This window comes from Alicycliphilus sp. T452 (genome assembly GCF_054512775.1).
This window is the reverse complement of record NZ_JBTNEH010000019.1, coordinates 1-100,501: the sequence shown is the minus strand read 5'-3', so window position 1 is coordinate 100,501 and position 100,501 is coordinate 1. Positions and strand designations below refer to the sequence as shown.

General features: G+C 67.7%; 89 protein-coding genes, 2 tRNA genes, 1 pseudogene and 1 riboswitch. Of the genes and pseudogenes, 36 read left to right on the top strand and 56 right to left on the bottom strand.

All coding sequences use genetic code 11. From position 1 onward, the window contains the following. Nucleotides 1–121: 121 nt before the first annotated feature. From ACX12L_RS16750 to ACX12L_RS16725, 6 genes and pseudogenes are all read right to left on the bottom strand, one after another. A pseudogene (locus tag ACX12L_RS16750) lies at nt 122–1,357 on the bottom strand (recombinase family protein); the annotation flags it as partial. Nucleotides 1,358–1,493: 136 nt separating this feature from the next. Beyond that, the gene (locus tag ACX12L_RS16745; protein ID WP_459263586.1) at nt 1,494–1,967 is read right to left on the bottom strand and encodes a hypothetical protein; all 474 of its coding nucleotides are present in this window, start codon (nt 1,965–1,967) and stop codon (nt 1,494–1,496) included. A 157-nt stretch (nt 1,968–2,124) separates the two neighbouring features. Next, nucleotides 2,125–2,493 (bottom strand): C40 family peptidase, encoded by a 369-nt coding sequence (locus ACX12L_RS16740; RefSeq protein WP_459263585.1) that lies wholly within the window; start codon nt 2,491–2,493, stop codon nt 2,125–2,127. Between the two features lie 84 nt (nt 2,494–2,577). Next, on the bottom strand, nt 2,578–2,736 hold the full coding sequence (locus ACX12L_RS16735) for a hypothetical protein (protein ID WP_459263584.1): 159 nt from the start codon (nt 2,734–2,736) through the stop codon (nt 2,578–2,580). A 528-nt stretch (nt 2,737–3,264) separates the two neighbouring features. Further along, complete coding sequence (locus tag ACX12L_RS16730) at nt 3,265–4,479, bottom strand: ImmA/IrrE family metallo-endopeptidase (RefSeq protein ID WP_459263583.1); 1,215 nt, start codon at nt 4,477–4,479, stop codon at nt 3,265–3,267. Between the two features lie 42 nt (nt 4,480–4,521). Further along, entirely contained in the window at nt 4,522–4,806 is a 285-nt protein-coding gene (locus ACX12L_RS16725; RefSeq protein WP_004629355.1) for a type II toxin-antitoxin system HigB family toxin, read from the bottom strand. A gap of 657 nt (nt 4,807–5,463) precedes the next feature. On the opposite strand from ACX12L_RS16725, the gene ACX12L_RS16720 reads away from it, so the two are divergent. From ACX12L_RS16720 to ACX12L_RS16705, 4 genes are read left to right on the top strand one after another with little or no spacing between them, the layout of a single operon-like run. After that, nucleotides 5,464–5,553: a hypothetical protein gene (locus tag ACX12L_RS16720; RefSeq protein ID WP_459263582.1), complete on the top strand. Its 90-nt coding sequence runs from the start codon at nt 5,464–5,466 to the stop codon at nt 5,551–5,553. A 19-nt stretch (nt 5,554–5,572) separates the two neighbouring features. Further along, nucleotides 5,573–5,971 (top strand): hypothetical protein, encoded by a 399-nt coding sequence (locus ACX12L_RS16715; RefSeq protein ID WP_459263581.1) that lies wholly within the window; start codon nt 5,573–5,575, stop codon nt 5,969–5,971. An 18-nt stretch (nt 5,972–5,989) separates the two neighbouring features. Beyond that, on the top strand, nt 5,990–6,259 hold the full coding sequence (locus ACX12L_RS16710) for a ribbon-helix-helix domain-containing protein (RefSeq protein ID WP_459263580.1): 270 nt from the start codon (nt 5,990–5,992) through the stop codon (nt 6,257–6,259). After that, entirely contained in the window at nt 6,246–6,614 is a 369-nt protein-coding gene (locus ACX12L_RS16705) for a type II toxin-antitoxin system RelE/ParE family toxin (RefSeq protein ID WP_459263579.1), read from the top strand. Before ACX12L_RS16710 ends, ACX12L_RS16705 begins: the two co-directional genes overlap by 14 nt. A gap of 137 nt (nt 6,615–6,751) precedes the next feature. Here ACX12L_RS16705 and ACX12L_RS16700 read toward each other — a convergent pair whose 3' ends face one another. Then, entirely contained in the window at nt 6,752–8,014 is a 1,263-nt protein-coding gene (locus ACX12L_RS16700) for an MFS transporter (RefSeq protein WP_459263578.1), read from the bottom strand. Between the two features lie 183 nt (nt 8,015–8,197). On the opposite strand from ACX12L_RS16700, the gene ACX12L_RS16695 reads away from it, so the two are divergent. The 4 genes from ACX12L_RS16695 to ACX12L_RS16680 all read left to right on the top strand — a co-directional run bounded on the left by ACX12L_RS16695 (nt 8,198) and on the right by ACX12L_RS16680 (nt 11,589). Beyond that, a complete protein-coding gene (locus tag ACX12L_RS16695) occupies nt 8,198–8,989 on the top strand; it encodes an SDR family oxidoreductase (protein ID WP_459263577.1) in 792 nt (263 codons plus the stop codon). A 64-nt stretch (nt 8,990–9,053) separates the two neighbouring features. Then, entirely contained in the window at nt 9,054–9,479 is a 426-nt protein-coding gene (locus ACX12L_RS16690; protein ID WP_459263576.1) for a PaaI family thioesterase, read from the top strand. Between the two features lie 93 nt (nt 9,480–9,572). Then, nucleotides 9,573–10,589: an NADP-dependent oxidoreductase gene (locus tag ACX12L_RS16685; RefSeq protein ID WP_459263575.1), complete on the top strand. Its 1,017-nt coding sequence runs from the start codon at nt 9,573–9,575 to the stop codon at nt 10,587–10,589. Between the two features lie 76 nt (nt 10,590–10,665). After that, nucleotides 10,666–11,589 carry a glutathione S-transferase family protein gene (locus ACX12L_RS16680; RefSeq protein ID WP_459263574.1) on the top strand — a complete coding sequence of 308 codons (924 nt, stop codon included), beginning with the start codon at nt 10,666–10,668 and terminating at the stop codon, nt 11,587–11,589. A 666-nt stretch (nt 11,590–12,255) separates the two neighbouring features. Here the strand turns inward: ACX12L_RS16680 and ACX12L_RS16675 are convergent. Beyond that, the gene (locus ACX12L_RS16675) at nt 12,256–12,873 is read right to left on the bottom strand and encodes an Lcl C-terminal domain-containing protein (protein WP_459263573.1); all 618 of its coding nucleotides are present in this window, start codon (nt 12,871–12,873) and stop codon (nt 12,256–12,258) included. Between the two features lie 200 nt (nt 12,874–13,073). Between ACX12L_RS16675 and ACX12L_RS16670 the strand changes: the two genes are divergently transcribed. Next, nucleotides 13,074–14,477, top strand: coding sequence for an MFS transporter (locus ACX12L_RS16670; RefSeq protein WP_459263572.1), 1,404 nt, complete (start codon nt 13,074–13,076; stop codon nt 14,475–14,477). Further along, nucleotides 14,477–15,952 carry a cryptochrome/photolyase family protein gene (locus ACX12L_RS16665; RefSeq protein WP_459263571.1) on the top strand — a complete coding sequence of 492 codons (1,476 nt, stop codon included), beginning with the start codon at nt 14,477–14,479 and terminating at the stop codon, nt 15,950–15,952. Before ACX12L_RS16670 ends, ACX12L_RS16665 begins: the two co-directional genes overlap by 1 nt. A gap of 62 nt (nt 15,953–16,014) precedes the next feature. Here the strand turns inward: ACX12L_RS16665 and ACX12L_RS16660 are convergent, their stop codons facing one another. The 22 genes from ACX12L_RS16660 to ACX12L_RS16555 all read right to left on the bottom strand — a co-directional run bounded on the left by ACX12L_RS16660 (nt 16,015) and on the right by ACX12L_RS16555 (nt 40,988). Continuing rightward, complete coding sequence (locus ACX12L_RS16660) at nt 16,015–17,406, bottom strand: sigma 54-interacting transcriptional regulator (RefSeq protein WP_459263570.1); 1,392 nt, start codon at nt 17,404–17,406, stop codon at nt 16,015–16,017. A gap of 32 nt (nt 17,407–17,438) precedes the next feature. Next, the gene (locus ACX12L_RS16655) at nt 17,439–17,615 is read right to left on the bottom strand and encodes a hypothetical protein (RefSeq protein ID WP_459263569.1); all 177 of its coding nucleotides are present in this window, start codon (nt 17,613–17,615) and stop codon (nt 17,439–17,441) included. Nucleotides 17,616–17,642: 27 nt separating this feature from the next. Beyond that, the gene (locus ACX12L_RS16650; protein WP_459263568.1) at nt 17,643–19,241 is read right to left on the bottom strand and encodes a pilus assembly protein TadG-related protein; all 1,599 of its coding nucleotides are present in this window, start codon (nt 19,239–19,241) and stop codon (nt 17,643–17,645) included. 18 nt (nt 19,242–19,259) lie between these two features. Next, complete coding sequence (locus tag ACX12L_RS16645) at nt 19,260–19,709, bottom strand: TadE/TadG family type IV pilus assembly protein (RefSeq protein ID WP_459263567.1); 450 nt, start codon at nt 19,707–19,709, stop codon at nt 19,260–19,262. Beyond that, nucleotides 19,709–20,260, bottom strand: a complete 552-nt coding sequence (locus ACX12L_RS16640; protein ID WP_459263566.1) for a TadE/TadG family type IV pilus assembly protein — start codon at nt 20,258–20,260, stop codon at nt 19,709–19,711. The genes ACX12L_RS16645 and ACX12L_RS16640 overlap by 1 nt, the downstream gene beginning before the upstream one ends. A 31-nt stretch (nt 20,261–20,291) precedes the next feature. Continuing rightward, the gene (locus tag ACX12L_RS16635; RefSeq protein WP_459263565.1) at nt 20,292–20,726 is read right to left on the bottom strand and encodes a DUF3613 domain-containing protein; all 435 of its coding nucleotides are present in this window, start codon (nt 20,724–20,726) and stop codon (nt 20,292–20,294) included. A gap of 10 nt (nt 20,727–20,736) precedes the next feature. Continuing rightward, a complete protein-coding gene (locus ACX12L_RS16630; protein WP_459263564.1) occupies nt 20,737–21,744 on the bottom strand; it encodes a hypothetical protein in 1,008 nt (335 codons plus the stop codon). Nucleotides 21,745–21,747: 3 nt separating this feature from the next. Then, entirely contained in the window at nt 21,748–22,764 is a 1,017-nt protein-coding gene (locus tag ACX12L_RS16625; RefSeq protein ID WP_459263563.1) for a type II secretion system F family protein, read from the bottom strand. A gap of 22 nt (nt 22,765–22,786) precedes the next feature. Next, nucleotides 22,787–23,767: a type II secretion system F family protein gene (locus ACX12L_RS16620; protein ID WP_459263562.1), complete on the bottom strand. Its 981-nt coding sequence runs from the start codon at nt 23,765–23,767 to the stop codon at nt 22,787–22,789. Next, nucleotides 23,764–25,095, bottom strand: coding sequence for a CpaF family protein (locus ACX12L_RS16615; protein WP_459263561.1), 1,332 nt, complete (start codon nt 25,093–25,095; stop codon nt 23,764–23,766). Before ACX12L_RS16615 ends, ACX12L_RS16620 begins: the two co-directional genes overlap by 4 nt. A gap of 7 nt (nt 25,096–25,102) precedes the next feature. Continuing rightward, nucleotides 25,103–26,533, bottom strand: coding sequence for a pilus assembly protein CpaE (locus tag ACX12L_RS16610; protein WP_459263560.1), 1,431 nt, complete (start codon nt 26,531–26,533; stop codon nt 25,103–25,105). Between the two features lie 4 nt (nt 26,534–26,537). Continuing rightward, the gene (locus ACX12L_RS16605) at nt 26,538–27,935 is read right to left on the bottom strand and encodes a type II and III secretion system protein family protein (protein ID WP_459263559.1); all 1,398 of its coding nucleotides are present in this window, start codon (nt 27,933–27,935) and stop codon (nt 26,538–26,540) included. 205 nt (nt 27,936–28,140) lie between these two features. Beyond that, the gene (cpaB, locus tag ACX12L_RS16600; RefSeq protein WP_459263558.1) at nt 28,141–29,172 is read right to left on the bottom strand and encodes a Flp pilus assembly protein CpaB; all 1,032 of its coding nucleotides are present in this window, start codon (nt 29,170–29,172) and stop codon (nt 28,141–28,143) included. Between the two features lie 82 nt (nt 29,173–29,254). Beyond that, a complete protein-coding gene (locus ACX12L_RS16595; RefSeq protein WP_459263557.1) occupies nt 29,255–29,749 on the bottom strand; it encodes an A24 family peptidase in 495 nt (164 codons plus the stop codon). 64 nt (nt 29,750–29,813) lie between these two features. Continuing rightward, complete coding sequence (locus tag ACX12L_RS16590; protein ID WP_459263556.1) at nt 29,814–29,993, bottom strand: Flp family type IVb pilin; 180 nt, start codon at nt 29,991–29,993, stop codon at nt 29,814–29,816. Between the two features lie 228 nt (nt 29,994–30,221). Next, on the bottom strand, nt 30,222–30,962 hold the full coding sequence (locus tag ACX12L_RS16585) for an HD-GYP domain-containing protein (RefSeq protein ID WP_459263555.1): 741 nt from the start codon (nt 30,960–30,962) through the stop codon (nt 30,222–30,224). A 68-nt stretch (nt 30,963–31,030) separates the two neighbouring features. Next, nucleotides 31,031–32,575: a methyl-accepting chemotaxis protein gene (locus tag ACX12L_RS16580; protein ID WP_459263554.1), complete on the bottom strand. Its 1,545-nt coding sequence runs from the start codon at nt 32,573–32,575 to the stop codon at nt 31,031–31,033. Between the two features lie 63 nt (nt 32,576–32,638). Beyond that, nucleotides 32,639–34,249, bottom strand: coding sequence for a TolC family protein (locus ACX12L_RS16575; protein WP_459263553.1), 1,611 nt, complete (start codon nt 34,247–34,249; stop codon nt 32,639–32,641). Next, on the bottom strand, nt 34,249–35,616 hold the full coding sequence (locus tag ACX12L_RS16570; RefSeq protein WP_459263552.1) for an HlyD family type I secretion periplasmic adaptor subunit: 1,368 nt from the start codon (nt 35,614–35,616) through the stop codon (nt 34,249–34,251). Before ACX12L_RS16570 ends, ACX12L_RS16575 begins: the two co-directional genes overlap by 1 nt. 15 nt (nt 35,617–35,631) lie before the next feature. Further along, nucleotides 35,632–37,482 (bottom strand): peptidase domain-containing ABC transporter, encoded by a 1,851-nt coding sequence (locus ACX12L_RS16565; RefSeq protein WP_459263551.1) that lies wholly within the window; start codon nt 37,480–37,482, stop codon nt 35,632–35,634. Between the two features lie 134 nt (nt 37,483–37,616). After that, the gene (pal, locus tag ACX12L_RS16560) at nt 37,617–38,147 is read right to left on the bottom strand and encodes a peptidoglycan-associated lipoprotein Pal (RefSeq protein ID WP_459263550.1); all 531 of its coding nucleotides are present in this window, start codon (nt 38,145–38,147) and stop codon (nt 37,617–37,619) included. A gap of 78 nt (nt 38,148–38,225) precedes the next feature. Beyond that, a complete protein-coding gene (locus ACX12L_RS16555; protein WP_459263549.1) occupies nt 38,226–40,988 on the bottom strand; it encodes a hypothetical protein in 2,763 nt (920 codons plus the stop codon). Nucleotides 40,989–41,703: 715 nt separating this feature from the next. Between ACX12L_RS16555 and ACX12L_RS16550 the strand changes: the two genes are divergently transcribed. After that, entirely contained in the window at nt 41,704–42,837 is a 1,134-nt protein-coding gene (locus ACX12L_RS16550; protein WP_459263548.1) for a YybH family protein, read from the top strand. A gap of 6 nt (nt 42,838–42,843) precedes the next feature. On the opposite strand, the gene ACX12L_RS16545 is transcribed toward ACX12L_RS16550, so the two are convergent. From ACX12L_RS16545 to ACX12L_RS16530, 4 genes are all read right to left on the bottom strand, one after another. Beyond that, entirely contained in the window at nt 42,844–43,302 is a 459-nt protein-coding gene (locus ACX12L_RS16545; protein WP_459263590.1) for a CopD family protein, read from the bottom strand. A gap of 223 nt (nt 43,303–43,525) precedes the next feature. Next, a complete protein-coding gene (locus ACX12L_RS16540; RefSeq protein ID WP_459263547.1) occupies nt 43,526–43,969 on the bottom strand; it encodes an RNA-binding S4 domain-containing protein in 444 nt (147 codons plus the stop codon). Further along, entirely contained in the window at nt 43,966–45,384 is a 1,419-nt protein-coding gene (locus ACX12L_RS16535; RefSeq protein ID WP_459263546.1) for a sensor histidine kinase, read from the bottom strand. Before ACX12L_RS16535 ends, ACX12L_RS16540 begins: the two co-directional genes overlap by 4 nt. Then, the gene (locus tag ACX12L_RS16530; protein WP_459263545.1) at nt 45,381–46,064 is read right to left on the bottom strand and encodes a response regulator; all 684 of its coding nucleotides are present in this window, start codon (nt 46,062–46,064) and stop codon (nt 45,381–45,383) included. Before ACX12L_RS16530 ends, ACX12L_RS16535 begins: the two co-directional genes overlap by 4 nt. A 142-nt stretch (nt 46,065–46,206) precedes the next feature. On the opposite strand from ACX12L_RS16530, the gene ACX12L_RS16525 reads away from it, so the two are divergent. The 3 genes from ACX12L_RS16525 (at nt 46,207) to ACX12L_RS16515 (ending at nt 49,389) form a co-directional block, all read left to right on the top strand. Then, a complete protein-coding gene (locus tag ACX12L_RS16525) occupies nt 46,207–47,166 on the top strand; it encodes a Bug family tripartite tricarboxylate transporter substrate binding protein (protein WP_459263544.1) in 960 nt (319 codons plus the stop codon). A gap of 138 nt (nt 47,167–47,304) precedes the next feature. Then, nucleotides 47,305–47,859, top strand: a complete 555-nt coding sequence (locus ACX12L_RS16520; RefSeq protein WP_459263543.1) for a tripartite tricarboxylate transporter TctB family protein — start codon at nt 47,305–47,307, stop codon at nt 47,857–47,859. Then, on the top strand, nt 47,860–49,389 hold the full coding sequence (locus ACX12L_RS16515) for a tripartite tricarboxylate transporter permease (protein ID WP_459263542.1): 1,530 nt from the start codon (nt 47,860–47,862) through the stop codon (nt 49,387–49,389). A 6-nt stretch (nt 49,390–49,395) separates the two neighbouring features. On the opposite strand, the gene ACX12L_RS16510 is transcribed toward ACX12L_RS16515, so the two are convergent. From ACX12L_RS16510 to ACX12L_RS16480, 7 genes are all read right to left on the bottom strand, one after another. After that, the gene (locus ACX12L_RS16510) at nt 49,396–49,563 is read right to left on the bottom strand and encodes a hypothetical protein (protein WP_013518757.1); all 168 of its coding nucleotides are present in this window, start codon (nt 49,561–49,563) and stop codon (nt 49,396–49,398) included. A gap of 15 nt (nt 49,564–49,578) precedes the next feature. Beyond that, nucleotides 49,579–50,676, bottom strand: a complete 1,098-nt coding sequence (locus tag ACX12L_RS16505) for a YeeE/YedE thiosulfate transporter family protein (RefSeq protein WP_459263541.1) — start codon at nt 50,674–50,676, stop codon at nt 49,579–49,581. 80 nt (nt 50,677–50,756) lie between these two features. Beyond that, a complete protein-coding gene (locus ACX12L_RS16500; RefSeq protein WP_459263540.1) occupies nt 50,757–51,701 on the bottom strand; it encodes a sulfurtransferase in 945 nt (314 codons plus the stop codon). 147 nt (nt 51,702–51,848) lie between these two features. Beyond that, nucleotides 51,849–54,302 (bottom strand): Lon protease family protein, encoded by a 2,454-nt coding sequence (locus ACX12L_RS16495; protein ID WP_459263539.1) that lies wholly within the window; start codon nt 54,300–54,302, stop codon nt 51,849–51,851. Next, nucleotides 54,299–55,339, bottom strand: coding sequence for a ferrochelatase (gene hemH / locus ACX12L_RS16490; protein ID WP_459263538.1), 1,041 nt, complete (start codon nt 55,337–55,339; stop codon nt 54,299–54,301). Before hemH ends, ACX12L_RS16495 begins: the two co-directional genes overlap by 4 nt. A gap of 88 nt (nt 55,340–55,427) precedes the next feature. After that, nucleotides 55,428–57,692 carry a TonB-dependent receptor gene (locus ACX12L_RS16485; protein ID WP_459263537.1) on the bottom strand — a complete coding sequence of 755 codons (2,265 nt, stop codon included), beginning with the start codon at nt 57,690–57,692 and terminating at the stop codon, nt 55,428–55,430. 92 nt (nt 57,693–57,784) lie between these two features. Beyond that, nucleotides 57,785–58,135: a DUF2946 family protein gene (locus ACX12L_RS16480; protein ID WP_459263536.1), complete on the bottom strand. Its 351-nt coding sequence runs from the start codon at nt 58,133–58,135 to the stop codon at nt 57,785–57,787. A 93-nt stretch (nt 58,136–58,228) separates the two neighbouring features. On the opposite strand from ACX12L_RS16480, the gene ACX12L_RS16475 reads away from it, so the two are divergent. Continuing rightward, nucleotides 58,229–58,933, top strand: a complete 705-nt coding sequence (locus tag ACX12L_RS16475) for an HAD family hydrolase (RefSeq protein WP_459263535.1) — start codon at nt 58,229–58,231, stop codon at nt 58,931–58,933. On the opposite strand, the gene ACX12L_RS16470 is transcribed toward ACX12L_RS16475, so the two are convergent. The 3 genes from ACX12L_RS16470 to ACX12L_RS16460 all read right to left on the bottom strand — a co-directional run bounded on the left by ACX12L_RS16470 (nt 58,905) and on the right by ACX12L_RS16460 (nt 63,962). Next, the gene (locus ACX12L_RS16470) at nt 58,905–61,649 is read right to left on the bottom strand and encodes a cation-transporting P-type ATPase (RefSeq protein ID WP_459263534.1); all 2,745 of its coding nucleotides are present in this window, start codon (nt 61,647–61,649) and stop codon (nt 58,905–58,907) included. The two genes, ACX12L_RS16475 and ACX12L_RS16470, sit on opposite strands and share 29 nt — an antisense overlap. Nucleotides 61,650–61,854: 205 nt before the next feature. Continuing rightward, nucleotides 61,855–62,661 carry an alpha/beta fold hydrolase gene (locus ACX12L_RS16465; protein ID WP_459263589.1) on the bottom strand — a complete coding sequence of 269 codons (807 nt, stop codon included), beginning with the start codon at nt 62,659–62,661 and terminating at the stop codon, nt 61,855–61,857. Continuing rightward, the gene (locus tag ACX12L_RS16460) at nt 62,661–63,962 is read right to left on the bottom strand and encodes an O-acetylhomoserine aminocarboxypropyltransferase (RefSeq protein ID WP_459263533.1); all 1,302 of its coding nucleotides are present in this window, start codon (nt 63,960–63,962) and stop codon (nt 62,661–62,663) included. Before ACX12L_RS16460 ends, ACX12L_RS16465 begins: the two co-directional genes overlap by 1 nt. Before the next feature lie 99 nt (nt 63,963–64,061). Here ACX12L_RS16460 and ACX12L_RS16455 point away from each other — a divergent pair, with 99 nt between their 5' ends. Beyond that, the gene (locus ACX12L_RS16455) at nt 64,062–64,517 is read left to right on the top strand and encodes a CBS domain-containing protein (protein WP_459263532.1); all 456 of its coding nucleotides are present in this window, start codon (nt 64,062–64,064) and stop codon (nt 64,515–64,517) included. A 93-nt stretch (nt 64,518–64,610) separates the two neighbouring features. Beyond that, nucleotides 64,611–65,705, top strand: a complete 1,095-nt coding sequence (gene aroC, locus ACX12L_RS16450) for a chorismate synthase (RefSeq protein ID WP_459263531.1) — start codon at nt 64,611–64,613, stop codon at nt 65,703–65,705. Between the two features lie 61 nt (nt 65,706–65,766). Here aroC and nrdR read toward each other — a convergent pair whose 3' ends face one another. The 4 genes from nrdR to ACX12L_RS16430 all read right to left on the bottom strand — a co-directional run bounded on the left by nrdR (nt 65,767) and on the right by ACX12L_RS16430 (nt 69,076). Next, a complete protein-coding gene (gene nrdR / locus ACX12L_RS16445; protein WP_013518767.1) occupies nt 65,767–66,216 on the bottom strand; it encodes a transcriptional regulator NrdR in 450 nt (149 codons plus the stop codon). Between the two features lie 25 nt (nt 66,217–66,241). Continuing rightward, a complete protein-coding gene (gene glyA, locus ACX12L_RS16440) occupies nt 66,242–67,486 on the bottom strand; it encodes a serine hydroxymethyltransferase (protein WP_459263530.1) in 1,245 nt (414 codons plus the stop codon). Nucleotides 67,487–67,522: 36 nt separating this feature from the next. Next, nucleotides 67,523–67,684: riboswitch (ZMP/ZTP riboswitch) on the bottom strand. A gap of 43 nt (nt 67,685–67,727) precedes the next feature. Continuing rightward, nucleotides 67,728–68,549, bottom strand: coding sequence for a lytic transglycosylase domain-containing protein (locus tag ACX12L_RS16435; protein ID WP_459263529.1), 822 nt, complete (start codon nt 68,547–68,549; stop codon nt 67,728–67,730). Nucleotides 68,550–68,791: 242 nt separating this feature from the next. After that, on the bottom strand, nt 68,792–69,076 hold the full coding sequence (locus ACX12L_RS16430; protein WP_459263528.1) for a hypothetical protein: 285 nt from the start codon (nt 69,074–69,076) through the stop codon (nt 68,792–68,794). 193 nt (nt 69,077–69,269) lie between these two features. Between ACX12L_RS16430 and ACX12L_RS16425 the strand changes: the two genes are divergently transcribed. Beyond that, nucleotides 69,270–73,037: a DUF748 domain-containing protein gene (locus tag ACX12L_RS16425; RefSeq protein ID WP_459263588.1), complete on the top strand. Its 3,768-nt coding sequence runs from the start codon at nt 69,270–69,272 to the stop codon at nt 73,035–73,037. 176 nt (nt 73,038–73,213) lie between these two features. Beyond that, the gene (locus tag ACX12L_RS16420) at nt 73,214–75,814 is read left to right on the top strand and encodes a DUF349 domain-containing protein (protein ID WP_459263527.1); all 2,601 of its coding nucleotides are present in this window, start codon (nt 73,214–73,216) and stop codon (nt 75,812–75,814) included. Between the two features lie 106 nt (nt 75,815–75,920). Here the strand turns inward: ACX12L_RS16420 and ACX12L_RS16415 are convergent. After that, nucleotides 75,921–76,005, bottom strand: a tRNA-Leu gene (locus ACX12L_RS16415). A 189-nt stretch (nt 76,006–76,194) separates the two neighbouring features. After that, nucleotides 76,195–76,279: transfer RNA gene (locus tag ACX12L_RS16410), tRNA-Leu, on the bottom strand. Nucleotides 76,280–76,298: 19 nt separating this feature from the next. Here ACX12L_RS16410 and rnr point away from each other — a divergent pair. The 11 genes from rnr to typA all read left to right on the top strand — a co-directional run bounded on the left by rnr (nt 76,299) and on the right by typA (nt 90,205). Then, nucleotides 76,299–78,587 carry a ribonuclease R gene (gene rnr / locus ACX12L_RS16405; protein ID WP_459263526.1) on the top strand — a complete coding sequence of 763 codons (2,289 nt, stop codon included), beginning with the start codon at nt 76,299–76,301 and terminating at the stop codon, nt 78,585–78,587. A 22-nt stretch (nt 78,588–78,609) separates the two neighbouring features. After that, complete coding sequence (locus ACX12L_RS16400; RefSeq protein ID WP_459263525.1) at nt 78,610–79,365, top strand: SDR family oxidoreductase; 756 nt, start codon at nt 78,610–78,612, stop codon at nt 79,363–79,365. A gap of 90 nt (nt 79,366–79,455) precedes the next feature. Continuing rightward, complete coding sequence (locus ACX12L_RS16395) at nt 79,456–80,106, top strand: c-type cytochrome (RefSeq protein WP_459263587.1); 651 nt, start codon at nt 79,456–79,458, stop codon at nt 80,104–80,106. Beyond that, the gene (locus tag ACX12L_RS16390; protein WP_459263524.1) at nt 80,103–81,392 is read left to right on the top strand and encodes a c-type cytochrome; all 1,290 of its coding nucleotides are present in this window, start codon (nt 80,103–80,105) and stop codon (nt 81,390–81,392) included. Before ACX12L_RS16395 ends, ACX12L_RS16390 begins: the two co-directional genes overlap by 4 nt. A gap of 20 nt (nt 81,393–81,412) precedes the next feature. Next, the gene (locus ACX12L_RS16385) at nt 81,413–81,796 is read left to right on the top strand and encodes a thioredoxin domain-containing protein (protein ID WP_459263523.1); all 384 of its coding nucleotides are present in this window, start codon (nt 81,413–81,415) and stop codon (nt 81,794–81,796) included. A 200-nt stretch (nt 81,797–81,996) separates the two neighbouring features. After that, entirely contained in the window at nt 81,997–82,587 is a 591-nt protein-coding gene (gene rimP / locus ACX12L_RS16380) for a ribosome maturation factor RimP (RefSeq protein ID WP_459263522.1), read from the top strand. A gap of 67 nt (nt 82,588–82,654) precedes the next feature. Next, nucleotides 82,655–84,139, top strand: a complete 1,485-nt coding sequence (gene nusA / locus ACX12L_RS16375; protein ID WP_459263521.1) for a transcription termination factor NusA — start codon at nt 82,655–82,657, stop codon at nt 84,137–84,139. 24 nt (nt 84,140–84,163) lie between these two features. After that, nucleotides 84,164–86,995: a translation initiation factor IF-2 gene (gene infB / locus ACX12L_RS16370; RefSeq protein ID WP_459263520.1), complete on the top strand. Its 2,832-nt coding sequence runs from the start codon at nt 84,164–84,166 to the stop codon at nt 86,993–86,995. Nucleotides 86,996–86,998: 3 nt separating this feature from the next. Then, the gene (rbfA, locus tag ACX12L_RS16365; RefSeq protein ID WP_094436296.1) at nt 86,999–87,379 is read left to right on the top strand and encodes a 30S ribosome-binding factor RbfA; all 381 of its coding nucleotides are present in this window, start codon (nt 86,999–87,001) and stop codon (nt 87,377–87,379) included. Then, complete coding sequence (gene truB, locus ACX12L_RS16360) at nt 87,372–88,379, top strand: tRNA pseudouridine(55) synthase TruB (protein ID WP_459263519.1); 1,008 nt, start codon at nt 87,372–87,374, stop codon at nt 88,377–88,379. Before rbfA ends, truB begins: the two co-directional genes overlap by 8 nt. After that, nucleotides 88,376–90,205: a translational GTPase TypA gene (gene typA, locus ACX12L_RS16355; RefSeq protein ID WP_459263518.1), complete on the top strand. Its 1,830-nt coding sequence runs from the start codon at nt 88,376–88,378 to the stop codon at nt 90,203–90,205. The genes truB and typA overlap by 4 nt, the downstream gene beginning before the upstream one ends. A gap of 70 nt (nt 90,206–90,275) precedes the next feature. Here the strand turns inward: typA and ACX12L_RS16350 are convergent, their stop codons facing one another. After that, a complete protein-coding gene (locus tag ACX12L_RS16350) occupies nt 90,276–91,154 on the bottom strand; it encodes a class I SAM-dependent methyltransferase (protein ID WP_459263517.1) in 879 nt (292 codons plus the stop codon). Between the two features lie 374 nt (nt 91,155–91,528). On the opposite strand from ACX12L_RS16350, the gene ACX12L_RS16345 reads away from it, so the two are divergent. Next, nucleotides 91,529–92,620, top strand: coding sequence for an enoyl-CoA hydratase/isomerase family protein (locus ACX12L_RS16345; protein WP_459263516.1), 1,092 nt, complete (start codon nt 91,529–91,531; stop codon nt 92,618–92,620). Here ACX12L_RS16345 and ACX12L_RS16340 read toward each other — a convergent pair. The 4 genes from ACX12L_RS16340 to smpB all read right to left on the bottom strand — a co-directional run bounded on the left by ACX12L_RS16340 (nt 92,571) and on the right by smpB (nt 94,915). Beyond that, nucleotides 92,571–93,410 carry an anti-sigma factor family protein gene (locus tag ACX12L_RS16340; RefSeq protein ID WP_459263515.1) on the bottom strand — a complete coding sequence of 280 codons (840 nt, stop codon included), beginning with the start codon at nt 93,408–93,410 and terminating at the stop codon, nt 92,571–92,573. The two genes, ACX12L_RS16345 and ACX12L_RS16340, sit on opposite strands and share 50 nt — an antisense overlap. A 24-nt stretch (nt 93,411–93,434) precedes the next feature. After that, nucleotides 93,435–93,959, bottom strand: coding sequence for an RNA polymerase sigma factor (locus ACX12L_RS16335; protein WP_459263514.1), 525 nt, complete (start codon nt 93,957–93,959; stop codon nt 93,435–93,437). Nucleotides 93,960–93,975: 16 nt separating this feature from the next. After that, a complete protein-coding gene (locus ACX12L_RS16330) occupies nt 93,976–94,341 on the bottom strand; it encodes a COG4315 family predicted lipoprotein (RefSeq protein WP_459263513.1) in 366 nt (121 codons plus the stop codon). Nucleotides 94,342–94,441: 100 nt separating this feature from the next. Next, nucleotides 94,442–94,915 carry an SsrA-binding protein SmpB gene (smpB, locus tag ACX12L_RS16325; protein WP_459263512.1) on the bottom strand — a complete coding sequence of 158 codons (474 nt, stop codon included), beginning with the start codon at nt 94,913–94,915 and terminating at the stop codon, nt 94,442–94,444. Nucleotides 94,916–95,061: 146 nt separating this feature from the next. On the opposite strand from smpB, the gene ACX12L_RS16320 reads away from it, so the two are divergent. Together ACX12L_RS16320 and ACX12L_RS16315 are read left to right on the top strand one after the other, a co-directional pair. Next, on the top strand, nt 95,062–95,502 hold the full coding sequence (locus ACX12L_RS16320; RefSeq protein ID WP_459263511.1) for a type II toxin-antitoxin system RatA family toxin: 441 nt from the start codon (nt 95,062–95,064) through the stop codon (nt 95,500–95,502). A 9-nt stretch (nt 95,503–95,511) separates the two neighbouring features. Beyond that, nucleotides 95,512–95,838, top strand: a complete 327-nt coding sequence (locus tag ACX12L_RS16315) for an RnfH family protein (protein WP_459263510.1) — start codon at nt 95,512–95,514, stop codon at nt 95,836–95,838. A 64-nt stretch (nt 95,839–95,902) separates the two neighbouring features. Here ACX12L_RS16315 and ACX12L_RS16310 read toward each other — a convergent pair whose 3' ends face one another. Beyond that, a complete protein-coding gene (locus ACX12L_RS16310; protein WP_459263509.1) occupies nt 95,903–96,406 on the bottom strand; it encodes a DUF4124 domain-containing protein in 504 nt (167 codons plus the stop codon). Nucleotides 96,407–96,499: 93 nt separating this feature from the next. Here ACX12L_RS16310 and guaB point away from each other — a divergent pair, with 93 nt between their 5' ends. The 3 genes from guaB to ACX12L_RS16295 all read left to right on the top strand — a co-directional run bounded on the left by guaB (nt 96,500) and on the right by ACX12L_RS16295 (nt 100,381). Further along, on the top strand, nt 96,500–97,975 hold the full coding sequence (guaB, locus tag ACX12L_RS16305) for an IMP dehydrogenase (RefSeq protein WP_459263508.1): 1,476 nt from the start codon (nt 96,500–96,502) through the stop codon (nt 97,973–97,975). 73 nt (nt 97,976–98,048) lie between these two features. Further along, nucleotides 98,049–99,665 carry a glutamine-hydrolyzing GMP synthase gene (gene guaA / locus ACX12L_RS16300; protein ID WP_459263507.1) on the top strand — a complete coding sequence of 539 codons (1,617 nt, stop codon included), beginning with the start codon at nt 98,049–98,051 and terminating at the stop codon, nt 99,663–99,665. Between the two features lie 212 nt (nt 99,666–99,877). Further along, a complete protein-coding gene (locus ACX12L_RS16295; RefSeq protein ID WP_459263506.1) occupies nt 99,878–100,381 on the top strand; it encodes an integrase arm-type DNA-binding domain-containing protein in 504 nt (167 codons plus the stop codon). Nucleotides 100,382–100,501 lie beyond the last annotated feature (120 nt).

Below are 100,501 nucleotides of genomic sequence, written 5' to 3'. Positions count from 1 at the left end.
AGAAAGGAGATCGAAAAGCAGCAGACCCGATAGACTTATCCACAACCGAGTAGCCAGAACATCCATCAACCCAGTGGCTCAGTATTCGACGTGATCACTGGCTCAGTTGTGCTGATGAATCAACAGCACCGCCGACCTCGGCGATCATCCGTTCGGTCTGGCCGACGATTTCCGGGTGCAATCGGCGCAGGAACTGGTTCACCTCCAGATACTGGTAATCCCGATCCGGGGTGAAGCCGACTGTCTGGTACGCGCGGATCAGACTGCCGAAGCGGTGCGCATAAGCCGCTGCCGAGGGCATCCCTTCGGTTTCATCGATGATCAGGCCGGAGAGATAACCGTGCCGCTGGTACAGGCTGCGCAGCTTTTCGATCAGCTCTTCGTCGGTGTATCGATGTGCCCGTGCGCGCAGGATGCCTTGTGCGGTGTAGAACAGGTCAGGTGGGACGATGCCCTCGAACGCGCCTTCCTTCTTGATCCACATCTCGGGGCTGTTGACCACCCGATGCTTCTTGAGCTTGAAGGAGCGCCTGTTGTAGACGTTGTTGCCGATGTATTTCTCGTTGGACAACACCTCCCGCACGGTAGCGCGCGTCCAGTCACGACCGAGGTCGGTGCAAATGCCCTGGGTGTTGAGACGTTCGGCGATCTCCGATTCGGTCAGGTTGTCGTCGACGAACCAACGGTAGATCCGGTTGACGACGGCGACCTCCGCATCCGGCCCAGGCTGCAGGATGACGCGGTCGGTTTGCAAACTCTTGTGCTCGCCGCGCGAGAGTTCACTCTTGACCGATCCGGACTGGTCGATCAGCACACGTCGCAGGCCATAGCCTGCGGGCCCGCCTTGGCGGTACCCCAGTTCGATCAGGCGGCACTGCCCTGCGAAAACCTTGGCCGACAACTCCCGGCTGTATTCACCGGCCATCGCGCGCTTGACGCCCTTGACGATGGTGGACACGGGCGACCCGTCGTTTTCGAACTGTTCGGCGCAGTAGGCGACCTGAATGCCGGCGCGGCGGCAGATGTACTCGTAATAGGCGCTCTCGTCGGCGTCCTGGAACCGCCCCCAGCGGCTCACGTCATAGACGAGGATGATCTGGAAGTCTGCGTTGTCCGTTTCGACGTCCCTGATCAATTGCTGCAGCGCCTGACGGCCATCGATGCGCAATCCGCTCTTGCCTTCGTCGGCGTAGGTGCGGACGATCTCGATGTTGCGCCGGGTGGCGTACTCGCGGATTTTGTCGCCCTGATTCTCCGTCGAGTACTGCTGGTGCTCGGTCGACATCCGCACGTATTGCGCGGCCCGAAACACCGGGCCCGACCCCGGCGGGTGTGGAGGAGGTTCGATCTCTTGCATAGGCCCGGTCACTCTGTGATTGGTGCTCTCGGGTCCGCCACTCCATTCAATGCATGCGCTGCCGCCTGATGGCGAAAGCGCATACGGTCGGAATCGTTGCCATGCAGAACATTCGAGAGCCTGTTTGGGGTCGACGTTACGGGCGGACTGCCGAGGTGTCGATCAAGTCCTCTCTTGACACGTCTATCTTGCACGGACACGTCGCGCAGACCGGCGTGATCTCGACGACCCAGGAATCGCCGTTTCCCCTCGGAAACGCCGGGTGTCGGGTGATGCGGTATAGGCCGGTTGGCAGGTCGCACACGTCCATCTTTGCAAGATCGACATCTGCCTCGTTGGCATCCCGCAGACGCTGGCGCTCACGGTTGCGCTGTGCGTACTCGGGCTGATCGTCGCGGTAGTTGCGCCAGTAGTCCTGATTTCGCTGCGACCACGCCTGTTGGGCTGCGCGCTGGTTGATCCGGTAGTCGGGATCGGACTGGAGCTTGGCCCGTTGCCACTGGCGCTTGCGGGCACGCTGGCAGTCGGGTGCGGAACAGTAGGCCTGGTCGGGAACTTGAGGGCGGGGCACGAAGTGCACGCCGCAGCAAGCGCAGTGCTTGGTCGTCATTGGTGGGCTCCATACAAAATTCGTATGGAAACCCGCGAGCAGATTGGTTATTTCTGATCGCCCACCTTATCCGGCAAATCTCCTGTCAGCCAGGCCACGAAGGTGGCCAGTTTCAGCGCACGCTGCAGGGGCGTCCTGGACATGTGCGTGGACGCGATCACGCGAAACGCAGGAATGCCGCGATCAGGCCCAGGAAAATGGCGCCCTGCACTTGGGGACTCCGGGGCGTTTCACCCAGCAGCCATGTAGCGTAGGTTTCGCAATTGCGGTCCAGCAGTCGGTAGGGGCCCCGGTGCTGCAGCGATAGGGTGAGCCGCTGCATGATTTGCGCCCGCTGCTCGGGTGCGGCGCGTCGGATTTCTTTGATGGGCCGACCTTGTGCGAACTCCGCGAAGGTCACGACGTGTTCGCCGTCAGGGGTCAGGTGCGCGACGTTACCGTCGGGCAGTTGAACGCCCCAGTGTTCCCCCAGGCCAGTCAGCTTGGGTCGAGAAACGATTCTGATCGGATGGATGTTGAAGAACAAGAGAGCCTCCTGATGTCGTCGTCTGCATTGACGCAGCGCCCCGGCCGATGCCCGCGCAGGGCGGGCATCGGGAGGCAGCAACGATTACTTGCTCTTTGACTTGCTGGAGCTGGCCTTTTGGGTCAGTGCCGATGCCGCCACGGATTTGACGGATGCAGGTGTGCGTGGATTGCTCAACAACTTGGCGGCTGTCGATGCCACGCGGGCGGAGGTCTGTTCGTTCGTAGGTTTCTTGGAGGACATGGGATTTTCCTTATCAGTTCGCGGAAAGAGGGAAAGACGGGAGTCAGGTCCTGCTGATTCCCGCCCGGGATGGATCAGGCAAACAATTGCATCTGACCCGGATGCGAGCGCCAGTGCTGGCACACAGCCTCCCGGCGTCCGAACCGGAACCGGGTGTATGCGCGCACGAAGACGCTCTTCCATCGGTGGTAGGCCATGGCCAACTCCTCATGAAAGTTGAGGGGGTTTGGGCTTGCCAGCACACCGCGAACTGGTAAAATCCGCTGTCCGTTCAAGACATGATGTGCATGGGTGGTTTGGTAGCCCCCTATTCACCTCACCAAAGGCTCTGGAGTGTTGGTAGCACTTCAGGGCCTTTTTCTTTGGTGTTGGCGGCTGGGCACTGGCCCAACTGCGGCAACACCGTGATGCCTGCCGGCACGGGCACTGACTCGATAGCGAGTTCGATTCCGTACTGGCAAGTGGATTCTATGATAATCCCGAAAAAGGATCAATGCAAATGATCAATTCCCTTTTTGGGACTTTTGTTCATTGATCCAGTAGCTGACTGACCTGTCCCGTCTTGCCGATGAGGTGCGAGAGCAGGCGGAAGTTCTTCTCTTCGTGGCGCAGACGTCCTGCCACGATGGCCGGATGCACGCCGATCTCATCGGCGAAAGCAATGGCGTCTTCGGACAGAAGCGTTGTCCGCACTTTAGCGGTGCGCCAGCTCTTTTCAGGGATCAATGCTTCCCCGGCCATGGCATCGGCTTCCGCTTCGACCTTTTGGGGATTGCTGCGATCCAAGTCGTCGATGAACACCGGGGCCTCGGCTGTCAGATGCTTGGCAACGTGCGCCAACTCGTGGAGCAAGGCAAACCAGAAGTTGTCGAATCGGTCATGTCGCAACGTCAGGGCGACGATCGGTCGATCGTTATCGAGCATTGCAGCGCCATCGAGGAAGGTGCGTTTGAAGTGCTTTTCGATGACTAGCGTGATGCCGTGGCGCGCAAGGTACTCGCGTGCAAGTTTTGGCCCCTCATCGAATGTGGACAGCTTGGCCAGTTCACGCATCCAGGCCAGTGTGATGGTTCCGTGCTTGTACTCTCTGACGGCGTTGACGGCTCGCGCTTGCCGCAAGACGCACATACGCCAAGCCAAGAGAGCCATCTCATCTGCTTTGCGATCCCCGCGCTGATGCATCGGAGCGCGCAGAAAAGCCGGACTGACTTGCTTGGGCAGCAGGTCTTGCATGAATTTCCTGACCAGATCTTCGGCGTATTCTTTGAGACGCTGTGCATTCCCTTCGAAATCCCCGAAGCAGCCTCGCTCCAGCATTTCCTTGAGTGGGAACCGTGTGAAGTCCATCTCCGGCTCCTGATCGACGACCGAACTGTCCGTTTCGACGTCTTCGATCAGGATGTCTGCGGGGATGCCCAAGCCCTGGTTGAGTCGGCGGATCATGGGCAGGGACAGTGGGCGCTTGCGCGACAGCACCTCCGAGACCTTGGAGATCGAGCCGATGTAAGGGATCAGATCCTTGCGGGAGAGCTGCATCTGATCCATGCGGAAAAGAATCGACTCGATCGGGTCGGCCTTGACCGGGGGAACGGTTTGGCGTTCGAAGTCCTGGATGACCAAGGCCAGCAGCTCGAGCTCGTTTTCTTCTTTAGAGTTGGCCTTGGGGTCGAGCGACATGAGCGCAGACAAGCGCGCCATCGCTGCTTCGTAGTCTTCCGCACTCTTGATGATCTTCACATTCATCGCCATCTCCACCTGTCGTTTGCTTGCCTTACACACGTCTGCCTAGAACTTTTTCTTGTCGTACTCGGCATGTGTCCCGACCCACTCCACCACCACCAGTCCGTTCTGATATCGGACCTTAACCACAAGCCGATATGAGTTGCCCTTGATGTCAAAGATGACTCTGTTGTCGGCCAAGAAATCCGCGCTTCTGTATCTGCGCTTGATGTCATGCGACGTTTTCCAGTTCTCACGCTCGACATCCGTCTGCCACGCGTCCAGTGGCCCACGCGAGGCTGCATGATCTTTTTTGAACGCCTCGAGGATGGGCAAACCCAGAATTCGCATGTAGGGACGATGTGTTCATGGTCAGGCTTGCATTGTATTTCCCAAAAAGGGAAATGTCAATGGCGGACCTCGATGAAGCGAGGGAAGTCGGTGCAAACCAGCGACCGGCGGACAGTCACCAGGGGCATGTTCGAGAGGTTGGCAGGAAGCTCGTGAGCCCGACACGGCGCTGCTCGACATCACGTAGTTGCTGGATAGCGGGGTAATTGGGCCAAATCGTCGAATCCACGCCCTCAAGACCCATGCAGTACTATCTGATTCTGAAAGCGGACGCGGGTTCGGTTCCGTGTTCCACCACCACACCAACGTCCAAGGGCGTTCGCCGACATCCGGCGAACGCCCTTTTTCTTTGAAAAATCAACGTTCTACAGTGCGCTGAGGTGCGGTAAGGTGCGCCTGCATCCAGGCCGTCACCGGGGAACAAACCGGGGAACAACCGGGGTAAATTCCGGGGAACGGGGTTTTGTTCCCCGGTCTCCCCTGTTCCCCGCCCTGGGGGCTTGCCATGCTGACCGATGCCCACTGCCGTAGCGCCACCTGCCCGCCCGACAAGAAGCGCGCCCGTTACGCCGATGCCGGGGGCCTGTACCTGGAGGTGAGCACGTCTGGTCCCGGCGCTGGTTCTGGAAAACCTACACCGATGGCAAGGAAGGCCGCATGGCCCTGGGCAGCTACCCGGCCGTGGGCCTGACGGCCGCCCGCAAGGCCCGGGACGCGGCCAAGCTGCAGAAGGCGCAGGGCGTCTAACCCGGTGCAGGCGCGCAAGGTGGAAAAGCTCAAGGCTACCAACCCAGCCGGCGATACCTTCAAGGTTGTGGCGCTGTGGACGATCCCGGCCGCATGCATGAAGCGGGGCAAGGACGGCAAGGAAAACGGCGATCCGCACTTGGTGCCCCTGTCCACGCAGGCCGTGGCCGTGCTGCGCGACCTGCACCCGTTGACCGGGCATGGCGCCCTGGTGTTCCCCGGCGAGCGCGATGGGGCATCGTGTCGAAACGCGACGCGAATTTGGCGAAATCAGCGAAATTTGTGTCGTGATAACGGCTTACCCGTGATTTCTCGGGGCGAAATGAGCGAAATCAGGTGTCAGTACAATCGGTCGTCTCCTATGTGGGCAATAGTTGCGACAAGCGCAGCTACTTGTGCGACAATTTCGTTTATCTGATCGCTCCGGGAGGTTCAAATGTCCGAACGTATCAACGCCCGCCTGTCGCAACCCTTGGCTGAATTCGTGGATCGAATGGTCGGCGAGGCGGGTCTTTACGAAACGCCCAGCGAATACGTGCGCGACCTGATTCGCCGCGACATGGAACGGCGCGACGGTCAGTTTGTGCAGGACGCCATCCTCGCTGGTTACCGAGACTTGGCGGCGGGCCGCGTCTTTGCGTCCAGCGGCGACTTCAAGACCGACATGGCGGTGCTCGACCGCAAGGAAGCCGATGGCTGGCAATGACGTGCCATCACCCGCCACGTTCCTGCTGACTCGGAATGCGGCGCTGGATTTGCGCCGCATACACATGCGGTCACGCCGCGAATGGGGCGATGTCGTTGCCGACCAGTACCTCTCCGATCTGTACGCGGCAATGGGCGTTGCTGCCGCCAACCCGGAAAAGGGCCGCTTGCGGCAGTACCGCTCGGCTCCGTTTCTAATGGTTCCGGCGCAGCAGCACTTCGTGATCTGCGACCTCGTGCCGCAAGGCATCGCGGTGCTGACGATTCAACATCAGGTGCGCGACATCGAAACCCTGATCGCGGAACTGACCCCGGCCTTCCACGTCGAAGTCGAGCGGCTGAAGCGCAAAGCCTGATTGCGTCCGCCCACGCCCGCTGCATTGCTATTTCGTTGACAAAGATGGAATTGGACCCGTCAACCATCCGCCACGACATCAACGTCCAAGGGCGTTCGCCGACATCCGGCGGACGCCCTTTTTCTTTGGCCAAGCCGCTACGCCGTCGCCCGGGCTGCGGGCAATGGCGGACGCCGCCCCGGAAGCAGCAGTGCCACGCCGGATGCCACCATCAGCAGCGCGCCCGACAGGCCGAAGGCGAGCCAGTGCGTGCCGAAATGCTCGTAGCCCCAGCCGCCCAGCCAGGAGCTGATCATGGCCCCCACCTGGTGACCCACGTAGACCCAGCCGTAGAGCACGCCCACCAGGCGCACCCCGTAGACGTCCGCCAGGATGGCCGACGACAGCGCAATGCTGCCCGCCCAGGCGATGCCGCCGATCACCGAGGTGCCGTACAGCTCCAGCGTGCTGCCCGCGAGCAGCAGCGAAAAGAAACCCACGCCGCGCACGCAGTAGATGGCGGCCAGCAGCTTGCGCCGCGGCAGGCGGTCGGCCAGGCGGCCCAGCACCAGAGTGCTGGGAATGGCCACCAGCCCGATGAGGCCTATGCCTAGGGCGCTGGTGGTGGCGTCGAAGCCATGGTCCATCAGCATGGGCATGCCGTGCGTGCCCAGCAGGTTCATGCTGAAGCCGCAGGCGAACATGCCCAGCGTGATCTTCAGGAAGGTGCTGGTGCGCATGGCCTGCAGCACCGTGTAGTGCTGGCCCACGGGTGCAACGGGGTTGGCGGCATGGTGCGCGCCGGGCAGCGGCGCGTCGCCATCGGGCGGCGCCTCGTCGCGTATCAGGAACAGCGCCGCGGGCACGGTGATGACCGCGAACAGCGCGGCGAAGCCCAGCAGCGTGGCCTGCCAACTCGCGTGCTGCAGCGCCAGGCCCAGCGTGGGCGTCATGATCGCGATGCCGGCCATGGAGCCCGTGGACAGGAAAAACAGCGCCATGCCGCGGCGGCGGTTGAACCAGCGGCTGATCACGGGCGTGAGCGCCACCGGGCTGGTGAAGCCGGCCCCGATCGACATGAGGATGCCGAAGCTCAGCAGCAGCTGGAGCGGCGTGCGGGCGTTCACCGCCCACAGCGTGGACCCCACCAGCATGACCGTGCCCGCCAGCAGCACGAAGCGTGTGCCCCGGCGCGCCACCAGCCAGCCCGCCAGCGGCGTGGCCGCGCCATAGCACAGCATGCCCACGGCCACGATGGATGAGAGCGTGCTGCGCGAGAAGCCCAGGTCTTCGGCCATGGGCAGGAACAGCGGGCCCAGGCCCAGGCGCAGGCGCAGGCCCACGGTGAGGGCCGTGAGTACGGTGGCTGCGGCCACGATGTTCCAGCCGAAGTACCAGCGGGGGGCGTTGGGAGAGGTCATGTCCGGTGGCAATCAGCAAAACGGTAGGTTGTACGCGATCTTGCGGCGCAACGTCATACCCGCGGCATCGTGAATGGCGCGGGGGCTGGTCGCGTGATGCGGGCGTCATCGCGTTGGCGACACGCATTGCAGTGCCGGTTGGTCACAATAATCGGTTGCATTCTCAACAGCGGAGACGAATCCATGGCGCGCACCGTACAGCAGCTTTTCGACCTTTCGGGCAAGACCGCCCTCGTCACCGGCGGCTCGCGGGGCCTGGGCCTGCAGATGGCGCAGGCGCTGGGCGAGGCGGGCGCGCGCATCATGCTCAGCTCGCGCAAGGCCGAGGACCTGGAGCAGGCCGCCGCCGAGCTGCAGGCCGCCGGCATCGACGCGCGCTGGATCGCCGCCGACTGCGCGCGCGAGGACGACATCCGGCGCCTGGCCAGCGAGACGCTGCAGCGCATGGGCGACGTGGACATCCTGGTCAACAACGCCGGCGCCACCTGGGGCGCGCCGGCCGAGGACCACCCCCTGGCCGCCTGGGACAAGGTGATGAATCTCAACGTGCGCGGCTATTTCCTGCTGTCGCAGGCCATCGCCAAGCACAGCATGATCCCGCGCCGCAGCGGGCGCATCATCAACGTGGCCTCCATCGCGGGCCTGGCGGGCAACCCCGTCGAGATGAAGACCATCGCCTACAACACCTCCAAGGGCGCGGTGCTCAACTTCACGCGTGCGCTGGCGGGCGAATGGGGCCTGCACGGCATCAATGTGAACGCCATCTGCCCGGGCTTCTTCAAGACCAAGATGACCACCGTGCTCATCGAGACCTTGAAAGAGGAAAAGATGACCGCGCAGGCGCCGCTGCGCCGCCTGGGAGACGATGAGGACCTGAAGGGCATCACGCTGCTCTATGCCAGCGAGGCAGGCAAGCACATCACGGGCCAGTGGCTGGCCGTGGATGGGGGCGTGAGCGCCATCCTCGGCGGGTGAGCAGCCTGCACGGATGGGCATTGGCGGCTATTCTTGCCCCCTTTGTTTTTTCTAGGAGCAGACCGTGCTGGACTTTGGAGCCGACATTCCCTTCGTCAAAGAGCTGGGGTTCACCCTGCAGCGCATGCAGGGAGGGGAGTCAGAGCTGCACTACCAGGCCCGCACCGAGCACACCAACTCCTACGGCGTGATGCACGGCGGCGCCGTCATGACGCTGCTGGACGTGGCCATGGCCACGGCCGCGCGCAGCGACACGCCGGACATGGGCGTGGTCACCATCGAGATGAAGACCAGCTTCATGCGCCCGGCGCGCGGCCCCATGGTGGCCAGGGGCAGGCTGATCCAGCGCACGCGCTCCATGGCCTTTGCCGAGGCCTGGGTGCACGACGCCGAGGGGCGCCTGTGCAGCCAGTCCACGGGCACCTTCAAGTACGTGCCCAAGGCACAGCCGGCGCCGGGGCAGGGTGGGGGCTCCATCTCCACCGATTGATGTTTTGAGCCAAATATGCCCGTAGCGCTTGTGCAGCAAGCGTTGGCAGCTATCGAAATGTGATCAACCCGGCATCCGAGGAGGCAAGACGCCATGCCACGCAACACGCAAATCCTGCTCGACCACCGGCCCCGGGGCCAGGCCTCGCCGGACAACTTCCGTCTGGTCACCAGCGACACCCCTGCGCTGCAGGAAGGCCAGGTGCTGGTGCGCCACCACTACCTGAGCCTGGACCCATACATGCGCGGGCGCATGAACGAGGGCAAGAGCTACGCCGCCTGCCAGCCGCTGGGCGAGGTGATGATCGGCGGTACCGTGGGCGAGGTGGCCGAGAGCCGCCACCCGGCCTATGCCGTGGGCGACCAGGTGGTGGGCATGGGCGGCTGGCAGGAGTGGAGCGTGGTCGATGGCGATGCGCCGGCCATGCTGCGTAAGGTCGATACCCGCCATGTCCCCCTGTCGTACTACCTGGGCGCCGTGGGCATGCCCGGCGTGACCGCCTGGTACGGCCTGGTCAGGATCATCGACCCCAGGCCCGGCCAGACCCTGGTCGTGAGCGCCGCCAGCGGCGCCGTGGGCAGCGCCTTCGGCGCGCTGGCCAAGGCGCGCGGCTGCCGCGTGGTGGGCATTGCCGGCGGGCCTGGCAAGTGCCGCTACGTGACCGAGGAGCTGGGCTTCGACGCCTGCATAGACCACCGCGCGCACGGCGACCTCGCCTCCATGTCCAAGGCCCTCAAGCAGGCCTGCCCCGACGGCATCGACGGCCATTTCGAGAACGTGGGCGGATACATCCTCGACGCCGTGCTGCTGCGCGCCAACGCGTTCGCGCGCGTGGCCCTGTGCGGCATGATCGCCGGCTACGATGGCCAGCCGCTGCCACTCGCGAACCCGGCACTCATCCTCATCAACCGCATGAGGATCGAGGGCTTCATCGTCAGCGAGCACATGGAGGTCTGGCCCGAGGCGCTCGCGGAACTCGGCGGCCTGGTGGCCAGCGGCAGGCTGCGCCCGCGCGAGACCATCGCCCAGGGCCTGGCCGCCGCGCCCCAGGCCTTCCTGGACCTGCTGCAGGGGCGCAACTTCGGCAAGCAGCTTGTCAAGCTGATTTGACGCACCGGCACCGGGGCCGGGCCCGCGGTAGCATGATGCGAGCCTGGCTGTACGCAGCGCCCGCCGGAGTCGCACCGTGACCGAACTCATCCTGCACCACTACCCCGCATCGCCGTTCGCGCACAAGGCGCGCTGCGTGCTCGGCTTCAAGCGGCTGGCGTGGCGGTCCGTCATCGTGCCCAGCGTCATGCCCAAGCCCGACGTGGTGGCGCTGACGGGCGGCTACCGGCGCACGCCGTTCCTGCAGATCGGCGCCGACATCTATTGCGACACGGCGCTGATCTGCGACGTGCTGGAGCACCTGCGGCCCGAGCCCACGCTGTACCCGCCGCACCTCAAGGGCGTTTCGCGCGTGTTCGCGCAGTGGGCCGACACCATGCTGTTCGCCGCCGCCATGGCCTACAACCTGCAGCCGCGCGCGGCCGAGGCGCTGTTCGCCGGCTTCCCCGAGGGCGCGGCCCAGGCCTTCAGCGCCGACCGGCGCGCCATGGGCATGGCGCACCCGCACCCGCAGGACGCGGCGGCGGCCTACCGCTCCTACCTGCGGCGCATCGCCAACATGGTCGAGGAGCATGACTTCCTGTTCGGCAGCGAGCCCTGCGTGGCCGACTTCGCCGCCTACCACCCGCTGTGGTTCACGCGCCAGTGCGTGCCGGTGATGGCGGACATCCTGTCCGCCACCCCGGCCGTGCTCGAATGGATGGACCGCCTGGCGGCGCTGGGCCAGGGCCGGGCCGAGAAGCTCAGCGCCCAGGACGCCATCACCGTGGCCGCGGGCGCCGTGCCGCAGCCGCTGCCGCCCGAGGCCTTCCAGGACGAGCATGGCATCGCCCTGGGCAGCCGCGTGAGCATCGCCGCCGAGAGCTTTGGCACCGAGCCCACCGAGGGCCGGCTGATCGCCGCCACCCGCACGCGCTACACGCTGGCGCGCACCGATCCGCGCGCGGGCGACTTGCACGTGCATTTTCCGCGCATCGGCTATGCGTTGCGTCCTGCCTGAATCTGGAGTGTGATCTGGCTATAACGCTTGTGTAGCAAGCGTGGGTAGCTATCTTTTCTAGTTTGGATTATGGGTTTTCATGTTGCTGGCCGGGACTCGTCCCTGCGGGCGACTCCCTTTCTTGCTCGTGCAAGAAAGGAAGCAAAGAACACGCCCCCAAGTCTGCGACCCCTTCGCCCCGCCGCAGGCGCGGCCACAGGGGGAACAGCCACACACGGGCCATCGCTACGCTAGGCCCAGCCTTCGCGGCGCGAAGCGCCTGCGTGCCCCAGGCCGAGTGCAGCGATGGCCCGTGTCGCGGGTTCCCTTCTGGCCGTGCCGAGGAGCGCAGCGCATGGGGTGGGCATGGGCGTCGCAGCGTCCATGCTTCGTTGTCTGACTTGCCGCATTTGTCCGAACGGAGCGCGCAGCGCGCAGTGAGTTATGCGGCACACTCCATGCGCGAGCACCGCAGGTTGCCCGCAGCGAAGCGAAGGGACACGGACAGCAGGGTCGCCTTCTCTTCGGTGACTTTCTCTTGGCGAGACAAGAGAAAGTTACTGCGTCGCCGGGCGCACATCCCGGCCAGCGCCATGAAAACCGGCAGCTCAGACCAAAAAAGATAGCTGTCAGCGCTTGCAGGAAAAGCCCCAGAGCCCAATTCAGTCGAAAGTAAAGGAATGGCTCTTACGGCGCCGGCCGCACCAGCCGCACCACCAGCCGCGTGCCGCGGCCCACGTCGCCGCGGGCCTGGCCGCTGGCCATGTCCACGGCCCAGCTCTGCTGCACCGTCATGCTGCTCTCGCCCGCGCCGCCGCGCATCACGTTGCCGTAGGCGTAGGGGTTGACGGAGCCGGTGTTGACGCTGGCCGTGCCCGTCCAGTGCCATTCGCGCGGCGTGGCCGGGAACAGCCGCTGGTCCACCGATGGCGGCTGCGCGCTGCGGTTCACCAGGCGGCGCAACTCGTTCACGCGCGGCAGGCGCCAAGCCACGCCGCTGTCCTTCCAGCGCTGGCGCGCCAGCGCCTGGGCCTCGCCGTAGGACAGCAGCCGGGCCACGCCGGCGCAATGGCTGCCCGTCCAGCGCATCCCCTCCACGCAGCGCGGCCAAGCCAGGCGTGCGCGCGAATCGATGACCAGCGTGCCATCGGGCGACACGTTCAACGTGGGCGGCTGTGCGGCCTGTGCGGGCGCGGCTGCACCGGCGTCGCCGCGCGGCGCGGCGGCGGCCGGCAGGGCCAGCGCGGTGCACAGGACCAGGGCGGCATGGCCAGGAAAACGGAGGGTGATGGCAGATGCAGGCATGGCAGCGCCATTGTCGGCGCGTTCGCGCGAAGCCAATGGCCCGATCAGAAGGGGCTTGCAGGCCTTTATGCGGCCGCTGGGCAGGATGCGGCGAGTCTGGAGACAATCGGGCGGATGCCCACGTCCGTCTTGCCGCGCATGGCCCCGCCGCCAGGGTCACTCCACACCTTGCTGCTCTGCCCCCGGCCCGGAGGCCGGCGATGAGCGCCCGCCCGGGCATCGCCCCGGTCATCGGCGACGGCCTGGCGCAGCCCGCGCGCCGCCAGGCCATGCTGGTCATCGTCCTGGGGCTGACGCTGGCCGTGCTCGACACCAGCCTCGTCAACCTGGCGCTGCCCGACATTGCGCGCCAGCTGCAGTCCAATGCGGCGCAGTCGATATGGGTGGTCAACGCCTATCAGCTCGCCACGCTGATCGTGCTGCTGCCGCTCGCGGCCCTGGGCGAGCGCATGGGCTACCGGCGCGTGTACCTGGTGGGCATCGCGCTGTTTTCCGTGGCGTCGGTAGGCGCCATGCTGGCCGCATCCATGCCGGCGCTGATCGCCGCGCGTGCCCTGCAGGGCCTGGGCGCGGCCGGCGTGATGGCCGTGAACGCGGCCCTGGTGCGCCTGATCTATCCGCGTGCGCGGCTGGGCCAGGGCATGGCCATCAATTCGCTGGTGGTGGCCACGGCGTCCATGGCCGGGCCGTCGGTGGCGGCGGCGATCCTGTCGGTGGCGTCCTGGCCCTGGCTGTTCGCCATGAACCTGCCGCTGGGCCTGGGCGTCTGGTGGCTGGGCCGGCGCGCGCTGCCGGTCAACCCGCCGTCGCAGCACGATGGGCCGCGCTTTTCCGCCATCGACGTGCTTCTCAACGGCACCATGTTCACGCTGATCTTCCTGGGCGGCGCGCAGCTGGGCGTGCGCGGGCAGGCCCAGGGCGCGGGCGGCGTCGCGGGCGGGTGGCTGCTGGCCGCCGGCCTGGCCGTGGGGGCCGTGTTCCTGCGGCGCCAGTGGCGCCTGGCGGCGCCGCTGTTTCCGGTGGACCTGCTGCGCATACCCGTGTTCGCGCTGTCCATGGGTTCGTCCGTGGGGGCGTTCTGCGCGCAAACGCTGGGCTTCCTGGCCCTGCCGTTCCTGCTGCTGGAGGCGCAGGGCCGCAGCCACCTGGAGGCCGGCCTGCTCATCACCGCCTGGCCGCTGGCTACGGCCCTGGTGGCGCCGCTGGCGGGACGCATGATCGGCCGCTACCCCGACGGCCTGCTGGGCGGCATAGGCATGGCCGTGTTCGCGGCCGGCCTGCTGTCGCTGGGCCTGATGCCGGCGCAGCCGGCCGACTGGAACGTGGTCTGGCGCATGGCGCTGTGCGGCGCGGGCTTCGCGCTGTTCCAGTCGCCCAACAACCACACCATCGTCAGCTCGGCCCCGCTGCACCGCAGCGGCGCGGCCAGCGGCATGCTGGGCACGGCGCGTCTGACGGGCCAGACGCTGGGCGCGGTGGTGCTGGCGGCCATCTTCGCGCTGCGGCCGGGGCATGACGGCAGCGCCGAGTCCCTGGCCTTGCTGCTGGCCGCGGGCTGCGCGTTCGCGGCCGGGGTGTGCAGCTCGCTGCGCGTGCGTGCCTGATGCAGCAGGGGGCCACAGCTTCTGCCTTGGTATGGCTGCGCCGCGACCTGCGCTGCGACGACCATGCCGCTCTGTACCACGCGCTGCGCCGCTTTGGGCGGGTGTACTGCGCTTTCGTCTTCGATACCGACATCCTGGACGCGCTGCCCACGCGCTGCGACCGGCGCGTGGAGTTTATCCACGCCAGCGTGCTGGAGCTGCACGAGGAACTGGCCGAGCTTGCCGCCCGAAGCGGCGCCCCGGGCAGCGGGCTGATCGTGCGCCATGGCCCGGCGCCGGAGTGCATCGTGCGGCTGGCGCGCAGCCTGGGCGTGCAGGAGGTGCTGGTCAACCGCGATTACGAGCCCCAGGCCATCGAGCGCGACCGGCGAGTGGCCCGGGCCCTGCAGGCCGCGGGCATCGCCTTCAGCGACTACAAGGATCAGGCGCTGCTCGACAGCGACGAGGTGCTGAACCAGCAGGGCCGGCCCTACAGCGTGTTCACGCCCTGCAGGCGTGCATGGCTGCAAAGGCTCGATGCCTTCCAGCTCACGCCCTACCCGGTGGCGCGCCATGCCCGGCACCTGGCCGCGCCGCCCGCGGGCGGGCGCCTGCCCACGCTGCAGGAGCTGGGCTTTGCGCGCACCAACCTGCACGAGCTGCCCCTGCCCACCGGCATGCACGGCGCGCAGCAACTGCTGAAGGACTTCGTGCCGCGCATGGCGGCGTACCACGAGGCACGCGACTACCCCGGGCGCAAGGGCGTGTCCTACCTGTCGGTGCACCTGCGCTTCGGCACCGTGTCCATCCGCCAGCTGGCGGCGCTGGCGGCGGCCCAGGCCCGGCTGGGCTGCGCGGGCGCGCAGACCTGGCTGTCGGAACTGGCCTGGCGCGACTTCTACTTCATGATCCTGTGGCACCACCCGCAGGTGGTCACGCAGTCGTTCAAGCCCGAGTACGACCGCGTGCAGTGGGACGATGCGCCCGAACTCTGGCAGGCCTGGTGCGAGGCGCGCACCGGCTACCCGCTGGTCGATGCCGCCATGCGCCAGCTGCACCAGACGGGCTACATGCACAACCGTCTGCGCATGGTGGTGGCGAGCTTTCTGACCAAGGACTTGGGGCTGGACTGGCGCCGGGGCGAGCGCCATTTCGCTGCGCACCTGAACGACTACGACCTGGCGGCCAACAACGGCGGCTGGCAGTGGGCCGCCTCGACCGGCTGCGACGCGCAGCCATGGTTCCGCATCTTCAATCCCGTCACGCAGTCGCAAAAATTCGACCCGCAGGGCCGCTTCATCCGCCGCTACCTGCCCGAGCTTGCGCGCGTGCCGGATGCGCACATCCACTTTCCCGCCGCCATGGGGCCGGTCGAACTCGCGGCCTGCGGCCTGCGCTTGGGGGTGGACTACCCGCTGCCCGTCGTCGATCACGCCCGGGCCCGCGAGCGCACCTTGATGCGCTTTCACTTCCTGGGGGCCGGTGGCGGCGATTGACGAGGCCGTGCGCCGTTCGAGGCTGCGCTGCCACCAGCCGCGGGCAGCCGTGCAGGCACCCCTCAATTGGGCAACTGGATTTCCGGCTCCCCGTCGCTGATCTGGTATTTGCGCATCTTCTCCCACAGCACCTTGCGGCTGATGCCCAGGTGCTGGGCCGTGTTCTGGCGTTTCCAGTCATTGGCGTTCAACGCGGCAATGATGCGGTTGCGCTCCTCCATGTCCCAGTTGCGCCGGCTGGCCGCCAGGCCGGCATCGCCGGCCTCCGAAGGCAGGGGGACGACCGACAGGCTTTGCGCTTGCTGGAGAATGCGTTCGGTGGCCCCATTGGCTGCCCAGTTGCGCGTCTGGCCTACGGCCACGCCAATGCGCTCTGCCAGATTGCGCAGTTCGCGCACATTGCCGGGAAAGTACATCTGTGCCACCAGATTGAGCATGAAGAGTGGCGGATCTCCCAACTCGGCCAGCATGGTTTCGCCCAGCACCTTGCGCAAGATGCTATGGAAAATGGCCAGCTTGTCGCCCTCGCCACGCGCCTCCAGGCTCGGGACCTGCAACTCGATCACGGCCAGGCGGAAGAACAAGTCCGCGCGGAACTTGCCCTCGCGCACCAGTTCGCGCAGCGGCTTGTTGGTGGCAGTGACCAGCCGGAAGTCCAGGCGCACCAGCGAGGTGGAGCCCAGCCGCGTAACCGAACGCTCCTCCAGCACGCGCAGCAACTTGACCTGCTGGTAGAGCGGCAGATCGGCGATCTCGTCGAGGAACAGCGTTCCGCCGTTGGCCTGCTCCAGAAAGCCCTTGTGCGCCGTCAAGGCGCCCGTGAATGCGCCCTTGGCGTGGCCGAAGAACAGCGATTCGAACAGGCCGTCGGGAATCGCGCCGCAGTTGACCACCACGAACGGCCCCTGCCCGTAGTACCGGTTGTGCTTGTGCAGCCGCGCGGCAATGAGCTCCTTGCCGGTACCCGTCTCGCCGCTGATGAGCACGCTGTGCTCGCAGTCGGCGAACGTATCCACGTCATGCAGCAGCCGCTGCATGCAGTCGGCCACGGCAACGATCTCGTCCGAGCGCTGCTCCTGGCGCCGGGAGCTGCGCATGCGCCGCATGATGCGGACCAGCATGGCACGCAGTTCGGCTCCCGTGAAGTCGTACGGCAGCACGTGCGAATACTCCATGGCATAGCTGCCCGGATTGACCTTGCGCTGGTTGGCGTTGACCCATAGCACGGGCATGCCGAACGTGCCTTCCACCGTCTGGCTCGTGAAGCTCCCGCCTTCCAGTATCGTGCTGCTGACGATGGCAAGCGCATTGCCCAGCATGCCGGCATCGGCAGGCAGGCTCAGGCCGTCCGCCCGCACCACCTCCGTGCCCAGGTTGACCACGCAGCGCTCCACCCGTTCGGCAATATCGGCCTGGCCCTCCCAGACATAGATGACCAAATCCTCAAGATTCACTATGTTCTCTTTTTCAAGAATGTGGATAAAGGTTATTTCTGATCAATCGACGAGCTGTGCCTGGTTGCAATAAGCCCAGAGTAATTACACGTCGGCTGCGCTCCCTCTGTGCCTGGGTTGAGCACGCCGTGTACCACCCGTTCGGCGATATCGGCCTGGTCTTTACAGCCATGAATCACCAATTTTTCAAGAATGATGGCGGGGTTCATGATCGGGCAATGATATTTTTTGATAATTCATTTGACCAATTGGGTGGTGCTGCATTGAATGTCTAGAGCGTCCACCTGGGTTTGTCCTAAATCCAGGCCAAGAAGTTCATGCAGAACAGGTCCAGAAAGAAAGCTTCCCACACCATTCAATAGAGGGAGAAGCGCGGGCTTCAAGACCGTACTGACCAGGCCTGTGACGACGCCTAAAAGATCTAGGCCGATTAATTTCACTTCGAGGTTTGTCACCAAACTTGAAACTGTTGTTCCTATTTGCAGATTGTTGATATTCGTCATGCGTGATTCACCTGACTTCATATTTGCCAATAGTTGACTGGATGTTGGTAGAAGATTGGCTTCCGATTTGACTGTGGCCAATCCAAGCAAAAGAGGGACAGGGCTGCAGGTGGTGCCTGATGGGTTGAGATCGCCTAAGCAAATCTTTCCAATCGAGGAGTTAACTCGAATGTCAACGGTTTCGGGTTTCTGGTTGCAGGATATTTTTTCTAGGCCACCTTCCCCATTGATGAGATCTGCAGATAATGGAAAATTCAGGAAACCAGGAATACCGATTGTCAGATTGAGGCGAACCTGCGAGTTGTATGCTTTGGTAATGGCTGGATTGGATGCAGGTCCAATGGCAATGGATGGCGGGGAAGTGATTCTCAGTTCGGAGCTGGCAAGATTGAGTAGGCTGAGTTTTGCTCCCAATGCCATCCCTCTGTCTTTGGAGCCTATAGCCAGGGCAGTACCGATGACGTCAAATGCTCTTACCTGTACATCGGCAGCGTTTCCCAATTTTCCTCCGCCCAGCGAGGCAAACGTGAAAAGTCCAGGTGATGTAGGAGTGCCAATCAGTGGAATTTGCACGTTACCTATACTGGTACTGATTTGTCCCAGTATGTTTGTGAATATATTGGCGGTTTGTTCCCCAATCAACGAAACCGATGTTGCTTGTATGATGCTTGCGACACTGAATTTGGGTATTTGGGTGACTCCTGCTGGAGTAAGTGCGCCTAAATCAAGATTGACGCCAAGCGCCTTCAAAAGACCTGCTGGAGTGGTTTTCGCATTCAAGACGCCACTTGAATTTAGGGCGCATAGGTTAACTCCTGTCAAGTCACCGAGCAAAGTGCCACAGAGCAACTGGGCTCCCACGGAAAATTGAGCAATCGGCTCGCTTCTGGTGGCGATAGCCGTAGCACTTATTATTCGATCACCGGTGAACGGAACCAATTGCAGGCTTTGGCCCGTCAGGGTAACGCTGGCTGCGTTGTATGTACCACCGGTGCCCTTAACCGAAAGGAATCCATTGTTGGTGCTCCAGGTGCCGCATTTCACTTCGGGGGATGCGCCTTGGTGCGTGACGCCGAAAGGCCATTGCTTGGTAACGCTTTGCACGCCTGCGGCATTGGCGTTGGAGCAGTCGGTTGCGCCTTTTCTGAAGGCACCAGCAGACTCCAGGGCAGCCAGATCGGCAATGCGCTGCAAATCCCGCTTGGTGGAGTACATGTAGCCTATCTGCACAACCCCCAGAACGGTCAGCAGAACCAGGGTCAGCAGGGCGAACTGGACCAGGATCGAGCCTTTCTGGGTGCGGTGGCGCAGCAGGGGAAGGCGGTATTGCATGGTGGGTTCTCCGCTTCTTCAGGTCCTTGACGGAAAATGCACCACGATCTTGTTGTTGATGCTCAGGCTGGTGGATTCGCCTAGCAGCGGCAGCAGCCGGTATTGCACGTCGAAGCTGGTGCTGCACTCGGATGCATTGCATGCACATGGTGCGAGATCGCTCATGGTGAAGTCCTCCTCGGACAGGCGGTTTTCGTTCAGATAGCTTGTGATGATGGGCAGCACCAGGCTCTTGACCTGGGCCAGGTTCGTGCAGGCGCCGGAGCCGCTGGTCATCAGCGTCAGCACATGGCGCGCGCCGTCGCCCGCCGCACGGTACAGCGATTGCTGGACCTGAAAGGCACGCCAGAACACGGTCAGGCCTATCAGCAAGGTGAGCATCAGCATGGCGATGAGCGCGAATTCGATGGCGGCTACGCCGCGTTGGCGGCCGCTTGCCGGCAAGGCGTGGGCGGGGCGGTGCATCATCAGAGTGGCCTCCAATCAATCAAAATGCCTGCTTGGGCCTCAAGGGTTTCGGGCAAGATCAAGCCCAGCCCGGGGATGGCGGGGGCAATGGCGTTGTCTCGATAGTTGGGGATGGCATATGACACCAGCACCATGCAGGGGGAGGTAGGGCTGCAGGTCTGGGGAGTCGTCGGAGTCGAGCCGTTTTTAAGGTTGGCAAAACTGCAAGTGCTATCGCTGGCTAGGCAAACGGCGAACTTGAAGTCGCTGTTGAATTTCATGGCTGTGGGTAGCCAGTTCAGGCCGTTCTGGATAGCGACGCTTGCGGCGTCTTTGCGGCCATTCCAGTTGGGCGGAGTGCTATTTAGCGGATACCGCAGTGCCGCCCGCGCTCCTTCCTCCACCGCATATTGCATGGACGAGCGCACCAGAAACGTCAATCCGTAGCAGATGATTCCGTACAGCAGCGCAAAGAACACCGGGAAGATGAAGGCCCACTCCAGCGCATAAACGCCGCTCTGGCGGCGGCGCGTGGCGCCGCCGAAAGCCGCTGGTGGATTTTGCCGGTGCATGGTTGCCACTCCTTTGCCGCTGCGCCCGTGCTTACCGGGTGCCGGTATCCATGCCCGTTTCGTATTTTGCGGGGATCGGGGTCTCGAAGCTCTTGAGGTAACGCTGCCAGCTGCGGCCGGCCTGCTCGCCATCGATGGGGCGCGGGCGCACTCCGGGCGTGGAGCGTTGCTGCGCCAGCAATTGCTCGGTGGCCCTGCCCATGTCCAGGCTGCGCAGGGGGAGGGGCACGGGCTGCACGCCGGCAGCGGCCATGGGGGCTGGCTCGGGCAGGGCCTGCGGCGCGGGGGCGGCAGGCGGCAGCTGCGGTCCGGCGGGGGTGGAGGCTTGCACGGCGGCCACGCTGCGGTTCGGCAGTGCGGTAGCGGCCTCGTCGGCAGCCTGGGCGCTCGCGCAGGCCAGCGCCGCCAGCAGGCTGGCGGCCAGGCACAGGGGCGCGGTGCGGGGGAGGAGGGTGCGCAACGGCATGGCAGGTTCCTTAATGCGGGTTGTCGGTCGGGCTGTCTTCTGCGGCCGGGGAGGCGACGGGTGCCGTGTCCTGAATGGCCGTGGCCTGGGCTGGTGCGGGCTTGGGCGGCCTGCGGGTGATGAGCAGGGGCACGGTGGCGTCGCCGGCCTGGATCATGAAAGGCTTGGCCGTGGCCGGCGGCGCTGCCTGCGCGATTGGCGCCGCTGCCACTGCCGCGGCGCGTGCGCGCACGGCTTGCTGGATGGTGGACAGCTGGAGTTGCAGGACGCGTAGCGACTCCTGGTCTATCGGCGCGGGCGTGTTCTTGGCCTGGGGCTGGGACAGGCGTTCCAGCAGGCGTGTGGCTTCGGCCTGCTGGCCGTTGGCCAGCCGGAACAGGGCCAGGTTCAGTTGCACGCGGGCGTTCCCGGGCGCGAGTTCCGCGGCCTGGAGGATGGGCAATTGGGCCGGTGCGAGCTGTCCGTCCAGCATATGGGCGTAGGCCAGGTCGCTGAGCACGTTGGCATCGATGGGCGTGAGCTGGCGCGCCAGTTCCAGCTGCGCCACGGCCTGTGCGTACTGGCCCTGGCTGGCGTACAGCAGCCCCAGGCCGCGCCGCGCGCCTGCGGCCTGGCTGGTGGTGGCGTCGGCTTCGGCCAGCAATGCCAGGTAGGCTTGCCGGGCCTGCTGGTGCTGGCCGGTGTTGCGCAGCGCATCGGCGCGCAGCAGGCGCACGCGCGCCTGGGGGCCGTATTGCTGCTCAAAGGCTTCGGTATGTGCCAGCGAGGCATACCACTGGCCGGCCTGCTGCATTTGCACGATCAGGTCCAGGTAGGTTTGCGCGGTATTGACCTGGGAGGCCTCTTGCGCGGTTTGCATCTGCTGCTGGGCCTGTGCTGCCGTGCTGGAGGGCGTGGCTACGCCATAGCCTTGTTCCGGCTTGCTGGCGCAGCCGGCAAGCATGGCCGCCGCCGCGAGCAGCAGGCTGGCCAGCCGGCGGTATGGGTTGTTGGGATTGTTGGAGTAGTGGCCCGGCATGCTTCAGCGACCTCCCATGCTGGAGAGCGAGCGGATGACGGCCATGAAGCCCGGGCCCGCAGTGATGACGATCAAGGCCGGCAGCAGTGTGAGCACCATGACGCCGGTCATCTTGACCGTGATGGCACCGATCTTTTCCTTGAAGTCGGCCTGGCGTTTCTCGCGCAGGCGGCTGCCGAACTCCTTGAGCGGCTCCTGCACCGCGCCGCCATGCCGGTCCACTTGCACCAGCAGGTTGACGACAGCGTTCATGTCGTCGTCGCCCCCCAGGTATGACAGGCGCTGCAGCGACTGCTCGCGCGTGCGGCCTGTGCTGTGGAGGTTGTTGGCAAGGGCCAGTTCCATGCTGATGACCGGCAGCACGCTGCCGAATTCGCCTGCCAGGATCTGCAGGCTCTGGTCGATGCTCAGGCCCACGCCCTGCAGCAGGCGCAGCAGATCGACGAACAGCGGCAGTTCCTCGACCACTTGCCGGCGCCGCCTGGTTGCCTTGGAGCGCAGCACCCATTTGGGCAGCATCACGCCCAGGCCAAGGCCGACGAATCCGTAGAGCAGCGTGTTCATGCCCTTGGGGGCCAGCAGCGTCAGCGCCAGCAGCGGCAGCACCACGGCCAGCGCCATGCGGCTGGCGAGGAAGGTCAGCCCGCCGCGTGCCAGGTCCAGGCCCGCCTGGTTGAGCAGCTTGCGGTCTTCATCGGCCAGCAAGGCCTTGGCGATGGGAGATTCGCTCCATGCGGGCGGCCGCAGGCTTTCGGCGACCGCCTGGCGTACGTCCGCGCCGGCCTGGCCGTTGCCCGCCGACGAGGCCGGCGCTTGCATGGGGAAGGGGGGCATGACGGTGGCGGCGGCTGCTGCTGCAGCGGCGGCCGCGCGTGCCTGCCGCACCTGCCCGACGCGCGCTTCGGCGCTGGCCGAGTAGTACAGGTGCCAGACCATGGCGCTGGCCAGCAAGGCGACGCCCAGCGCGGCCAGCACCAGGCTGAGGGTCCACATCTGCTGCGAAGTCATGGCAAAGGTCATGGTGTTCTCTTGCGGCGGTGCGTCACTTCAGGCGGGCCAGCCGGTACAGCAGGGCCGAACCGAAGACCTCCAGGCCGGCGGCCGTGAAAATCATCTTGCGGCCTGCCGGGTCGTTCCACATGCGCATGAAGTAGCCTTCGTTGAGCACCATGATCAGTCCGCCCACGACGATCGGCAGCAGCGCCAGGATCCAGGCCGACAGCCGCACCTCCGCCGATAGCGCATGCAGCTCGCGCTCGGCGGACTGGCGGTCGCGGATGTAGTTGGACACGCGTTCGAGCACCTGATCGGCCCGGCCGCCATAGCGTGTGCTCATCCGGAACACGGCGGCGAGCAGGCCGAACTCCGGCAGGCCCCAGATGCGTTCGAGCCGTGCCATGGCCAGCTCCAGGTCGGGCGATACGCTCAGCGATGCCGACACATGCCGCAGCGCGCCGCCCAGCGGCTCGGGCACGTTGTTGCAGGCGAACTGGAAGGCCGCGTGCGACGAGTTGCCGATGGAGATCAGCCGCACCATGTTGTCCAGAAAGCCGGGTAGCTGCGACAGCATTCGGGCGCGCCGCTTGCCCAGGCGCAGCCAGATGCCAAAACAGCACAGCACTGCATACACCAGGGCCACGGCGGTCCCGATGAGCGCGCCGCCACGCAGCGCGGCAAGCAGCGCCAGCACCAGCCCGGCAGCGCCCAGCAGCACGAACGTGCGCCGCGCGATGCCCCAGGCGCTGTAGCCCAGGTGTTCGTCCAGCCATTGCCGCAGCCCGTCGGGCGCGGGCTGCGCCGCGCCGGCGGCGGGCATTTGCGCCGCGGCGGGCGCGGGCATGCCGAACGGCCGGCTCGGCGCCGGGGCGCTGGCTTGCAGATCGCGCTGGATCTCCAGGCTGCGCTGCAGGTTGCCGTCGATGGACTGCCGTGACTGCTGCAGCCGGGCGCGGGCGAACAGCCGCAGCGCCAGGGCCAGCAGCAGGCAGGCGAATGCGCCCAGCAGCAGGGCGATAGGGGTCATCGCACGCCTCCCGCGTCGCTCAGCTGCTGCTGCGCGCGCCACCAGGCCAGCAGCTTGGGTGAGTGCGGCGACAGGCCCATCGACACCCATTGGTCGATCTCCTGCCCGTCCATGCCGATCTGCTGTTCGTAGCGGTACAGCTCCTGCAGCGAGATCATGTTGTCCGTCATGCCCGTCACCTCGGTCAGCGACAGCACGCGGCGGCGGCCGTTGGACAACCGCCCGATCTGCACGATGAAGTCCACCGCATTGACGATCTGGCGGCGCAGGCTGACCTCGCTGCCCTGGAACCCCGCGAACCCGGCCAGCATCTCGGCGCGGTACAGGCATTCGCGCGGCGAGCTGGCGTGGATCGTGCCCATTGAGCCGTCGTGGCCGGTGTTCATCGCCTGCAGCAGCTCCAGCACTTCGCCGCTGCGCACTTCGCCGACGATGATGCGGTCGGGCCGCATGCGCAGGCTGTTGACCAGCAGGTCGCGGATGCTCACGTGGCCCGTGCCGTCGAAGCTGCCGGGCCGGCTCTCCAGCCGCACCACGTGCTCGTGGTTGAGCGACAGCTCGGCCGTGTCCTCGATCGTGACGATGCGCTCGCGGCCTGGGATGAAGCTCGCCAGCGCGTTGAGCAGCGAAGTCTTGCCCGAGCTGGTGCCGCCGCTGACCAGGATGTTGCAGCGCGCCTGCACCGCCATCTCCAGGATCCGGCAGATGTCCTCGTTGATGGTGCCGAGCTTGACCAGGTCTTTCGGTGTCAGCGGGTCCTTGCGGAACTTGCGGATCGACACCGACGGCCCGTCGATCGCCAGCGGTCCGATGATGACGTTGATGCGCCCGCCGTCCGGCAGGCGCGCATCGACCATCGGGCTGGATTCGTCCAGGCGCCGGCCCAGCGGCGCCAGGATGCGGCGCACGATGCGCAGTACATGCTCGTCGTCCTTGAAATGCGCCGTCTCGCGCTGCAGGATGCCGCCGCGCGACACGTACAGGTCCCGATAGCCGTTGACCAGGATGTCCTCGACCTGCGGATCTTCGAGCAGCGGCTGCAGCGGCCCCAGGCCGGTGAGCTCGCGCGTGAGTGCGCCCGCCACCTGCTGGGCTTCGCGTTCGTTGATCGGCACGGCGTGCAGCCGGATGAAGCTGTCGAGTTCCAGCGTCACGAACTGGGCGATGGCCGCCTGCGACCAGCGGCCGAACTCTGCGCCCAGCTCCTCGATGCGGGTGAGCAAATGCTCGTATGCCTGGTTCTTCAGATCTGCAAACAGGCCGCTGTGCTCGAATTCGTCGTCAGCGGGGGCGGCTTGCGCGCCAGAGGCGTAGACCGTGCTCGTCATGGGGAATTCAGCTCCTGCGGATGCGTTGCAACAATGGGGCCAAAAGGCCGGTGGGCGTGGCGTGGTGCTGCGCGGCGCCGGGGTGGTGCTCTTTCAGCAGCAGGGCTATCAGCTTGTCGAGCGCCTGCACGTACGGATCGCCCTTTTGCCGCGGAGACAGCAGCTTGCCGTGGTTCACGGCATCGGCCAGCTCGCGCCGTCGCTCGGGCAGGGTGGCCAGCAGCGGCAGCTGCAGCTGGCGGGCGACCTGCTCGGCATCCAGGGCCAGGTGGCTGTCGTGGCGGTTCACGATCAGGCGAAGCCGCTCGCGTTCGATCTGCAGGGACTCGATCTGGTGCAGCAGTTCCATCGTCCAGACCACGCTGACCACGTTCTGGTCGCACAGCACCCAGATTTCGCTGGCGGCGGGCAGTATCTCGGCCATCAGCTGGGGCGGCGTGTCCGAGCCCAGGTCGAGCACGATGTGGCTGAAGTACTGGTCCAGCCGCTTCAGCAGCGCCCGCGCGTCGCGGTAGGCCTGTGCCTGCACCTGGCGCGGCTGGGGCAGGAGGCGCAGGCCGCTTTCGTGGCGCGCCAGCGCGGTCTGCGCCATGCGCTGGTCCAGCCGCCGCTGCTGTGCCACGGCGTCGCTGAAGCTGAACTCGCCCGGCGTGTTCAGGTAGATCGCGCAATCTCCGCCCGGGCTGCCCAGCTCGATCAGCAGGCAGTCGAGTGCTTCGGCGTCGCCGGCGGGCGCAGCCGCGCCGCCATGCCGCGCGCCTGCCAGGCATTGCTGCAGGTACCAGGCCAGGTGCGCCGCCAGCACGCTGCAGCCCAGCCCCGCCCGCGCCGAAATGATGGCCGTCTGTGGCGCCGGCGCATGCTGCGGGAGGGCGGGGAGACGCTGCGCGCGTGCCAGCAGGTCGCGCATGACCTGCTGGCTGGTGTCGATGGGGCTGTCGATGTCCAGGAAGTCCTGCACGCCCGCGCGCAGCGCGGCCAGCATGGATTCGGCATCCCGGGCCTGACCCACTGCGACGCGCGGCAGTTGCGGGTGCGTGATCTGCAGCCGGGCGGCAAGGGCCGTGGCCGCGGGCAGGGTGCCGGGGGCGAAATGGATCAGCACCGCCTGGGGCTGGTGGCCCTGTATCTGCTCCAGGGCGTCCGGCTCTTGCAGGTGCGCCAGTTGCAGGCGGGCGCCTTCGAGCAGGCGCTGCACCCAGGCCTGCGCCGCAAGGCTGTCGGGCGGGGCTGCATGCAGGAACAGCAGCGAGGTGTCGGGCGCGATGGGCGAAGCACCGTCCTGCACCGGGCGCGGCTCCTGCGCAGGTGCCGTCCAGGGCTGTGCTTGCGGCGGGCGCAAGGCCAGCAGGTCTTCCAGCGTGGCGGGCATGGCGAGCGAAGGCGTGCCAGCTCCTGCGGCCGGCAGCTTGGACATCGGAGGCGAGGATGTGTTCATGGCGTCAATAGGAAAAGCCGGGCAGCGCGAACTGGCGCTGGAGGCCGCCGGCGACGAAGGGCTGCCAGACCTGGCCTGCATTGGGTTGCTCGGAACGCGCGCCGGGCAGCACGGTTTGCAGATCGGTGCCCGCGGGCAGCGGGTGCACCAGGCGCGGCGTGACGATGATGAGCAGCTCGCTGTCTTCCTGCGAGTAGTTCAGGTTCTTGAAGAAGGCGCCCAGCACCGGCAGGTCGCCCAGCAGCGGGACCTTGTTGACGCTGGAGGTGGTCTGGCGGCTGACCAGGCCGCCGATAATGAAGCTCTCGCCGTCGGCCAGCTCCACCATGGTGTCGGCGCGGCGCACGCGCACCGCCGGCACGGAGACGCCGCTGATGGTGACGCCGCTGGTGAAGTCAAGGTCGCTGGCCTCGGGCGCCACCTTCAGGGCGATGCGCTCGTCGGACAGGATGGTGGGCGTGAGCTGCAGCTTCACGCCGAATTCCTTGTAGCGTATGGCGACGTTGCCGTCGCGGCTGGGCACGGGAATCGGAATTTCGCCGCCGGCCAGAAAGCTCGCGTTCTGCCCCGTATGCGCGACCAGCGTGGGCCGGGCCAGGACGCGGGCGAGGCCATTGCCTTCGAGGACGCCGAGCTGGGCGCCCAGGCCATTGCCGCCAAAGGCCTTGCCGAAGTTCATCACCAGATTCATGGCGCTGGAGATGGCCGATGTGTCCGAGCCGCCACCACTGCTGCTGCCTCCACTAATGCCGCCGCCGGGCGTGTAGAGGCCGAAGCTGAAGCCATGGCTGTTGGGGCCGCCGCTGACGAGGTTGATGCCCGCGCGCCGCAGGGCCGACTTCTTGAACTCCACCACCTGCACGTCGACCTGCACGGTATTGCTGTGCACGGCAACCTCGGAGCGGTCCAGCAGCGGGGCTTGCGCGGGCGCACTCTGGCGCAGCGCGGCCACGGCCTGGGCATGGCTGGGCACCGAGGCCAGGCTGCGCTCCAGCACCAGGCCCATGCTGCTGACCTGCACCAGCCAGCGCTGCGGCTGGCCCTGCACAGGCCAGGCCACCAGCGTGGTGGTTCCGGGGGTCTTGGGCGTGAGCAGCAGTTCGGCCGCCCCGGAGGCGCCGGCCGAGGCCGAGCGCAGCACCTTCACGTCGAGTACGTTGGGGTCGCCCACGGCCACGCGGCCCAGCGCCATCATGGGCTGCAGCACGTGCTGGCGGCCCACGGCAAGCCGCAGCGCCGCTCCGTCTTGCGCGGCGTCGGCATCGAGCGCGGCCTGGCCGGGCACGGGCGGCGGCAGGCTGGCGGGGCGGCCCTGCGCCAGCGCAGGCACACCCTGGCATAGCAGGGCCAGGCAGCCTGCGAGGCGGAGGGCGGTGTGGAGCGGGAAGGGTGCAGTGATCATGGTCGTCCGGTTCCCCAGGCGCATGGCCGCGGCTGGCGGTGCAGGGTTTTTTTGTCGAAAAAGAGAGCGCCTGGCGCACGCTGCAAAAGGGCTACACCGTGTTTTTCTTCAAATTCAGGCGGCTTTCGGAGCGTGCGCGGCGGCACCGCCCCGATACGCGGCACAGGGGCCGGCGCGGGCCTGCGGGGGGCATGGGGCGGCACCATCAGTAGCGCACCTGTTGCACGGGGGCCACCCCCTGGAACAGCTCCACGGTTTGCTGGCGCGGCGGCTGCGGGTGGCCCGGGGCGGCGTGGGTGGTGGGGCGGCGGCCGGTCTTGGCGTCCGCGCCCACGGCAAGGTCCTTGAAGCGCAGGCCGGCAAAGGCACGGTCCGCGCCCTGCAGCCGTTCGCCCTTGGCCAGTCGGCCCGCCACGGGCTGCAGCGCCGTGGGCAGGGCGGCGAACAGCGCAGTGTCGGGCAGGGCGGTGTCGTCCGGGTGGCGCAGGGCCAGGGTGAGCTGGCCGTACTTCTCGGCCAGGGTCAGGCGTTCCACGTCCTCCAGCGGCACGGCCAGCACGGCGGTGTTGATGTTGCCGGTGTTGCGCTGGCCGGCGTCGTCGCGGCTGCCGCCGGAGCGCGAATCCTTGTCCTGCTTTTCCTGCTGGGCCTTGCGTTGGGCGGCCGTGGGGGGTGGGTTTTCCACGCTGGCCGGGCCATAGGCCAGCACGCGGCTGCGTGCCAGCAGCAGGCGGGTCTGCGTGTCCACGGTGGCCTGGTCGTTCTTGCCGTCGAGCGTGAAGAACACATCGACAAAGTCGCCGGGGCGCACATGGTGGCCGGCGGCCATGGGTTCCTTGACGGCGATGGACACGGCGCGCTGGCCGGGTTCGAGCTGCAGGGTCAGGCCGTTGACCAGCTGCTGCTGCAGCAGCGGCGCCTCGGGCGCCAGGGTCACCAGCGTGGTGTGGCCCAGCACGTCGGCGGTGGCGGCAAAGCCGTCGGCCTGGGCCTCGGGCCGCTGGACCTGCTTGACATCCTCCGGCGCCAGGCGCTGGCCGGCCGCGATGGGCCGCGCCGCCACCACCACGGCATAGGTGGGTACCGGCGGTGCGGCCTGGGGTTCGGGTTGCGCGGATGAAACCGCGGGCGCCGCCGCCTTGGGACGCCCGGGCTCGCGGCCCAGCATCCAGGCCACGACGGCAAGACCTAAGGCCAGCACGATCAGCAGCGTGGCCAGAATCTTGGTGAGTTTCATCGCATGGGCTCCCGCTTCATCTTGTTGTCAGTGGTGAAAATTCATCGTGGAAATCTGCCGGTCCGTACCGGTCCGGCCTGGGCTACATGGCGAGCACTAGCCAGATGGCCGTCAGCGCCATGTAGCCGGCGTAGGGAATGCTGCGTTCGATGGCCGGCCTGCCTTGGGGCGCCTTGGCCGGCGGCGCTGGCGGCGCGGCCAGGGCCATGGCCATGGCCAGTCGCGCGGGCAGCCGCGCCTGCAGCCAGGTGCCATGGCTGCCGCGGCGCAGGCCGCGCCACAGCAGCACCAGCAGGCCATGCAGGCCCGCCAGCAGGCTGCCGCCCACCCAGATGAGCAGCAGCTGCGGGGACAGCCCGAACCACAGGCCCATGACGGCGGCGAACTTGACGTCTCCGGCCCCCATCCAGCCCAGCGCATAGAACGGCAGCAGGACTGCAAAGGCCGCGAGCATGCCGGCCAGGCCGCTCCAGAGCGGAACCTGGAAGGGCTGCGCGCCGCCGAACAGCGCAGCCGTGCCCATTGCCAGGCCCAGCAGCACCATCCAGTTGCGCACCTTGCGGGTGCGCAGGTCCATGACCGTTATGGTGATCAGCCATAGAGTGCATGAAGCAATGAGTGCCACCACCGGTCCATTGGCCTCATGTTGTTACTACGCCTTCGAGTTTGGTTTTAATGAACTCGAATATCCGCTTCAATTCCCCTCCTATATCGGAAACAGCCACGATGATTGCTACTGCAATCAACCCTGCGATCAGCCCATACTCGATGGCCGTGGCCCCTTCCTCGTCGTTCCAGAAGTTCTTGATGATTTCAGACATGGTGTCCTCCTTGGGTAAATGCCCACCCACCTGCATAGGGGCTGCCGCTGGTGGTGGGGAATATTCCTGCGGCGGCCGAAAGATCGGGTCGTGCGGCGGCGCCGGTAGCGCTGCCGCTTGGACAGTGCGCCAGCCCGCAATGCCTGGCCCGCGCCGCCGGCCGGGGGGCGTGGGTTGCCAGGGGCGTTGCGAAGGCGTGGCGTTTGTTCATGGTGTGGCCGGCTCGTTTCAGGACGCGTGGGCCGCCCTGCAGGTGCTGGCGCGCAGCCCGGCGGGGAGGGGGGTGTCGCTGTCGGTGACCCGGCGCGCGATGGCGCAGAAGGCATCGAAGCAGCGCAGGAAGGCGTCGACCACATCGGGGTCGAAGCGCGTGCCCCGGCCTTCCTCGATGATGGCCTTGGCCTTGTCGAATTCCATGGCCGGCTTGTAGACGCGGCGGGAGATCACCGCATCGAAGACGTCGGCCACCGTCATCAGCCGGGCCGACAGGGGAATGGCGTCGCCCTGGAGCCGGTCGGGGTAGCCCTGGCCATCCCAGCGTTCGTGGTGGGATCTGGCGATGTCCTCGGCGATGCACAGAAAGCCTGGCTCCCCGACGTCGCGCGCCAGCGCCGCGATGATTTCTGCGCCGATGACCGTGTGCGTTTCTATGACGGCCCGCTCGTCGGGGTCGAGCGGCCCGGGCTTGAGCAGTACGTGGTCGGGTATGCCCACCTTGCCCAGGTCGTGCAGCGGCGCCGACTGGGTCAGGCATTGGATGTAGGCGTCGGTGAGCAGCCCGGTGTGTTTGCCGTGGTGGCGCAAGTCCAGTGCCAGCCGCATGACGTACTCCCGGGTGCGCTGGATGTGGCCGCCGGTTTCCCCGTCGCGTATTTGCGTGAGGAGCGTCAGCGCAAGGGTGGCGACCCGCTCGAACGTGAGTTGGCACTTGGCGGCGCCAGGTCTGTTGGTTGAGAGATCTTGGTACATAGGGCGAAACGGGTGAGGTAAGGCGCTTGGAGGGGGCTGCTCGGGGGCCGGCGAGGGCGGTGGTGCCGTCAGGACCGGAATACGGCCACGGCGGCCTCCAGCTGCTCCGCCTGGTGGACCAGGCTTTGGGCGGCGGCAGCGTATTGCTCGACCATGGCGGCGTTTTGCTGCGTGGTCTGGTCCAGCACGGCGATGCCGCTCGCGAGTTCGGTGACGCCGCGTGCCTCCTCCTGGGTGGCCTGGCTCACTTCTCCTATCAGGTGCGCCACGTTGGCGACTTTGTCGACGACATCGGCCATATGCCGGGCGGCTTCGTCTGTTTCCTGCTTGCCGTTGTCGATGTGCTTCACGCTGTCGGCGATCAGGGTCTTGATCTCGCGGGCGGCATCGGCGCTGCGCAGCGCCAGCGCCCGCACTTCGCTGGCAACCACGGCAAAGCCGCGCCCTTGCTCGCCGGCGCGGGCCGCCTCCACGGCGGCGTTGAGCGCCAGGATGTTGGTCTGGAAGGCGATGCCGTCGATGAGGCCGGTGATGTCGCTGATGCGGTGGCTGGCATCGGTGATGCTGCTCATGGTTTGGGCCACGCGCGCCACTATCTGGGCGCTGCTGTCGGCGGCGTTGCGCGCGTCCTGCGCCAGCCGGGCCGCGGAGGTGGTGGCCTCGGCGTTGCTGAGCACGCTGTGGTTGACCTGCTCCATGGCGGCGGCGCTTTCCTCGATGTTGGCGGCGGCCTGCTCGGTGCGGTGGCTCAGGTCGTGGTTGCCCTGGGCGATTTCGGAGCTGGCCAGGCGCACGGCCTGTACCTGCTGGCTGACGTCGTCGATGATCCACTTGAACATCAGGCCGAGCTGGTTGATGGAGCGTGTGGCCAGGCCGATTTCATCGGTCCGGTTCATGTGCAGGGAGCGGTTGGAGTCGCCGGCGGCGACGTGGCGCGCATGCTGGGCCAGCTGGGCCATGGGCCGGCTGACCTGCCATTCGAGCCACCAGAGGCTCAGCAGCGAGAGCAGGAGCAGCATCCCCGAGCCGGCGGCGGCCGTGGCGGCGTCGGGCGCCAGGCAGGTCCAGGAGCCTATGCCGGCTGCCAGGGTGGCAAGCACGGGCAGCCGCACGCGCCAGCGCAGCGGCAGCAGCTGGCGCCAGTTGAGGCAGCTTTTCCAGCCCCGGTGCAGGACCGTGCCCTTGAACAGGCGCTTGTTGCCCCCGTTGGTCTTCAGCTGCGGGAACAGCGCCTGCGCCTGCTGCACTTCTTGCGGCGTGGGCTTGATGCGCACCGACATGTAGCCCGCGGTGCTCCCCTCGCGCGTGACGGGGACGGCATTGGCGCGCACCCAGTAGAAGTCGCCATTCTTGCGCCGGTTCTTGACGACCGCGCTCCAGGGTTCGCCGCTTTTGAGCGTGCGCCACATGTCGGCGAAGACCTCGGGCGGGATGTCCGGGTGCCGAACGAGGTTATGGGGGGTGTGCAACAGTTCTGCATCGTCAAAGCCGCTGACGGCGACGAACGCGGCGTTGGCGTAAGTGATGTAGCTCTGCGTGTCCGTGGTGGACATCAGGGTCGAGCCATCGGGGATGGGGAATTCCCGCTGGGTAACGGGGTGGTTGATTTTCATTTCTTGAAGCTGCGCAGTTGACGGCGTTATTGGCTGGATTGAATGGGGCGGAACGCCGGGCGGCTACCAGGATCGCGGGTTGGCATGGCTTTGCTCCAGGGGATATGGCGGGGCCTTGAGGCTGGCTTGCAGTGTTCGGGTGAAGAGCAGCGGCTGCGCGAGCGGGGCCGGTGCCGTGTCCTGCAGTGCATGCACGGGCGGGGGGGCGCTGAGGAACAGGCGGTCGAGCCAGTGTTCGGGCATGTCCTTGGGTAGCAATTGGCCGGTGGTGCGCACCAGGCGCAATTCATTGGTGCGCTGGTCGTAGATGGCGTCGGCTTCGTCGAGCATGAGTCGTTGCATGTCGAGCTGGGCATCGAGCACCTGAGCCAGGGTTCCGCGCCCGACTTCGAGCAGCCGCCTCCGTCCCTCGAAGACCGCGCGCGCCTCGCGCACGGCATCGGCAAGCTGCGTTTCGCGCTGGCGGCCTGCTTGCGTGCGGCCCCAGCTTGCGGATGCGGTTTCGCGCACCTGGCGGCGTACGGCCTCCTGCTGGGCCTCCTTGGCCTGCAGTTCGTTGATGGCCTTGAGAATGCGGTCCTGCAGTTCGAAGCCGTTGCCGAAATTCCAGTTCAGCTCCACGCCGTAGCGCGTGCCGTCCGCATACAGCACGCCCTTGGGGTCGTGCGTGCGGGCGACGACGGCCGATAGCGTGGGAAAGCGCTGTGCCTTGCTGCGGTCGACCTCGGCATTGGCGCGTTCGATCTGCTGGGCGATTTCCTGCAGCTCGGGGCTGTGGTTTTCGGAGGCCTGCAGGGCCGCCCCCTCATTGGCGGGCATCCATTGCGCCGGTATCTCCAGGCGAGGAAGCCAGGTGCTTTCCGGCGTGAAGTTGAAATAGCGTGTGAAGCGTGCCAGGGCGTCCATGCGCTGGGACTCCAGTGCATGCTGCTGGGCCAGGGCTCCGGCCTGGCGCGATGCCGCCTGGCGCAGGTCGTTGCGGCCCACGGCTCCCAGCTCGGCACGGCGTTCTTCTACGCGTGCCAGTTGGCCGATGATGTTCGCCGCGTCGGCCGCGACGCGGACCTTGTGGTCCAGGCGTTGCAGCTCCAGCAAGGCGGTCAGGGCATCCAGCAGGACGTTCTGGCGCGTGCCGTCGAGTATGGTGGACTGGGCCGCCTCCTGTAGCTGCGCGGAGCGTATGCCGGCTTCGATGGCGCCGCCGTCGAGCAGCTTCATGCGCATTTCCGCGTTGAGGGCCGTGTAGGAACTGCCGCTTTGCTTGAGTTGCGTGCTGCCGGAAGAGGTGCCTACCTTGAAGGTGGGCCAGCGGGCTCCGCGCGCAGTGTTGAGGTCGTGTCCGGCCGATTCCAGCGCGGCGCGGGCCTTGAGGACGTCGGGGTGCTCGGCGAGCATGGACCGCAGCGCCTCGAGCAACCGCTTGCTGGCCTGGTTGCTGGCCAGCGTGCCTGGCGAGACGGCGCGCGCCAGCCGCAGCGCGGGACGCTGCGGCAACGTCGGTTTCGCCTGCTGCGGCTGCGGGAGGCCAGCGGCCGTGGCTGTGTCGATGCGCTGGGCCGACGCGGGGACGGCGGCTGCCTGCAGCACGCAAAGCAGCCATGCCGTGGAAAACAGTTGGCGGGGCCTGCCTCCGGAGATGGCGCGGGGCAGCGCATGCATGTGTGCGTGCATCATCAGGGCTCCCGGAAGGCCTCGCTCTGAATGTGCAGCACGGGCCGCAGCAGGTACCAGATGAAGGGTTCGTGCCCGAGCAGCAGATCGAGCTCGGCCTGCATGCCCGTGGTGATGCGGTTGTCGGGGCGCCCTACCCAGGGCTGTTCCAGGCTGGCCTGGATGCGGAAGTAGGTGGGAGCATCGGGCTGGTTCGGGTCGTGGTCGGCGTCAGGGGCCACCAGCGTGACCCGGCCGGACACGAAACCGTAGCGCAGGAAGTCGTAGGCGCTGATCTTGGCCTTGGTGGCCTGGCCCGGGTGCACGTAGCCCCGGTCGGCGGGGTTGAGGCGGGCTTCGACGAGGACTTCGTCCGTGTCGGGAACGACTTCGAGAATCGGTTCGCCGGGCTTGACCACCCAACCCGCCCCGGAACTGCGCAGGCCTTTGACCACGCCATCGGTGGGTGCGAGCACGGCGGTGCGGGTGCGCTGATTGCGCGCGCGGGCCAGGTCTTCGGCAAGGCTGAGCAGTTCACGCTCGGTCTGGGCCAGCTCTTCGGAAGCCCGGCGCCGGAAGGCGCCCTCGGTTTCGAGCACCCTGGCTTGTGCCTGCTCCACCTTGGCGCGGTTGCTTACCAGGGTTTGGCGCGCAGCCGCCAGTTCGGCGCGAACCTGTTCGAGCGAGCGCTGCTTGTCTATCACTTCGAGCTGGCCGATGAGCTGCTCTGCCCCGAGTTGCTGGGCGATGGCGGCTTCTTCCCGGTGCAGGCGCAGGCTGGTTTCGAGCCCCTGGATGCGGGCCTGTGTTTGAGCGACGTCGCCGCGGGCCTGCAGCAGCTGGGCCTGGGCGGATGCGGTACTGCCCTGGTATTCGAGCGCGCGCGAGGTGAAGGCTCCCAGTTCCGCCTGCACGACCTGGGGGTCCAATTCGGCGGGAAAGTCGCTGGTATTGAGCGGGCGGCCCTGGCTTTCGGCGCTCAGGCGTGTCTTGACGGCCTGGGCCGTGGCGTGGCGCGCGGTGAGCTGTTCGAGGTTGAGGCTGCCTCCGCCCAGGTCGATTTCGAGCAGGGGCTGCCCCTGGGAAACGCGCTGGCCTTCGCGCACATGCACGGAGGTGACGATGCCGCCTTCGAGATGCTGCACGGTCTGCACGCGGTCCGAGGGAATGATCCGGCCACTGGCGGTGACGACGTTTTCCACGGGGTAGAAGAGGCCGGTGAGCACCAGGGCTGCAATCGCCCCGATCAGCAGGCTGCGCTTGCTGGCGAGCGTGCGCCAGCCGCCGGTGCTGGAGCCGCCCTGGCTCGTGTCCGGCGCTGGTGCGGCATGAGATGCCGACGCGCTGGCTTGCGTCTGGCGCAGGACCAGCGGCAGGTCGTTATCGTGCATGGTTCTCATGTATTTTTAGCAATTGAACTTGCTTTTTATGTCAATTGAATCAGATTTAGCGGTTATTTTATCAATTATTGCAAATGAGTCAGATGCCGTGGATGCCTGCTGGCGGGAGCTGAACAGCCGTGGCAGCATCTGCTTGGGCGTGCCGTTGTCTATGCCGCCGTCGCCGCGCACGTGGTAGATGTGCTGGGCTTCCGAAGCCACGCGCAGCGAGTGGGTGATGACGATGACGGTGTGCTTGCGCGCGATCTGCTTGAGGGTTTGCAGCAGCGTGGTTTCGCTTTCGTGGTCGAGGTCGCTGCTGGGCTCGTCCAGGATCAGGACCGAGGGGTCGCGCAGGAAGAGCTGGGTCAGGGCCAGTTTGCGCAATTCGCCCGCGGACAGGCCGGCGCCACCTTCGCCAAGCACGGTCTGGTAGCCGCGGGGCAGGCGGCTGATGAAGTCGTGCGCGCCCGAGAGCTGGCTGGCTGCCAGCAGTTGCTGGTCGCTGGCCTTGGGGTTGACCATGCGAAGTGTGTCGATGATGGGGCCGCCGAACCAGTACGACTGCTGGGCCAGGCAGCCTATCCACTGGCCCAGGTCGCTGCGCGGAAACTGGGCCATGTCGTATTCGTCTATGAAGATGCGGCCTTGGGTTGGCTGGTAAAGCCCGGCCAGAAGTTTTGCCAGGGTCGATTTGCCCGCGCCGTTGCGCCCCAGGATGGCGTGCAGCCCACCTGGGCCGATGTCCAGCGAGACTTGTTCCAGGGAGGCCGGGCCGCCGCCCGGGTACTGGAAACAAACCTGCTCGAGGCGGAAGTGGCCGCGGGGGCGGGGCAATTGCACGGCCTGGGAGTCTGCTTCGAGGGGCTCTCGCAGGACCGCCTGCAGGCGCTCGGTGGCTTCGTTGGCACGGGCCATCGAACGCCAGTTGCCGGCAAGCTGGGCAATGGGGCTGAGGGCCTTGCTGGACAGCAGATTGACGGCCATGAGGCTGCCTATGCTCATCCACTGGGCATTGATGGCTGTGGCTCCGACGGTGATGACCGCGATGGAAAAGATGGCGAGCAGCACGTGGCTGGTTTCTCTCGCGTCTTCCATGCCGCCGTTCTTGCGGAAGCTCTCGGTAAGCCAGCGGTCGTAGCCGGCTTGCCAGGATTGCAGCACGGCGCCGTCGTAGCCGAGTATCTTGAGCGTGGTGCGGGCATTGCAGACCTCAGCGGTACTGCGGTCGAGCTGGCGAGCCTGGTTGATCTCCTCGACGCGGCCGCTGCGCACTTCGTCCGCCCACCACCAGGCCAGCACGCCCAATATGACCATCGCCACCAGGATCACCGGCAGCACGGGCCAGGCGATGATGCCGATGCAGATCAGGGCCAACAGGGCAAGCGGCAGGTCGAGGATGGACAGCACCAGGCCGCCCGACATCCCGATGCGCATGGAACTCACGTCGCGGAACAGTTGCAGCCATTGGCTGGCCGGCCGCCGTTCCAGCGTGGTCAGGGGGTGGCGCAGCATGGCGTGCATCAGGGCCTGGGAGACGTCGCGGTCCACCATGGCGCCGGCTTCCCGCAGGGCGCGGGCGCGCTTGCGGCGCAGCCACCACTCCAGGCCCAGGAAGCAGAGCACGCCAGCCACCATGGCGATCAGCGTGGCGTTGCCACCGCGTGCGATGACCCGGTTGTAGACCTGAAGCAGGAAGACCGAAGGAAGCAGTCCCAGCAGCCCGATGGGCAGCGATAGCCAACCCGCCTGGCGCAGCTGCGAGCGGGCACGCTCGAACGATTGCGTGATCGCCGAGGCATGGGCGCTGTTCGCCTCTGCGCCCGCCGGGGTCGCCGCGGCGGATGCCAGTTGACGGGGAAGCACGTATCGAAGCATGGAGGTGGGGCTCTGCGGACTGTTGGGCTATGGGACTGCTGTTTTCCAGCCGGGGCCGAAGAGCACGCAGCAAGCCGCCACGAGATGTCCGTGGCCAGGCTCATGCAGCGCTCGAGGGCGGTGCCGGTGCGTCTTCAGCGGTACTCGAATTCCACGCGGCGGTTGCGCTGGTGCGCCTTTTCGCTGTTGCCTGGGTCGGCCGGTCGTTCCTTGCCGTAACTGACGGCATCCATCCGGCTGGGATCGACACCCAGCAATTGCAGGCTTTTGCGTACGGACTCGGCGCGCTTCTGGCCGAGGGCCAGGTTGTATTCGGTGCTGCCGCGCACATCGGTATGGCCTTGCAGCATCAGCTGTCGCTGAGGGTTGTTGCGCAGCCATTGGGCATGGCTTGCAATGGTTGCCTGGTCGCTGGGGCGGACGGTGTAGGCGTCGAAGTCGAAGTACACGATGTGCGCGGTGTTTTCGGGCCCATGCCTGCCAGCGGCGGAAACCACCTCTACGGGTGCGACTCCGGAATTGGCCGGTGCTGCGGCCGGAGCAGGCGGTTTGCCAAAGACATAGTGGTGTTCGGCTCGCTGGGTGCTATGCCTGAACGCTGTAGCGCACCCCGTCAGGCTCAGGGCCAGGAGCAGGGGTATGCAGAGGCGGTGATTCTTGAACATTGAGATCCTTTTGAGCCCCATGCCCATTACCCTTCCAGAGGAAGCGCGGGGCATGGGAAGGTTGATGGCCTTGGGACGTCAGATCAGGTGGTTGACCGTTTGCTGGACCACGGATCCGAGATCACCGACGACGTTGGACACGGTGCTGATGGGGCTGGCGATCGGGTCCTGGGCATCCGCGGTGTCGCCCAGGCCGCTGCCTGTGGTGCCGTCGCCGCCCAGCACGGTATCCAGCACGGCGCCCACGGTGTCGCCCAGGCCGCTGCCCGTGGCGCCGTCGCCGCCGCCCAGCACGGTATCCAGCACGGCGCCCACGGTGTCGCCCAGGCCTCCGCCCGTGGCGCCGTCGCCACCGCCCAGCACGGTATCCAGCACGCCTCCCGCGGTGCCGCCCAGGCCTCCGCCCGTGGCACCGTCGCCGCCGCCCAGCACGGTGTCCAGGACGCCACCCACGGCGTCGCCCAGGCCGCCGCCCGTGGCGCCGTCGCCGCCGCCCAGCAAACCGCCTGCGATGCCATGGTTGCCCAGCAAGGTATCCAGAAGACCACTCACGGTGTCGCCCAGGCCGCTGCCCGTTGCGCCGCTGCCGCCGCCCAGCAACCCGCCCGCGGCGCCATCGCTGCCCAGCAAGCCATCCAGAAGACCGCCCACGGCGCCACCCAGCCCGCTGCCACTGTCGGCGCCGCTCCCGAGCAGGCCCCCGAGCAGGCCATCCAGCAGGCCACCGTCCGAGCCCAGCAGGCTGTCGAGCAGGCCGTCATTGGTAACGCTGTTCGACAGATCGGAGCTCAGGAGGCCGGTCAGCACGCCGTCCTGGCCCAGCAGGCCGTCCAGCAGGCCACCCACCAGACCATCAGAGCCGAGCACCTGCTGCAATTGCGTGTCAGTGAGGGCATCCTGCCCAAGCAGTTCGGTCAAAAGACCGTCCGGACCTGCCAGGCCTTGTACCAATTCACTGATCGGGCCATCGCCTGCCAGCAGGCTGCCCAGCACTTCATCGCCCGTCAGGCCATCCTGCCCCAGCAGGTTCGTCAGCGTGCCGTTCTCGCCCAGCAACTCGGTGGCAAGATTGCTGACCAGTCCGTTGTCGTCGTTCAGCAGGCTTGCGACGAGCTGGTCGATTTGCCCTTGGTCCAGGCCAAGGCCTGCTCCCAGGTCGGTCGCCAGCGGGGTGAGTACGTCGCCCAACGCATCGGTAACGCCGCCGAGCAGGCCCTGGGAACCCAGCAGGGTTGCAAGCAGGGCACTGTCATCGAGCAGCAGGCCGTTGACCGAGCCGTTTTCGCCCACGAGTCCATTGAGCAGCGTGTTGTCATTACCCAGCACGGTGGTCAGCACGTCGCCCAGCAGGGTATCGTCCGCCAGGATTTGGCTCAGCAATTCCTGTAGCGGACCGCCTTCCACGAGCTGGCTGCCCACGAGCCCGTCGCTGGACATCAATTGGCCGACCAGGCCGTTCTCGTTCAGGGCCTTGCCCACCAGGCCATCGTCCGCCAGCATGCCGCCGACCAGGCCTTCCCTGGCAAGCAGCCCCCCGGCCAGGGAGTTGTCTGCCAGCAGTTGGGTGAGCAGCGCGTCCAGTTGGCCGCCCTGGTCCAGCAAGTTGTCCATCGTGCTGCCCAGCCCCAGGCCGGCCAGCATGTTGCCGACGAAGCTCTCTTGCAACAAATTGCTCACGCCATCGGTCGCGTAGTCCACTTGCAGGCCCAGCGAGTCCATGAGCTCCTGGCTCATTCCATTGGGGAAGATGTCCTTGAGTACCGGATCCAGAACGCCGGCCAGCTTGTCGGCGAGATCTTGAACGGCTGTGTCTGCAGGATCGAAGCCATTCGGATTATTGGGATCGAATTCGCCTCCCATGAGCCCCGCCAGTGCATCGCTCAGGGTTTGTGTCAGATCTCCGGTCGTGGCCTCGAGCGCAGCCGTTTGGGTGGGATCAAGGCCGAGCGTCTTGCTCAGGCCATCGAGCAAGGAGGTCGCAAGTTGCTGGGCCGGTTGCAGCAGTTCCTGGCCATTGGTGCCCGTGCCACCACCGCCCGTGCCACCGCCGCCAGTGCCGCCGCCGCCCGTGCCGCCGCCGCCAGTGCCGCCACCGCCCGTGCCACCGCCGCCAGTGCCGCCACCGCCAGTGCCGCCACCGCCAGTGCCGCCACCGCCAGTGCCGCCACCGCCCGTGCCGCCGCCGCCCGTACCGCCACCAGTGCCGCCACCAGTGCCGCCGCCGCCCGTACCGCCGCCGCCCGTACCGCCGCCGCCAGTGCCACCACCGGGAAAGGCATCGTCGTCATTGTTATGGCTCGATGCGAGCAGTGCGCCGGCACCCGCTCCCAGCAGCCCTGCGAGCAAATAGTCGCCAAGCCCTGCGCCGGCGGCATCCGATGTTTCCTTGCTGACGATCAGGCCCATGGCATCGTCGCCTTCGGCAGGGGCAATGTCCACGTTGCCGGACGCCAGGTCCAGAACCATGGTGTTGTTGCCTTCCTCCGTACCGCGGTAAGTCAGAGTGGCCTCCGTGCCGCCTTGGAAAGTGCCGACCAGCATCTTTCCATCGGGTCCTTTGAACAGGGCCTGCGCATTGCCGTCGGGCGGCACCGTGATCTTGTCGCCGATCTGCAATGCGCTACCGGCCTGCGCGGACAGCACTTCCCCGTTGCGAACAATCTGCACCCCGGAAGATGCTTGCGACAACGTTGCAGGAGAGCCGACCTTCGAAGCCATGCCTGCCGATGAATGGCTCGGAGCCCCTGCCTGTGCAACCGTAACGCTCGCAATCTTTCCTTCAGTCGAGGATGCGTTGGCAGCGGCGTTGTTGGGAACCTGTGTTGATTGGGGAAGCGTCACTTACTCTCTCCAGAAAAATTTGAGAAGCCAGAAGCCTGTGTGGAAAATTGCCACATGCTTGTTTTCGAAAAAGCAAGATGCATGCCAAGTCTTCTGGCGTTCCCTGGAGGGGTTCGTTTCGCTGTAACTCATTGATCTATAAGGAATTCCCTCTTTTTGTTTCTGATTGTTGTCAATGTGTCCTGGTGTGTGTTACGTAACGGATTCGTATTTGTTCCGTTACCTTTTTTGGGTGGTGTCAGGATTTCCGAGGGAAAGGATTTCCGGTGATAGAATCAAAAAGTTACTAGATAAACAGGACCTTTGCATGCGGAAAAAAACCGTTCCTTTGGTTAAGGAGGTCATGCAGAGCCTCTCTTCCTGTCTGGTAGGCGTGAGCCGAACCTGAACGTCCGCAAGACATGCGGAGTCCATGGGCCCCTGCTGCTCCGCAGTCCACGATGGGTTTGCCTGGTTCGGTACCCCGGCGAGAGCACCGGCCTGCGCTTTCGCTACCGCCAGGGAACTTGGCGGGCGGGCCCGGCAAGTCCTGGCCCTTGCCAGCGAACTGCCGCACGCTGGGGCAAGCCGGCATGCACTGCCTGGAAATCATCGGTTTGATATATCCCATTCAAGATTGGGTTATGCGGAAAATACTTCCCGTGCATGAAGATAAAAAAATCGTTCACTCGGTTAAATGCATGCCATTCATCTATTGATTCACTGAGGGATTATCATGGGTACGTCGATTGGTTCTCTGATTAAATTCCGTGTATCAACTTGTACGCGGCTTTCCCGGGCTGTGGCATTGACGGCTATTTGTTGGAGTGCCGTTCTTCAGGCCGCGCCTGCCCATGCTTCGCAGCAGACTTTGGACGAAGTGGCCAGGCTGCTGGAGCAAGGAAGGCTTGCGCAGGCGGCGAAGCAGGCCGAGATCCATCTCAAGCAGGATCCTGGCGATTTGCAGATGCGCTTCATGCAAGGCGTGATTGCTGCGGAGCAAAAGCAAAGCAAGCAGGCTATCGAGATTTTTTCGGGGTTGACCCGTGACTACCCGGACTTGCCGGAGCCCTATAACAACCTGGCCGTGGTTTATGCGGCAGAGGGAAAGGAGCGGGAGGCCGTTGCGGTTCTGGAACAGGCTGTCCGTGCCAATCCAGGCTATGCGACGGCCCACGAAAACCTGGGGGATCTGTATGCGCGGATGGCTGCGGGCGCCTATGCGAAGGCCTTGCAACTGGATGAGGCGCGCAAAGCCGTTCAGGTCAAAATGGCGCTGGTCGCGCAGGTTGTCTCCAGGCCGTCGGGGGAGCGGCAGCCTGCTGCCGCCCGGGCCGATGCGGCGAAATCTGAGCGCCTGGCTTCATTGGTCGCCGGAGCGCAATCCGCTGCGAGGGTCGAGGCGGTCCGGCCTGGGGGCGTGGCCGGCCAGGCAGGTGGCGCGCCCGCAAGCCAGGAGGAGGTGCCGCCCGCGGGCGGTGAATCGCTGCAGCCCGCTCCCGAAAGGTCGGAACGGGCACTGCAGTCCACATCCTCGGCCGAGGTGGAAGCGGCCGTCAATGCCTGGGCCGAGGCATGGGCGGCCAAAGACCTGGAGCATTATCTGGGTGCCTACAGCGAGGGCTTCACGCCAGTCGATGGCAGCAGTTTCTCAGCGTGGAAGGAAACACGCCGCCAGCGCATTGTGGGCAAGCCCTCGATTTCGGTTTCCCTGCAGGACCTGGTGGTGTCTGTGGATGGCGACAGGGCCACAGCGCAGTTCCGCCAGCATTACGCGGCCGGCGCACTCAAGACCATGATGCGCAAGACCCTGGAGTTCAAGCGTGAGCAAGGCCACTGGCGCATTGTCCGCGAGGGAGCCGGGGCCTGAGCGGAACTACATCAGCAGGGTCAGCACCACGATCGCCACGCCGATGAGCAGGTTCACGCCCACCCAGGCGCGGATGCTGCCCAGCGCCTGGCCGCCCGCAGGCCAGTCCGAGCCGGCCACGGCCTGCTCCAGCCGGCCGAGCAGCGCGAAGTAGATGTAGGCGAAGATGCCCATCATCACCAGGCCCAGCGTGGCCATGATGGTCCAGTCCAGTGGCATGGAAAAGGCGCCGCCCGATCCGATGCTGACGGCGCCTATCATGCCCAGCCCGCTGGTCAGCACGACGACGATGGCCACGGCCACCGCGCCCAGGAAGCGCTGCAGCACGTCGTGCATCAGTTGCACGCGCTGCGGCGGTTCGAGCCGCTGCGCCGCGGGCCGCAGGAAGAAATGGGCGAAGACCATGCCGCCGATCCACACGATGATGGACAGGACGTGGGTGAGCTTGAGGGCGTTGTAGAGCATGAGCGGGGCCAGGTGCGAAACCCGCGATTGTGCAGCGGCGCGGCCATCGCACCCATGGTATTCCTCGCCGCGCAAGGGGGTGCTTTCCACGTACCGGCGCGGGCATGCGTTGCCCGCAGCGTCCGTGCGGCCTGCACCAGGCTGCTCAGCGCGGCCCCGGTCTCGGGCCAGGCGCAGCATCTCGTCCACGCCGGGGCCGCTGGTTCGCCCCATTCAGGCAGACCTAGAATTTCCCGGATGGATCATCGTCCAGCGATGCGCTCCAGCGGTCTCCCCAGCCGCGCTCCAGCTCGTCCATGCTGCGCCGGTCGCGCTTGGTGGGCCGTCCTTCGCGCAGGCTGGCCGCGGGCTCGGGGGCAAGGCGCCGGGCCTCGGCGGCCTGGGCGCGGGCGGCGATGCTTTCGGGCGTTTCCTCGTAGAGCTGCTGCGCCACGGGCGCGGGGCCGCGGAAGTTGCTCAAGGCCCGCACGATCACCGTGCGCGGCACCTGGCCCTGGCGCAGGGCCACGGTGTCGCCGGGGCGCAGCTCGCGCGAGGCCTTGGCGGCCTGGGCGTTGACGGTGACGCGGCCCTTGCCAATTTCTTCGACCGCCAGGGCGCGGGTCTTGTAGAAGCGGGCGCACCACAGCCATTTGTCCAGGCGCATGGATTCGGGGGGGAGGGTCATGGCGCGATTGTCGCCAATGGCAGGCGCACCATGGCGTCCAGTCCCAGCACGCGGGCGCCTTCGCGGCGGTTGGCCAGGGCGATGGTGCCGCCCAGGGCCTGCACGATTTCTCGGCAGATGGCCAGCCCCAGGCCGGAGCCGGCGCGCACGTCGCCGGCCGAGAAGGGCTGGAACAGCCGCGCGGCCAGTTCGTCGTCGATGCCGGGGCCGTTGTCGGCGATGGTGAGGGCGGCGTGGCGGCCGTCCGCGCGCAGGGTGACGGCCAGTTCGGTGCCGGGCGGGGTGTGGCGGATGGCGTTGTGCAGCAGGTTGCGGCACAGCTCGCGCAGCATCCATTCGTGCGCATGCACGGGGGCGGCGCAGGTGTCGATGCCGAAATCCAGGTCGCTCTGGGCGATGAGGGGCGACAGCTCCAGCGCGATCTCGCGCAGCACGGCGTCCAGGCGCGTGACGGGCCCTTCGCCCTGCTCGCCCTGCTGGCGCAGCTGCTCCACCTTGGCCAGGGCCAGCATCTGGTTGGCGAGCTGCGTGGCGCGGTCCACGGTGTCGCCGATCTCGTGCAGCGCCTGCGGCGCGGGCGTGTCGCCGCGCAGCGCGGATTGCACCTGCACCTTGAGCACGGCCAGCGGCGTGCGCAGCTGGTGCGAGGCGTCGCGCACGAAGCGCTGCTGGTGCGCGAGCAGGTGCGACAGGCGCTGCATGACGGCGTTGGTGGCGTCGATCAGGGGCTGCAGTTCGCGCGGTGCGGCAGGGGCGGCGATGGGGGCCAGGTCGCCCTCGGGGCGCGCGCGCAGGTCGGCGCTGAGCTGGCGCACGGGCCGGGTGGCGCGCTGCACCACCAGCACCACGAGCAGCGCGATCAGGCCCACCAGCAGCGCCTGCCGGGCGAGGGTGGTGCGCAGGATCTGCAGCGCGGCGGCCTCGCGCAGCTCCAGCGTCTCGGCCACCTGGATCACGGCCATGCCCCGGCCTTCGCTGCTGGCCACGGGCTGCAGCAGCACGGCCACGCGCACGGGCGCGCCGCGGAACTGATCGTCGTAGAAGTCCACCAGCGCGGCATAGGGCGGCCGGGCAGGGATGGTGCCGCGCCAGACGGGCAGATCGGCGAAGCCCGAGACCAGCTCGCCGTGCAGGTTGGAGACGCGGTAGAACATGCGGCTCTGGTTGTCGGCCTCGAATGCCTCCAGCGCCGCATAGGGCACGGTGGCGCGCAGCTCGGCCAGTTCGTCCCAGCCGCGCACGTCGAGCTGCTCGCTGATGATCTTGGCCGAGGCCAGCAGCGTGCGGTCGTAGGCCGTGTGCAGCGCGGCCAGCGCCTGGCGGTGCAGGCTGTAGGTGTTGACGGCGATGAACAGCAGCATGGGCAGCAGGATGCCCACGAGCAGCTGGCGGCGCAGCGATTTCTGGCGGGTCATGCCTCGGGTTTGAGCAGGTAGCCCAGGCCGCGCAGCGTCATCAGGACCACGCCCGTGCCGGCGAGCTTCTTGCGCAGGCGGTAGGCCACGACCTCGATGGCCTCGTACTGCACTTCGCTCTGGCCCGGGAAGACGAGTTCGTACAGCCGTTCCTTGGTCACGGCATGCCCGGGCTGCGCGAGCAGGGCGCGCAGCAGCGCCAGCTCGCGCGGCGTGAGGTCCATGGGCGCGCCGTGCGCGTAGATGATGCCGCTTTCTTTTTCATAGCTTATGGCGCCTATGAGCAGGGCGCTGGCGGCCGATTTGGTTTCCATGGCGTCGCCGCTGCGGCGCACCAGGGCGCGCAGGCGCGCTTCCAGCTCGTCCAGGTCGAAGGGCTTGGGCAGGTAGTCGTCGGCGCCGGTGTTCAGGCCCAGCACGCGGTCGCCCACGGCGGCGCGCGCGGTGAGCAGCAGCACGGGCGTGCGCAGGCCGGCCGCGCGCGCCTGCTCCAGCACCTGCAGGCCGTCCAGGCCGGGCAGGGTGAGGTCCAGCACCACGGCGTCGGGTGGGTGCGCGCGCCATTCGGCGAGCGCGGCGCGCCCGTCCGCGAGTGCCGTCACGGCCATGCCGCGGCGCGTGAGCGAGCGCTGCAGCGTGGCCTGCATGGTGGCGTCGTCTTCGACCAGGAGCAGTTGCATGGCCCCGATTAGAACCGTTTTGCAGGGGCGCAAGGGCTGCGGGAATGCGCGTAATCCCTAGTGTCCCGGACAGCCGTTTGACAGCTTGCCCGCGCATCATCGCGCCGTTCGTCGTTCTTTTCTTACAAGCAAGGAGACCGGTATGCGTCGCGACACCTTCCTGAAATCCCTGGCGGCCCTGGCCGCCGCGGGCAGCCTGCCGCTGTCGGCACAGGCCGCAGTGGCCATCAAGATGATGCTGCCCGCCAACCCCGGCGGCGGCTGGGACACCACGGGCCGCGCCCTGGGCAAGGCGCTGCAGGACGCGGGCGTGGCCTCCAGCGTCACCTACGACAACAAGGGCGGCGCGGCCGGCGCCATCGGCCTGGCGCAGTTCATCAACGGCAGCAAGGGCGACCCGAACGCGCTGATGGTGATGGGCGCGGTGATGCTGGGCGGCATCATCACCGGCAAGCCGCCGGTGAACCTGAGCCAGGCCACGCCGATCGCGCGCCTGACGAGCGAGTACAACGTCTTCGTGCTGCCCGCCAACTCGCCCTTCAAGACCATGGCCGACGTGGTGGCCCAGCTCAAGAAGGACCCGGGCAGCGTGAAGTGGGGCGGCGGCTCGCGCGGCTCCACCGAGCACATCGCCGCGGCCATGATCGCGCGCGAGGTGGGCGTGGACCCGGCCAGGATCAACTACGTGGCCTTCCGCGGGGGCGGAGAGGCGACGGCCGCCATCCTGGGCGGCAACGTGACCGTGGGCGGCAGCGGCTACAGCGAGTTCGCCGAGTACATCACCGCGGGCAAGATGAAGCCCATCGGCGTGACCTCGCCCCAGCGCCTCAAGGGCCTGAATGTCCCCACGCTCAAGGAGCAGGGCATCAACGTGGAGATCGGCAACTGGCGCGGCGTGTACGGCGCGCCCGGCATCACGGCCGAGCAGCGCAAGGCCCTGACCGCCATGGTGGAGAAGGCCGTCAAGAGCAAGGCCTGGGCCGAGGCGATCCAGAAGAACGACTGGACGCCCGCGTGGCTGGCCGGCGACGAGTTCGCCAACTTCGTGGACCAGGAGTTCGCGAGCCTGCGCGCCACCATGGTCAAGTCCGGCATGGTCTGACCGTCCGGCGCCGCCCGCGGGCCAGGTTGCTGCGGCTTTGATAGCTGCTGGCGCACGACCGGCGGGCGTTTCCTGCGTTTTGTCTCAATTCTTCGGCGCCCGGGTGCGGCGCCGCTTCTTTCCCTGGAGGCTGCAGCCATGTCAGAGCTTGCCCCTTCTTCCGATCCTGCTGCCGCCGATGCGGGCAGCGTGCCGTCGCCGTTCTGGCAGGCCGCCGTGGGCGCGGCCGTGGTGCTGGTGGCCGCCGGCATGGCCTTTGGCGCGCTGCAGATCCCGGGCGACGCCGGCTACGGCGGCGTGGGCCCCAACTTCCTGCCCTGGGTGTGCGCCGCGGTGCTGGGCCTGTGCGGCGTGCTGCTGATCCGCGAGGCGCTCACGGGCGGCTACCGCCAGGCGGCCGACCCGGGCGGCGCGCCGCGCGCGGCGCTCGGGCCGTTCGCCTGGGTCACGGCCGGGCTGCTGCTGAACGCGGCCCTCATCGTCGATCTGGGATTCATCCTCGGCTGCACGCTGTGCTACGCGATGGCCGTGCAGGGCCTGCGCCGCGCCAACGGGCAGACGGGGCGGCTGGCGCCGCGCGCGTTGGCCGTGGACGTGCTCACGGGCCTGGCGATCTCGGCGCCGGTGTTCTGGCTGTTCACGCAATTCCTGGCCATCAACCTGCCGGGCCTGACCGAGACGGGGTGGTTCTAAATGGAAATCTTCGACGCATTGATGGCGGGTTTCGCCACGGCGATCTCGCCGGCCAACCTGCTGTGGGCCCTGGTGGGCTGCGCCCTGGGCACGGCCGTGGGCGTGCTGCCGGGCATCGGCCCGGCCGTGGCCGTGGCCATGCTGCTGCCGATCACCTCCAAGGTGGACATGACGGCCTCGATGATCTTCTTCGCGGGCATCTACTACGGCGCCATGTACGGGGGCTCCACCACCTCCATCCTGCTCAACACCCCGGGCGAGACGGCCAGCATGGTCACGGCCATGGAGGGCAACAAGATGGCCAAGAGCGGGCGCGCGGGCGCGGCGCTGGCCACGGCGGCCATCGGCTCGTTCGTGGCCGGTACCGTGGCCACCGTGGTGGTGACGCTGTTCGCGCCCTCGGTGGCCGAGTTCGCGGTCAAGCTCGGCCCGCCCGAGTACTTCATGCTCATGGTGCTGGCCTTCACCACGGTGAGCGCCGTGCTGGGCCAGAGCAGCCTGCGCGGCATGACGGCGCTGTTCGTCGGCCTGGCGCTGGGCTGCGTGGGCATGGACCAGATCTCGGGCGCGGCGCGCTACACCGGGGGCAAGATGGAGCTGCTCGACGGCATCGACATCGTGCTCGTGGCCGTGGGCCTGTTCGCCGTGGCCGAGGTGCTCTACGCCGCGCTCTACGAGGGCAGGGTGGAGGAGTCGCAGAACAAGCTCACGCGCGTGCACATGACGGCGCGCGACTGGAAGCGCTCGGTGCCCGCCTGGCTGCGCGGCACCCTCATCGGCACGCCGTTCGGCTGCATACCCGCCGGGGGCACCGAGATCCCGACCTTCCTGAGCTACGCCACCGAGAAGAAGCTCGCCAAGGGCGAGGACAAGGCCGAGTTCGGCACCAAGGGCGCGATCGAGGGCGTGGCCGGCCCCGAGGCCGCGAACAACGCCACGGTGACGGCGGCGCTGATCCCGCTGCTCACACTGGGCATTCCCACCAGCAACACCACGGCCGTGTTGCTGGGCGCGTTCCAGAACTACGGCATCAACCCGGGGCCGCAGCTGTTCTCCAGCTCGGCGGCGCTGGTGTGGGCGCTGATCGCGTCGCTGTACATCGGCAACATCATGCTGCTGGTGCTGAACCTGCCCATGGTGGGCCTGTGGGTGAAGCTCCTGAAGATCCCGCGCCCGCAGCTGTACGCGGGCATCCTGATCTTCGCCACCGTGGGCGCCTACGGCATGCGCCAGAGCACGTTCGACCTGTTCCTGCTCTACGCCATCGGCCTGCTGGGCGTGCTCATGCGGCGCTTCGACTTCCCCACCGCGCCGGTGGTGGTGGGCATGATCCTGGGGCCGCTGGCCGAGGCGCAGATGCGCAACGCCGTCTCCATCGGCGAGGGCAGCTGGTGGATCTTCCTGCAGCGCCCCATGTCGCTGGCCCTGATCGTCATCGTGCTGGCCGTGCTCATCGTGCCGCGCGTGCTGCGCCACTGGGCCGAGCGCAATCTGGCGCGCGCGCACCAGGGGGCCGACGACATAAGCTAGCGGGCGTCAGTCGGGCATGGAGCAATGCCCGCCCGCCGCGGCCTGGCCCGATCCGGCGGCTATCAGCGGCGGCTCCAGGCGCAGGTCCACGGGTTTGGAGCTGGACCAGTCCCAGGCCAGGAAGGCGGCGAGCGCGGCCCAGAAGACCAGGCGCAGTGTGGTGTGTCTCGTCATGGAGTGGGGTCTTGGTCAGAAGCCGAAATGGCGGCGGATGCGCAGCCCGAAGATGGTGCCCGCGAAGGCCAGCGGCACCCAGATCCAGCCGTGGAGGCTGCCCGTGGAGATGCCCGACAGCATGGCGCCCACGTTGCAGCCGAAGGCCAGGCGCGAGCTGTAGCCCAGCGCCAGCCCGGCGATGAGGGCCACGGCCCACTGCGTGCCGTTCAGGGGCCGGGCGTTCGCGGGCTTGCCGGCGGACACCCACAGCGCGCCGCCGAGGATGCCGATGTTGGTGATGCTGGTCACGTCCATGAGCACCGTCTCGTGCAGGCGCGCGGCATTGCCCGGCTGGCTCCAGAACCAGTTGTTCGCAAGGTCGGCCGCGCCGCTGGCCTGGGCCAGCTTGGCCGCCCACAGGCCGAAGCCGTAGACCACGCCCCAGGGCTGGCCGGCGATGACCAGGTTCAGCGTGGCCAGCAGCGCCAGCAGCACCGCGCCCACTATCCACCTGCGCACCACGAGCGGCCGGGGCGCCTGGCCCGCCGCCGCGCTGGCGCGGCCCGCGTACCAGCGCACGGCCGCGGCCACGGCGGCCAGCGCCGCCAGGGTGACGAGCAACGCCCGCTCCCAGCCGAACTGGCCGACCAGGCCCACGGGCTGCGCGCGCCCCAGGTCGAGCCAGAAGCCCAGGTGCAGCGAGCCCAGTAAGCTGCCCAGCGCGAACAGCGGCAGGATGGCCGCGTTCATGGGAATGCCCAGGCCGGCCTTGTACAGCGTGCCGCTGCCGCAGCCGTCCGCGATCTGCATGCACAGGCCGAACACGAACGCGCCCACCAGCAGGCTGACGCTGGGCGGGCCCAGCGCGGCCGTGAGTTCGGGGTAATGGCCCAGCAGCGGCATGGCCAGGGCCGCGGCCAGCGCCAGCAGCAGGATCTGGCCCATGACGCCGCTGGCGTCCTTGTCCTCGATGAGCATGCGCCAGCCCGTGGTGAAGCCGAAGCGCTGGCCCGCGAGCACCGCGCCCAGGCCCAGGCCCACGGCGAACAGCGCGGCCTGGCGTGCGGACACGCTCCACAGCAGCCAGCCCGTGAAAACGGCCAGCACGGCCGCGAGGGGGAGTCGTTTCATGTGAATGGTCTATAAAAAAGAGAGCTGCCAGCGCTTGACCATCAAGCGCTGGCAGCCATTTTTACTATAAAGCAGCTGGCTTACTTGGACTTGCGCTCCCACCACTGCCGGGCGTCATAGGCCAGGGCCTCGAAGCGGCTGGGCTGGTTGGCCATGGGCGGCGCATCCTTGGCCTGCGTCCAGTCCACCATGGAGCCGGCATACAGCTTCACGCCGGACAGGCCCGCGATCTCGGACAGCCCGAACCAGTCGGTCGCGGCCCAGTGGCCGGTGTTGCAGAAGGCCACCAGGTCCTGCCCTTGCTCGCGCTTGACCTGGGCCGCGATCTTCTGGGCCGTGGCCTTGTCCACGAAGGTGGTGGTGCCGGGCTCGAACCACTGGTTGAAATCGAGCTGCTGCGCGCCGGGCAGGGTGCCGGCGAGCTTGGCCGCGGGCGCGCGCACCTTGCCCTGGTAGAAGGCATCGGGGCGCGAGTCCACGAGCGCGGCGTTGTTCAGCTGCACGTGCTGGCCCACGTCGTTGCGCGTGGCCAGCAGGCTGGCGTCGATCCGGGGCTGGTAGGCGCTGCGCGCGACCTGGGGCACGGCCGTGTCCTGCGCGAGCTTGGCATCGCCCCAGGCCTTCATGCCGCCGTTGAGGATGGACAGCTCCTTGAGCCCCAGGAGCTTGAGCGTCCAGTACACGCGCGCCGCAGCGCCGAAGTCGGTGGTGTCGGCGCCGGTAGAGACGATGACGGCATGGGTGCCGGGCGTCAGGCCCAGCGACTGCACCAGTTCGGTGAGCTTGGGCGTGTCCGGCAGCTCGCCGGGGTTGCTGGCCGGGCCGCGCCACTTGCCGTAGGGGGCGTTCACGGCGCCGGGGATGTGCCGGGCGCCGTAGCTGGCGGGGTCGCGGATGTCGATCACGCGCGGCGGCGTGGGCTGCGCCGTCTGGGCGCCGAGCTCGGCCGGCGTCAGCAGCGGCTGGGCGGCCCAGCCGGCATGGGCGGCCGTGGCGAATACGGCGATGGCAAGCAGTTTTTTCATGGCAGATCCTGGGCGGCAATTGGAGAAACTGTCCGCGATTGTCTTTGCGCCCTTGCCGTGGATCAACGACAGAATCGGATTGTTCTTATAACTCCTGGTGATAAATCGGCTTGACTACGTGATCGGGGGGTATTACGACGGTCGCCGCTACGTCCCGGTGCCATGCCTGCGTGGCACGCGCCTGCGCCCCAGCGTCATTGCCTGCCAGGCGCTGCGGTAGGCGAGCAGCGTGCCTTCGGCGCGCGCGTGCACGCTGTCCTCGGCATGCTCGCCCGGTGCCAGGCCGGCATGCATGCCGGTGAGCAGGGCGATGCCTTCGCCCACGTGCTGCGCGGCGTACACGTGAAAGCGCCCGGCGGCCACCGCCTCCACCACCTGGGGCGCCAGCATCAGGTGGCGCTGGTTGCGCGCCGGGATCAGCACGCCCTGCGTGCCGGTCAGGCCCGCTTGCGCGCAGACGCGGAACCAGCCCTCGATCTTTTCGTTCAGTCCACCCACGGGCAGCACCTCGCCATGCTGGTTCAGCGCGCCGGTGACGGCGATGTCCTGGCGCAGCGCCAGGCCCGACAGCGAGGACAGCAGCGCGTACAGCTCGGCGCAGGAGGCCGAGTCGCCTTCGATGCCGCTGTACTCCTGCTCGAAGACGACGGAGGCGTTCAGCGCCAGCGGCGCCAGGTGGCCGAACAGCGCGCTCAGGTAGCTTTGCAGGATCAGCACGCCCTTGTCGTGGATGGGGCCGGACATCTCCACCTCGCGCTCGATGTTCACCACGCCCTCGCGCCCGGCGTGCGTGTGCGCGGTGATGCGCACGGGGAAACCGAAGCGGTAGTCGCCCATGTCGATCTGCGTGAGCGCGTTGAGCTGCCCCACGCGCATGCCTTCCAGGGTGATGAGCAGTTCGCCCTCGGCGATCGCCTCGTGCAGCGCCTCCTCGGGCGCGTTGTGGCGCTGGCGCCGTGCGGCGAGCGCCGCGTCCACGTCGCGGGCATCGGTGAGCTGCGCGGCGCGCGCGCGTGCCTGGGCGCAGCTTTCCACCAGCAGCGCCTCCAGGCTGGCGAAGCTGGCGCTCTGGCGCGCCTGGTCGTCGGCCTCGCGGTGCGTGAATTCCAGCAGGCGCGCCGCCGCGGCGGCGGTGCAGTGCGGCAGGCCCCGGCGCGCGCACGAGCGCGCGAGAAAGACGCTGCTGGCGTGGTGTGTCTCGCCGCTGGCGCGGAACTGCTCCGCGAAGTCCACCTTCACGCGAAAGCGCCGCGCCAGGTCGGCGTCGCCCTCCTGCAGCAGGTAGTACTCGGCGGGCGAGCCCACGAGCACGATCTTCACCTCCACGTCCACGCCCTCGGGCTGCAGCGCCACGGGCGCGCCGCTGCCATGGCCCGCGGCCTGGTCTTCTATCGTCACGCGGTTGCAGCGCAGGAAGCGGCGCAGCCGCTCCCACAGCGGCGCGTCGCCCACCAGGTCGCGCAGGAACAGCATCAGAAAGCCGCCATGCGCGCGCAGCAGGCCGCCGGCGTGGATGCCGGAAAAGTCGGCGTAGGGCGTGTCCTCGCCCGATTCGTACTGGATGTGGCCGAACAGGTTGCGCAGCTGCGGGTTGTCCTCGATCACCACCGGCGCGCCGCCGAGGCCGGCGTTGTCCACCGCCAGGTTCACCTGGCACAGCGCCAGCAGGTCAGCCAGCTGCTCGCGGCGCCCGTCCTCCAGCGTGTCCTCGCCCTGCGCGCCCTCGTGGGGCACGAACAGGTCCAGGTTGTCCAGCACCTGCCGCTCCACCTGGTCGAGCCAGCGCCCGAGCTTGACCGTGTCCTTGATCTGCTTGCGCAGGCCCTGGCGCACGTCGTCCAGGCCGTGCGTGACCAGGGGGCCGGCGCTTTGGCGCAGCAGCTGCGCCAGCGCCTCGTCGCGCGCGCGCTCCAGCGGCCGCGTGCGGTCGAGAAAGCGCACGATCTCGGCGCGCAGCTCCTGCTCGGCCTGCTCGATGGCGCTGCGCTCGGATGCATCCAGCGCGCTGGCCTCGGCCTCGGTCAGGGGCTCTTCGCCGCTGGGGCCCAGCAGGGTGAACACCATCTGGCCTTCGTCGCGCACCAGGCGAAAGCGCCGCGCGCGGGCAAATTCGGCCAGCTGGCCGAAGGCGCGCGCTTCGTCGCTCTGGTAATGCTTGGCGATGCGCTCGCTCTCGTTCTTCACGTCGGGCGCGGCCAGGCGCTTGGGGATCTCGGCCTCCAGCTGGCGGCTCCAGGCCGCTATCTGGGTCTGCAGCTGGCGCCCCTGGCCCGCGGGCAGGCGCAGGGCGCGCGGGCGCTCGGGGGCGTTGAAGTCGTGCAGGAAGCACAGGTCGGGCGGCACCGGCCGGCTGGCCGCGGCCTCCTTCATCGCCTGGCGCATCAGTGACGCGCGGCCGCTGCCGGTCTCGCCGAGTACGAACAGGTGGTAGTCGGGCTGCTGCATCGCCAGGCCGAAGCGCGCCGCGTCGAAGGCGCGCTGCTGGCCTATCCAGGGCAGGGGCTCGTCCACCAGCGCGCGCGTGTCGGCGAAGCCCAGGCTCTCGGGGGCTATGTGCAGGCGCAGCTGCCCGGGCACCAGCTGGGGGCAGGGTGCGGTCATGGCCGCGCTCCGGCGGCGGGGGGCATCCAGCCCGCCAGGTGTGTCTGCGCGATGCGCGTGAGCGCGGTGATCCACCCGGCGCTGTCGTTCAGGCAGGGGATGTAGCGGAATTCCTGGCCGCCTGCCTGCATGAAGGCCTCGCGCGCCTCCTGGTTGATCTCCTCCAGCGTCTCCAGGCAGTCGCTGGTGAAGCCGGGGCACATCACGTCCACGCGGCGCGTGCCGCCTTGCGCCAGCGCCACCAGCGTGGGCTCGGTGTAGGGCTCCAGCCACTTGGCCTTGCCAAAGCGGGACTGGAACGTCAGCGCGTATTGCCGTGGCGTCAGGCCCAAGGCATCGGCCAGCAGGCGGGCGGTGGCGCGGCATTGCTCGGCATAGGGGTCGCCCAGGCGCACGTTGCGCTCCGGGATGCCGTGAAAGCTCATCACCAGCTTGTCGGCCGGGCCGCCCTCGCGCTGCCAGTGGGCGCGCACCGATTGGGCCAGCGCGGCGATGTAGTCCGGGTGGTCGTGGTAGTCGTTCACGAAGCGCAGCTCGGGGAAGTGGCGCGCGCCGCCGGTCCAGGCATTCACGGCGTCCACCACGCTGGCAGTGGTGGTGGCAGAGTATTGCGGATACAGCGGCAGCACCAGCACGCGGCGCACGCCGCCGGCGTGCAGCGCCTGCAGCTGCGTGGCGATGGCCGGCTGGCCGTAGCGCATTGCGGGCAGCACCTGGGCCTGGATTCCGGCCTCGCCCAGCCAGCCGCGCAGCAGCACGGCCTGCCTGGCCGTCCACACGGCCAGGGGCGAGCCTTCGCTGGTCCAGATACTGGCGTACTTGGCAGCCGATCGCGCCGGCCGGGTGCGCAGGATGATGCCGTGCAGGATGGGCAGCCAGAGCGCACGCGGTATCTCGACCACGCGCGGATCGCTCAGGAACTGCGCCAGGTAGCTGCGCAGCGCGGGCGCCGTGGGGGCATCGGGCGTGCCCAGGTTGCACAGCAGCACGGCGGTGTCATGCGCGGGGCCCGGGGCCATTTCTTTTTCTAGGTCCATGGCCGATTCTCGCCCAGGCGCAGGGGGCGTACGGCCGCCGGTGAAAAGCCCGCAGGGCCCGCGCCGGGGCGCCGCGGGCCCCGTGGCGTCAGAATTTCACCGTAGCCCCTACGTAGAGGGACCGGCCCATGCCGGGCACGGCCACGCCCCAGGGCACGGCCGTGGCCGCCATGGTGCTGCCCTGGCCCAGGTAGGCGCCGCCCTGCGGGTGGTTGTAGAAGCGGTTGAACAGGTTGTCCACGCCCAGGTCCAGGCGCAGCTGCTTCCACTCGTAGCTGGTGCGCAGGTTCACCAGGGCATAGCCTGCGGTGGGCAGTTCGTTGCGCACGGCGGAGACATGGGTCTTGGCGCCCACCATCAGCAGCTCGGCCGTGCTGCTCCAGGGGCCCTTGTCGTGGCTCAGGGCCAGCCGGGCGTTCAGCGGCATGATGGCGTACAGGTTCTCGCCCGTGCGCCTGTCCTTGCCGCGCACGTAGCCCAGCGTGCCGTGCAGCGTGAATCGGCCCCATGCGGCGCTGTCGCTCAACCGGCCGAAGCCCGACAGGTCCAGGCCGTACAGGCGCGCGTCCTGGTTGGCAAAGCGCAGGTAGACGAAGCCCTGCGTGGCGCTGGCGTTGGCCGCGGTGCAGGAGCTCATGCCCCCCATGCCGCCCGTGCAGCGCTCGGCGCCTATGTAGTCGTTCACGCGCGTGAGGTAGGGCGTGAGCTTCACGCCCCAGCGCTCGCCCGTGGCGTCGTGCCAGTCGGCTGTGGCGCTGAGGGTGTTGGCCACTTCCGGGCGCAGGTCGGGGTTGCCCACGTAGCCGTTGCCGTCGCCCACCAGGTTGACCATGCGCATGGCCATGCCGCCGGTGGACCAGGTGTAGCGCTCGTACAGGTTGGGCGAGCGCGTCTTGTGGGCGAAGCCGAACTCGTAGCTGGCCTGGGCGTTGGGGGTGTAGCGCGCCAGTGCGGTGAAGTCCAGGTTATGGTCGCTGCGCTGGCGGTCGCGCGCGTTGAAGGCGTTGGCCTCCGCCGCATAGCTGCTGTTGTAGCCCTGCACCGGGCCGCTGTCCATGCGCACCTGGCCCGCGCGCAGGCCGATCTGGGTGAGCCATTGCGGGCTCCAGCGCGCCTCCCATTCGGCAAACGCCTCCAGGCGGTCGCGCCGGCCGTCGCGGATGTTCCAGAAGGTGTCGGGCGCCATGCCGCCGCCCGAGGGCAGCCACCAGTCATCGAGCCGGTAGCGCTGCGCCAGCGCGCCCACGCGCAGCGTGTCGCGGTCCGTCAGCTCCACGTCGCCACGCACCTGCACGCCGCTGGTGTGGCCGCGCGTGTCCATGGGCATGCCCGGCACGTTGCTGGCTGCCCCGTACCAGAACTGCTTGTCGGGGCCGAAGTTCATGGCGTGGCGCGTGGCCTCGTGGTAGGCGCGGGCGTCCAGGCGGCCCCAGCCGAACCGGCCCTGGTAGCGCAGGTTGAACTGCTGGCTGTCGTTGCGCGTCATGTCCATGCGCTGGTTGGGATAGTTCTGGTAGGGAATGTCCTGCACGCCCAGGCGCAGCTCGACCAGGTCCGTGCTGCCGCGCCAGGCCATGCTCAGGGCGTGGTTGCGCGTCCTGTAGCTGCTGGAGCCCACTTCGTCGTCGTCCAGCCATTGCGTGGGTTTGTTGCTGGCGGCCGGGCCGGCGGGCTTGAAGCCGCGCGCGGCCTTGTAGTTGTCCGACTGCGCGGTGGAGCCGTCGTAGCGCAGGCTGAACTGCTCGCGCGCGTAGGAGGCCTCCAGGTGGGCGCCCAGGGCGTTGCCGTTGCTGCGCCAGAAGGCACCGGCCTCGCCCGATATCCGGGGCGCCTCGCCCGGCGCGGTGAAGGCCGGCGGCGCGGATTCGACCTGGATGGTGGCGCCGATGCTGTCGCCGCCCACGCTCACCGGCGTGATGCCGGCAAACAGGCGCACGCTGCCCACGCGCGTGGGGTCTATGTAGGACAGCGGCGGGTTCATGTGGTTGCCGCAGGCGGAGATGAGGTCCATGCCATCGACCTGTATGCGCAGCCGGTCGTCCGACAGGCCGTGCACGCTGGGCAGGCTGGACACGCCCCCGGCGCCCGACAGGCTCACTCCGGGCAGGAAGCGCAGCAGGGTGGCGGTGTCGCTGCTGGCCGGGCGGGCCGCCTGGATGTCCCGGCGGGCCGTTTCGCTGGCGCCCGCCGGGGTCTCGCTGCCGGGCGTGGCGGTGACGGTGACGGTTTGCAGCGCGGCCTCCTGCTGCGCGGCGGCCGCCAGGGGCATGGCCGCCAGCAGGGCGGCAAGGGGAAGGAGGGCGCAGCCGTGCGTGCGGCCGTCGCCGCGAAGAATGCGGGTCTTGGAGATCATGTTCAAGCAAAGCAGGAGGACGGGCGCAGGCCCGGGCACAGCCATGCCCCTGAGGGGCGGGCTGCATCACGACGAAAACGGGGTGGGCGGGGTCAGGCCCGGGCCAGGGGCGGCCCCTGCGCCGGCGGGCGCAGCCGGTCGGGCCGTGGTGCCGCCGGGCTGTCGTATGCGATGGGCGCGGACCCATGCGGCCCTGGCGGCACGGCGGCGGCGCCGCTGTGGCTTGCAATGAAGCTGGCGCCGGCGACGCTGCAGACGGGGCAATGCTGCATCCCGCCCATGGGCTGGTCGTTGTCGTGCGCTCCGGGGCCCGTGCCGCCCGGCTCATGCACGGTGCAGATGTCTGCGCTCAGCAGGGCCTGGGTCGCCATGCCGGCCCAGTGCCGGGCGCTGGCCTGCACCATCCACAACTGCGCCAGCAAGGCCAGCATGGCGAGTACCATGCCAGGCCGGCGGAGGGTGGAACGGATGCTGCGGTGCGTCACGGCGCCCGATTGTGCCGTAGCCCATGTCCTGGGCCTTGCTGTAGATCAATTGTGGAAACAAGTATTGACACTTCGCGCATACGCGCCATCACCATCGACCTGGACGACACGCTGTGGCCCGTATGGCCTGCCATTGCGCGCGCCGAGGCCGTGCTGGCCAGCTGGCTGGCGGCCCACGCGCCGGCCACGGCCGCACTGTTTGGGGATGCGAAGGCGTTGCGCGCCATTCGCGTGCAGATGAACGAGCTGCGCCCCGACCTGCGGCACGACCTGAGCGCGCTGCGGCGCGAGTCGATCCGCATGGCGCTTTCGCAGGCGGGCGACGACCCGCAGCTCGCCGAGCCCGCGTTCGACTTCTTCTTCGCCGAGCGCCAGCGCGTGGACCTGTTCGACGATGCGCTCGCGGCGCTCGACTTCCTGTCCGCGCGCTGGCCGGTGGTGGCCGTCTCCAACGGCAATGCCGACGTGCACCGCATCGGCATCGGGCGCTATTTCAGGGCCAGCCTGAGCGCCACGCAGCTGGGCGTGGCCAAGCCCGATGCGCGCATCTTCCACGCGGGCGCGCAGGCCGCGGGCGTGGCGCCCGGGCAGGTGCTGCACGTGGGCGACGATGCGCTGCTGGACGCCCGCGGCGCGCTGGATGCCGGCATGCAGGCCGCGTGGCTGAACACGGCCGGCGCCGCATGGCCGCACGAGGGCGTGCCGCCGCACGCCACGGTGCCCAGCCTCAGCGCGCTGTGCCGGCTGCTGGCGTAGGGCGCGAGCGGCGCAGCAGCCACTTCTCCAGCTCCGCCGCCGCGAACACCACCGCGCCCGAGAGCAGCACGCGCAGCCATTCGCCCGGGGACAGGTCGGTGGAGCCGAACACGGCCTGCAGCCAGGGGGCGTGCACGAAGGCCAGCTGCAGCAGCGCGCACACGGCGATCGCCATCAGCACCTGCGGGTTGCCCAGCAGCCCTTCGCGCGTGAGCGCGCTGCGCAGGATGTGGCGGCTGCTCAGCAGGTAGAACATCTCGGCCGCCACCACGGCGCAGACGGCCATGGTGCGCGCGGTCTCCAGGCTGGCGCCGCGCTCCAGCTCCCACAGGAACAGTCCGAGCGAGGCGCCTGCCATGACCAGCGACACCATGACCACGCGCCACACGAACAGGCCCGAGAGCAGCGATTCGCGCGGGTCGCGCGGCGGGCGGAGCATCACGTCGCTCTCGGTCGGCTCGAAGGCCAGCGCCACGCCCAGCGTGCCCGAGGTGACGAGGTTGATCCACAGCACCTGCGCGGCGGTGAGGGGCAGCTGCAGCGCGAACGCGATGGCGAAGAACACCACGAGCGCCTCGCCGCCGTTGGTGGGCAGCATGAACAGGATGAACTTGCGCACGTTGTCGTAGACGCCGCGGCCCTCGCGCACGGCCGCGCCCAGGGTGGCGAAGTTGTCGTCGGCCAGCACCATCGCGGCGGCGTCCTTGGCGGCCTCGGTGCCGTTCCTGCCCATGGCCACGCCCACGTCGGCGCGCTTCAAGGCCGGGGCGTCGTTCACGCCGTCGCCCGTCATGGCGACGACCTCGCCGCGCGCCTGCAGGGCCTGCACGAGGCGGATCTTGTGCTCGGGGCTGGCGCGGGCGAACACGTCCACGCTGTCCACCACCTCGCGCAGCGCGTCATCATTGAGGAGTTCGATCTCGGCGCCCGTGAGCGCGGGGCGCCCCAGGCCGATGCCCAGCTGCGCGCCGATGGCGCGCGCCGTCTCGCCGTGGTCGCCGGTGATCATCTTCACGCGCACGCCCGCCGCGTGGCATTCGGCCACGGCGGCCATGGCCTCGGGGCGCGGCGGGTCCATGCTGCCCAGGATGCCCAGCAGGGTGAAGCCGCCTTCCATGTCGTCCCACGAGAGCGCGTGCTGCTGCGCGGGCACGCGCTTGGCGGCGATGGCCAGCACGCGCAGGGCGCGCGCGGCGCAGTCGTTGGCGGCGCGGCGCCAGTAGTCGTGGTCGAGCGGCGCGCTGCCCTGCTCGCCGTGCTGCAGGGCGCTTTGCGCGCCGCACATGTCGAGCACCCGCTCGGGCGCGCCCTTGACCAGGATGAGCGCGTGGCCCGCGTGGTCGTGGTGCAGCGTGGCCATGAAGCGGTGCTCGGACTCGAACGGGATCGCGTCGATGCGCGGCAGCGCGGCGTGCGTGGCGGCGCCATGAAGCCCCGCCTTGAGGGCGAAGGCGAGCAGCGCGCCCTCGGTCGGGTCGCCCGTGAGCGTCCAGCCCTCGGCGCCGTGGTTCAGCGCGGAGTCGTTGCACAGCAGCGCCACGCGGGCCATGCACTGCAGCACGGGGTCGTCGGCGGGCGACGCGTTCATGCCGCCGACCTGGAAGCCGCCCTGCGGCGCGTAGCCGCTGCCCGTCACCTCGTACACGCGGTCGGCCGTCACCGCGCGCTGCACCGTCATCTCGTTGCAGGTGAGAGTGCCGGTCTTGTCCGAGCAGATCACCGTGACCGAGCCCAGCGTCTCCACCGCCGGCAGGTGCCGGATGATGGCGCGGTGGTGCGCCATGCGGCGCACGCCGAGGGCCAGCGTGATGGTCATGATGGCGGGCAGCCCCTCGGGAATGGCCGATGCGGCGAGCGCCACGGCCATCATGAACATGTCGGAGGGCGCCTGCCCGCGCCAGAGCACGCCGATGACGAAGGTGACGACCACGAACAGCAGGATGGCCGCCGCCAGCCAGCGGCTGAAGCGCGCGATCTGGCGCAAAAGCGGCGTGGTGCCCGGCTCCACCTGCGCCAGCAGCGCGCTGATGCGCCCCAGCTCGGTGCGCGCGCCCGTGGCGGCCACCGCGCCCACGGCCGTGCCCGCGGCCACCAGCGTGCCCGAATAGAGCATGCCGCGGCGGTCGCCCAGCGGCGCGTCCTCGGCCACTGCGGCCTCGCTCTTGTCGCTGGGCACCGATTCGCCCGTGAGCACCGCCTCGTCGGCGCGCAGGCTCCTGGCCGAGAGGATGCGCAGGTCGGCCGGCACCTTGTCGCCCGAGGCGAGCAGCACGATGTCGCCCGGCACGAGCTGCTCGGCCGCGACCAGCTGCCGCTCGCCCCCGCGCAGCACCGTGGCCTGCGGCGAGAGCATGCGCCGGATCGCGTCGAGCGCCGACTCGGCCTTGCCCTCCTGCACGAAGCCGAGGACGGCGTTGATGACCACCGCGCCCAGCAGCACGCCGGTGTCGATCCAGTGGCCCAGCGCGCCGGTGATGGCGGCCGAGGCCAGCATCACGTAGATCAGCATGTTGTGGAACTGCGCCAGCAGCCGCCGCCATGCGGGCCGGCGCGGCGGCGCGGGCAGACGGTTGGGGCCGTGCTGGGCCAGGCGGCGGGTGGCCTCGGCGTGGGGCAGGCCGTACTGCACGTCGGTGGCCAGGCGTTCGGCAATGGCGCTGGCGGGCAGGGCATGCCAGGGGGTGTCGTGGTGTTCTGTGGGCGTCGTCGTCGGCATGCAGGAGCGCGTGCCCGGCGCTGCGCTGCGCACGCCGGGCCACGCGGATGGTGGAAGAGCGGTGCGGTCCAGTCTAGGGCGCGGGCATGCGCGGCGCGGCAATGCCCCAGGGCGCAGGGCGGGAAACCGCCGCTACCGGAAGGCGGATACTATTGAATGAATAGCTGCCAGCGCTTGTTGGATAAGCGCTGCAGCCTGTTTTGATTCATATCAAAAAATCGCGCAATGCATGCAGCGTCTCGTCCGGCGCCTCGCTCATCTGGTGGTGCCCCACGGGCAGCTGCGCGACCTGCACCTGCCTGCCCGCGGCGCGCGCGGCCTGGATCAGGCCCTGCGCGGCCTTCGGGTGCGTCATCTGGTCCAGCGTGCCCACCACGAACAGCACCGGGCATTGGATGGCCGCGATGGCCTGCTCGCCGCCCGCATAGCTGTCGCAGGCCACGAAGCCGCGGTGGAACACGTTGACCTGCGGGTTGCTGCGCAGCACGCGCCGGCCCAGGGCCATGCCCGCGCCATAGACCCAGAAGCCCGCCCCCAGCGGCGGGGCGAGGGTGCTGCGCGAGAACGTGTTGACCATGTGCAGCGCCTTCTCGGGCTCGTGCAGCGAGGTCTCGATGAGCGCCGGCGAGACCTTCATCGGGTAGGCCGTGCCCACCAGTGCCAGGTGGCTCGCGCGCGCGCCCAGGCGGGCGGCGGCCTCCAGCGCGATCAGCGAGCCCCAGCTGTGGCCCACCAGCGCCGCCCGCTGGATGCCCAGCGTGTCGAGCAGGGCGACGATGAAGCCGGCCGCCTGCTCCACGCTGGCGGGTGCCTCGCCCGCGCTCTTGCTGTGGCCGGGCAGGTCCACGGCCAGCACGTTCCAGCCGTGGTGGGCCAGGTAGCGGCTTTGCAGCGCCCAGACGCTGTGGTCGTTGAGTACGCCGTGGATGAAGACCACCGTAGGCCTGCCCGGCTCCAGGGGCTTGCCGCCGGTGTAGCAGTAGGCCTGCGCGCCGTTGACGTCGACGTACATCACGCCCCCGCTTTTTCTGCGGCCTTGAGCGCGCGCTGCAGGTCGTCGATCAGGTCGCCGGCGTCCTCCAGGCCGATCGACAGGCGTATCGTGCCCTGGCCTATGCCCGCGGCGGCCAGCGCTTCGTCGTCCAGGCGGTGGTGCGTGGTGCTGGCCGGGTGGATCACCAGGCTGCGGCAGTCGCCCACGTTGGCCAGGTGGCTGAAGAGCTTGAGCGCCTCGATGAACTTCTTGCCCTGCCCGCGGCTGCCCTTGAGGTCGAAGCTGAACACCGAGCCCGCGCCGCGTGGCAGCAGCCGCTGCGCGAGCTGGTGGCTGGGGTGCGATTCGAGCAGCGGGTGGCCCACGCGCGCCACGAACGGGTGGCTGGCCAGGAACTGCACCACGCGCTCGGTGTTGCGCATGTGGCGTTCCATGCGCAGCGGCAGGGTCTCTATGCCCTGCAGGATCAGCCAGGCCGTGTGCGGGCTCATGCAGGCGCCGAAGTCGCGCAGGCCCTCGCGGCGCGCGCGCAGCAGGAAGGCGCCCACGGTGCTCTCCTCGGCGAACACCATGCCGTGGAAACCGTCGTAGGCCTGGGTCAGTTCGGGAAAGCGCCCCGAGGCCTCCCAGTCGAAGCTGCCGCCATCGACCAGCACGCCGCCGATCACCGTGCCGTGGCCCGAGAGGAACTTGGTGGCCGAGTGGTAGACCAGGTCCGCGCCATGCTCCAGGGGCCGGATGAGCCAGGGCGAGGTGAGGGTGGAATCGACCAGCAGCGGGACGCCGGCTTCGTGGGCGATCTGCGACACGGCGGGAATGTCCAGCACCTCCAGCCCGGGGTTGCCCACGGTCTCGCCGAAGAAGAGGCGCGTGTTGGGCCGCACGGCGGCGCGCCAGCCGGCGAGGTCGCCGGGCTTGACGAAGCTGGTCTCTATGCCGAAGCGCCGCAGCGTGTAGTTGAGCAGGTTCTGCGACCCGCCGTAGAGGGCCGTGCTGGCCACGATGTGCCCGCCCGCGCCCATCAGCGTGCAGACTGCCAGATGCAGCGCCGCCTGGCCGCTGGCCGTGGCGATCGCGCCCACGCCGCCTTCGAGCGCGGCCACGCGCTGCTCCAGCACGGCGTTGGTGGGGTTGCTGATGCGGCTGTACACATGGCCGGGGCGCTCCATGTTGAACAGGGCGGCGGCATGGTCGCTCGACTCGAAGACGAACGAGGTCGTCAGGTGGATGGGTACGGCGCGCGCGCCCGTGGCGGGATCGGGCCGCGCGCCCGCATGCAGCGCGAGTGTGTCGAAGCCGGGGTCGGAGTATCCGGGCATCCATATCTCCAAAGTGGTGAATCTGCGCGCCATTGTGGGCTATATTTCCCGGCGGATAGGGCTGCACGCAGCGCCTGCAGAACCATTCGGAGATATCCCATGAAAGTCAGCGACATCCTGCGCCTCAAAGGCAACACCCTCTACACCGTGCACCCCGACGAGCCGCTCATCCGCGCGGTGCAGACCATGGCCGAGAGGGACATAGGCTCGCTGGTGGTCATGGAGCACGGCGACCTGGTGGGCATGCTGACCTTCCGCGAACTGATCCAGGTGCTGGTGAAGAACGACGGCGCCGTGGGCACGATGCTGGTGCGCACGGCGATGGACGACGCGCCGCTGACCTGCACGCTGGAGACCGACATGGACGAGGTGCGCCGCATGATGCTGGGCCAGCACGCGCGCTACATGCCGGTGATGGACAAGCGCATGCTCATGGGCGTGGTGAGCTTCTACGACGTGGCCAAGGCCGTGGTGGACAGCCAGAACTTCGAGAACAAGCTGCTCAAGGCCTACATCCGCGACTGGCCGCAGGAAGAATCGCCCCCCGCGAATTGACTTTTATGCCCAATTGGCTCCCGGTGCTTGTGTGGCGGGCGCCGGCAGCTACTTCTTTCATAGCCGCAACCGCTCTGGGATAATCACGCCCCTATGAGCGGCAACACACTTGGCACCCTTTTCTGCGTCACCAACTTCGGTGAGTCCCACGGCCCGGCGATCGGCTGCGTGATCGACGGCTGCCCGCCCGGCATGGCGCTTTGCGAGGCCGACATCCAGGCCGACCTGGACCGGCGCCGCCCGGGCACCAGCCGCCACGTCACGCAGCGCAACGAGCCCGACGCGGTGGAGATCCTCTCGGGCGTCTACGAGGGCAGGACCACCGGCACGCCGATCGCGCTCCTGATCCGCAACCAGGACCAGCGCAGCAAGGACTACGGCGACATCGCCCAGAGCTTCCGCCCGGGCCATGCCGACTACGCCTACTGGCACAAGTACGGCCTGCGCGACCCGCGCGGCGGCGGGCGCTCGTCCGCGCGCCTGACGGCGCCCACCGTGGCGGCCGGCGCCGTGGCCAAGAAGTGGCTGGCCGAGAAGTACGGCACGCGTTTTCGCGCCTGCATGACGCAGCTGGGCGAGCTGCCCATCCCGTTCGAGGGCTGGGACCATGTGCCCAACAACCCGTTCTTCGCCCCCGTGGCCGACGTGCAGGCCTACGAGGACTACATGGATGCGCTGCGCAAGAGCGGCGACTCGTGCGGCGCGCGCATCCGCGTGCAGGCCACGGGTGTGCCCGTGGGCCTGGGCGAGCCGCTCTACGACAAGCTCGACGCGGACATCGCCCACGCGATGATGGGCCTGAACGCCGTCAAGGGCGTGGAGATCGGCGCGGGCTTCGCCAGCGTGGCCCAGCGCGGCACCACGCACGGCGACTCGCTCACGCCCCAGGGCTTTGCCGGCAACAACGCGGGCGGGGTGCTGGGCGGCATCAGCACGGGGCAGGACATCGAGGTGTCGATCGCCATCAAGCCCACCAGCTCCATCATCAGCCCGCGCGAGTCCGTGGACATTCACGGCCAGAGCATCCAGGTGATCACCAAGGGCCGCCACGACCCCTGCGTGGGCATACGCGCCGCCCCGATCGCCGAGGCGCTCCTGGCGCTGGTGCTCATGGACCACGCGCTGCGCCAGCGCGCGCAGTGCGGCGACGTGCGGCAGGCGGTGCCGCCCATTCCTGCCAGTATTTGAACGAAAAACGGCTCCAGCGCTTGATGGGTAAGCGCTGGCAGCTATCTAAAGAATAGCGTCTTTACTTGCGCACTTCGTCGACGAGCGCGCGGAACTCGTCGATATCCTCGAAGCTGCGGTACACGCTGGCGTAGCGTATGTAGGCCACCTTGTCGAGCTTCTTGAGCTCGCGCATGACCAGTTCACCGATGCGGCTGGAGATCACCTCGCGCTGGCCCAGGTGCAGCAGCTTCTCTTCGATGCGCTCGATGGCCGAATCGATCTGCACCGTGCTCACCGGGCGCTTGCGCAGCGCCAGCTTGAAGGAGCCGAGCAGCTTGTGGCGGTCGTATTCGACGCGGCGGCCGTCCTTCTTGACGACGGCGGGGAAATTGACTTCCGGCCGCTCATAGGTGGTGAAGCGCTTTTCGCAGGCGCCGCACTGGCGCCTGCGGCGGATGCAGTCCCCGTCCTCGGACACCCGGGTCTCGATGACCTGGGTGTCCTGGTGGCTGCAGAAGGGGCACTTCATCGCGGCAGCGCCTGCGCTCGCGCGATCAGCGGTAGACCGGGAAGCGGCTGGTCAGCGCGTTGACCTTGGCGCGCACGGCGGCCAGGTGCGCCTCGTCGTCGGGGTTCTCCAGCACATCGGCCAGCAGGTTGGCGGTGAGCCGCGTTTCCTCTTCCTTGAAGCCGCGCGTGGTGATTGCGGGCGTGCCCACGCGGATGCCGCTGGTCACCATGGGCTTCTCGGGGTCGTTGGGGATGGCGTTCTTGTTGATGGTGATGTGGGCCTTGCCCAGCGCCGCCTCGGCGGCCTTGCCGGTGATGCCCTTGGCGCGCAGGTCCACCAGCATCACGTGGCTCTCGGTGCGGCCGCTCACGATGCGCAGGCCGCGCTGGGTCAGCGTCTCGGCGAACACCTTGGCGTTCTTCGCCACCTGCTGCTGGTAGGCCTTGAACTCGGGCGACAGCGCCTCCTTGAAGGCCACGGCCTTGGCGGCGATCACGTGCTCCAGCGGGCCGCCCTGCAGGCCGGGGAAGATCGCGGAGTTGATGGCCTTCTCGTGCTCGGCCTTCATCAGGATGATGCCGCCGCGCGGGCCGCGCAGGCTCTTGTGCGTGGTGGATGTCACCACGTCGGCATGCGGCACGGGGTTGGGGTACTCGCCCGCGACCACCAGGCCCGCGTAGTGGGCGATGTCCACCCAGAAGATGGCGCCGACTTCCTTCGCCACGCGCGCCATGCGCTCGAAGTCGATGCGCAGCGCGTAGGCCGATGCGCCGCCGATGATGAGCTTGGGTTTGTGCTCGCGGGCCTTGGCCTCGAACGCGTCGTAGTCGATCTCTTCCTTCTCATCGAGGCCGTAGGAGACCACGTTGAACCACTTGCCGCTCATGTTCAGCGCCATGCCGTGCGTCAGGTGGCCGCCCTCGGCCAGGCTCATGCCCAGGATGGTGTCGCCGGGCTTGAGGAAGGCCATCAGCACGGCCTGGTTGGCCTGCGAGCCCGAGTTGGGCTGCACGTTGGCGGCCTCGGCGCCGAAGAGCTGCTTGATGCGGTCGATGGCCAGCTGCTCGATCACGTCCACGTTCTCGCAGCCGCCGTAGTAGCGCTTGCCCGGGTAGCCCTCGGCGTACTTGTTGGTCAGCTGCGAACCCTGCGCGGCCATGACGGCGGGAGAGGCGTAGTTCTCGCTGGCAATCAGCTCGATGTGCTCTTCCTGGCGGCGGTTCTCGGCCTGGATGGCGGCCCACACCTCGGGATCGGTTTGTTCGACAAGAATAGTGCGTTGATACATGGCAGTCCTATGAACTCTCAGTGTCCCTTGGCAATCAAGGGCTGCCCAGGCGAACGACGGATCGCTGCGGGGCTTGGCTGCTCATCCGCGCGGCACGCTCCCCAGTGGTTTGCAGAAAAACAGGGCTTTCTGCCGGTCTCCACGTCAGCGGCGGGGCCCGGGGGCCTTGCGCGCCTATCGCCAGTTGCGTACCCCGCTAGTGTAGCTGACGGCGCCCGTCTCCCACGGCGCCGGCGCGGCCTCAGAGGCCGCCGTCGAGCAGGGCCACTTTCTCGCCCGCGGGCTGCGCTGCCGGCGCGGCCTCGGGCGCCGCCGGGGCCTTGGTGGAGAGCACCGGCTTGGCGGTCCTGCGCTCGCCCGCCACCTGGCGCAGGCGGAAATGCTCGGCCAGCACCTTGGCCGCGTAACCGCCGTCGTCCGGGAGGTTGGCGGCACCCACGTAGTAGCGCAGGCCGCCTTCGAGCGAGCCCGCGCGCGCTATGCACTCCTGCAGCACCTTCACGCCCACGCGCAGGTTGGCCACGGGGTCGAACGCGGCGAACTGGCCTCCGAAACCCTCGTACTTGTCGGTGTGCACGCGGGTCATCACCTGCATCAGGCCCTGCGCGCCGACGGCGCTTTGCGCGAACGGGTTGAAACTCGACTCCACGGCGATGATGGCCAGGATCAGCGTGGGATCGAGCTTGGTGCGCGCGCCGATGTCGTAGGCCTCGGTCACCAGGGCCGCCAGGGGTTCGGGCGCCACGCGGTATTTCTTGCTGAGCCAATAGGCCACGGCCGCCTGCTCGCGCGGCAGCTCGCTGGGGTTGAGGGCCATGGCGCGGTCGCTTGCGGCCGGCTCCAGCGGGAAGCCGTCCTCCGCGACCTGGCGCGCATGCAGCCAGCCGCGCAGCTCGTCTTCGCCTATTTGGCGCAGGTCCGGGCGCGCCGTCAGCGTGACGGCCGCGAAGACGACTGCCAGCCCGAGCAGGGCGAAGCCGTTGTGTGTCACTTCAAGAAGACCATTGACCACATCGGCGGCAACTGTGCGCACGCCGGCAATGATTTTTCCTGACGCTGTCATAGCTTTTCCTTTCTGAGTCGAGTCCCGGAAGGCGCAGCGCCTGCAGGGGCGCTTGGGTGGACTCGGTCTTGCCAGGCCTTCTGCCTGGGCTGGTATGCCGTCCAGTCCGTGCCATGACCGGCCATGCCATGGGAACTTGCGGACTGTCTTAGCCGGTGCCGAAGGGCAGCAGCTAGGGTTATTACGGATCTGCGTTTTGAAGGCTGGCGGATTCTAGGAGGTCACTAAATGCATAGTCAACACTAATAAACATTATTTTTATATAAAAAAATAATTACAATACTGTTTGTGAACGCAGAAATTGGCACTTCGACCGCAGTGGAGGGGCTGTAGTCGAATGCAGCAGGCGCCGCGAAATGAAACTTGCAATCGATGCGCTGCTGCCATTGACGAAAGCTGTTGGAGAGTGCGCGGAGATTTGCTACCTTTGAGGCGCCTGAGCGATTCAGGCATCCGCCGGAAGAGGCGAAACCATCTGGATGGAAGGCACGCAGTGCCGCATCAAGCAACAGGTCACTCGCTTCCAAGGCAAACCCAGGAGGCAATACCTTGCCTCCTGCACCGGGGACGATCCTCTCCGCGGTGCAAACGATGGCAAAAGACCGTTGCGTCTGCCGTCAAGCCCGGTGCACGGAAAGACTCCGTCCACCGGGCTTTCTTTTTGCACTTATTTACACTGACACGTGGACGTTCACTGATTCAATAGCGTCCGAAGCTGAACTGAGCGGGTATCGCGTGTCGCAAGTCATACAAACTATCAAAAGCCATCGGTGGGCCCGGCGGGCGGCGTGGTTCCTGGCCTGTCTGCTGGGGCTCTGGCTGCTGGCCTGGCTCGTCGTTCCGCCCATCGCGCGCTCGCAGATCGAGCGGCATGCTTCGGAGGCCCTGGGGCGCAAGGTGACGGTCTCCAAGGTGGAGTTCCTGCCATGGACGCTGGAGGCCACGGTCCATGGGCTGTCCGTTGCCTCCGGGGATGGCAAGGCTCCCCAGATCCAGGTAGCGCGTATCTATATAGATGCGGAGCTGCAGTCGCTGTGGCGGCTCGCGCCGGTGATCGATGCGGTGCAGGTGGACGAGCCGGTGATCCACGTCACGCAGACCGCTCCCGGACACTACGACTTCGACGACGTGCTGAACCGCCTTGCCCAGCAGCCGAAGACCCAGGACGGCGAGGCACGGCCGCCGCGCTTTGCGCTCTACAACCTCGCGCTGCGCGGCGGGGCCCTGGATTTCGACGACCGGACGGTGGGCAAGGTCCACACGCTGCGCGGGCTCCGCATCGATGTACCGTTCCTGAGCAATTTCTCTGCGGACCGCGAGGTCAAGGTCACGCCCAGGCTGGCCTTCGAGCTGAACGGCAGCGCCTTCGACACCGCCGCCCGGACGACCCCGTTCGCCCAGAACCGGCAGACCGAGGTCAACCTGCACGTCGATGGCTTCGACCTCGGGCCCTTCAGCGGCTACATGCCGAGCCGTGTGCCGGTGCGGCTCCAAGCCGGGGTGCTCGACGCCGACCTGAAGCTGGGCTTCGAGCAGGACGACGCCACGCCGCGGCTCACGATCAGCGGGGGTGTCCGGCTGCATGGCGTCCGGACCACCGATGCGGCGGGCGAGCCCCTGCTGGACTTCGATGCGCTGCAGGTGGCGCTCAAGGATGTGCGGCCGCTGCAGCGCATCGTGGACATCGACGCCATCGACTGGCATGGCGTCCATGTGCATCTGCGCAGGGATGCGGCGGGTGCCGTGGCGCTTCCCGGGCTGGCGCAGCCGGCCGATGGCGCGGACGCCGCGGCCAAGCCCGCGCCGGCGCCGCAGGACGCCGCATGGCAGGTGCGGCTTGGGCGGGCGGGGCTGCACGACGGCGTCGTCGACTGGACCGACGCCAGCCTGCCGGGCGGCAAGGCCGCGTGGAAGGCGGACAACCTGCAGGCCGAGGCCTGGGCGATTGCGCTGCCGTTCCAGCAGCCGCTGCAGTTCCGCCTGAGCACGCAGTTGTCCGGCGGGGCTGCCAAGGGCGATGCGGCGCGGCTTGCGGTGCAGGGGCAGGCCACGGACGTGCAGGCGCAGGCCGCGGTTTCCGTTCGCGGGCTTTCCATGGCCATGGCGGCGCCGTATCTGGCGGGGGTGCTCAAGCCCTCGCTGGCGGGCATGCTCGATGCAGACCTGGGGCTGGCCAGGAACGGCGATGCCATGGCCGCCAAGGTGGCCACGCTGTCCCTGGGCAAGCTGGCGCTCGATTGCGCGGCGGCGGAGAAGAAATGCCGCACCCTGCGCACCGCCGGGATCGCGGATGCCGCCAAGACCTCGCTGGCCGAGGCCGGGCGCCTGGAGGTGAGCGATGCCCTGGTGCAGTTGCCGCAGCGCAGCGTGACGCTGGGCCGGGTACTCGTGAAGCAGCCCCGCGTCCTGGTCTCGCGTGCAGCCAAGGGCGGCTGGATGTTCGAGGAGTGGCTGCCGGACGCGTCCGAGGCCGCCTCCAAGGGCAAGCCGGCCGCGGCGGCGCCGGCCCCCTGGAAGCTGAAGCTGGCGGCCCTGGAGGTCGAAGGCGCCAGCCTGGCCTTCCGCGACGACGCGGCAGCCAGGCCGGTGGCGCTCAATGCATCCGGGCTCCAACTGCGCGCGCGGAACTTCTCCTATGACGATGGCCGGATCACCCCGGTGGCGGTGCACCTGGACACCCGGGTGGCCGCCGGCCGGGCGGAGCCGGGGCGATTGAGCTACGAGGGCACCGTGGCCATGGCGCCCGCGCTGGCCGTGCAGGGCAGGGTGCGCGCGCAGCATGTGCCGGTGCACGCCTTCGAGCCCTATGTCACGTCGGACCTGAACGTGGACATCCTGCGCGCCGAGGGCAGCTTCGCCGGCGACCTGCGCTACGTTCAGGAGACGGCCGGCCCGGCGGTCTCGGTGGCGGGCGACATGTCCCTGGACGAGGTGCGCGTGCGCGCCAAGGACGACGTGGCCGCGGATGACGAGGGCAAGGGCAGCAGGCGGATCGCCGATCGCGGCGAGGAACTGCTGCGCTGGAAGTCGCTGGGGCTGCGCGGCGTGGCGGTGAACCTGAAGCCGGGCCGGCCATTGGCGCTGGACGTGAGGGAGACGGCGCTCAGCGACTTCTTCGCGCGCATCATCGTGCACGAGAACGGACGCATCAACCTGCAGGATATCCGCAAGGGGGCCGCGACCGAGGAGGCGGCCGCCGCGCCACCGAAGGACGCAGCCTCCGTCGCCGCGGCCACCGGTACGGCGCAGGCAGCGGCGCAGCCGGCCGACCCCATGGCGCCGGTGATCCGGTTCGGCCCGGTGGCATTGACGAACGGGTCGGTGCATTTCTCCGACTACTTCGTCAAGCCCAACTATTCGGCGGATCTCAGCGAGTTGACCGGCAGGCTCAGCGCGTTTTCTTCCGTGCCCGCCGAGGCGGGCGGCGAGCCGCAGATGGCCGAGCTGGAGCTGCGCGGGCGCGCGCAGGGCACGGCATCCCTGGAGGTCAGTGGCAAGCTCAACCCCCTGGCCAAGCCCCTGGCGCTCGACATACAGGCCCGCATGCGCGACCTGGAGCTGCCGCCCCTGTCGCCCTACAGCATCAAATACGCCGGCCATGGCATCGAGCGCGGCAAGCTCAGCATGGACGTGGCCTACAAGGTGCAGCCCGACGGGCAGCTCACGGCCACCAACAAGCTGGTGCTCCACCAGCTGGCCTTCGGCGACCCCGTGGAGGGCGCGCCCGCCAGCCTGCCGGTGCGGCTGGCCGTGGCGCTGCTGGCCGACCGCAATGGCGTGATCGACGTGGACCTGCCCATCAGCGGCTCTCTGAACGACCCGCAATTCAGCCTGGGCGGCGTCATCCTCAAGGTCATCGGCAACCTCGTCATGAAGGCCATCACCGCACCCTTCTCGCTGCTGGCGGGGGTGTTTTCCGGCGCGGACGAGCAGGGCAGCATCGCCTTCGCGCCGGGCAGCGCCGCGCTCGACGACAAGGCGCGCCAGCAACTCGACAAGATCGCACAGGAGCTGAACAACCGGCCGGCACTCAAGGTGACCGTGGCCGGCTGGGCCCAGCCGCAGGCCGAGGAGGAGGCCTGGAAGCGCCTGCGCCTGCGGGACCTGGTACAGGCGCAGAAGCGCCGCGCGGCCGTCAGGGCCGGGGAGTCGGCGGCCGACGTGGCGCCCGTGAGCGACGCGGAGTATCCCGCCCTGCTCAAGGAGGCCTACCGGCGCGCGGACATGAAGAAGCCGCGCAACCTGGTCGGCCTGGCCAAGGACCTGCCCCAGGGCGAGATGGAGGCGCTGCTGCTCAAGAGCATCGAGGTTCCCGGCAACGCCATGCAGGACCTGGCCCTGGCGCGCGGCGTTGCCGTGCGCGACTACCTGGCGAGCCGGCAGGTGGCGCTGGACCGGCTGTTCGTGGGCGCCAGCAAGCTGCAGCCGGCAGGCGAGGGGAGCGGCGGCTGGACGCCCAAGGCGGAGTTGGCGCTGGCGGCGCGGTGAGAGTCCTGCGCATGCGCCTGGCGTGCGACATCTGAGGCCCCGTGCCAAATCCGGGCGAAAATAGCGGTTTCGCCGGAACCGGGCTCAGACCCATGCCCGGGCGTGGCGCTTGCGCCGCAGGCTTCCCGCCTCTTTTCCCCATTGGATCCATGTTTCCCTTTTCTTCCCGCAGCAAAATGTCCGACGCACCCGAAGCGACCCCGGTCCAGACCAAAACCAGCGAGCCGCATCCCCTGGATGCGTTGACGGGCGGCGCCTTTTCGGCAGCCACGTCTGGAGAGCGGTCGGCGCGCATCCGCGAATGGCTTGCCACGCAGCCGGCCACCGACAAGTTGCAGGAGGTGTTCAAGGAATTGAGCGCCCGCGACAAGGGTGCCGCACGGGCCGTGCGCGAGCGCCTCGACGAGATCCGGCGCGCCCAGGGGCAGGCGGCCGTCGCCGCGGAGTGGACGGCGAAGGCCGAGGCGCTGCTGGCCACGGCGCAGCTGAACATCGCCGATGCGCTGGCCTGGCAGCGCGACGCGGCCAAGGCCGGCGCCCCGCTCTCGCGCGAGCCGTTGTCCACGCTCAAGGCGCAGTTGAGCGAGCGCGTGAAGACCATCGAGGATCTGCAGCACCGCGTGCAGGTGCAGCGCGAGGCCGCGGTGCTGCTCGCGCAGCGCATCGAGGTGCTGTCCACCAAGCCGTGGAAGGACGCGCAGGCGGCCCTGGAGCTGTTGAGCGCCGACGTGGGCCATTGGCAGGAACAGGCGCAGGCGCTGACGGGCGATGCCGCCTGGCCCAGCGTGGACGTGCGCTTTCCGGCGCAGCTGGAGTCCTCGCGCACGCAGCTGCTGGTGGTCTGGGAGGCATTCCAGTCGGCCCTGGCCCAGACCGCGGCAGCGGCCGAGGACGAGAACGCCCCCTTGCCGCCGGTCCCGGTGTGGGCCGACGAACTGCGCCTTGCGCGCGGACTGCCCGCAGAGGCGGCCGCGGCCAAGGCTGCCCCCCGCGCAGCGGCCAAGCCCAAGGTGGACCCCGAGGTGCGCGAGAAGGCCATGCAGGCCGTGCGCGAGGCGCTGTCCAGGCTGGAGGAGGAAACCGCCCAGGGGCACGGCAAGGCCAGCGCCGGCGCCGCCACCGCGCTGCGCGCCGTGCTGAAGGTGCACGGCAAGCTGATCGATGCCGAGCTCGAACGCAAGGTGCATGCGGCATTGGTCGCGGCCGGAGAGCTCGAAGGCTGGCAGCGCTGGAGCGCGGACCAGTTGCGCGAAGACCTGGTCGCCCGCGCCGAAGCCTTGCTGCAGCGCCCCGAAGGGCAGGCGCTGGGCGGGCGCAAGGTGCAGGAGTTGCTGCGGCAGCTGCGCGAACAGTGGAAACACGCCGACCAGGGCGCGCCGGCCAACCACGCCCTGTGGAAGCGGTTCGACGACGCCTGCAACGCGGCCCACAAGGTGGTCGAGGCCTGGCTGGAGAAGGTGCGCGCCGAGGGCGCCGAGCACCGCGCCCAGCGCATGGCGCTGGTCGAAGAAGTGAAGGCCTGGGCGCAGGAGCAGGCCGGCGCGGCGGCGGCCGACTGGAAGGCGGTGAACCGCGCCCTGCACCAGTTCGGCGAACGCTGGCGCGCCGGCGGCCACGTCAGCGAGAAGGTGTTTGCCGAGCTGCAGCCGCTGTGGAAGCAAGCCATGGCATCGGCCGCGGCGCCGCTGGAGGCGGCGCAGAAGGCCAGCCTGGAGCGGCGCCAGGCCATGATCGAGGAGGCCGCGTCGCTCGGGGCCGCCGCCTCGCTGCGCATTGATGCCATCAAGGCGCTGCAGCAGCGCTGGCAGGCGGAGGCGCAGTCGGTGCCCCTGGACCGCAAGCAGGAGCAAAAGCTCTGGGACGCCTTCCGCAAGCCCCTCGACGAGGCCTTCAACCGCAAGTCGGCCGAGCGTGAGCGCGGCGCCGCGGAACTGAGCGCGCGCGACCGCGCCGTGCTGGATGCGTCCAAGGCACTGGAAGCCGCCAACGCCTCGAACGATGCGCAGCGCATCCGTGAGGCCGTGGCGGCCCTGGAGGCCGCCCTCAAGGACCAGGAGGGCGCTGGTGCCTTGGGCCAAAAACAGCCTGTAGCGCAGGAGGGACAAGCGCAGGCAGCTACTGATTCAGGAGCGGATGAGGCCGATGCCAAGCCGGCGCCTGCGGCCGCTGCACGCCCCGTGGTGGCGGTGCGGGGGGATGACCGCCCCGGCATGCGCAGGTCGGAGCCCGCGCCTCAGGCGCGAGCCGGCAGGGCCGCTGGCGACCGGCGCGAAGGGCGTGATGGCCGCGCCCCGCGCGATGCCGCCGCGCGCGGCCCGCGCCTGGGCGACACCGCATTCCGGGCCCAGCGCGACGCCATGGAGCATGCGCAACTCGCCCTGCGCAAATTGGCGGCGCAGGCGCACGGCGAGGCGCTCACGCAACTCATGAACGCCTGGAAGAGCCGGGATGCCGCGCAGGTGCCCAGCGTCCAGGAATTGGGCGGCAAGGTGCCGGCCGGCGTGCGCTCCTCCTGGGCCCAGGCCATTGGCGCCGTCCCGGCTGGCGCGGCTGCGGACCAAGCCCTGCTGCGCCTTGAGATCGCCGCCGAACTGCCCACGCCGGCAGAGCAACTGGCCGCACGCCGGGCCATGCAACTGCAAATGCTCACGCGCCGCAATGATCCTGCGCCTGCCCAGACCTGGGCCCAGGACGCGGCGCTGGTTTTTGCCGGCGCCAGCGACGAAGCCAGTGCGCGCCGCCTGCAGGGCGTGCTGAAGGTCTTGCTCAGGAAGTAGGCCCGCGTCTCGTGCGGCGGCACTTCGGCTGCCGCCGTACGGGCACTCCCATGCAGCGCCGGAAACAAAAAAGCCGCTGATGCATGTCAGCGGCTTTTGTCGATCTTGGTGCCCAGGAGAGGACTCGAACCTCCACGATGTTACTCGCTAGTACCTGAAACTAGTGCGTCTACCAATTCCGCCACCTGGGCATTTCAGGAAAGAATAAATTGTAGCTGGATTTTGGGGCGTCTCATGAGAGATGCTCCATTTTTTTGAGCGATCTGCAACGACCTCTGGCTGTGCGGATATCGTTGGCCAGCGCCGTTTGCAAAACAAAAAAGGCCGCTTCATGAAAAGCGGCCTTCATTGTCAGAACCCTGGCGGGTTCTCGTTAAACTTGGTGCCCAGGAGAGGACTCGAACCTCCACGATGTTACTCGCTAGTACCTGAAACTAGTGCGTCTACCAATTCCGCCACCTGGGCATTTCAGGAAAGTCATAGATTGTATAGCAAAAAAAAATACGCTGGCGCTTCCGCGACGCAAATTTCCTCTTCCGACGAGATCGAGGGCACGGTGCAGGGCCACCGCGATGGCCATGGGTTCGTCGTCCGTGACGATGGCGAGCCCGACATCTACATCCCTCCCAACGAGATGCGCGCGGTGCTGCACAAGGACCGCGTGCGCGTGCGCATCGTGCGCCAGGACCGGCGCGGCAGGCCCGAGGGCCGCGTGGTCGAGATCGTCGAGAGGCCGCCGCAGCCCATCATCGGCCGGCTGCTGCAGGAAAGCGGCGTGTGGCTGGTCGCGCCCGAGGACAAGCGCTACGGGCAGGACGTGCTGATCCCCAAAGGCGCCACGGGAACCGCGGCAACGGGGCAGGTGGTGGTCGTGGAGCTGACGGAGCCGCCGGCATTGTTCGGCCAGCCCGTGGGGCGCGTGGTCGAGGTGCTGGGCGAGGTGGACGACCCGGGCATGGAGGTCGAGATCGCCGTGCGCAAGTACGGCGTGCCGCACGAGTTTTCCGAGGATTGCCTCGCGCAGGCCAAGGCGTTGCCGGACAAGGTGCGTGCGCAGGACAAGCGCCGCCGGGTGGATCTCACGGACGTTCCGCTCGTCACCATCGACGGCGAGGACGCGCGCGATTTCGACGATGCCGTGTACTGCGAGCCCGCGAAGATCGGGCGAGGCAAGGGCTGGCGCCTGCTGGTGGCCATTGCCGACGTCAGCCACTACGTGGAGACGGGCAGCGCCATCGACGTGGATGCCTACGACCGCGCCACCAGCGTCTACTTTCCGCGGCGGGTCATTCCCATGCTGCCGGAGAAGCTCTCCAACGGCCTGTGCTCGCTCAATCCGCATGTCGAGCGTCTGTGCATGGTGTGCGACATGCTGGTCACCGCCAAGGGCGAGGTCCATGCCTACCAGTTCTATCCCGCCGTGATGCTCAGCCACGCCCGCTTCACCTACAACGAGGTGGCGGCCGTGCTGGCCAATACGCGGGGGCCGGAGGCTGCCAGGCACGAGGAGCGCGTGGGGGATCTGCTCAACCTGCACGACGTCTACCGCGCGCTCCTGGCTGCGAGGCAGGTGCGCGGGGCCGTGGACTTCGAGACGACGGAGACGCAGATCGTCTGCGACGACAACGGCCGCATCGAGAAAATCGAGCCGCGCGTGCGCACCGAGGCCCACAAGCTGATCGAGGAGGCCATGCTCGCGGCCAACGTCTGCAGCGCGGACTTCATCGAGCAGGCGGGCCGCCCCGCGCTGTACCGCGTGCATGAAGGCCCCACGCCGGAAAAGCAGGAGATCCTGCGTGCCTACCTGAAAGCCCTCGGCGTGGGCATGTCGATCGGGGACGAGCCGCGGCCGCAGGAGTTCCAGGCCATCGCCGAGGCGACCAAGGACAGGCCCGACGCGCAGCAGATCCACACCATGCTGCTGCGCTCCATGCAGCAGGCGATCTACACGCCCATCAACAGCGGCCACTTCGGCCTGGCGTTCGAGGCCTATACGCATTTCACGAGCCCCATACGGCGCTATCCCGACCTGCTGGTGCACCGTGTCATCAAGTCCATCCTGGGCGGCACGAAGTACATGCTGCCGGCCCTGCCGACCCCTGGCGAGGCGCAGTTCAAGCTCGCCAAGCGCCTGGCATCCAAGGCCGCCGAGCCCGCCATCAGGCCCAGGGCGGGGGGCGCCAGCGTGCGCGAAACCCAGGCCTGGGAGGCCGCGGGGCTGCACTGCAGCGCCAACGAGCGCCGGGCCGACGAGGCCAGCCGCGACGTGGAGGCATGGCTCAAGTGCCAGTACATGCGCGAGCATCTGGGAGAGGAATACAGCGGCGTCGTCAGCGCCGTGACCAGCTTCGGCATCTTCGTGACCCTCGATGCCCTGTACGTCGAAGGGCTGGTGCACATCACGGAGCTGGGCGGCGAGTACTTCAAGTTCGACGAGGCGCGCCAGGAGCTGCGCGGCGAGCGCACCGGCATCCGCTATGCGATCGGCGCGCGCGTGCGCGTGCAGGTCAGCCGCGTGGACCTGGACGGCCGCAAGATCGATTTCCGGCTGGTGGATGAGGCCGGGGACGTGGTGCCGGGCAAATCGTCCAAGGCGCGTGACCCGGGCAAGCACCCGCCGCACGAGAAGGGGCGCGACCAGCGGACGGCCGATGCGCGCCCGTTCGACAAGGCGGGTGGCCTGCGCCGGAGCAAGGACCAGGCCCCGCCGGCCGCCGGCAAGAAGCAGGGCTCCGGCAAGGGCGGGCACAAGGGGCGCAGGTCGCGCGGTTGAATCACAGCGAAGAGGCATGGACATGAGTGACACCACGAAGATCGCCATCGTCACGGGTGCGGGCACGGGCATCGGCAAGGCGGCGGCCCTGGCCTTGCTGGGCGACGGCTGGAGCGTGGCCCTGGCGGGCAGGCGCGAGCAGCCGCTGCTGGACGTGGCGCAGCAGGCCCGGGCGGGAGAGCGGGCGCTGCCCGTCCCGACGGACGTGGCCGACCCCGAGGCCGTGCGCCATCTGTTCGACCGCACGGTCGAGCGGTTCGGGCGCGTGGACCTGCTGTTCAACAACGCCGGCGTGGGCGCGCCCGCCATACCGCTCGAAGACCTGTCGGTGCAGCAGTGGAAGACCGTGGTGGATGTCAACCTGAACGGCATGTTCTTCTGCATCCAGAACGCCTTCCGGGTCATGAAGGCGCAGTCGCCGCGCGGCGGGCGCATCATCAACAACGGCTCCATCTCGGCGCACACGCCGCGCCCCAATTCCATTGCCTATACGGCCACCAAGCACGCGGTGATGGGCATGACGAAGACGGCATCCCTCGACGGGCGCAAGTACGACATCGCCGTGGGGCAGATCGACGTGGGCAATGCACAGACCGAGCTGGCGCAGCGCATGACGCAAGGCGTGCAGCAGGCCAATGGCCAGATCGCTGCAGAGCCGCTGATGGACGTGGCCATCGTGGGGCGGTCCGTGCTGTACATGGCGAACCTGCCGCTCGAGGCCAACGTCATGTTCCACACCGTGATGGCGACGAAGATGCCGTTTGCCGGGCGGGGATGAGCGCAGGTGCATCCCTGGACGCGCGCCGCGCTGGTTCTGTGTGCATGCCTGGCGTGGCCTGCGGCGCAGGCCGATCCCGTGGCGGACGACATGCGGCCCCGCGTGCTGGCCTGCACTGCCTGCCACGGCAAGGAGGGGCGCGCGACGCCCGGCGGCTATTTCCCGCGCATTGCGGGCAAGCCTGCGGGGTATCTGTACAACCAGCTGCTCAACTTCCGTGACGGGCGGCGCAGCTATCCGCAGATGTCCCGTCTCCTGGAGTACCTGACGGACGACTACCTGCACGAGATCGCCGGGTACTTCGCCGCCCTGGATCTGCCCTATGCGCCTGCCGCGCCCGCGCCGGCGTCGCAGTCCTTGATCGAGCGTGGCCGGCAATTGGTTCGCCATGGCGACGAGGGCAGGAAAATCCCGGCCTGCGTCCAATGCCATGGCGACGCCATGACCGGGGTCGCGCCCTTCGTTCCCGGCCTGCTGGGGCTGTCGCGGGATTACGTGGGCAGCCAGCTGGGCGCGTGGCAGACGGGGCAGCGGCGCACCCAGGCGCCCGACTGCATGGCGGAGATCGCGCGTCAGCTGACCGTGGAGGATGTCGGCGCGGTGTCGGCATGGCTCGCGGCCCAGGCCGTTCCCGGCCAGGGCAAGCCGGCCATGTCGTTCAAGGGGGAGCTGCCCGTGCCCTGTGGCAGTGTCCGCCCGTCGCACGCATCCGCCCCTGCGGCCGGGCGGGGGGCGCGATGAGCGCCGCGCGTGTCCTGCTGGGCTGGGCCGTGGGCTGCGTGGTGCTGGCGGCGGCAGTCGGGGGCGGCGTGGCGGCGCTCAACAGGCTGGACGAGGCCGCGCTGCCCGCAGATGAAGCCCCTCTGCCTGCGACGCCCGAGGCGATTGCGCGGGGCGAATACCTGGCGCGCGCGGGCAACTGCATGTCCTGCCATACGCGCCAGGGGGGCCCGGCGTTCGCCGGCGGCCGGGCGATCGATACGCCGTTCGGCGCGGTCCATGCGTCCAACCTCACGCCCCATGACGCCACGGGCATAGGCCTTTGGTCCGCGAGCGAGTTCTGGCGTGCCCTGCACAACGGCCGGTCGCGCGATGGGCGCCTGCTCTATCCCGCGTTCCCCTACCCGAACTACACCCACATCACGCGCGCGGACTCGGATGCCATCTACGCCTACCTGCGCAGCCTGCCGTCCGTGGAGCAGCCAAACCGGCCGCATGCGCTGCGCTTTCCCTTCAATACCCAGGCAGCCCTGGCCGCATGGCGCGCATTGTTTTTCCGGCCCGGCGTGCTGCCGGACCAGCCGGCGCGGTCGGCCGAGTGGAACCGGGGCGCCTATCTGGTGCTGGGCCTGGGGCACTGCGCCGCGTGCCATACGCCGCGCAATGCCCTGGGTGCGCCGCGCGCGGACGCGGCGTTCCGCGGCGGGCTGATCCCCGTCCAGAACTGGTATGCGCCGGCGCTCACTTCGCCGCACGAGGCAGCGCTGGGCGCGTGGCCCGTGGAGGACGTGGTCGCGCTGCTCAAGACGGGCATATCGCCCCGGGCCACGGTGTCCGGGCCCATGGCGGAGGTCGTGTTCCGCAGCCTCCAGTACCTGGACGATGCCGATCTGCGGGCCATGGCTGCCTACCTGCGCAGCCTGCCCCAGGAGGATGGGCCCGCCCCGCCTGCAGCCAAGCCGTCCGCCACCGCGATGGAGAAGGGGCAGGGCATCTACCAGCAGCAGTGCTCCCAATGCCATGGCGAGCAGGGGGAGGGGCGCCGCGGCGCTTTCCCGGCGCTGGCGGGCAACCGCGCCGTGCTGCTGGCCGATGCCACCAACCTGGTGCAGGTGGTGCTGCAGGGCGGGTACCTGCCGGCGACGGCGGGTAATCCGCGCCCCCATGGCATGCCGCCCTTCATGCAGGGCCTGCGGGACGAGGAAATCGCCAGCGTGCTGTCCTACATTCGCAATGCCTGGGGCAACGAGGCCGCAAAGGTCGATACGATAGACGTCTACCGCGCCCGCGAGCGGCGCGGTTCTTGAAAAAACAAAGGACGGATCGCATGGGCATGGTGAGCGCGGCGGCGCCATCGTCGGCACATTGGCCTTCACCAGGGCCATGGTGGGTGGTGTGTCTTTGCGCCCAGTGGTGCGGCGCCTGCCGCGAGTACCGTGGCGTGTTCGAGGTACTGGCGGGCGATTGGCCGCAGGTCCGGTTCGAATGGGTGGACGTGGAGGACGAGGAGGACGTCGTTGGCGAGGTCGACGTGGAAACCTTTCCCACGATCCTGATCGCGGACGGCCAGGTGGCGCGGTTCCTCGGGCCGGTCCTGCCGCAGGCGCAGGTCCTGGGCCGCATGCTGCAGGGCATGCAGGGCGACCCCGGCGCGCCGGCCGCCGATGCGCAGGCGCAGGCGCTTTTCCGGCGGATTGCCGCGAGCCGTTGACCGTTTTCTGCGGAATGCAAGATGCGTGCCGTTGACCTTTGCATATCGGTGTTTTAACGGATACAATGCGCGCTTCACGACCAAAACGGGCGGGTACTCACCGCCCGTTTTTTTTGGGCGTTTGCTTTTTGGCCTTCGGCCAGCCCGTGGTTTCACGGCTGGCAGGGCCTTTCAATTGGAATTGGACAGAGCGCACACCTGTGGCATTGCAGCAAATCGTTGAACAGACCGTGGCCGGGTTGGGCTATGACCTGGTGGAGATCGAGCGCTCCGCAGGGGGCTTGCTGCGCATCACCATCGACCTGGTGTGGACTCCTGCGGCCGACGGCGGCGAAGCGCAGGCCGCCGAGCGGTTCGTCACCGTCGAGGATTGCGAGAAGGTCACGCGCCAGCTGCAGTTCGCCCTCGAGGTCGAAGGGGTGGACTACAAACGCCTGGAGGTGTCCTCGCCGGGCATCGACCGGCTGCTGCGCAACGAGCAGGATTTCACGCGCTTCGAGGGCGAGGTGATCGACATCACCCTGAAGGAGCCCCTGGGCGCGGCCGCAGGCGGGCAGGTGGCCGCCAACCGCAAGAAGTTCCGCGGCACGCTCGAGCGTGTCCCCGCCGGTGGCTGGCAGATCGTCTGGAGCGATGAGCCGCCGGTCAAGCCGGGGCAGCGCGTGAGCAAGAAGCGGGTGCCGGCGCCGCTGCAGGCCTTGGGGTTTGTGCTGGACGAATTGCGTGAGGCGCGGCTGGCGCCCATCGTGGACTTCAAGGGGCGGGGCGCCAAGCCCGGCGCGGCAGGCTGAGATTGGAAAGCGGGGGCGGCCATTGCGGGCCGGCCCGCCAGGGATTGAGAAACAGGAGAGTCGTCGCATGAATCGCGAATTGTTGATGTTGGTAGAGGCTATTTCGCGTGAAAAGAACGTCGAGCGCGATGTGGTCTTGGGTGCCGTGGAGTCGGCACTGGCCCAGGCCACGAAGAAGCTGTACCAGGGAGAGGTGGATCTGCGCGTGTCCATCGACCGCGACAGCGGCGACTACGAGACTTTCCGCCGCTGGCTGGTGGTGCCCGACGATGCCGGGCTGCAGAACCCCGATGCCGAGGAACTGCTCATGGATGCCCGCGAGCGCATTCCGGACATCGAGGTGGGCGAGTACATCGAAGAGCCGGTGGAGTCCGTGCCCATCGGGCGCATCGGCGCCATGGCCGCCAAGCAGGTCATCCTGCAGAAGATCCGCGACGCCGAACGCGAGATGCTGCTCAACGACTTCATGAGCCGCGGCGAGAAGATCTTCACCGGCACCGTCAAGCGCATGGACAAGGGCGACCTCATCGTCGAGTCCGGGCGCGTGGAAGGGCGCCTGCGCCGCAGCGAGATGATCCCCAAGGAGAACCTGCGCAACGGCGACCGCGTGCGCGCCATCATCATGGAGGTGGACCTCACGCTGCGCGGCGCTCCCATCATCCTCTCGCGCTCGGCGCCGGAGTTCATGATCGAGCTGTTCCGCAACGAGGTGCCCGAGATCGAGCAGGGCCTGCTGGAAATCAAGAGCTGCGCACGCGATCCGGGCAGCCGCGCCAAGATCGCCGTGCTCTCGCACGACAAGCGCGTGGACCCGATCGGCACCTGCGTGGGCGTGCGCGGCACCCGCGTCAATGCCGTGACCAACGAACTGGCGGGCGAGCGCGTGGACATCGTGCTGTGGTCCGAAGACCCGGCGCAGTTCGTGATCGGCGCGCTCGCGCCGGCCAACGTGAGCTCCATCGTGGTGGACGAGGAAAAGCACGCCATGGACGTGGTGGTGGACGAGGAGAACCTTGCCATCGCCATCGGCCGCGGCGGCCAGAACGTGCGCCTGGCCTCGGAGCTCACGGGCTGGAAGATCAACATCATGGACGCCGCCGAATCGGCGCAAAAGCAGGCCGACGAGACCGATGCGGCGCGCCGGCTGTTCATGGAAAAGCTCGATGTGGACGAGGAGATCGCCGACATCCTGATCGCCGAGGGCTTCGAGAGCCTGGAGGAAGTGGCCTATGTGCCGCTGCAGGAGATGCTGGAGATCGAGAGCTTCGACGAGGATACCGTGAACGAGCTGCGCGCCCGTGCCAAGGACGCGCTGCTCACCATGGAAATCGCCCGCGAGGAAAGCGTGGGCAGCGTATCGCAGGACCTGCGCGATCTCGAGGGCCTGACGCCGGAGCTGATTGCCAAGCTGGCCGATGCAGGAGTGAACACACGTGATGACCTGGCCGATCTGGCCATTGACGAACTGACCGATCTGACCGGGCAGTCTGCCGAGGATGCGAAGGCCTTGATCATGAAGGCGCGCGAGCACTGGTTCACGGGACAAGAGTAAAGGTCAGGGAGGTACGTACCGAATATGTCGAGTAATACTGTCGCCGAGTTCGCTGCAGAGCTCAAGAAATCGCCGGAAACCCTGCTTGATCAACTCAAGTCTGCCGGTGTCGCCAAGTCGGCGGCCACCGACTTGCTGAACGAGGCCGACAAGCAGAAGCTGCTGGCCTACCTGCAGGCCAGCCATGGCACCGTTGGTGGCGATCGCAAGAAGATCACGCTGGTCAAGAAATCCACCAGCGAGATCAAGCAGGCCGATGCCACGGGCAAGGCCCGCACCATCCAGGTGGAGGTGCGCAAGAAGCGCACGTTCATCAAGCGCGAGGATGACGCCGGCGCGGCATCCGAGCCCATGGCGCCGTCCCGTTCGGCCGAAGACCTGGAGCTCGTCCGCCGCGAGGAAGAGGCGCGCCGCCAGGCCGAGCTGATCAGCCGCCAGGAAGAAGAACTGGTCGCGGCGCGGCGCGAGCGCGAAGCGCGCGAGCAGCGCGAGCGCGAGGCCGAGGAGCGTGCCGCCGCCTACGCGGCCCAGCAGGCCGAGAAGAAGGCCCAGGAATCGGCAGAGAAGCAGGAAGCGCAGCGCGAGGCCGCAGCCGAGGCCGAGGCCCGCGCCAAGGCCCAGGCCGACGCCCGCGCCAAGGCCGAGGCGGAATCCAAGGCCCGTGCTGCCGAGGAGGCCGCGCGCGCCGCAGACCTGGACGAACGCCGCCGCAAGGCCCTGGCCGAGGCCGAGGCGATCCGCGCGATGATGGCCGCCCCCAAGAAGGTGCTCGTGGCCAAGAAGCCCGAGGAACCCAAGCCCGCTGCCGCGAAGACGGCCGCCGGGGCGGACGCCAAGAAGGGCACGCTGCACAAGCCGGCCGCCACGGCGGGCGGCGGCGCGCGCGCGGGCGCGCCTGCGGCGCCCGGCAGCGGCAAGGAGGTCAAGTCCGCCAAGCTCTCGTCGAGCTGGGCCAACGATGCGACCAAGAAGAAGGAAATCAAGACCCGAGGCGACAGCAGCGGCGGCGTGGGCCGCAACAACTGGCGTTCCGGGCCGCGCGGCCGCCGCGGCAATGACCGCAACGAGCCGCATCAGCAGCAGGCGGCGGCCGAGTTCCGCGCCATCGAGGTGCATGTGCCCGAGACCATCACCGTGGCCGAGCTGGCGCACAAGATGGCCATCAAGGCGTCCGAGGTGATCAAGGCGCTCATGAAGATGGGCCAGATGGTCACCATCAACCAGCCGCTGGACCAGGACACGGCGATGATCGTGGTCGAGGAAATGGGCCACAAGGCCGTCGTGGCGGCGCTGGACGATCCCGAGGCCTTCACGGCCGAGGAAGTCTCCGGCCAGCAGGCCGAGGCCCTGCCGCGCGCGCCCGTGGTCACCGTCATGGGCCACGTGGACCACGGCAAGACCTCGCTGCTGGACTACATCCGGCGCGCCAAGGTGGCGCCGGGCGAGGCCGGCGGCATCACGCAGCACATCGGCGCCTACCACGTCGAGACGCCGCGCGGCATCATCACCTTCCTCGACACGCCCGGCCACGAGGCCTTCACGGCCATGCGCGCCCGCGGCGCGCAGGCCACCGATATCGTGATCCTGGTGTGCGCGGCCGATGACGGCGTCATGCCGCAGACGCGCGAGGCCATCAAGCACGCCAAGGCGGCAGGGGTGCCTATCGTCGTGGCCATCACCAAGGCCGACAAGCACGAAGCCAACCCGGAGAAGGTCAAGCAGGAGCTGGTGGCCGAAGAGGTGGTGCCCGAGGAATACGGCGGCGATTCGCCCTTCGTGGCCGTGTCGTCCAAGACCGGCATGGGCATCGACGAACTGCTGGAGCAGGTGCTCCTGCAGGCCGAGGTGCTGGAGCTCAAGGCCCCGGTGGACGCCATGGCCAAGGGCCTGGTGATCGAGGCGCAGCTGGACAAGGGCCGCGGCCCCGTCGCCACGGTGCTGGTGCAGTCGGGCACGCTCAAGGTGGGCGACGTGGTGCTCGCCGGCCAGACCTTCGGCCGCGTGCGCGCCATGACCGACGAGGACGGCCGCATCACCAAGGACGCGGGCCCGTCGATCCCCGTGGAGATCCAGGGCCTGTCCGAGGTGCCGCAGGCCGGCGACGAGTTCATGGTGCTCTCCGACGAGCGCCGTGCCCGCGAGATCGCCACCTACCGCGCCGGCAAGTTCCGCAACACCAAGCTGGCCAAGCAGCAGGCGGCCAAGCTCGAGAGCGTGTTCTCCGAGATGACGGCGGGCGAGGTGCAGCACCTGCCCATCATCATCAAGGCCGACGTGCAGGGCTCGCAGGAGGCGCTTGCCGCGTCCCTGCTCAAGCTCTCCACCGACGAGATCAAGGTCCAGCTCGTGTACGCCGGCGTGGGCGGCATCAGCGAGAGCGACGTGAACCTGGCGATTGCCTCCAAGGCGGTGGTCATCGGCTTCAACGTGCGCGCCGACGCGGGCGCCCGCAAGACCGCGGAAGCCAACGACGTGCAGCTGCACTACTACAACATCATCTACGATGCCGTCGATGAGTTGAAGGCGGCGATGTCGGGCATGCTGGCACCCGAGCAGCGCGAAGAACCCATCGGCACGGCCGAGATCCGCACCGTGTTCGTGGCGACCAAGATCGGCACCATCGCCGGCTCCTACATCACCTCGGGCCAGGTCACGCGCGGCTGCAAGTTCCGCCTGCTGCGCGACAACGTGGTCATCTACACGGGCGAAGTGGAGTCGGTGCGCCGCCTGAAGGACGATGTCAAGGAAGTCAAGGAAGGCTTCGAGTGCGGTATCAAGCTGCGCAACTACACGGACATCAAGGAAGGCGACCAGCTCGAGCTCTTCGAGATCAAGGAAATCGCCCGGACGCTGTAAGCCATGGCCGCCAAGAAGTCTTCCACGCCCAACCGCGGCTTCAAGGTCGCGGACCAGATCCAGCGCGACCTGGCCGAGCTGATCCGCGACCTCAAGGATCCGCGCATCGGAATGTGCACGCTGCAGGCCGTGGAGGTCACGCCCGACTATGCGCACGCCAAGGTGTTCTTCAGCGTGCTGGTGGGCGACGGCCAGGCCACGCAGGAGGCGCTGAACCAGGCCGCGGGATTCCTGCGCAACGGCCTGTTCAAGCGCCTGTCCATCCACACCGTGCCCACGCTGCACTTCGTGTTCGACCGCACCACCGAGCGCGCCTCCGACATGAACGCGCTGATCGCGCGCGCCGTGGCATCGCGTTCCAAGGACGACGACGCCAATGACTGAGCGCGCTCCCCGTGTCCGGGTGCAGCGGCGCCCGGTGCACGGAGTGCTGCTGCTCGACAAACCCCTGGGCCTTTCCAGCAACGACGCCTTGCAAAAGGTGAAGTGGCTGCTGCGCGCCGAAAAGGCCGGTCACACCGGCACGCTGGACCCGCTGGCGACCGGCGTGCTGCCGCTGTGCTTCGGCGCGGCGACCAAATTCAGCGCGCTGCAGCTCGACGCGCCCAAGACCTACGAGGCCGTCGCCCTGCTGGGCACCACCACCACCACCGGCGACGCCGAGGGCGAGGTGCTGGAGCGGCGCGCCATCGATCCCGCACAGCTCACGCCCGGACGCCTGGCCGAGGTGCAGCGGCAGTTCACCGGCCCCATCCGCCAGGTGCCGCCCATGCACAGCGCCCTGAAGAAGGACGGCAAGGCGCTGTACGAATACGCCCGTGCCGGGGTCGAGGTCGAGCGCCCCGCGCGCGATGTCACGATTCATGCATTGAATATGGCTCTGACGCTTGATGGACAAGCGCAGGCAGCTATCAAAATAACAGTGACCTGCAGCAAGGGCACTTACATCCGCACCCTGGGGGAAGACATAGGCCGGGCCCTGGGCTGCGGCGCGCACCTCGGCTTCCTGCGCCGCCTGGATACCGGCGGCCTGGGCGTGGAGCGCTGCGTCACGCTGGCGCAGATCGAGGCGCTCGACGAGGGCGCGCGCCTGGGCCTGGTGCAGCCGGTGCAGACGCTGCTGGCCGGCCATGCCGTCGTCACCCTCGGGGAGCAGGATGCCGGGCGCTTCCTCTCGGGCATGCGCCGCCGCGGCCCCTGGCCCGATGCTGGCGCCGTGGCCGTCTACGGCGAGCGCCCGCACGCGCTGCTGGGCGTGGGGCACGTGCTGCAGGGGGAGCTGGTCCCCGACCGGCTCCTGAGCCCCCTGGAGATCCAACAGATTCTGCAAGGCGCGCCGCGCGCCCACATAGAAGAACGCGGCACATTGGAAACAACGCTATGAGCAAACAAATCCGCAACATCGCCATCATTGCCCACGTCGACCATGGCAAGACCACCATGGTGGACCAGCTGCTGCGCCAGTCCGGCACCTTTGCCGCCCACGAGAAGGTCGTGGACACCGTGATGGACAGCAACGCCATCGAACGCGAGCGCGGCATCACCATCCTGGCCAAGAACTGCGCCGTGTCCTGGGAGGGCACGCACATCAACATCCTCGACACGCCCGGCCACGCGGACTTCGGTGGCGAGGTGGAGCGCGCCCTGTCCATGGTGGACGGCGTGGTGCTGCTCATCGACGCGCAGGAAGGCCCCATGCCGCAGACGCGCTTCGTGACCAAGAAGGCGCTGGCCCTGGGGCTCAAGCCCATCGTCGTCGTGAACAAGGTGGACAAGCCCGGCGCGCGCCCCGACTACGTGGTCAACGCCGCGTTCGACCTGTTCGACAAGCTGGGCGCCACCGACGAGCAGCTCGACTTCCCCGTGGTCTATGCCTCGGGCATCAACGGCTGGAGCTCCCTGGAGCAGGGCGCGCCGGGCGAGCAGTGGGGGCCCGACATGTCGGCCCTGTTCAACACCATTCTCAAGCACGTGCCCTCGGTCCAGGGCGACCCGGCGGCGCCGGTGCAGATGCAGGTCTCGGCGCTGGACTACTCCACCTTCGTGGGCCGCATCGGCGTGGGCCGCATCACCCAGGGCACGCTCAAGGCGGGCCAGGACGTGCTGGTCATGGCCGGGCCCGATGGCGCCAGCTACAAGGGCCGCATCAACCAGATCCACCAGTTCCAGGGCCTGGACCGCGTGCAGGTGAGCGAAGCCGGCCCGAGCGAGATCGTGCTCATCAACGGCATCGAGAACGTGGGCATCGGCGAGACCATCACCGACCCCGCCAATCCCGCGCCCCTGCCCATGCTCAAGATTGACGAGCCGACGCTGACCATGAACTTCTGCGTCAACACCAGCCCGCTGGCCGGGCGCGAGGGCAAGTTCGTCACCAGCCGCCAGATCTGGGACCGCCTGCAAAGGGAGCTGCGCTCCAACGTGGCGCTGCGCGTGAAGGAAACCGACGAGGACGGCATCTTCGAGGTCTCGGGCCGCGGCGAGCTGCACCTGACCATCCTGCTGGAGGAGATGCGCCGCGAGGGCTACGAGCTGGCCGTCTCCAAGCCGCGCGTGGTGTTCAAGGACATCGACGGCGTGCGCTGCGAGCCCATCGAGCTGGTGACGGCCGACATCGAGGAAGGCCACCAGGGCGGCGTGATGCAGGCGCTGGGCGAGCGCAAGGGCGAGCTCGTGAACATGGAGCCGGACGGGCGCGGCCGCGTGCGCCTGGAGTACCGCATTCCCGCGCGCGGGCTGATCGGCTTTACCAACGAGTTCCTGAACCTCACGCGCGGCTCGGGCCTCATCAGCAACATCTTCGACAGCTACGAGCCGCACAAGGGCGAGATCGGCGGGCGCAAGAACGGCGTGCTGATCAGCATGGACGATGGCGAGATCTTCACCTACGCCCTGGGCAAGCTCGACGACCGCGGCCGCATGTTCGTGCGCGCGGGCGATCCGGTGTACGAGGGCATGATCGTCGGCGTGCACAACCGCGACAACGACCTCGTGGTGAACGCCACGCGCACCAAGCAGCTCACCAACTTCCGCGTGAGCGGCAAGGAAGACGCCATCAAGGTCACCCCGCCCATCGAGCTGTCGCTCGAATATGGCGTGGAGTTCATCGAGGACGACGAGCTGGTGGAGATCACGCCCAAGAGCATCCGCCTGCGCAAGCGCCACCTGAAGGAACACGAGCGCAAGCGCGCCAGCCGCGAGGGTGCATGACCGGTGCCTGCCGCATCAGCAAAAAAGGGAGCCATCGAGGCTCCCTTTTTTGCTGATGCGGGTGCCTTGCCTACACCGCAAGCTCCGCCAGGCCATACAGCGGCATGCCGATCCAGGGATTCCACAACGCATCGAGCCCCCGGCCCAGCCAGCCATAGCATTCGGTCACGCTGTGCAATTGCAGCAGGCGCAGGCGGGGGTGGCTTGCGCACAGTTCCTCCGGGTGGCGGATGCCCCAATGGAACTCGGCCCCCGTGCGGCCTACGCTCGAGTGCCAGCGGGCATGGCCCACGGTGCATTGGGGCAGTACGTCGATCCACAGGCGCGAGCCGGCGGGCGCATGGGTGGCGAACTGCGCCAGCACCTGCCGCACCTGTGCGGGCTGCAGGTACATGAGAACGCCTTCGCACACCACGAACAGCGGCTGGGCCAGCGCGCGCCGCGGCAGGTGCAGGGCCTGCCACCATTGGGGGTGCGTGATGTCGAGTATGGCGCGGCGCAGCCGGGGCGACAGCGGCGGGTCCAGCGCGCGGCGCAGCGCCATGACCTCGGGCAGGTCGGCGTCGACCCAGGTGTTGCGGCCGTTGTCCAGCCATTGGAAATAATGCGAAAGGCCGCAGCCCAGGTTGATGCCCCAGGCATGCGGGTGCCGGGCGAAGAAGGCCTGGCCCGCTGCCCGGATGTGCCGGGTGCGCCACAGGATATTCAGGACCGTGGGGCGGTCCGCCAGGTAGGTGCTGACGTCCACGCCGAGGCGGCCCAGCTGGCGTGCGGCCTCTGCGTCGCCGCAGGCCAGGTGGGGAAAGCAGGCGTCTCCCGCGGCGCGTGCTGCCAGGGGAATGAGCAGCGTGCTGGGCACGGCATGCAGGGGCAGGGCGCGCGGCTTTGCGGCCGAAGCAGGCGCCGGGGAGGTGGGCGGCGGAGCCTTTCTGGTTGACCTAGATCGCATGGTATGTGCCTCAATGCTAGGGAGTTGCGGCAACCTCTTCCAATCTACGTGGTCGAGAGGAGGGGGGCAAGCGTTGGCGGGTGTGTCTTTGTGCTGCGTCAAGGCAGCCGGACCCGCACGGGAGATCGTGCCAGGCAAACGCGGTACAAAACCTGGGATGCTGAAAGCGCAAGAAACAAATGTGATGGTTCTGTTTTTTGCCGGGTCCTGGCGCAGGCCGTCTTCTGCCAGCCCCGAATCCCCCAAGAATGCGCCGCCATGCCCCGCGCTGCGCGGCGGGCGGGCCCGCAGCCGCTAATATGCGCGATTTACGTGTCGGGCCCGGCTTGCCGCCGGGTGGCGGCACAGCAACTGCTTGGATGGAAGGAACAACAATGACGGAGATGGCAACGGAAGTCGTGGCCGAGGTGCGCGGCCAGGTGGGCTGCATCACGCTGAACCGCCCGAAGGCGCTCAATGCCCTGTCGCTGGGCATGGTCCGCGACCTGATGGCCGCGCTGCTGGCCTGGCAGCACGATGACAAGGTGCTGGCCGTGGCGGTCCGCGGCAACGGCCGCGAGGGGCCGTTCGGCGCCTTCTGCGCGGGCGGCGACATCCGCTTCCTGCACGCCGCGGGCAGCGTGGGCAATCCGCAGCTCGAAGACTTCTTCACCGAGGAATACGCCCTCAACCACCTGATCCACAACTACGGCAAGCCCTACATCGCCTTCATGGATGGCATCGTCATGGGCGGCGGCATGGGCATCAGCCAGGGCGGCAGCCTGCGCATTGTGACCGAGCGTACCAAGATGGCCATGCCCGAGACGGCGATCGGCCTGTTCCCGGACGTGGGCGGCGGCTACTTCCTCTCGCGCTGCCCCGGCCGCGTGGGTGAGTGGCTGGCCCTGACGGGCGACACCATAGGCGCGGCCGACGCGATCGCCTTCGGTCTTGCGGACGGCTTCCTGCCCGCCGACCAGCAGGCGGCCGTGTGGGAGGGCCTGGGCACGCAGGCGTTTGCCGACGGCGCGGCGGCGCAGCAGTGGGTTGCTTCAAAATTCGTAGCTGCTGGCGCTTGCCAGATAAGCGCAAGAGCCCAAATTGACCAATATTTCGCGCTGGACGGCGTGCCCGCCATCGTGGCCGCGCTGGAGCGTGCCGATGACGATTGGGCACGCGCCACGGCCGCTACGTTGCGCAAGCGTTCGCCGCTGATGCTGCACGTGGTGCTGGAGCAGATCCGCCGCGCGCGCGCCATGGGCCTGGCCGACGACCTGCGCATGGAGCGCGACATGGTGCGCCACTGCTTCTACCTGCGCCCAGGCGAGAGCGAGACCCTGGAAGGCATCCGCGCTCTGGCCGTGGACAAGGACCAGAACCCCGCCTGGCGCCCCGCACGCATCGAGGACGTGAGCCCCGAGCTGGTGCAGGCCTTCTTCAAGAGCCCCTGGCCGGCGCACGCGCACCCTCTGGCGGCGCTGCGCTGAGCTGCAGCTGCTGGTACACGGCCGTGGCCAGCGCCTGCAGCGCGGGCCGCGGCAGCTCGCCGCTGAGCGCATAGCCAAAGCCGCGCTCCACCCAGTAGAAGCCCGACACCGGCCCCTGGCTGTAGAAATGGAAGGCCTCGGCCTGCGCATCCTCCAGCGCTCCCAGGTACAGGGTGATGCGCGTGCCCGCGGCATCCTGGTACATGAACTGGGCGCGTGCGCCGCTGCCCCCGGGCAATAGGCGGCCGCCCACCAGGTCGAAGCCTTGCGCCTGCAGGTGCGGCACCGTGAGCGGGCGCGCCAGGCGCTTGGACAGCCACTGCACCAGGTGGTCCTGCTGGGCCGCAGTCACTTCCACGGGATGGCGCTGCTCCGGCTGGTAGACCGCATGGGCCACGGCGGCCTGCTGCGCAAACCGCAGGGGCGGCGAGGGGGCCGCCGCCAGCGTGGCGCCGCCGCCCCAGGGCCCGTGCAGGCCCCAGCCCAGGCCGAAGGCCAGCACCCAGCTCGCGGCGATGCCGCCCCAGAGGGCCCAGCGGCTGCGCCCGTCGTGCGTGTCCTGCAGCTGGTCGGCCGCTTGGCGAAGGGCGTCGGGCACGGGGCGCTCCAGCCAGTCCGCGTGCAATGTCCGCAGCAACACGCGCTGCCGCTCCCAGTCATCGGCCTCCTCGCGCGTTCGGGCGCCGAGGCTGGCGCGCAGCCGCTCGGCATGCTCCGGCGGCAGGCGCCCGTCCACCAGGGCATGCAGTTCAGCGTCATTCGGGGGGAGGGGCGGGCGAGGGGCGTTCATGGCAGGTCTTGGCGCGGAGGCGCTTCATTTCATGCGGCGCAAAGGGGTGGACGGGTCGCGCGGGAAGGCGGGCGCATGGGCCGGGGCCTGTTCCAGCAGCTCGCGCATGCGGCTGCGTGCGCGCGACAGGCGCGACATCACGGTGCCCACGGGAATGTCCAGCACGCGCGCCACGTCGGCGTAGGCCATGTCCTCCAGCGTCACCAGCAGGAGCACGGCGCGCTGCTCCGCGGGCAGGCGCTGCAGGCAGCGGTCGAGGTCGATGGCGACGTCGCTCGCCGCACCGTCCGTGCCCGGCAGCGCGGCAAGGCTCTCCGCGTCCAGCGCCTGCACCGCCAACAGGCCGCGGCGCTGGTTCAGGTACAGGTTGTGCATCAGCGTGAACAGCCAGGCGCGCAGGTCGCTGCCGCTGCGCCACAGCAGCCACTTGCGGCAGGCGCGCTCCAGCGTGTCCTGCACCAGATCGTCGGCCGCCCAGGCGTCGCCGGTGAGCGCGCGCGCATAGCGGCGCAGCCCGGGCAGCTGTTCCACGATCTGGGCGCGGTTCATGGGCGCATTGCCGGGCTCATGGCGTGGCGGTGTGCCAGACGTTGTTCACACCGTCGCCCGTCTTGTCCCCGGGCTTGCTGTCCTTGCTCCAGTAGTACAGCGGCTTGCCCTTGTAGGCCACCTGCTTGGTGCCGTCGTCGCGCTGGATCAGGCTGTAGCCATCCCCGCTGGGCGCCGCCGTGGCGGCCAGGGGCGGCCAGTTGGTGGCGCAGGGGCCATTGCAGACGGATTTGCCGCTGCCGGCCATGTCCTTGTCGAAGACATAGAGCGTCATGCCATTGGGCCCGACGAGGACGCCATCCTTGGCGCTCACCTGCGCATGGGACATGGAATAGCTGCCGGCCAGGGCCAGCGCGACGAGCAAGGAACCGAGTTTGGTCATGGTGTTCTCCGTTGAGATGCCGGCCGGGCGAAATTGCGGCCTGACGCAGGGATGAACACCGCCGGATGGGCATTTATTCCATGCCCGCGCAAAAAAATGTTCAGCGGTGGCGGCTCTTCATGGCGCGCTCCACCTCGCGCTTGCCCTCGCGTTCCTTGATGGTGTCGCGCTTGTCGTGCTCTGCCTTGCCCTTGGCCAGGGCGATGTCGCACTTGGCACGGCCGTCCTTCCAGTGCAGGTTCAGCGGCACCAGGGTGTAGCCCTTCTGTTCCACCTTGCCAATAAGGCGGCGGATCTCGTCCTTGTGCAGCAGCAGCTTCTTGATGCGCGTGGCGTCGGGGCTGACGTGGGTGGACGCGGTCTTCAGCGGGTTGATCTGGCAGCCGATCAGGAAGAGCTCGCCATCCTTGATGACCACGTAGCCGTCGGTGAGCTGCACCTTGCCCTCGCGCAGCGCCTTGACCTCCCAGCCGTGCAGCACCATGCCGGCCTCGTGGCGCTCTTCGAAGAAGTAGTTGTATGCCGCTTTTTTGTTGTCGGCGATGCGTGACGATGTTTCGGGTTTCTTGGCCATGGTGAATAAATGCGGCGCAAACCGGAAGATCCAAGCTCTCCCTACAATTGTTGTCGTCTCGCCCCACGATTCTAGGGCGCATCCACGGCATCCCTACCTGGAGGGGTGACGGCCGGCACGGCCCGAGCCCGGTTCCCGCAGTCTTCATGAAAACCGTCAACAAGTCCGTTCTCATCTGGTACAGCCCCGAAGAAATGTTCGCCCTCGTGACGGACGTGGCCAAGTACCCGCAGTTTCTGCCCTGGTGCGACCACGCCACCGTGCTGGAGCGCAGCGAGCACGGAATGAAGGCGGAGGTGGGCATCTCCCTTGGCGGGCTGCACAAGTCCTTCGTGACGCGCAACACCCACGAAGAGGGCCGCCGCGTGAAGATGGAGCTGGTCGAGGGGCCGTTCTCCAAGCTCGATGGCGACTGGCGCTTCCACCCCGTGGGCGATGGCACGCAGCGTGCCTGCAAGGTCGAGCTGCAGTTGCACTATGGCTTTGACAGCAAGGCGCTGGCCACCCTGGTCGGGCCCGTGTTCGACCGCATTGCCGCCACCTTCGTCGACGCCTTCATCAAGCGGGCCGAGCAGGTCTACGGCTGAGGAATGGGTATGGCCGACATGCTGCGCGTCACGGTGGCCGCCTCGCTGCAAGCCTCCGAAGTGCGCGAATGGCAGCTGCGGCTGCCCGCCGGCGCCAGCGTGGCGGATGCGGTGCTGGCGTGCAATATCGACGTACAGCATGGCCGCCTGGCGTGCGGCATATGGGGCAGGGCGGTCGAGTTGCACGAGCGGCTGCGCGACGGGGACCGCGTGGAGTGCTGCCGCCCGCTGACCGTGGACCCCAAGCTGGCGCGCCGCCAGCGCTTCGCGAGCCAGGGTGCGCGCGCGGCGGGCTTGTTCGCCAAGCATCGCTCCGGCTCCAAGGCCGGATACTGACAGGGGCCAACAAAAAACGGCCAGCCGGCGATGCGCGCGGCTGGCCGTCGTCGCAGTAAACGGCTTACTGGCAGTCGGAGGCGATCACCGCATCCGCGCGGCTCAGCTCTGCCGCCCGCGTCGCATCGTCCATGAAGCTGCGCTCGCCGTTGGCGTTGGTGTGGCTCACCAGGCGGCCTGGAGCCAGCTGGGCCTTGACCAGCTTGGCGCGCGCGCAGTTGTCGGCGCGCACCTTGGCCTGGCGCTCTTGCTCGGCCTTTTTCTTGGCGGCCTCGGCAGCCTCGGCCTTGGCCTTGTTCTCTTCGAGCTGCTTGTCCTTGCCCGTGCCGGGCGTGGCCTGCGCGGAGGAAGGGGCGTCGGCGCTGGCCGTGGCCTGGGGCGCGGCCGCCGGGCGGGGCAGGCCGCCAGCGTGGGGCTGCTTGAGGATGTTCTTCTCGGGAACGTCCTGCGGCGGAGGGCGGTCGCTGAATACCTTGCGTCCATCCTTGTCCACCCACTGCCATTGCGCAAAGGCCCCGGTGGTCCAGGCACAGGCCAGCGCCAGCAGAACAAGCTTGTATGGTTTCATGCGTGCGAGTGTAGCCGGGGCCATGGGGTGACTGCCAGGGCGTATGCATGGCCTGTGTCGTGGCGAGTACAATCCATTTTTTGGAGCTTTCACATGCGCCTTCTTGGAAAAGCGCTCACCTTCGACGATGTGTTGCTGGTGCCGGCGTACTCCCAGGTCCTGCCCAAGGACACCTCTCTTTCCACGCGCTTCACGCGCAACATCCAGCTCAACCTGCCTCTCGTGTCCGCCGCCATGGACACCGTCACGGAAGCGCGCCTGGCCATCGCCATTGCCCAGGAGGGCGGCATCGGCGTGGTGCACAAGAACATGACGGCCGAGCAGCAGGCTGCCGAGGTGGCCAAGGTCAAGCGCCACGAATCCGGCGTGGTGCACGACCCGGTGGTCATCACGCCCGAACATACCGTGCTGCAGGTGCTCGAATTGTCGGAGAACCTGGGCATCTCGGGCTTTCCGGTGTGCGACGGCGGCAAGGTGGTGGGCATCGTCACCAGCCGCGACGTGCGCTTCGAGACACGCTACGACGTCAAGGTCAGCCAGATCATGACGCCGCGCGAAAAGCTCATCACCGTCAACGAAAAAGACCACACCAGCCCGGCGCAGGCCAAGGCGCTCCTGAACAAGCACAAGCTCGAACGCCTGCTGGTGGTCAACGATGGCTTCGAACTCAAGGGTCTGATCACCGTCAAGGACATCAACAAGCAGACCACCTTCCCCAACGCCGCGCGCGACAGCGAGGGCCGCCTGCGCGTGGCCGCTGCCGTGGGCGTGGGTGAGGGCACGGAAGAGCGCGTGGCCGCCCTGGTCAAGGCCGGAGTGGATGCCATCGTGGTGGATACCGCGCACGGCCACAGCAAGGGCGTGATCGAGCGCGTGCGCTGGGTCAAGCAGAACTATCCACAGGTCGACGTGATCGGCGGCAACATCGCCACCGGCGCAGCGGCGCTGGCGCTGGTGGAGGCGGGCGCGGACGCGGTCAAGGTCGGCATCGGCCCGGGCTCCATCTGCACCACGCGCATCGTGGCCGGCGTGGGCGTGCCGCAGATCATGGCCATCGACAACGTGGCCACGGCGCTCAAGGGCACGGGCGTGCCTCTGATCGCCGACGGCGGCATCCGCTTCTCGGGCGACATCGCCAAGGCCATCGCCGCGGGCGCGTCCAGCATCATGATGGGCGGCATGTTCGCGGGCACGGAAGAAGCGCCGGGCGAAGTCATCCTCTACCAGGGCCGCTCCTACAAGAGCTACCGCGGCATGGGCTCCATCGGCGCCATGCAGCAGGGCAGCGCCGACCGCTACTTCCAGGAAGCGACCACCGGCAACCCCAACGCCGACAAACTGGTGCCCGAGGGCATCGAAGGCCGCGTGCCGTACAAGGGCTCGATGGTCTCCATCGTGTTCCAGATGGCAGGCGGCGTGCGCGCGGCCATGGGCTATTGCGGCTGCGCCACCATCGCCGAGATGAACGACAAGGCCGAGTTCGTCGAGATCACCGCCGCCGGCATCCGCGAATCGCACGTGCACGACGTGCAGATCACCAAGGAAGCCCCCAACTACCGCGCCGACTAAAATCCGCGCGTCCCAGGCCCGAACCCAAGCAGGCGTTCGGGCCTTTGTCTTTTCCCGACCCTGTCGCTCCACCATGCAACACGACAAGATCCTCATCCTCGACTTCGGCTCCCAGGTCACCCAGCTCATCGCGCGGCGCGTACGCGAGGCCCATGTGTACTGCGAGGTCCATCCGTGCGATGTCAGCAGCGAATGGGTGCGCTCTTTTGCGGCAGACGGCAGGCTCAAGGGCGTGATTCTCTCGGGCAGCCACGCCAGCGTGTACGAGGTGGACGACAAGGCGCCGCAGGCGGTGTTCGAGCTGGGCGTCCCGGTGCTCGGTATCTGCTACGGCATGCAGACCATGGCCAACCAGCTCGGCGGCAAGGTCGAGGGCTCGCACACGCGCGAATTCGGCTACGCCGAGGTGCGCGCCCATGGCCATACCGAGCTGCTCAAGGGCATCGAGGACTTCGCCACGCCCGAGGGCCACGGCATGCTGAAGGTCTGGATGAGCCATGGCGACAAGGTCACCGGGCTGCCGCCGGGGTTCAAGCTCATGGCATCCACGCCGTCCTGCCCCATCGCGGGCATGGCGGACGAGGCTCGGCGCTTCTACGCCGTGCAGTTCCACCCAGAGGTCACGCACACGGTGCAGGGCCGGGCTCTGCTGGAGCGCTTCGTCCTCGGCATTTGCGCAGCCAGGCCCGATTGGGTCATGAAGGACCATATCGCCGAGGCCGTCGAGGCCATCCGCGCCCAGGTGGGGGACGAGGAGGTGATCCTGGGCCTGTCGGGCGGCGTCGATTCGAGCGTGGCCGCCGCGCTGATCCACCGCGCCATCGGCGACCAGCTGACTTGCGTGTTCGTCGACCATGGCCTGCTGCGCCTCAACGAGGGCGACATGGTCATGGACATGTTCGAGGGCAAGCTGCATGCGAAGGTGATTCGCGTGGATGCGAGTGAGCTGTTCCTCTCCAGGCTCGCGGGCGTCTCCGAACCCGAACAAAAGCGCAAGATCATCGGCGGCCTGTTCGTGGACGTATTCAAGGCTGAGGCCGCCAAGCTCAAGGCGGCAGGAGGTGGCCACAAGGGTGCGACCTTCCTGGCCCAGGGCACCATCTACCCGGACGTGATCGAATCGGGTGGCGCCAAGAGCAAAAAGGCCGTCACCATCAAGAGCCACCACAACGTGGGCGGCCTGCCCGAGCAACTCGGCTTGAAGCTGCTCGAACCCCTGCGCGACCTGTTCAAGGACGAGGTGCGCGAACTCGGCGTGGCGCTCGGCCTGCCGCGCGAGATGGTGTATCGCCACCCTTTCCCCGGCCCGGGCCTGGGCGTGCGCATCCTGGGCGAGGTGAAGAAGGAATACGCCGACCTGCTGCGCCGCGCCGACGCCATCTTCATCGAGGAACTGCGCAACCACGTCGATGAAGCCACCGGCAAGACCTGGTACGACCTGACCAGCCAGGCTTTCACCGTGTTCCTGCCCGTCAAGAGCGTCGGCGTGATGGGCGACGGCCGCACCTACGACTACGTGGTGGCACTGCGCGCAGTGCAGACCAGCGATTTCATGACTGCCGACTGGGCTGAACTGCCCTATGCGCTGCTCAAGAAGGTGTCGGGCCGCATTATCAATGAGGTACGTGGTATCAACCGTGTAACCTACGACGTGAGCAGCAAGCCGCCAGCGACGATTGAGTGGGAATAATGTACAGTGATTTCAAGACGTTCAGCAGCGTCTTGAATTTCACAAAATTACATTGAGAATCAACAGCTTATGCATCCAAAGGCACCCAGCGGGATGCAGCCAAAGCCAAAGTTTTAGACGGTAGCTGTGACGGTAAATCTGTGAATCTCTGAGGCGCTGCTTTCCTTTACCGACAAGGGCCTTGACGGTAAAGTTTTACCAGGAAAGCCACCATGCTCACAGACACAGAACTGCGCAAACTGCGCCCAAAAGAAAAAACTTTCAAAGTCGCTGACAGAGACGGCATGTACGTGACCGTCTCGACCGCAGGCACGAAGTCGTTTCGCTATGACTACCGCCTCAATGGCCGACGAGAAACACTGACGATTGGCCGATACGACGACACGGCGGGTGCCAAGCATCCCCGTGACCCGGCTGAACTCGACTTCGGCATGACGGTCTCGTTGGCCGAAGCCCGTTCATTGCTCACGGTTGCCAGACGGTGTGTGGAACGCGGTGAGTCACCCTCCAGAACCAAAGTCGAAAAGCGCCAAGAAGCAGCAGACTCCCTGACATTCGGGCGCTGGGCAGAAAAATACTTCGCAGACAAGGCCGATCCCAACAACGGTGCTCGTTTGGCCGACTCCACGCTGGCAATGCGGCGCTCGGTCTACAAGCGGTATCTGGAAGGACCGTTAGGCAAGCTCAAGCTGGACGAAATCAATCCTGCCTGTTGATTTCCACGCAGAAGTGACCCACTAACCCCCAGGATTTCCATCTAAATCTGACCCACGTACTAACCCTAACCTGCTGCTTTGTTGAGCAGCAGGAGACCAGGAGTGATAGACGTGGCAACA

Bases quoted from the DNA above. Each gene is read 5' to 3' on its own strand.
- ACX12L_RS16610 (WP_459263560.1), bottom strand. From the start codon at position 26,533: ATGAACACATCCTCGCCTCCGATGTCCAAGCTGCCGGCCGCAGGAGCT.
- ACX12L_RS16455 (WP_459263532.1), top strand. From the start codon at position 64,062: ATGAAAGTCAGCGACATCCTGCGCCTCAAAGGCAACACCCTCTACACC.
- ACX12L_RS16465 (WP_459263589.1), bottom strand. From the start codon at position 62,661: ATGTACGTCGACGTCAACGGCGCGCAGGCCTACTGCTACACCGGCGGC.
- ACX12L_RS16335 (WP_459263514.1), bottom strand. From the start codon at position 93,959: ATGAACCGCGCCCAGATCGTGGAACAGCTGCCCGGGCTGCGCCGCTAT.
- infB (WP_459263520.1), top strand. From the start codon at position 84,164: ATGTCGAGTAATACTGTCGCCGAGTTCGCTGCAGAGCTCAAGAAATCG.
- guaB (WP_459263508.1), top strand. From the start codon at position 96,500: ATGCGCCTTCTTGGAAAAGCGCTCACCTTCGACGATGTGTTGCTGGTG.
- ACX12L_RS16420 (WP_459263527.1), top strand. From the start codon at position 73,214: ATGTCCGACGCACCCGAAGCGACCCCGGTCCAGACCAAAACCAGCGAG.
- ACX12L_RS16700 (WP_459263578.1), bottom strand. From the start codon at position 8,014: ATGACCTCTCCCAACGCCCCCCGCTGGTACTTCGGCTGGAACATCGTG.
- ACX12L_RS16515 (WP_459263542.1), top strand. From the start codon at position 47,860: ATGGAAATCTTCGACGCATTGATGGCGGGTTTCGCCACGGCGATCTCG.
- ACX12L_RS16675 (WP_459263573.1), bottom strand. From the start codon at position 12,873: ATGCCTGCATCTGCCATCACCCTCCGTTTTCCTGGCCATGCCGCCCTG.
- rbfA (WP_094436296.1), top strand. From the start codon at position 86,999: ATGGCCGCCAAGAAGTCTTCCACGCCCAACCGCGGCTTCAAGGTCGCG.
- ACX12L_RS16695 (WP_459263577.1), top strand. From the start codon at position 8,198: ATGGCGCGCACCGTACAGCAGCTTTTCGACCTTTCGGGCAAGACCGCC.
- pal (WP_459263550.1), bottom strand. From the start codon at position 38,147: ATGTTCAAGAATCACCGCCTCTGCATACCCCTGCTCCTGGCCCTGAGC.
- ACX12L_RS16665 (WP_459263571.1), top strand. From the start codon at position 14,477: ATGCAGCAGGGGGCCACAGCTTCTGCCTTGGTATGGCTGCGCCGCGAC.
- ACX12L_RS16470 (WP_459263534.1), bottom strand. From the start codon at position 61,649: ATGCCGACGACGACGCCCACAGAACACCACGACACCCCCTGGCATGCC.
- ACX12L_RS16390 (WP_459263524.1), top strand. From the start codon at position 80,103: ATGAGCGCCGCGCGTGTCCTGCTGGGCTGGGCCGTGGGCTGCGTGGTG.
- ACX12L_RS16585 (WP_459263555.1), bottom strand. From the start codon at position 30,962: ATGTACCAAGATCTCTCAACCAACAGACCTGGCGCCGCCAAGTGCCAA.
- ACX12L_RS16320 (WP_459263511.1), top strand. From the start codon at position 95,062: ATGAAAACCGTCAACAAGTCCGTTCTCATCTGGTACAGCCCCGAAGAA.
- ACX12L_RS16605 (WP_459263559.1), bottom strand. From the start codon at position 27,935: ATGATCACTGCACCCTTCCCGCTCCACACCGCCCTCCGCCTCGCAGGC.
- ACX12L_RS16720 (WP_459263582.1), top strand. From the start codon at position 5,464: ATGGCCCTGGGCAGCTACCCGGCCGTGGGCCTGACGGCCGCCCGCAAG.
- ACX12L_RS16435 (WP_459263529.1), bottom strand. From the start codon at position 68,549: ATGACAGCGTCAGGAAAAATCATTGCCGGCGTGCGCACAGTTGCCGCC.
- ACX12L_RS16745 (WP_459263586.1), bottom strand. From the start codon at position 1,967: ATGACGACCAAGCACTGCGCTTGCTGCGGCGTGCACTTCGTGCCCCGC.
- ACX12L_RS16385 (WP_459263523.1), top strand. From the start codon at position 81,413: ATGGGCATGGTGAGCGCGGCGGCGCCATCGTCGGCACATTGGCCTTCA.
- ACX12L_RS16530 (WP_459263545.1), bottom strand. From the start codon at position 46,064: ATGCAACTGCTCCTGGTCGAAGACGACGCCACCATGCAGGCCACGCTG.
- ACX12L_RS16625 (WP_459263563.1), bottom strand. From the start codon at position 22,764: ATGACCTTTGCCATGACTTCGCAGCAGATGTGGACCCTCAGCCTGGTG.
- ACX12L_RS16550 (WP_459263548.1), top strand. From the start codon at position 41,704: ATGGGTACGTCGATTGGTTCTCTGATTAAATTCCGTGTATCAACTTGT.
- guaA (WP_459263507.1), top strand. From the start codon at position 98,049: ATGCAACACGACAAGATCCTCATCCTCGACTTCGGCTCCCAGGTCACC.
- glyA (WP_459263530.1), bottom strand. From the start codon at position 67,486: ATGTATCAACGCACTATTCTTGTCGAACAAACCGATCCCGAGGTGTGG.
- ACX12L_RS16655 (WP_459263569.1), bottom strand. From the start codon at position 17,615: ATGAACCCCGCCATCATTCTTGAAAAATTGGTGATTCATGGCTGTAAA.
- ACX12L_RS16500 (WP_459263540.1), bottom strand. From the start codon at position 51,701: ATGAAAAAACTGCTTGCCATCGCCGTATTCGCCACGGCCGCCCATGCC.
- ACX12L_RS16495 (WP_459263539.1), bottom strand. From the start codon at position 54,302: ATGACCGCACCCTGCCCCCAGCTGGTGCCCGGGCAGCTGCGCCTGCAC.
- ACX12L_RS16710 (WP_459263580.1), top strand. From the start codon at position 5,990: ATGTCCGAACGTATCAACGCCCGCCTGTCGCAACCCTTGGCTGAATTC.
- ACX12L_RS16620 (WP_459263562.1), bottom strand. From the start codon at position 23,767: ATGACCCCTATCGCCCTGCTGCTGGGCGCATTCGCCTGCCTGCTGCTG.
- ACX12L_RS16340 (WP_459263515.1), bottom strand. From the start codon at position 93,410: ATGAACGCCCCTCGCCCGCCCCTCCCCCCGAATGACGCTGAACTGCAT.
- ACX12L_RS16635 (WP_459263565.1), bottom strand. From the start codon at position 20,726: ATGCCGTTGCGCACCCTCCTCCCCCGCACCGCGCCCCTGTGCCTGGCC.
- typA (WP_459263518.1), top strand. From the start codon at position 88,376: ATGAGCAAACAAATCCGCAACATCGCCATCATTGCCCACGTCGACCAT.
- ACX12L_RS16670 (WP_459263572.1), top strand. From the start codon at position 13,074: ATGAGCGCCCGCCCGGGCATCGCCCCGGTCATCGGCGACGGCCTGGCG.
- ACX12L_RS16525 (WP_459263544.1), top strand. From the start codon at position 46,207: ATGCGTCGCGACACCTTCCTGAAATCCCTGGCGGCCCTGGCCGCCGCG.
- nrdR (WP_013518767.1), bottom strand. From the start codon at position 66,216: ATGAAGTGCCCCTTCTGCAGCCACCAGGACACCCAGGTCATCGAGACC.
- smpB (WP_459263512.1), bottom strand. From the start codon at position 94,915: ATGGCCAAGAAACCCGAAACATCGTCACGCATCGCCGACAACAAAAAA.
- ACX12L_RS16330 (WP_459263513.1), bottom strand. From the start codon at position 94,341: ATGACCAAACTCGGTTCCTTGCTCGTCGCGCTGGCCCTGGCCGGCAGC.
- truB (WP_459263519.1), top strand. From the start codon at position 87,372: ATGACTGAGCGCGCTCCCCGTGTCCGGGTGCAGCGGCGCCCGGTGCAC.
- ACX12L_RS16485 (WP_459263537.1), bottom strand. From the start codon at position 57,692: ATGATCTCCAAGACCCGCATTCTTCGCGGCGACGGCCGCACGCACGGC.
- ACX12L_RS16345 (WP_459263516.1), top strand. From the start codon at position 91,529: ATGACGGAGATGGCAACGGAAGTCGTGGCCGAGGTGCGCGGCCAGGTG.
- ACX12L_RS16315 (WP_459263510.1), top strand. From the start codon at position 95,512: ATGGCCGACATGCTGCGCGTCACGGTGGCCGCCTCGCTGCAAGCCTCC.
- ACX12L_RS16460 (WP_459263533.1), bottom strand. From the start codon at position 63,962: ATGCCCGGATACTCCGACCCCGGCTTCGACACACTCGCGCTGCATGCG.
- ACX12L_RS16545 (WP_459263590.1), bottom strand. From the start codon at position 43,302: ATGCTCTACAACGCCCTCAAGCTCACCCACGTCCTGTCCATCATCGTG.
- cpaB (WP_459263558.1), bottom strand. From the start codon at position 29,172: ATGAAACTCACCAAGATTCTGGCCACGCTGCTGATCGTGCTGGCCTTA.
- ACX12L_RS16510 (WP_013518757.1), bottom strand. From the start codon at position 49,563: ATGACGAGACACACCACACTGCGCCTGGTCTTCTGGGCCGCGCTCGCC.
- ACX12L_RS16295 (WP_459263506.1), top strand. From the start codon at position 99,878: ATGCTCACAGACACAGAACTGCGCAAACTGCGCCCAAAAGAAAAAACT.
- ACX12L_RS16570 (WP_459263552.1), bottom strand. From the start codon at position 35,616: ATGCACGATAACGACCTGCCGCTGGTCCTGCGCCAGACGCAAGCCAGC.
- ACX12L_RS16310 (WP_459263509.1), bottom strand. From the start codon at position 96,406: ATGAAACCATACAAGCTTGTTCTGCTGGCGCTGGCCTGTGCCTGGACC.
- ACX12L_RS16645 (WP_459263567.1), bottom strand. From the start codon at position 19,709: ATGATGCACCGCCCCGCCCACGCCTTGCCGGCAAGCGGCCGCCAACGC.
- ACX12L_RS16725 (WP_004629355.1), bottom strand. From the start codon at position 4,806: ATGCGAATTCTGGGTTTGCCCATCCTCGAGGCGTTCAAAAAAGATCAT.
- ACX12L_RS16400 (WP_459263525.1), top strand. From the start codon at position 78,610: ATGAGTGACACCACGAAGATCGCCATCGTCACGGGTGCGGGCACGGGC.
- ACX12L_RS16565 (WP_459263551.1), bottom strand. From the start codon at position 37,482: ATGCTTCGATACGTGCTTCCCCGTCAACTGGCATCCGCCGCGGCGACC.
- aroC (WP_459263531.1), top strand. From the start codon at position 64,611: ATGAGCGGCAACACACTTGGCACCCTTTTCTGCGTCACCAACTTCGGT.
- ACX12L_RS16685 (WP_459263575.1), top strand. From the start codon at position 9,573: ATGCCACGCAACACGCAAATCCTGCTCGACCACCGGCCCCGGGGCCAG.
- ACX12L_RS16735 (WP_459263584.1), bottom strand. From the start codon at position 2,736: ATGTCCTCCAAGAAACCTACGAACGAACAGACCTCCGCCCGCGTGGCA.
- ACX12L_RS16615 (WP_459263561.1), bottom strand. From the start codon at position 25,095: ATGACGAGCACGGTCTACGCCTCTGGCGCGCAAGCCGCCCCCGCTGAC.
- ACX12L_RS16350 (WP_459263517.1), bottom strand. From the start codon at position 91,154: ATGCGATCTAGGTCAACCAGAAAGGCTCCGCCGCCCACCTCCCCGGCG.
- ACX12L_RS16395 (WP_459263587.1), top strand. From the start codon at position 79,456: ATGCGGCCCCGCGTGCTGGCCTGCACTGCCTGCCACGGCAAGGAGGGG.
- ACX12L_RS16535 (WP_459263546.1), bottom strand. From the start codon at position 45,384: ATGACCCGCCAGAAATCGCTGCGCCGCCAGCTGCTCGTGGGCATCCTG.
- ACX12L_RS16590 (WP_459263556.1), bottom strand. From the start codon at position 29,993: ATGTCTGAAATCATCAAGAACTTCTGGAACGACGAGGAAGGGGCCACG.
- ACX12L_RS16630 (WP_459263564.1), bottom strand. From the start codon at position 21,744: ATGCCGGGCCACTACTCCAACAATCCCAACAACCCATACCGCCGGCTG.
- ACX12L_RS16520 (WP_459263543.1), top strand. From the start codon at position 47,305: ATGTCAGAGCTTGCCCCTTCTTCCGATCCTGCTGCCGCCGATGCGGGC.
- ACX12L_RS16505 (WP_459263541.1), bottom strand. From the start codon at position 50,676: ATGAAACGACTCCCCCTCGCGGCCGTGCTGGCCGTTTTCACGGGCTGG.
- ACX12L_RS16650 (WP_459263568.1), bottom strand. From the start codon at position 19,241: ATGCAATACCGCCTTCCCCTGCTGCGCCACCGCACCCAGAAAGGCTCG.
- ACX12L_RS16595 (WP_459263557.1), bottom strand. From the start codon at position 29,749: ATGGACCTGCGCACCCGCAAGGTGCGCAACTGGATGGTGCTGCTGGGC.
- ACX12L_RS16575 (WP_459263553.1), bottom strand. From the start codon at position 34,249: ATGATGCACGCACACATGCATGCGCTGCCCCGCGCCATCTCCGGAGGC.
- nusA (WP_459263521.1), top strand. From the start codon at position 82,655: ATGAATCGCGAATTGTTGATGTTGGTAGAGGCTATTTCGCGTGAAAAG.
- ACX12L_RS16580 (WP_459263554.1), bottom strand. From the start codon at position 32,575: ATGAAAATCAACCACCCCGTTACCCAGCGGGAATTCCCCATCCCCGAT.
- hemH (WP_459263538.1), bottom strand. From the start codon at position 55,339: ATGGACCTAGAAAAAGAAATGGCCCCGGGCCCCGCGCATGACACCGCC.
- ACX12L_RS16480 (WP_459263536.1), bottom strand. From the start codon at position 58,135: ATGGTACTCGCCATGCTGGCCTTGCTGGCGCAGTTGTGGATGGTGCAG.
- ACX12L_RS16540 (WP_459263547.1), bottom strand. From the start codon at position 43,969: ATGACCCTCCCCCCCGAATCCATGCGCCTGGACAAATGGCTGTGGTGC.
- ACX12L_RS16730 (WP_459263583.1), bottom strand. From the start codon at position 4,479: ATGAATGTGAAGATCATCAAGAGTGCGGAAGACTACGAAGCAGCGATG.
- ACX12L_RS16640 (WP_459263566.1), bottom strand. From the start codon at position 20,260: ATGCACCGGCAAAATCCACCAGCGGCTTTCGGCGGCGCCACGCGCCGC.
- ACX12L_RS16705 (WP_459263579.1), top strand. From the start codon at position 6,246: ATGGCTGGCAATGACGTGCCATCACCCGCCACGTTCCTGCTGACTCGG.